General features: G+C 74.0%; 95 protein-coding genes and 1 pseudogene (1 of these 96 only partly in view). 44 read left to right on the forward strand and 52 right to left on the reverse strand.

The genetic code is table 11. From position 1 onward, the window contains the following. Positions 1–451, forward strand: the 3' end of a protein-coding gene (locus ACQPXD_RS23350; protein WP_432841885.1) for an ABC transporter ATP-binding protein. 554 nt of this gene lie to the left of the window's left edge; 451 of the gene's 1,005 nt are visible here — the last part of the coding sequence; its start codon lies beyond the left edge, outside the window; it ends in the stop codon at positions 449–451. Next, positions 435–1,448: an ABC transporter ATP-binding protein gene (locus tag ACQPXD_RS23355; protein ID WP_432841887.1), complete on the forward strand. Its 1,014-nt coding sequence runs from the start codon at positions 435–437 to the stop codon at positions 1,446–1,448. The genes ACQPXD_RS23350 and ACQPXD_RS23355 overlap by 17 nt, the downstream gene beginning before the upstream one ends. A 7-nt stretch (positions 1,449–1,455) precedes the next feature. Here ACQPXD_RS23355 and ACQPXD_RS23360 read toward each other — a convergent pair whose 3' ends face one another. The 10 genes from ACQPXD_RS23360 to ACQPXD_RS23405 form a co-directional block, all read right to left on the reverse strand. Then, positions 1,456–2,466 carry an acyl-CoA dehydrogenase family protein gene (locus tag ACQPXD_RS23360; RefSeq protein ID WP_432841889.1) on the reverse strand — a complete coding sequence of 337 codons (1,011 nt, stop codon included), beginning with the start codon at positions 2,464–2,466 and terminating at the stop codon, positions 1,456–1,458. After that, complete coding sequence (locus ACQPXD_RS23365) at positions 2,463–3,629, reverse strand: acyl-CoA dehydrogenase family protein (RefSeq protein ID WP_432841891.1); 1,167 nt, start codon at positions 3,627–3,629, stop codon at positions 2,463–2,465. The genes ACQPXD_RS23360 and ACQPXD_RS23365 overlap by 4 nt, the downstream gene beginning before the upstream one ends. Then, complete coding sequence (locus tag ACQPXD_RS23370) at positions 3,629–6,946, reverse strand: non-ribosomal peptide synthetase (RefSeq protein WP_432841893.1); 3,318 nt, start codon at positions 6,944–6,946, stop codon at positions 3,629–3,631. The genes ACQPXD_RS23365 and ACQPXD_RS23370 overlap by 1 nt, the downstream gene beginning before the upstream one ends. A gap of 100 nt (positions 6,947–7,046) precedes the next feature. Beyond that, positions 7,047–8,453, reverse strand: a complete 1,407-nt coding sequence (locus tag ACQPXD_RS23375; RefSeq protein WP_432841895.1) for an NtaA/DmoA family FMN-dependent monooxygenase — start codon at positions 8,451–8,453, stop codon at positions 7,047–7,049. Then, a complete protein-coding gene (locus ACQPXD_RS23380) occupies positions 8,450–9,523 on the reverse strand; it encodes an LLM class flavin-dependent oxidoreductase (RefSeq protein WP_432841897.1) in 1,074 nt (357 codons plus the stop codon). The genes ACQPXD_RS23375 and ACQPXD_RS23380 overlap by 4 nt, the downstream gene beginning before the upstream one ends. Positions 9,524–9,586: 63 nt before the next feature. After that, positions 9,587–10,795 carry a dipeptidase gene (locus ACQPXD_RS23385; RefSeq protein WP_432841899.1) on the reverse strand — a complete coding sequence of 403 codons (1,209 nt, stop codon included), beginning with the start codon at positions 10,793–10,795 and terminating at the stop codon, positions 9,587–9,589. Further along, complete coding sequence (locus tag ACQPXD_RS23390) at positions 10,792–12,429, reverse strand: dipeptide ABC transporter ATP-binding protein (protein ID WP_432841901.1); 1,638 nt, start codon at positions 12,427–12,429, stop codon at positions 10,792–10,794. Before ACQPXD_RS23390 ends, ACQPXD_RS23385 begins: the two co-directional genes overlap by 4 nt. Continuing rightward, positions 12,426–13,292 (reverse strand): ABC transporter permease, encoded by an 867-nt coding sequence (locus ACQPXD_RS23395; protein WP_432841903.1) that lies wholly within the window; start codon positions 13,290–13,292, stop codon positions 12,426–12,428. Before ACQPXD_RS23395 ends, ACQPXD_RS23390 begins: the two co-directional genes overlap by 4 nt. Further along, positions 13,292–14,314: an ABC transporter permease gene (locus tag ACQPXD_RS23400; protein ID WP_432841905.1), complete on the reverse strand. Its 1,023-nt coding sequence runs from the start codon at positions 14,312–14,314 to the stop codon at positions 13,292–13,294. Before ACQPXD_RS23400 ends, ACQPXD_RS23395 begins: the two co-directional genes overlap by 1 nt. Before the next feature lie 14 nt (positions 14,315–14,328). Continuing rightward, entirely contained in the window at positions 14,329–15,954 is a 1,626-nt protein-coding gene (locus ACQPXD_RS23405) for an ABC transporter substrate-binding protein (protein ID WP_432841907.1), read from the reverse strand. A 222-nt stretch (positions 15,955–16,176) separates the two neighbouring features. Here ACQPXD_RS23405 and ACQPXD_RS23410 point away from each other — a divergent pair, with 222 nt between their 5' ends. Beyond that, a complete protein-coding gene (locus ACQPXD_RS23410; RefSeq protein ID WP_432841909.1) occupies positions 16,177–18,441 on the forward strand; it encodes an Hsp70 family protein in 2,265 nt (754 codons plus the stop codon). Positions 18,442–18,463: 22 nt separating this feature from the next. Here ACQPXD_RS23410 and ACQPXD_RS23415 read toward each other — a convergent pair whose 3' ends face one another. Further along, on the reverse strand, positions 18,464–19,075 hold the full coding sequence (locus ACQPXD_RS23415) for a TetR/AcrR family transcriptional regulator (protein WP_432841911.1): 612 nt from the start codon (positions 19,073–19,075) through the stop codon (positions 18,464–18,466). 107 nt (positions 19,076–19,182) lie between these two features. Here ACQPXD_RS23415 and ACQPXD_RS23420 point away from each other — a divergent pair, with 107 nt between their 5' ends. From ACQPXD_RS23420 to ACQPXD_RS23435, 4 genes are all read left to right on the forward strand, one after another. Continuing rightward, complete coding sequence (locus ACQPXD_RS23420; protein WP_432841913.1) at positions 19,183–19,932, forward strand: SDR family oxidoreductase; 750 nt, start codon at positions 19,183–19,185, stop codon at positions 19,930–19,932. A gap of 484 nt (positions 19,933–20,416) precedes the next feature. After that, entirely contained in the window at positions 20,417–21,541 is a 1,125-nt protein-coding gene (locus tag ACQPXD_RS23425; RefSeq protein ID WP_432843938.1) for an FAD-dependent oxidoreductase, read from the forward strand. Between the two features lie 14 nt (positions 21,542–21,555). Further along, positions 21,556–22,734 carry an LLM class flavin-dependent oxidoreductase gene (locus ACQPXD_RS23430; RefSeq protein ID WP_432841915.1) on the forward strand — a complete coding sequence of 393 codons (1,179 nt, stop codon included), beginning with the start codon at positions 21,556–21,558 and terminating at the stop codon, positions 22,732–22,734. Beyond that, the gene (locus ACQPXD_RS23435; protein WP_432841917.1) at positions 22,731–23,072 is read left to right on the forward strand and encodes a carboxymuconolactone decarboxylase family protein; all 342 of its coding nucleotides are present in this window, start codon (positions 22,731–22,733) and stop codon (positions 23,070–23,072) included. Before ACQPXD_RS23430 ends, ACQPXD_RS23435 begins: the two co-directional genes overlap by 4 nt. A 55-nt stretch (positions 23,073–23,127) precedes the next feature. Here ACQPXD_RS23435 and ACQPXD_RS23440 read toward each other — a convergent pair whose 3' ends face one another. The 6 genes from ACQPXD_RS23440 to ACQPXD_RS23465 form a co-directional block, all read right to left on the reverse strand. After that, the gene (locus ACQPXD_RS23440; RefSeq protein ID WP_432841919.1) at positions 23,128–23,787 is read right to left on the reverse strand and encodes a methionine ABC transporter permease; all 660 of its coding nucleotides are present in this window, start codon (positions 23,785–23,787) and stop codon (positions 23,128–23,130) included. Further along, entirely contained in the window at positions 23,788–24,756 is a 969-nt protein-coding gene (locus tag ACQPXD_RS23445) for a methionine ABC transporter ATP-binding protein (protein ID WP_432841921.1), read from the reverse strand. Next, positions 24,657–25,337 (reverse strand): MetQ/NlpA family ABC transporter substrate-binding protein, encoded by a 681-nt coding sequence (locus tag ACQPXD_RS23450; RefSeq protein ID WP_432841923.1) that lies wholly within the window; start codon positions 25,335–25,337, stop codon positions 24,657–24,659. Before ACQPXD_RS23450 ends, ACQPXD_RS23445 begins: the two co-directional genes overlap by 100 nt. A 291-nt stretch (positions 25,338–25,628) precedes the next feature. Then, positions 25,629–26,582 (reverse strand): intradiol ring-cleavage dioxygenase, encoded by a 954-nt coding sequence (locus tag ACQPXD_RS23455; RefSeq protein WP_432841925.1) that lies wholly within the window; start codon positions 26,580–26,582, stop codon positions 25,629–25,631. 102 nt (positions 26,583–26,684) lie between these two features. Next, positions 26,685–27,596: a metallophosphoesterase family protein gene (locus ACQPXD_RS23460; protein WP_432841927.1), complete on the reverse strand. Its 912-nt coding sequence runs from the start codon at positions 27,594–27,596 to the stop codon at positions 26,685–26,687. Positions 27,597–27,642: 46 nt separating this feature from the next. After that, positions 27,643–28,062, reverse strand: a complete 420-nt coding sequence (locus ACQPXD_RS23465; protein WP_432841929.1) for a cupin domain-containing protein — start codon at positions 28,060–28,062, stop codon at positions 27,643–27,645. Between the two features lie 68 nt (positions 28,063–28,130). Here ACQPXD_RS23465 and ACQPXD_RS23470 point away from each other — a divergent pair, with 68 nt between their 5' ends. Next, positions 28,131–29,288, forward strand: coding sequence for a winged helix DNA-binding domain-containing protein (locus ACQPXD_RS23470; RefSeq protein ID WP_432841931.1), 1,158 nt, complete (start codon positions 28,131–28,133; stop codon positions 29,286–29,288). Here the strand turns inward: ACQPXD_RS23470 and ACQPXD_RS23475 are convergent. Continuing rightward, positions 29,285–30,769, reverse strand: a complete 1,485-nt coding sequence (locus ACQPXD_RS23475) for an MFS transporter (protein ID WP_432841933.1) — start codon at positions 30,767–30,769, stop codon at positions 29,285–29,287. The two genes, ACQPXD_RS23470 and ACQPXD_RS23475, sit on opposite strands and share 4 nt — an antisense overlap. 116 nt (positions 30,770–30,885) lie before the next feature. Here ACQPXD_RS23475 and ACQPXD_RS23480 point away from each other — a divergent pair, with 116 nt between their 5' ends. From ACQPXD_RS23480 to ACQPXD_RS23505, 6 genes are all read left to right on the forward strand, one after another. Next, positions 30,886–31,620 carry a TetR/AcrR family transcriptional regulator gene (locus ACQPXD_RS23480; RefSeq protein ID WP_432841935.1) on the forward strand — a complete coding sequence of 245 codons (735 nt, stop codon included), beginning with the start codon at positions 30,886–30,888 and terminating at the stop codon, positions 31,618–31,620. A 125-nt stretch (positions 31,621–31,745) separates the two neighbouring features. After that, positions 31,746–33,101 (forward strand): aromatic ring-hydroxylating oxygenase subunit alpha, encoded by a 1,356-nt coding sequence (locus ACQPXD_RS23485; RefSeq protein ID WP_432841937.1) that lies wholly within the window; start codon positions 31,746–31,748, stop codon positions 33,099–33,101. After that, the gene (locus ACQPXD_RS23490) at positions 33,098–33,625 is read left to right on the forward strand and encodes an aromatic-ring-hydroxylating dioxygenase subunit beta (RefSeq protein ID WP_432841939.1); all 528 of its coding nucleotides are present in this window, start codon (positions 33,098–33,100) and stop codon (positions 33,623–33,625) included. The genes ACQPXD_RS23485 and ACQPXD_RS23490 overlap by 4 nt, the downstream gene beginning before the upstream one ends. Further along, positions 33,622–33,840, forward strand: coding sequence for a ferredoxin (locus ACQPXD_RS23495; RefSeq protein WP_432841941.1), 219 nt, complete (start codon positions 33,622–33,624; stop codon positions 33,838–33,840). The genes ACQPXD_RS23490 and ACQPXD_RS23495 overlap by 4 nt, the downstream gene beginning before the upstream one ends. Continuing rightward, positions 33,837–35,027, forward strand: coding sequence for an NAD(P)/FAD-dependent oxidoreductase (locus ACQPXD_RS23500; protein WP_432841943.1), 1,191 nt, complete (start codon positions 33,837–33,839; stop codon positions 35,025–35,027). The genes ACQPXD_RS23495 and ACQPXD_RS23500 overlap by 4 nt, the downstream gene beginning before the upstream one ends. A gap of 42 nt (positions 35,028–35,069) precedes the next feature. Then, the gene (locus ACQPXD_RS23505; protein WP_432841945.1) at positions 35,070–35,918 is read left to right on the forward strand and encodes an SDR family oxidoreductase; all 849 of its coding nucleotides are present in this window, start codon (positions 35,070–35,072) and stop codon (positions 35,916–35,918) included. Here the strand turns inward: ACQPXD_RS23505 and ACQPXD_RS23510 are convergent. Then, on the reverse strand, positions 35,902–36,837 hold the full coding sequence (locus ACQPXD_RS23510; protein ID WP_432841947.1) for a LysR family transcriptional regulator: 936 nt from the start codon (positions 36,835–36,837) through the stop codon (positions 35,902–35,904). The genes ACQPXD_RS23505 and ACQPXD_RS23510 overlap by 17 nt on opposite strands. Positions 36,838–36,906: 69 nt before the next feature. Between ACQPXD_RS23510 and ACQPXD_RS23515 the strand changes: the two genes are divergently transcribed. The 14 genes from ACQPXD_RS23515 to ACQPXD_RS23580 all read left to right on the forward strand — a co-directional run bounded on the left by ACQPXD_RS23515 (position 36,907) and on the right by ACQPXD_RS23580 (position 60,641). Beyond that, positions 36,907–38,070, forward strand: a complete 1,164-nt coding sequence (locus tag ACQPXD_RS23515) for an alpha/beta hydrolase family protein (protein ID WP_432841949.1) — start codon at positions 36,907–36,909, stop codon at positions 38,068–38,070. Continuing rightward, positions 38,067–39,005, forward strand: a complete 939-nt coding sequence (locus tag ACQPXD_RS23520; protein ID WP_432841951.1) for a VOC family protein — start codon at positions 38,067–38,069, stop codon at positions 39,003–39,005. Before ACQPXD_RS23515 ends, ACQPXD_RS23520 begins: the two co-directional genes overlap by 4 nt. 549 nt (positions 39,006–39,554) lie before the next feature. Beyond that, the gene (locus ACQPXD_RS23525) at positions 39,555–46,388 is read left to right on the forward strand and encodes an SDR family oxidoreductase (RefSeq protein ID WP_432841953.1); all 6,834 of its coding nucleotides are present in this window, start codon (positions 39,555–39,557) and stop codon (positions 46,386–46,388) included. A gap of 5 nt (positions 46,389–46,393) precedes the next feature. Beyond that, positions 46,394–50,809: a beta-ketoacyl synthase N-terminal-like domain-containing protein gene (locus tag ACQPXD_RS23530; protein WP_432841955.1), complete on the forward strand. Its 4,416-nt coding sequence runs from the start codon at positions 46,394–46,396 to the stop codon at positions 50,807–50,809. After that, positions 50,806–51,120: an acyl carrier protein gene (locus tag ACQPXD_RS23535; RefSeq protein WP_432841957.1), complete on the forward strand. Its 315-nt coding sequence runs from the start codon at positions 50,806–50,808 to the stop codon at positions 51,118–51,120. The genes ACQPXD_RS23530 and ACQPXD_RS23535 overlap by 4 nt, the downstream gene beginning before the upstream one ends. Beyond that, complete coding sequence (locus ACQPXD_RS23540) at positions 51,117–51,878, forward strand: alpha/beta fold hydrolase (RefSeq protein WP_432841959.1); 762 nt, start codon at positions 51,117–51,119, stop codon at positions 51,876–51,878. Before ACQPXD_RS23535 ends, ACQPXD_RS23540 begins: the two co-directional genes overlap by 4 nt. Before the next feature lie 17 nt (positions 51,879–51,895). Beyond that, positions 51,896–52,858, forward strand: coding sequence for a hypothetical protein (locus ACQPXD_RS23545; protein WP_432841961.1), 963 nt, complete (start codon positions 51,896–51,898; stop codon positions 52,856–52,858). 32 nt (positions 52,859–52,890) lie between these two features. Next, positions 52,891–54,558, forward strand: a complete 1,668-nt coding sequence (locus tag ACQPXD_RS23550) for a hypothetical protein (RefSeq protein WP_432841963.1) — start codon at positions 52,891–52,893, stop codon at positions 54,556–54,558. A gap of 2 nt (positions 54,559–54,560) precedes the next feature. Beyond that, the gene (locus ACQPXD_RS23555; RefSeq protein WP_432843940.1) at positions 54,561–55,508 is read left to right on the forward strand and encodes an extracellular catalytic domain type 1 short-chain-length polyhydroxyalkanoate depolymerase; all 948 of its coding nucleotides are present in this window, start codon (positions 54,561–54,563) and stop codon (positions 55,506–55,508) included. A gap of 38 nt (positions 55,509–55,546) precedes the next feature. Next, positions 55,547–56,284 (forward strand): response regulator transcription factor, encoded by a 738-nt coding sequence (locus ACQPXD_RS23560; RefSeq protein ID WP_432841965.1) that lies wholly within the window; start codon positions 55,547–55,549, stop codon positions 56,282–56,284. Next, positions 56,281–57,747 (forward strand): sensor histidine kinase, encoded by a 1,467-nt coding sequence (locus ACQPXD_RS23565; protein ID WP_432841967.1) that lies wholly within the window; start codon positions 56,281–56,283, stop codon positions 57,745–57,747. Before ACQPXD_RS23560 ends, ACQPXD_RS23565 begins: the two co-directional genes overlap by 4 nt. Beyond that, a complete protein-coding gene (locus ACQPXD_RS23570; RefSeq protein ID WP_432841969.1) occupies positions 57,737–58,501 on the forward strand; it encodes an inositol monophosphatase family protein in 765 nt (254 codons plus the stop codon). The genes ACQPXD_RS23565 and ACQPXD_RS23570 overlap by 11 nt, the downstream gene beginning before the upstream one ends. Then, on the forward strand, positions 58,498–59,403 hold the full coding sequence (gene cysD / locus ACQPXD_RS23575; RefSeq protein ID WP_432841971.1) for a sulfate adenylyltransferase subunit CysD: 906 nt from the start codon (positions 58,498–58,500) through the stop codon (positions 59,401–59,403). Before ACQPXD_RS23570 ends, cysD begins: the two co-directional genes overlap by 4 nt. A 2-nt stretch (positions 59,404–59,405) precedes the next feature. Beyond that, positions 59,406–60,641: a sulfate adenylyltransferase subunit 1 gene (locus ACQPXD_RS23580; RefSeq protein WP_432843942.1), complete on the forward strand. Its 1,236-nt coding sequence runs from the start codon at positions 59,406–59,408 to the stop codon at positions 60,639–60,641. On the opposite strand, the gene ACQPXD_RS23585 is transcribed toward ACQPXD_RS23580, so the two are convergent. From ACQPXD_RS23585 to ACQPXD_RS23605, 5 genes are all read right to left on the reverse strand, one after another. After that, a complete protein-coding gene (locus ACQPXD_RS23585) occupies positions 60,619–61,197 on the reverse strand; it encodes a TetR/AcrR family transcriptional regulator (protein ID WP_432841973.1) in 579 nt (192 codons plus the stop codon). The two genes, ACQPXD_RS23580 and ACQPXD_RS23585, sit on opposite strands and share 23 nt — an antisense overlap. A gap of 45 nt (positions 61,198–61,242) precedes the next feature. Beyond that, the gene (locus ACQPXD_RS23590; RefSeq protein ID WP_432841975.1) at positions 61,243–62,430 is read right to left on the reverse strand and encodes an MFS transporter; all 1,188 of its coding nucleotides are present in this window, start codon (positions 62,428–62,430) and stop codon (positions 61,243–61,245) included. Between the two features lie 108 nt (positions 62,431–62,538). Then, positions 62,539–63,687, reverse strand: a complete 1,149-nt coding sequence (locus ACQPXD_RS23595; RefSeq protein WP_432841977.1) for a sensor histidine kinase — start codon at positions 63,685–63,687, stop codon at positions 62,539–62,541. Then, positions 63,684–64,373, reverse strand: coding sequence for a winged helix-turn-helix domain-containing protein (locus ACQPXD_RS23600; RefSeq protein ID WP_432841979.1), 690 nt, complete (start codon positions 64,371–64,373; stop codon positions 63,684–63,686). The genes ACQPXD_RS23595 and ACQPXD_RS23600 overlap by 4 nt, the downstream gene beginning before the upstream one ends. 88 nt (positions 64,374–64,461) lie before the next feature. Continuing rightward, complete coding sequence (locus ACQPXD_RS23605) at positions 64,462–65,526, reverse strand: NAD-dependent epimerase/dehydratase family protein (protein WP_432841981.1); 1,065 nt, start codon at positions 65,524–65,526, stop codon at positions 64,462–64,464. A gap of 123 nt (positions 65,527–65,649) precedes the next feature. Here ACQPXD_RS23605 and ACQPXD_RS23610 point away from each other — a divergent pair, with 123 nt between their 5' ends. Continuing rightward, positions 65,650–66,630: a hypothetical protein gene (locus ACQPXD_RS23610; protein ID WP_432841983.1), complete on the forward strand. Its 981-nt coding sequence runs from the start codon at positions 65,650–65,652 to the stop codon at positions 66,628–66,630. 104 nt (positions 66,631–66,734) lie between these two features. Here ACQPXD_RS23610 and ACQPXD_RS23615 read toward each other — a convergent pair whose 3' ends face one another. From ACQPXD_RS23615 to ACQPXD_RS23635, 5 genes are read right to left on the reverse strand one after another with little or no spacing between them, the layout of a single operon-like run. After that, positions 66,735–67,211, reverse strand: a complete 477-nt coding sequence (locus ACQPXD_RS23615; RefSeq protein WP_432841985.1) for an SRPBCC domain-containing protein — start codon at positions 67,209–67,211, stop codon at positions 66,735–66,737. Next, positions 67,208–67,558 (reverse strand): ArsR/SmtB family transcription factor, encoded by a 351-nt coding sequence (locus ACQPXD_RS23620; RefSeq protein WP_432841987.1) that lies wholly within the window; start codon positions 67,556–67,558, stop codon positions 67,208–67,210. Before ACQPXD_RS23620 ends, ACQPXD_RS23615 begins: the two co-directional genes overlap by 4 nt. 42 nt (positions 67,559–67,600) lie before the next feature. Further along, on the reverse strand, positions 67,601–68,590 hold the full coding sequence (locus ACQPXD_RS23625; RefSeq protein WP_432841989.1) for an ABC transporter substrate-binding protein: 990 nt from the start codon (positions 68,588–68,590) through the stop codon (positions 67,601–67,603). Then, positions 68,587–69,372 carry an ABC transporter ATP-binding protein gene (locus ACQPXD_RS23630; RefSeq protein WP_432841991.1) on the reverse strand — a complete coding sequence of 262 codons (786 nt, stop codon included), beginning with the start codon at positions 69,370–69,372 and terminating at the stop codon, positions 68,587–68,589. Before ACQPXD_RS23630 ends, ACQPXD_RS23625 begins: the two co-directional genes overlap by 4 nt. Continuing rightward, entirely contained in the window at positions 69,372–70,394 is a 1,023-nt protein-coding gene (locus ACQPXD_RS23635; protein WP_432841993.1) for a FecCD family ABC transporter permease, read from the reverse strand. The genes ACQPXD_RS23630 and ACQPXD_RS23635 overlap by 1 nt, the downstream gene beginning before the upstream one ends. 77 nt (positions 70,395–70,471) lie before the next feature. Between ACQPXD_RS23635 and ACQPXD_RS23640 the strand changes: the two genes are divergently transcribed. The 6 genes from ACQPXD_RS23640 to ACQPXD_RS23665 all read left to right on the forward strand — a co-directional run bounded on the left by ACQPXD_RS23640 (position 70,472) and on the right by ACQPXD_RS23665 (position 77,023). Further along, positions 70,472–71,707, forward strand: a complete 1,236-nt coding sequence (locus tag ACQPXD_RS23640) for an MFS transporter (protein ID WP_432841995.1) — start codon at positions 70,472–70,474, stop codon at positions 71,705–71,707. 93 nt (positions 71,708–71,800) lie between these two features. Then, complete coding sequence (locus tag ACQPXD_RS23645; RefSeq protein ID WP_432841997.1) at positions 71,801–71,986, forward strand: streptamidine-related RiPP repeat protein; 186 nt, start codon at positions 71,801–71,803, stop codon at positions 71,984–71,986. Between the two features lie 37 nt (positions 71,987–72,023). Continuing rightward, entirely contained in the window at positions 72,024–72,830 is an 807-nt protein-coding gene (locus ACQPXD_RS23650; RefSeq protein WP_432841999.1) for a hypothetical protein, read from the forward strand. Then, complete coding sequence (locus ACQPXD_RS23655; protein WP_432842001.1) at positions 72,827–74,380, forward strand: CocE/NonD family hydrolase; 1,554 nt, start codon at positions 72,827–72,829, stop codon at positions 74,378–74,380. The genes ACQPXD_RS23650 and ACQPXD_RS23655 overlap by 4 nt, the downstream gene beginning before the upstream one ends. After that, positions 74,365–75,726: a YcaO-like family protein gene (locus ACQPXD_RS23660; RefSeq protein ID WP_432842003.1), complete on the forward strand. Its 1,362-nt coding sequence runs from the start codon at positions 74,365–74,367 to the stop codon at positions 75,724–75,726. Before ACQPXD_RS23655 ends, ACQPXD_RS23660 begins: the two co-directional genes overlap by 16 nt. A 7-nt stretch (positions 75,727–75,733) precedes the next feature. Continuing rightward, positions 75,734–77,023, forward strand: a complete 1,290-nt coding sequence (locus ACQPXD_RS23665; protein ID WP_432842005.1) for a YcaO-like family protein — start codon at positions 75,734–75,736, stop codon at positions 77,021–77,023. A 41-nt stretch (positions 77,024–77,064) separates the two neighbouring features. Here ACQPXD_RS23665 and ACQPXD_RS23670 read toward each other — a convergent pair whose 3' ends face one another. The 10 genes from ACQPXD_RS23670 to ACQPXD_RS23715 all read right to left on the reverse strand — a co-directional run bounded on the left by ACQPXD_RS23670 (position 77,065) and on the right by ACQPXD_RS23715 (position 90,206). Continuing rightward, positions 77,065–80,544, reverse strand: coding sequence for a hypothetical protein (locus tag ACQPXD_RS23670; RefSeq protein ID WP_432842007.1), 3,480 nt, complete (start codon positions 80,542–80,544; stop codon positions 77,065–77,067). Further along, entirely contained in the window at positions 80,541–80,840 is a 300-nt protein-coding gene (locus ACQPXD_RS23675) for an ArsR/SmtB family transcription factor (RefSeq protein ID WP_432842009.1), read from the reverse strand. The genes ACQPXD_RS23670 and ACQPXD_RS23675 overlap by 4 nt, the downstream gene beginning before the upstream one ends. Positions 80,841–80,905: 65 nt before the next feature. Continuing rightward, the gene (locus ACQPXD_RS23680) at positions 80,906–81,778 is read right to left on the reverse strand and encodes a metal ABC transporter permease (protein WP_432842011.1); all 873 of its coding nucleotides are present in this window, start codon (positions 81,776–81,778) and stop codon (positions 80,906–80,908) included. Continuing rightward, on the reverse strand, positions 81,765–82,592 hold the full coding sequence (locus ACQPXD_RS23685) for a metal ABC transporter permease (protein ID WP_432842013.1): 828 nt from the start codon (positions 82,590–82,592) through the stop codon (positions 81,765–81,767). The genes ACQPXD_RS23680 and ACQPXD_RS23685 overlap by 14 nt, the downstream gene beginning before the upstream one ends. 45 nt (positions 82,593–82,637) lie before the next feature. Then, complete coding sequence (locus tag ACQPXD_RS23690; RefSeq protein ID WP_432842015.1) at positions 82,638–83,408, reverse strand: metal ABC transporter ATP-binding protein; 771 nt, start codon at positions 83,406–83,408, stop codon at positions 82,638–82,640. Then, positions 83,401–84,345, reverse strand: a complete 945-nt coding sequence (locus tag ACQPXD_RS23695; protein ID WP_432842017.1) for a metal ABC transporter substrate-binding protein — start codon at positions 84,343–84,345, stop codon at positions 83,401–83,403. The genes ACQPXD_RS23690 and ACQPXD_RS23695 overlap by 8 nt, the downstream gene beginning before the upstream one ends. Before the next feature lie 367 nt (positions 84,346–84,712). Continuing rightward, positions 84,713–84,976 (reverse strand): hypothetical protein, encoded by a 264-nt coding sequence (locus tag ACQPXD_RS23700; protein WP_432842019.1) that lies wholly within the window; start codon positions 84,974–84,976, stop codon positions 84,713–84,715. Between the two features lie 107 nt (positions 84,977–85,083). After that, a complete protein-coding gene (locus ACQPXD_RS23705) occupies positions 85,084–88,323 on the reverse strand; it encodes a BTAD domain-containing putative transcriptional regulator (RefSeq protein WP_432842021.1) in 3,240 nt (1,079 codons plus the stop codon). Positions 88,324–88,464: 141 nt separating this feature from the next. Continuing rightward, positions 88,465–89,772, reverse strand: coding sequence for an esterase/lipase family protein (locus ACQPXD_RS23710; protein WP_432842023.1), 1,308 nt, complete (start codon positions 89,770–89,772; stop codon positions 88,465–88,467). Next, a complete protein-coding gene (locus ACQPXD_RS23715; RefSeq protein WP_432842025.1) occupies positions 89,769–90,206 on the reverse strand; it encodes a hypothetical protein in 438 nt (145 codons plus the stop codon). Before ACQPXD_RS23715 ends, ACQPXD_RS23710 begins: the two co-directional genes overlap by 4 nt. 195 nt (positions 90,207–90,401) lie before the next feature. Between ACQPXD_RS23715 and ACQPXD_RS23720 the strand changes: the two genes are divergently transcribed. Next, positions 90,402–90,902: an RICIN domain-containing protein gene (locus ACQPXD_RS23720; RefSeq protein WP_432842027.1), complete on the forward strand. Its 501-nt coding sequence runs from the start codon at positions 90,402–90,404 to the stop codon at positions 90,900–90,902. Positions 90,903–91,148: 246 nt separating this feature from the next. Then, positions 91,149–92,897 (forward strand): DUF1906 domain-containing protein, encoded by a 1,749-nt coding sequence (locus ACQPXD_RS23725; protein ID WP_432842029.1) that lies wholly within the window; start codon positions 91,149–91,151, stop codon positions 92,895–92,897. Between the two features lie 144 nt (positions 92,898–93,041). Here ACQPXD_RS23725 and ACQPXD_RS23730 read toward each other — a convergent pair. After that, a pseudogene (locus ACQPXD_RS23730) lies at positions 93,042–93,443 on the reverse strand (transposase family protein); the annotation flags it as partial. A 149-nt stretch (positions 93,444–93,592) separates the two neighbouring features. On the opposite strand from ACQPXD_RS23730, the gene ACQPXD_RS23735 reads away from it, so the two are divergent. From ACQPXD_RS23735 to ACQPXD_RS23745, 3 genes are all read left to right on the forward strand, one after another. Beyond that, positions 93,593–94,147 (forward strand): hypothetical protein, encoded by a 555-nt coding sequence (locus ACQPXD_RS23735; RefSeq protein ID WP_432842031.1) that lies wholly within the window; start codon positions 93,593–93,595, stop codon positions 94,145–94,147. 1,009 nt (positions 94,148–95,156) lie between these two features. Continuing rightward, a complete protein-coding gene (locus ACQPXD_RS23740; protein WP_432842033.1) occupies positions 95,157–95,900 on the forward strand; it encodes a hypothetical protein in 744 nt (247 codons plus the stop codon). Between the two features lie 291 nt (positions 95,901–96,191). Beyond that, on the forward strand, positions 96,192–97,205 hold the full coding sequence (locus ACQPXD_RS23745) for an LLM class flavin-dependent oxidoreductase (protein ID WP_432842035.1): 1,014 nt from the start codon (positions 96,192–96,194) through the stop codon (positions 97,203–97,205). Between the two features lie 10 nt (positions 97,206–97,215). Here the strand turns inward: ACQPXD_RS23745 and ACQPXD_RS23750 are convergent, their stop codons facing one another. The 3 genes from ACQPXD_RS23750 to ACQPXD_RS23760 all read right to left on the reverse strand — a co-directional run bounded on the left by ACQPXD_RS23750 (position 97,216) and on the right by ACQPXD_RS23760 (position 99,523). Continuing rightward, positions 97,216–97,776 (reverse strand): hypothetical protein, encoded by a 561-nt coding sequence (locus tag ACQPXD_RS23750; RefSeq protein WP_432842037.1) that lies wholly within the window; start codon positions 97,774–97,776, stop codon positions 97,216–97,218. Positions 97,777–97,849: 73 nt separating this feature from the next. Then, entirely contained in the window at positions 97,850–98,752 is a 903-nt protein-coding gene (locus ACQPXD_RS23755; RefSeq protein WP_432842039.1) for a DMT family transporter, read from the reverse strand. 21 nt (positions 98,753–98,773) lie between these two features. Further along, on the reverse strand, positions 98,774–99,523 hold the full coding sequence (locus tag ACQPXD_RS23760; protein ID WP_432842041.1) for a squalene/phytoene synthase family protein: 750 nt from the start codon (positions 99,521–99,523) through the stop codon (positions 98,774–98,776). A gap of 99 nt (positions 99,524–99,622) precedes the next feature. Between ACQPXD_RS23760 and ACQPXD_RS23765 the strand changes: the two genes are divergently transcribed. After that, complete coding sequence (locus ACQPXD_RS23765) at positions 99,623–100,834, forward strand: MGDG synthase family glycosyltransferase (protein WP_432842043.1); 1,212 nt, start codon at positions 99,623–99,625, stop codon at positions 100,832–100,834. Positions 100,835–101,019: 185 nt separating this feature from the next. Here ACQPXD_RS23765 and ACQPXD_RS23770 read toward each other — a convergent pair whose 3' ends face one another. Then, positions 101,020–101,892, reverse strand: a complete 873-nt coding sequence (locus tag ACQPXD_RS23770; RefSeq protein WP_432842045.1) for a hypothetical protein — start codon at positions 101,890–101,892, stop codon at positions 101,020–101,022. A 46-nt stretch (positions 101,893–101,938) separates the two neighbouring features. Next, positions 101,939–103,012, reverse strand: a complete 1,074-nt coding sequence (locus tag ACQPXD_RS23775; RefSeq protein WP_432842047.1) for an alkene reductase — start codon at positions 103,010–103,012, stop codon at positions 101,939–101,941. Between the two features lie 59 nt (positions 103,013–103,071). Here ACQPXD_RS23775 and ACQPXD_RS23780 point away from each other — a divergent pair, with 59 nt between their 5' ends. Next, on the forward strand, positions 103,072–103,461 hold the full coding sequence (locus tag ACQPXD_RS23780; RefSeq protein ID WP_432842049.1) for a MerR family transcriptional regulator: 390 nt from the start codon (positions 103,072–103,074) through the stop codon (positions 103,459–103,461). A gap of 87 nt (positions 103,462–103,548) precedes the next feature. On the opposite strand, the gene helR is transcribed toward ACQPXD_RS23780, so the two are convergent. Both helR and ACQPXD_RS23790 read right to left on the reverse strand, forming a co-directional pair. Beyond that, positions 103,549–105,702, reverse strand: a complete 2,154-nt coding sequence (gene helR / locus ACQPXD_RS23785; protein WP_432842051.1) for an RNA polymerase recycling motor ATPase HelR — start codon at positions 105,700–105,702, stop codon at positions 103,549–103,551. A 118-nt stretch (positions 105,703–105,820) separates the two neighbouring features. After that, positions 105,821–106,075, reverse strand: a complete 255-nt coding sequence (locus ACQPXD_RS23790) for a winged helix-turn-helix transcriptional regulator (RefSeq protein WP_432842053.1) — start codon at positions 106,073–106,075, stop codon at positions 105,821–105,823. A gap of 513 nt (positions 106,076–106,588) precedes the next feature. Here ACQPXD_RS23790 and ACQPXD_RS23795 point away from each other — a divergent pair. Then, on the forward strand, positions 106,589–107,524 hold the full coding sequence (locus tag ACQPXD_RS23795) for a DMT family transporter (protein WP_432842055.1): 936 nt from the start codon (positions 106,589–106,591) through the stop codon (positions 107,522–107,524). Here the strand turns inward: ACQPXD_RS23795 and ACQPXD_RS23800 are convergent. Genes ACQPXD_RS23800 through ACQPXD_RS23810 form a run of 3 tightly spaced genes read right to left on the reverse strand, consistent with a single transcriptional unit; the run spans position 107,478 to position 109,866 of the window. Continuing rightward, positions 107,478–108,494 carry an LLM class flavin-dependent oxidoreductase gene (locus ACQPXD_RS23800; protein WP_432842057.1) on the reverse strand — a complete coding sequence of 339 codons (1,017 nt, stop codon included), beginning with the start codon at positions 108,492–108,494 and terminating at the stop codon, positions 107,478–107,480. The genes ACQPXD_RS23795 and ACQPXD_RS23800 overlap by 47 nt on opposite strands. Continuing rightward, on the reverse strand, positions 108,484–108,876 hold the full coding sequence (locus ACQPXD_RS23805) for an SCO5389 family protein (RefSeq protein WP_432842059.1): 393 nt from the start codon (positions 108,874–108,876) through the stop codon (positions 108,484–108,486). Before ACQPXD_RS23805 ends, ACQPXD_RS23800 begins: the two co-directional genes overlap by 11 nt. 24 nt (positions 108,877–108,900) lie before the next feature. Further along, complete coding sequence (locus ACQPXD_RS23810; RefSeq protein ID WP_432842061.1) at positions 108,901–109,866, reverse strand: ATP-binding protein; 966 nt, start codon at positions 109,864–109,866, stop codon at positions 108,901–108,903. Positions 109,867–109,960: 94 nt separating this feature from the next. Here ACQPXD_RS23810 and ACQPXD_RS23815 point away from each other — a divergent pair, with 94 nt between their 5' ends. Continuing rightward, positions 109,961–111,058, forward strand: coding sequence for a hypothetical protein (locus ACQPXD_RS23815; protein ID WP_432842063.1), 1,098 nt, complete (start codon positions 109,961–109,963; stop codon positions 111,056–111,058). A gap of 39 nt (positions 111,059–111,097) precedes the next feature. On the opposite strand, the gene ACQPXD_RS23820 is transcribed toward ACQPXD_RS23815, so the two are convergent. After that, positions 111,098–113,110, reverse strand: coding sequence for a S8 family serine peptidase (locus ACQPXD_RS23820; protein WP_432842065.1), 2,013 nt, complete (start codon positions 113,108–113,110; stop codon positions 111,098–111,100). Positions 113,111–113,621: 511 nt separating this feature from the next. Then, positions 113,622–114,146 (reverse strand): hemerythrin domain-containing protein, encoded by a 525-nt coding sequence (locus ACQPXD_RS23825; RefSeq protein ID WP_432842067.1) that lies wholly within the window; start codon positions 114,144–114,146, stop codon positions 113,622–113,624. Positions 114,147–114,334: the final 188 nt, after the last annotated feature.

Here is a 114,334-nt window from a genome sequence, read left to right on the forward strand (position 1 = left end):
CGAGCCCACGACCGCGCTCGACGTGACCGTGCAGGCGCAGATCCTCGAACTGCTCGACGGCCTGCGCCGCGAGCTGCACATGGCGGTGCTGCTGATCACCCACGACCTCGGGGTGGTCTCCGAGGTCGCCGACCGGGTCGCCGTCATGTACGCCGGGCGGATCGTCGAGTCCGGCGACGCCGACGCCGTCCTCGGCCGGCCGGCGCACCCCTACACGCAGGCGCTGCTGCGCTCGGTACCGCGGGCGGACCTGAACGGCCAGGACCTGTATGCGATCCCCGGCAGCCCACCGGTCCCGACCCGGCTCCCCGCGGGCTGCCCGTTCCACCCGCGCTGCGCCTGGGCCGTGGACGCGTGCCGATCCACGCGGCCGGAGCCGCGCCCGGTCGCCGACGGCCGGGCCACGGCCTGTCACCGCTCCTCGGAGGTGCTCGATGCCGTCGCCGGCTGAGCCCGTGCTCGAAGCGACCGACCTGCGCAAGACGTTCGTCACCGGCCGGGCGGGGATGGGCCGGCACCGGGTGAGCGCGGTCGACGGCGTGAGCCTGCGGCTGCGGGCCGGCGAGTCCCTCGGCATCGTCGGCGAGTCCGGCTGTGGCAAGTCCACGCTCGCCCGGATGCTCGTCGGGCTCGAGCGCCCGGACGCCGGCACGATCCGGGTACGCGGCCGTGACATCGCCGGTGCCCGCGGCCGCGGCCGCAAGCTGCTGCGCCGCCAGGTCCAGATGGTGTTCCAGGACCCGTACACCTCGCTGGACCCGCGGATGACCGTCGGCGAGCTGGTCGGCGAGCCGCTCGCCGTGCACCGGCTGGCCGGCGGCCCCGCCGGCCGCCGCGACCGGGTCGCCGAGCTGCTCGCGCTCGTGGGGCTCGCGCCGGAGCTGATGAGCCGGTATCCGCACCAGTTCTCCGGCGGCCAGCGGCAGCGGATCGGCATCGCCCGCGCCCTCGCGCTGGAGCCCGAGGTCCTCGTCTGCGACGAGCCGGTGTCGGCGCTGGACGTCTCCGTGCAGGCGCAGGTCGTGAACCTGCTGCGCGACCTGCAGCGCCGGACGGGCATCGCGCTGCTGTTCATCGCCCACGACCTGGCCGTGGTCCGGCACGTCGCCGACCGCACCGCCGTCATGTACCTGGGCCGGCTCGCCGAGGTCGGCGACACGCCGACCGTCTACGACGCGCCGGCCCATCCGTACACGCAGGCGCTGCTGTCCGCCTCACCCGTGCTCGACCGGGCCCGCCGGGGCCGGCTGGCCGCCCGCATCGTGCTCGCCGGCGACCCGCCCAGCCCCACCGACCCGCCCACCGGCTGCCGTTTCCACACCCGCTGCCGCGCCGCCCGCGAGCGCTGCGCGCACGAGGAGCCGCGGCTGCGGGCCTTCCCGGCGCCGGCGGACCCGCGGCTCGTCGCCTGCCACTTCGCCGAGAGCCTCGATCAGGCGCGCCCGTAGGCGCCGGTCAGGCGGAGATCCGCTCGGCGAGCAGGGGAGTGGCTTCGGCGCGCAGCTGGGTCGGCGAGCCCAGCCACAGCGCCTCGATCGCGGCGCGGCGGTAGTACAGCTGGGCGTCGCTGTCGGAGGTCATGCCGGCCGCGCCGTTGATCTGCATGGCGGCCGTCGTGACGGCGCGGGCCAGCTCGGCGGCGGTCGCGAGGGACTGGGCGGCGGCCAGGCGCACATCGCCGCCGCCGTCGGCGGCCCGGGCCGCGGCCCGGGTCAGCAGCCGGGCCGCGTCGATGCGGATGTGCAGCTCGCTGAGCCGGAACGCGAGGGCCTGGAAGCGGCCGATCGGCTGGCCGAACTGGCGGCGGCGCTTCGCGTAGCCGACGGCGCCGTCCAGCGCGCCCTGCGCGAGGCCGACCAGGTAGGCGGCCTGCCGGATCCGGGCGTTGGCCAGCACCGGCGGCCAGTGCCCGGCGTCGCCGATCCACGCGGTGACCGGGGTCCCGGCGAACCGGACGTCGTAGAGCTCGCCCCGGCCGGTCTCCTCGTACCGGCGCAGCGTCACCGTCGGGTGGTCGCGGGGCACGAGGGCGGTCCGGTCGCCGACCACGACGAGATGGTCGGCCTCGGCGGCGAAGCCCACGAACGAGCGCCGGGCGGTGATCGTGCCGGGGCCGGCGAGCACGTGGGCCGGCGCGGCCGGGTCGGCGCTGCCGTGCGCGCGGATCGCCAGCGCGACGCTCTCCCCGGCCCCGATCAGCCCGACCTGGCCGGCGCGCGACAGCAGCTCCGTGGCGGCGACCGTGTCCAGCAGCGGGCCCTGGTACAGCACCGAGCCGAGCAGCTCGGCGAGCCCGGCCAGCTCCGCCTGGCCGGTGGGCAGGCCGATCCCTGCGAGCCCCTGCCACACCATGGCCCGGACCGCCCGGTCGTCGTCCTCGTGCGGGCCGGCGGGCCGGGGCCGGTCCGCCATCCGCCGCACGAGCGGGGCCAGCTCGGCGTCGAGAAACTCCGCGAACGCGCTCACGAGGGCAGCCCCAATCCCGACGTACCGACGAAGTAGAGCATGATCTCCGAGGTGCCCGCGGCCAGCGTCAGCCCGGGCGCCTCGCGGTAGGCCGCGTCGAAGACGCCGCCGGCGACCGCCGCCTCGTCCCGCGCGTCGAGCGCGCCGTCCAGCCCGGCCACCTCCAGGGCCAGGCCGGACAGCTCCTTGGCGACCTCGGTGGTGTACCACTTGGCGGACGCGGAATGGACCTCGTCGGGCTTGCCGTCGCGCAGGTTCAGCACGCAGCGCCAGGCCAGCAGGCGGGCCGCCCGCACCCGGGCGTCCAGGTCGAGCAGCCGGTGCGCGTAGGCCGGATCGGACAGCCGCCCGGTCTCGCGCGCGTGCCGCAGCAGCGCGTCGAGCAGCCGGGCCGCCTTCGCGGCCGAGTCGATGCCGGTGCGCTCCAGCGGCAGCACCTGGTTGACCACCTGCCAGCCGTCGTCGACCTCGCCCAGCACGTCGGCCCGGGTCACCCGGATGCCGCCCAGCGTCACGTCGTCGAACCGCTCCTCGGTGAGGTTCCACAGCGGCTCGATGCCGACGCCGACGCTGCGCAGCGGCACGACGAAGAGCGTGATGCCGTGGTACGACACGGGCCCGCTCGACGTGCGGGCGGCGCACAGCGCGAAGTCGGACAGGTGCGTCTTCATGCTGTAGACCTTGCGGCCGTAGAGCCGCCAGCCGTCGCCGTCCGGCTCGGCCCGGGTGGTCAGCGAGGCCAGGTCCGAGCCGATCTCCGGCTCGCTGAACAGCACGCTCGCCGTCGTCTCGCCCCGGGCGAGGCCGGGCAGCAGGCGGGCCTTCTGCTCGCCGGTGCCGAACAGGTGCAGCGCCAGCCCGACGATGTCGATGCCGAGGGTGTGCACGTTGTCCGGGACCCAGTGCCGGATCAGCTCCTCGGAGAGGATCGCCTGCTCCACGATGGTGGCGCCGAGCCCGCCGTACTCGGGCGGCCAGTTCGGCGCGAGCCAGCCGCGCTCGCCGAGGCGCCGGTGGAGGTCGAGCAGGCCGGGCTCCTGTTCCAGCGGCACCCGCCGCGCCCGGGCCACCTCGGCCCGGACCGGCGCTTCGCACAGCAGGTCGCAGACCTGGGCGCGGAACTTCTCCTGCTCGTCGGTGAGCAGGCCGAGGGGCTCGCTCATCAGTTCGTCCCCTCCAGCAGCCGGTCCAGCTCCGCCTCGCTCAGCCCGGCGATCTCCGCCTCCAGTTCGGCGATGTCGCCGTCGTCGCCGCCGAGCGGCCGGACCCGCGCCTGCTCGATCTGCCCGGCGAGCTGGCCGAGCAGTGGGTGCGTGAACAGCTGCCGCGGCTCGAGGGTCACCGCGAACGCGTCGCGGATCCGGGAGATGAGCTGCGTGACCTGCAGCGAGTTGCCGCCCAGGGCGAAGAAGCTGTCCTGCGCGCCCACCTGCCCGGGCGCCAGGTTGAGCAGCGCCTGCCAGGTGTCGGCGAGGCGGCGCTGCGTATCGGTGGTGAGCGCGACCGGCTCGGCCCCCCGCCGCGGCTCCGGGTCGGGCAGCCGGGCCTGGTCGAGCTTGCCGGTCGGGGTCAGCGGGAGCGCGTCGAGCACCACCAGCGCGGCCGGGACCATGTGCAGCGGCAGCCGGTCGGTGGCGTAGTCGCGCACGCCGTCGGGGTCGACGTCCCGGCCCGCCTCCGCGACCAGGTAGCCGATCAGCCGCGCCTGCGCCGTGCCGGGCTCCTTGACCACCACGGCGGTCTGGCGCACGTGCGGGTGCGTGGCGAGCACGTGCTCGATCTCGCCCAGCTCGACCCGCAGCCCGCGCAGCTTGACCTGCCGGTCGGCGCGGCCGAGGAACTCGAGCTGGCCGTCGGCGCGCCAGCGGGCGAGGTCGCCGGTCGCGTACATCCGCGCGCCGGGGTCGGGGGAGTACGGGTCGGGCAGGAACTTGTCGGCGGTCAGGTCGGGCCGGCCGAGGTAGCCGTGCGCCAGCCCGGCGCCGGCCATGTGCAGCTCGCCGGCCACCCCGACCGGCGCCGGGCGCAGCCGCCGGTCCAGCACGTAGGCGCGCTGGTTGGCCATCGCCCGGCCGATCGGCGGCGGGCCGTCCAGCGGCTCGGGCGGGCACAGGTAGTCGACGCAGGTCACCGTGACCTCGGTCGGGCCGTAGCCGTTGTGGAACTCCCGTCCCGGCCGGGACCAGCGGTTGACCAGCTCGGCGCCGAACGGCTCCATGCCGATGAACAGGATGCGCAGCGCGGTCAGCGGCCGCGGGTCGAGCATGCCAAGCACCGGCGGCGGAATGTCCACGATGCTCACCCGCTCGGCGGCGAGTAGGCGCTGCAACGCCTCGGGGTCGAGCAGCTCGGCGCGGGGCGCACCGACGATGGTCGCGCCGGCGGTCAGCGTCGAGAAGACGTCGGACACGCTCACGTCGAAGGCCGGGTTGGAGAACTGCAGGATCCGGTCGGCCGGCGTGACCCGGAACATCTCGGCGAAGCTGGTGACGAAGTTGACGATGGCGCGGTGCGGCACCAGCACGCCCTTGGGCCGGCCGGTGGAGCCGGACGTGTAGATGACGTAGGCGGCGTCCTCGGGCTCCACGGCGATCGCGGGCGGGGTGTCCGGGCGGCCGTCCAGGGCGTCGGCGTCCAGCAGCACCCGGGGCGTGCCGGCGGGCAGCCGGTCGGCCAGGTCGGCGGTGGTCACCACGGCGGCGACGTCGGCGTCGGCGAGCTGGAAGGCCAGCCGCTCGGCCGGATACTGCGGGTCCAGCGCCAGCCAGGCCCCGCCCGCCTTGAGCACGCCCAGCTCGGCGACCGGCAGCCCGAATCCGCGCTCCAGCAGCACGGCCACGACCCGGCCGCGGACCTTGAAGTCGTCGGTGAGCAGGTGGGCCAGCCGGTTGGACCGCTGGTCCAGCTCGCCGTAGCGCAGGTCGGCGCCGGCGAAGCGCATCGCGACCCGGTCCGGCGCCTCGGCGACCCGCGCGGCGACGAGGTCGTGCAGCCGGCGGCGGTCGGGCGCGCCGGGCGGCGGGTTCCACTCGGTCAGCACCCGGCGGAACTCCGCGCCGGGCAGCAGCTCCAGCTCGTCCACGGGCGCGCCGGGGGTCGCCCGCGCGGCGGTGAGCAGGGTGGTGAAGTGCTCCACCAGCCGCTCGATCCGGCCGGGGGTGAACACCTCGGTCGAGTACTCGATCCAGATGCCCACCTCGCCCTCGGGCGCGTCGGTGATCTGGAACGTCAGCTCGAACCGGCTCGTGCCCGGCCAGCGGGTCAGCGGCTCGGCGCGCAGCCCGGAGAACTGGAACCGCGACACCATCGGCGCCGGCATGAGCGTGAACACGTGCTGGAACAGCGGGTTGCGGCCGGGCAGCCGCTCGGGCTTGAGCCGGTCGACCAGCGTGCCGAAGGGGATCTCCTGGTTGGCGATGGCGTCGAGGAGGGTGTCGCCGCACCGGTGGGCGAGCTCGCGGAACGAGGGATTGCCGGCGAGGTCGCCGCGCACCACCACCGCGTTGGCGAACATGCCGATCATCGGCTCGAGCTCGGGCCGGGTCCGCCCCGACAGCACCGAGCCCAGGACGATCTCCCGCTGGCCGGTGTAGCGGCCGAGCACCGCCTGGTAGCCGGCCATGAGCACGGCCAGCAGCGAGACGCCCTCGGCCCGGGCCAGGTCGCGCAGGCCCCGGCCGAGCTCGCGGGGCAGCTCGGCCTGGAAGACGCCGCCCGCGGCGGTGGGCCGCACCGGGCGGGGCCGGTCGGTGGGCAGCTCCAGCGGCTCGAGGCCGGCGAGCGCGCCGCGCCAGAACTCGGTCTGACCGGCCGCCTCGTCGCCGGTCAGCCAGCGGCGCTGCCAGGCCGCGTGGTCGGCGGGCTGGACGGCCGGCTCCGGCAGCGCCGGGCCGGCGCCGGACCGGGCGGCGCTGTAGCGCGCGGTGAGCTCGTCGGCGAACAGCTTCACCGACCAGCCGTCGGTGATGATGTGGTGCCACACCAGCAGCAGCACATGGTCGTCGGGGGCGATGCGCAGCAGCGAGGAGCGCAGCAGCGGCCCGTTCGCGAGGTCGAACGGGGCGTTCACGCCGGCGTCGATCCACTCCCGGATCGCGTCCTCGGTGCCCTCGTCCACGGGCAGCGGCCACGTCGCCGGGGGCGGGTCGATGATCTGGTACGGCACGCCGTGCTCGTCGCCGAACCGGGTGCGCTGGCTCTCGTGGCGGGCCACGGTGGCGTGCAGCGCGGCCCGCAGCGCGGCGACGTCGAGCTCGCCCCGCAGCCGCCAGGCGGACGGGACGTTGTACATCGGCGTGCCGGGCGAAAGCTGGTGCAGAAACCACAGTGAGCGCTGTTGTTCGGACACGGCCAGCCGATTGTTCCGGGGCACCGCGACAATTCGGTCGCGCTCGGCCTTCTCGGCCAGGCTGCGCCGCGTTTTCATGTCGAGTAATGCACGCCGGATGTCGGCGAGATCACCGGTACCTGCGCCGGTCATCGCACATCTCCTCTGCTTGTCGTGCCGCCGGGCGGGCGGGGCACTCGCGGAGAAGAATAGCCGGTACCATAGATCTATCTCTATGCGATTATCGGATTGTTTATTGTTGCTTAACGGGATGGCGGGTCGATTTATCCGATGATTCGCGGTGGCGCAGGCCGAGGTGCTCGCGCAGTGTCGTGCCGGTGTAGGCGGTGCGGTAGACGCCGCGCTCCTGCAGCGCCGGCACGAGCAGGTCGACGATGTCGTCGAGGCCGTCCGGCACCAGGTAGGGCGAGACGTTGAAGCCGTCGATCGCGCCGTGCCGCACGAAGCGGGCGAACTTGTCGGCCAGCGACTGCGGGGTGCCGACGTGCCCACGGGCCCGCTGGCCCAGCTCGATGACCGTCTCGCGCAGCGACCAGCCGTTGGCGTCGGCGGCCTCGCGCCACCGCCGGACGATGTTCACCGCGTCCGGGATGCGGGCGGCGCCGAAGGCCCCGGTGTTGTCCTGCGGGCGCGGGTCCTCCTTGGGCAGCGGGCCGTCCGGGTCGTGGTCGCTGAGGTCGAGGTTCCACAGCAGCCCGGCCTGGGCGAGGGCGGTGGCCGGCGTGATCTGCTCGCGGCGTACCCAGGCCGCCTTCTCCTCGGCCTCGGCCGGGGTCGCGCCGATGACGATCGAGGTGCCGGGCAGGATGCGCAGGTCGTCCTCGGCCCGGCCGGCGGCGTGCAGGCGGGCGCGGATGTCGTCGGCGAACGCGAGCGCGTCGTCGAAGTCGGTGCCGTGCGCGGAGAAGATGACGTCGGCGTTACGGGCGGCGAAGTCGCGGCCGTCGCCGGAGTCGCCGGCCTGGAAAATGACCGGGTGGCCCTGGCGGCTGCGCGGCAGCGACGGCGTCACGTCGGCGGTGAACTGCTCGCCGCGCAGGCGCACCGGCGAGATCGCGCCGGGCCGGGCCCACGACGGGGCGTCGGCGGAGGTGGCCACGGCGTCATCGGCCCAGCCGTCCCAGATGGCCCGGGCGGCGTTCACGAACTCCTCCGCGCGCCGGTACCGGTCGGCGTGGTCGAGGAAGCCGCCGCGGCGGAAGTTCTCGCCGGTCCACGCGTTGTCGGTGGTGACCACGTTCCAGCCGGCCCGGCCGCCGGAGAGCAGGTCGAGGCCGGCGAGGCGGCGGGCCAGGTCGGCCGGCTCGTTGAACGTCGTGTTGGTGGTCGACACCAGCCCGATCCGGCCGGTGACCGCGGCGAGCGCCGCCAGCTGCGTGATCGCGTCGGGCCGGCCCGCCACGTCGAGGTCGTGGATGCGGCCGCCGACCTCCCGCAGCCGCAGCCCCTCGCCGAGGAAGAAGGCGTCGAACAGGCCGCGCTCGGCGGTCTGGGCGACCCGGCGGTAGGACTCCGGGGAGATCTGCGATCCGCTCGCCGGGTCGGACCAGATCGTCCAGTGGTTCACGCCCTGGAAGAACACGCCGAAGTGCAGCTGGGCGTGCGGGCGGGGAACGTCGGTGGGGTCGGTGCCGGTCATGCGGGTCCTCCCGGGAGCGCGAACCGGTTCTGCGGGCGGGGCAGGCCGAGGGCCTGCCGCAGCGACGTGCCGGGAACGGGCCGGGCGGCGGCGCCGGCGCGGATCAGGGCCGGGACGACGAACTGCGACAGCACGGCGAGGTCCTCGCCGAGCACGAGCGGGTGCAGCCGGACGCCGTCGACGCCGGCCCGCGTGCCGAGGTCGCGCAGCAGCCCCACCAGGCCGCCCGGGCTTCCGGTGTACCGCAGCCGCCCGGACGCCGGCCACGGGGCGTGCCGGTCGAGGTCCGCCACCCGGTCGGCGCCGTCGGCCGCGGCCGTGTCGAGGGCGACCTCGACCTCGGCGAAGGTCCGCGGGGTCGCGGTCGCGACGACGGCCCGGCGCACGGCGTCGACGTCGGCGCCGCCCACCAGCGCGACGTCGACCTCGTCGTCGGGCACGAGCCCGCGCGGGGCGAGCACCACGAGCTGGCCCTGGGGCGGCCGGGGGACGATCGCGGGGCCCTTCACCGTGTAGCCGGCGCCGGCGAAGTCGACGTAGTGCAGCCGGTCGCGGTCGAGGTAGCGGCCGGTGGCGACGTCGCGGACGACGGCGTCGTCCTCCCACGAGTCCCACAAGGCGCGCACCACACGTACCGCATCCTGGGCCTCCCGCGCGGGATCGGCGACGGGCCGTCCCCACGCCGCGGCCGCCGCGGGCCCGGGGCTGACCGCGACCACCCAGCCGGACCGGCCCGCGGCGATGTGGTCGACCGAGGCGAGCTGCGAGGCGACGTGGAAGGGCTCGGCGTAGGTCGTGGACACCACCGGCGCCACGGACAGGACGCTGGTCGAGGCGGCGATGAAGGCGGCCCGCTCCACCGCGCCGATCCGCCCGGCGATGCCCCCGCCGCGCGGCGGCAGCAGGTCGTCGTCGAGCGTGACCAGGGTGAAGCCGGCCCGTTCGGCGATCTCGGCGACGTGCCGGACCCGGCGCGGGCCGAGCAGCTCGGCCGGTGGATGCCCGGCGCGCCGCCAGGCGGCGGGGTGCGCACCCTCTCCGTCGATCTCAACGGCCAGCGCGAGGGACATCGTCGGGGCCTTCCTGCCGCACCACCAACTTCCTGGCTTATCCTATCTGCAAAGTAGAAATTGTCACGCCGCTCCGGCGACGGCTTCGGCGTCGCGCAGCACCCGCAGGATGTTGCGGCCGGTGAGCGCCTCCAGGTCGGCCGCGCTCCAGCCGCGCCCGGCCAGCTCGCCCAGCAGCCGCGGATAGCCGGAGACGTCGGCGAGCTCGGCCGGCTGCCAGTCGACGCCGTCGTAGTCGCCGCCGATGCCGACGTGCTCCACCCCGGCCACCTCGCGGGCGTGCTCGACGTGGTCGGCCACCAGCGCGAGCGGCACCTCGGGCCGCGGATGCGCCGCCAGCCACCGGGCGAAGCGGTCGTCGACCGGCGCCGCGCGCCCGGTAGTGGCCTGCTCCTCGGCGAGGGCCTCGGCGGACTCGCCGGGGCGCGGCGCGCGGGGCCAGGCCCACGGGATCTCCGGCAGCCCGAGCCGCCGGCGCTCCGCGGCCGCCTCCGCGCCCCAGGCGACGACCTCGGGGGAGATGAACGGCGGCACGAAGGTGAGCTGGATGACGCCGCCGTTGGTGCGCAGCCGCCGCAGCTCCTCGTCGGCGACGTTGCGCGGGTGGTCGTTCAGCGCCCGGGCGGAGGAGTGGCTGAAGATCACCGGCGCGGTGGACGCGGCCAGGGCGTCGCGCTGGGTCGTCGCGGCCACGTGCGAGAGGTCGACCAGGATGCCGAGGCGGTTGAGCTCCGCCACGATCGCGCGGCCGGCGTCGTTGAGCCCGCCGACCGCCGGCTCGTCGGTCGCCGAGTCGGCCCACGCGGTGTTGTCGTTGTGGGTCAGCGTCACATAGCGCACCCCGAGCCGGGCGTACGTCCGCAGGACCCCGAGCGACCCGGCCAGGCTGTGCCCGCCCTCGACGCCGATCAGCGACGCGATCCGCCCGGCGCCGATCGCCCGCTCGACGTCCGCCGCCGTGCGGGCCAGGGCGAACGTGTCCGGGTAGGCCGCCACCAGCCGGTACACCGCGTCGATCTGCTCCAGCGTGGCGACCACCGCCTCCGGCTCGGGCAGGTGCGAGGGCACGAACACCGACCAGAACTGCCCGCCGACGCCGCCCGCGCGCAGCCGCGGGATGTCGGTGTCCAGCTCCGGCCGGTGCCGGTCCAGGCCCTCGACGCGGTAGCCGGCCCCGCCCCGCAGTTTGGTCGGCAGGTCGTTGTGCCCGTCGATGACCGGCATCGCCGCGAGCACCCGCGCCACCAGGGCGGCGGCGTCCCCGGCGCTCATCGCGCGAGCCCCGGCTCGCCGGCCCGGGCCGCCTCGGCCCGGCGGGCGGCCTGCCGGACCGGATCGGGCACCGGCGCGGCGGCGACCAGCCGGCGGGTGTAGGGATGCCGGGGCTCGTGCAGCACCTGCCGGGTGTCGCCGAGCTCGACGGCGGCTCCTTCCCGCAGGACCAGGACCCGGTCGGCGACGGCCTCGACCACGGCCAGGTCGTGGCTGATAAACAGGGCGGCGAACCCGAGTTCGCGATGCAGGCGCACGAGCAGCTCCAGGATGCGGGCCTGGACGGAGACGTCCAGGGCGGAGGTCGGTTCGTCGGCGATGAGCAGCCGCGGCCCCAGCGCGAGGGCCCGGGCCAGGCCGGCCCGCTGCCGCTGCCCGCCGCTGAGCTCGTGCGGATACCGCCCGGCGTGCGCGGCCGGCAGCTCGACCAGCTCCAGCAGCTCGCCCACCCGGGCCCGCACCGCGGCCCGGCCGAGCTGCCGGCGGTGCACCAGCAGCGGCTCGGCGACGCTGTCGCCGACGGTGAGCAGCGGGTTGAAGCTGGTCGCCGGGTCCTGGAAGACGTAGCCGAGGCGCCCCGCCGGCTCGCGCACGTCCAGGGTGCCGCCGCTGATCGGGACCAGCCCGGCGATCGCCCGGCCGATGGTGGTCTTGCCGGATCCGCTCTCGCCGACCAGGCCGAGCACCTCACCCGCGGCGATGCGGAAGCTCACCCCGTCGACGGCGCGGGCGCCGCCGCGACCCAGCCGGCGCGGGTACCGCACGACCAGCCGGTCGGCCACCACGATGGGCTCGGCATCCTCCGCCGGGGCCACCCGGACCGCGGACCGGCCGGGCACCGGGATCGCCGCGAGCAGCTCGCGGGTGTAGTCGTGCGCGGGCGCGGCGAACAGCGCGGTGGCGGGGGCCTGCTCGACGACCCGCCCGCGGTGCATCACCGCCACCCGGTCGGCGACGTCGGCCACGACCCCCATGTTATGCGTGATCAGCAGGATGCCGGTGCCGAAGTCGTCCCGGCAGCGCCGCAGCAGCTCGAGAATCTCCGCCTGCACCGTCACGTCGAGGGCGCTGGTCGGCTCGTCGGCGACGATCAGCCGGGCGTCCAGCGCCAGGGCCGCCGCGATCACCACCCGCTGCTGCTGGCCGCCGGAGAACTGGTGCGGGTAGTGCTCGACGCGCAGGTGCGGCTCCGGGATGCCGACGGCGTCCAGCAGCTGCACCGCCCGGGCCCGCCGGGCCTTGCGGCCGGCGACACCGTGGGCGCGCAGCCCCTCGGCGATCTGCCAGCCGACCGGGTACACCGGGTTCAGCGCCGTCGCCGGCTCCTGGAACACCATGGCGGCCGCGGTGCCGCGCAGCCGGCGCAGCGCCCGGGCGTCGGCACGCAGCACGTCCAGCGGCGCCGAGCCGTCCGCCGGGCGCAGCAGCACCCGGCCGGTGGCGGTGGCGGTGCGGGGGAGCAGGCCGAGCACGGCCTTGGCGGTGGCGGTCTTGCCGCTGCCGCTCTCCCCGACGAGGGCGACGATCTCGCCGGCGCCGACGGTCAGGTCGAGGCCAAGCACCGCGTCCACCCGGCCGCCGCCGACCGCGAAGCGCACCCGCAGGTCCTCGATGCGCAGCAGCTCGGCCGTCATGTCGCGCGCCGCCGCAGCCGCGGGTCGGTGAGGTCGTTGAGGCTCTCGCCGATCAGCGTGATGCCCAGCACGGTCAGCACGATGGCCACGCCCGGCGGCACCGCCGTCCACCAGAGCCCGGCGGTCACGTCGGGCATCGCCTTGTTGAGGTCGTAGCCCCACTCCGCGGCCGAGTTGGGCTCGATGCCGAAGCCCAGGAAGCCCAGGCCGGCCAGGGTGAGGATGGCCTCCGAGGCGTTGAGGGTGACCACCACGGGCAGGCTGCGCACCGAGTTGCGCAGCACGTGCCGGAACATGATCCGGCCGTGCCCGGCGCCGATGACCCGGGCCGCGTCGACGAACCCCTCGCCCTTGACCCGCACCACCTCGGAACGCACGACGCGCAGGTACTGCGGGATGAACACGGCGGTGACCGAGAACCCGGCCGCGCTGACGCCGCCGGCGAGGCTGGAGCGGCCGTGGCTGACCACGATCGCGACCAGGATGGCCAGCAGCAGGGACGGGAACGCGTACATGGCGTCGGCCACCCCGACCAGCACCCGGTCGAGGCGGCCGCCGACGTAGCCCGACACCAGGCCGAGCAGCGTGCCGGCGAGCAGCGACAGGGTCACCGCCGGCAGGATGACCAGCAGCGCCGTCCGGGCGCCCCACAGGGTGCGGGAGAGCACGTCGTAGCCGGTGACCGTGGTACCGAGCGGATACCCGCCGCCGGGCCGGCGCAGCGAGCCGAACAGCGCCCCGCCGTCCTGCAGCTGGGCGAAGCCGTGCGGGGCCAGCACCGGCGCCAGCAGCGCGGTCAGCACGAACCCGCCGGTGAGCACCGCCCCCGCGACCACCATCGCCCGCTGCGTGCCGATCGCCATCAGTACCGCACTCTGGGATCGACGAGCGCGGCGACGGCGTCGACCAGGAAGTTTGCCACCGCGACGACCACGGCGAAGACGGCGACCAGCGCCTGCACCGCGACGAAGTCCCGCGCGGTCAGGTAGTGGGCGAGCTCGAAGCCCAGGCCCTTCCACTCGAACGTCGTCTCGGTCAGCACCGCCCCGCCCAGCAGCCCGGCGACCTGCAGCCCGAACACGGTGATGACGGGCACCAGCGCCGGGCGGGTCGCGTGCCGGTCGCGCAGCCGGGACTCGGTGACGCCCCGGGAACGGGCGGCCGTGACGTAGTCGGCGCCCAGCGTGCCGATGAGGTTGGTACGCACGATCCGCAGGAAGATGCCGGCGGTCAGCAGCCCCAGCGCCAGGCTGGGCAGCACCGCGTGATGCAGCACGTCGAGCACCGCGCCGCCGTCGCCGCTGCGCAGCGCGTCGATCAGGTAGACGCCGGTGACGCTGGAGCGGTTCGCCAGCTCCAGCTGCACGCCGGTGCTGGCCCGGCCGGCCACCGGGAACCAGCCGAGCCACACGGAGAAGACCAGCTTCAGCAGCAGGCCGACGAAGAACACCGGGGTGGCGTAGCCCAGGATGGCGAACAGCCGCAGCGCCACGTCCGGCGCGCGGTCGCGGTGGTAGGCCGCCAGCCGGCCCAGCGGCAGCCCGACCAGCACCGCGATCACCAGCGCGTAGACGGCCAGCTCCAGCGTCGCGGTGCCGTAGGTGCCCAGCAGGTCGCCGATCGAGCGGTTGTCCGTCGCCGTGCGGCCCAGGTCGCCGGTCGCCACGCCCTTGAGGAAGTCGGCGTACTGCACCAGCAGCGGCCGGTCGTAGCCGGCCTGGTGCAGCCGCTCCTGCAGCTGCGCCGGAGTCAGCCGGTCCCCGAAGGCGTTGCTGACCGGGTCCCCGGTGAGCCGCATGAGGAAGAACACCGCGGTCACCAGGGCGAAGACGGCCGGGAAGATGAGCAGGAAGCGCACCAGCAGGTAGCGGGCCAGTCCGGGCACCGGGCGCCGCCGCTTCAGCGTTTCGACAGCTCGGCCCAGCGGAACTGGTACGCGCTGTCGAGCTGCTTCGGCACGCCGTCGATCCCGGCGCGGGTCACGATCGCGGTGGAGCCCTGCAGCAGCGGCACGATCGGCAGGGCGGCCGCGACGGTGTCCTGGATCTGCCGCAGCGCGGCGGTGCGCTTAGCCGGGTCGACCTCGGTCTGCTCCTGCTTGATCAGCGCCAGGACGGCCGGGTCCGTGTAGCCGTTGTTGACCCAGTTGCCGGGGCCGAAGAAGGAGCCCACGTAGTTGTCGGCGTCGAGGTAGTCGGCGTACCAGCCCAGCTGGTAGGCCGGGTACTGGTCGGCGACGCGCTGCTTGGTGTACTGCGCCCACTCCGTCGACTGCAGGGTCACCTTGAACAGCCCGTCCGCCTCGAGCTGCGTCTTGATCAGGGCGTATTCGTCCTCCGAGGAGGAGCCGTAGTGGTCGGTGTTGTACTGCAGGTTGAGCGCCACCGGCGGGCTCACCCCGGCCGCGCTGAGCAGTTGCGCGGCGGCGGCCTTGTCCGGCCCGCCGCGCTTGTCGCCGTAGAGGGGCTTGAGTGACTCGGTGGCGGCGGTGATGCCCTGCGGCACGTAGGAGTACAACGGCTGGAACGTGCCCTTGTAGACCTGGTCCGCCAGTTGCGCCCGATCGATGAGGGAGGCCGCCGCCTTGCGCACGGCGAGGGCCTTCGCCGGGTCGGCCTGCGGCGTCGCCGACCCGAAGGGCTGCGTCTTGAGGTTGAACACGATGAACCGGATGCCGTTGCCGGAGCCGGTGTGCAGCACGATCTCCGGCTTGGTGCCGAGGTCCTGCAGGTCGCGGATGGTCAGCGTGCGGTAGACCACGTCGATGTTGCCCTGCTGGATGTCCAGCTTGAGGTTGCCGGCGGTGGTGTAGTACTTCAGCAGCACGCCGGTGTTCTTCGGGGTACCGAGCGAGCCCTGGTACGCCGGGTTGGGGCTGAACGAGACGAGGGAGTTCTTAGCGTAGCTGTCGATGACGTACGGCCCCGACCACGGCTTGCCGGCGACCACGGCGTCGTCGTCGAGGATCTTGTCGGCCGGGAAGACCTCCTCGTCCACGATCAGCCCGGCGGCGGTCGTGAGCACCTGCGGGAACAGCGTGTCGTTGGCCGACTTGAGCGTGAAGTCGACCGTGTCCGGCGCCGGCGCGGCCACCGAGTCGAGGTTGTACAGCAGCGACGACGGCCCGTTCTTGTCGGCGATCTTCAGCTGCCGCTCGAAGCTGAACTTGACGTCGGAGGAGCTCAGCTCGTGGCCGTTGGTGAACTTCAGCCCCGGCTTGAGCCGCACGGTGTACTTCGTGGGCGCGGCGAGCGAGATCGACGCGGCCAGGTCGGGCTTGACGTCGGTCGACCCGTTGGGCGCGCTGAGCAGCGTGGCGTAGACCTCGGTCTCGACCGTGCCGGACCCGGCGTCCCACGATCCGGCCGGGTCGATGCTGCTGACCTGGTCGGTCGTGCCGATCGTGACGGTCTGCCGGCCGCCCTGCGGCCCGGTGCCCGAGGAGGTGGCGGTGGTGCAGGCGGCCGTGCCGAGCAGCGCGACGAGCGCGACGGCGGCCAGTCGGGGCGGTGCGGTGCTGCGCATGGACATGTACCCCCGGGCAACGGCGATCGGACGTCGTGGACCGCCCTGACGCTAGGCGCGGCCGATGAAGCTATCTTTCCGATCAGAATAATGGGAAATTACATCCACGGCCATCCCTTGCCGCCAGGCCGTGGCGGTCGACGCCGGGTGCCCGCGCGGTGATCCGGATCGGTCCGATCGGCTGCTGATGACGCTGGGTGCCGCGCCGTAACGTCGCGTGTCATGAGGCTCGGGGTCGACTTCGGCACGTCGCACACGGTCGCGGTGGTGTCCCGCCCCGACGGGCGCACCGAGGCCCTGCTGTTCGACTCGTCCCCGCTGCTGCCGTCCGCGGTGTTCGCCGATCCCGGCGGCGCCCTGCTCACCGGGCGTGACGCCGAGCGCAGCGCGCGGCTCGACCCGGCCGCCTTCGAGCCGCACCCGAAGCGCCGCGTGGACGATGCCGAGCTCTTCCTCGGCGGCCGCGACCTGCCGGTCGCCGCGCTCGTCGAGGCCGTGCTGCGCCGCGTCGCCGAGGAGGCCGGCCGCACCCTCGGCCGTGCGCCCGAGGCCACGGTGCTCACCCACCCGGCCGGCTGGGGTCCGCAACGGCGCCGGCTGCTCGTCGGTGCGGCCGAGCGGGCCGGGCTCCCCGGCGCCGGCCTGATGCCCGAGCCGGTCGCCGCGGCCATGTACTTCACCGGCGTCCTCGGCCACCACGTCGCCGACGGCCACGCGGTCGTGGTGTACGACTTCGGCGGCGGCACCTTCGACATCAGCGTGGTCCGCCGGGCCGGCGAGCGCTGGGAGGTCGTCGCCGCCGAGGGCCTCGACGACGTCGGCGGCATCGACCTCGACGCGGCGATCGTGGACTGGGTCGGCCGGCAGGTCGGGTCGGCCCAGGGCGATCCCGCGCTGTGGGCGCGCCTGGACCGGCCGGAGACCACCCCGGACCGCCGGCACCGCCGGGCGCTCTGGGACGACGCCCGCTCGGTCAAGGAGTCGCTCAGCCGGGCCACGACGGCGGGGATCGCGGTGCCGCTCTTCGACGTCGACCTGCACCTGAGCCGGGCCGAGTTCGAGAACCTGGCCCGCCCGTGGCTCGAGCGCACGGTGGCGTTGACCACCGCGACGCTGTTCACCAGCGGGGTGACCGCCGACCGGCTGGCCGGCCTGTTCCTGGTCGGCGGGGCGAGCCGGGTGCCGCTGGTCGCGACGCTGCTGCACCGTGCGCTCGGGCTGGCGCCGGTGATCCTGGAGCAGCCCGAGCTGGTGGTGGCGCACGGCAGTCTGCTGGCTCCCGTGGTGCACGATCCGGCGGCGGTACCGTCGCCGGCCCCGGCACCGCCGATCGTGCTCAGCCCGGCTCCCGTCCCCGCGGCTCCCGTTCCCGTGACCCCGGTGCCCCCGATGCCGGGGCCCGTTGTCCACCCGGTGCCCCTTCCGCCGCCGTTCCCGGAGCCGCCGGAGCCGGCGCCGGCGCCGCCGCCGATACCGTTCGCGGAGATGCCGGCGCGGCATCGGCGCTTCCCGCCGTGGCTGTTCGTCCCCCTCGGCGCGGTGCTGGTGCTCGGGCTGCTCGGCATCGCGGCCGGCGACAGCCCCGCCGCCCCGCCGCTGCAGGAGGGCCTGTTCAGCCCGCTCACGCCCAAGCCGGTGCTCGTGATGATCATCCTGCTGCTCGTGGTCGCCTCGACCGGCCCGCGGCCCATGCCGGCCACACCCTTCGTGCCCGACGCGGCCTCCTACAAGGCGCTGGCCCCGGCGCTGGTCGCGACCGCCGGCGCGGTTGTGGCCGTGTTCCTGCTCGGGTTACTCCACGCGCCGTCCGCCGTGTTCCGGCTGGCCGACGCCCCCGCGTACCGGCTGGTCGGCTACACCTACTACAGCGCCGGGGCGCAGTGGATCTTCACGGGGCTCGCGTTCCTGGCCGTCCCGGGCCTGATCTACCTGCTGGCCCGGCCACCGCAGACCGGCGCCATCGAGATACCCGCCTCGGAAGGCCGCCGGCGAGCATGGCTCGGCCTGTGGGCGCTGGCCGGAGCGGTGCTGGCCCTCGGTACCGTCAGCCCGATCGCCTATCCGCAGTTCACCTTCGCCGCCGACCGGGCTTTCGACGTCGCGCCGCTGCGCGGAGTCCTCTCCACCCGCGGTGCGCTGACCTGGTGGATGGCTCTCCCACTGGGCCTGACCCTGATGATCGGCGCATGGCTGCTCGTCGGCGCCGCGTTGCGCCGGTGGGTCGCCGGCCACGCCGGGCGCCGCGTCGCCGCCCTGTCACTGGCGCTGGCCACCGCGGCCTTCCTGCTGCTCAACACCGTGTGGGAACGCGCCTACACCAACGGCGACGGCTCGCCGATCACCGGGGTGCGTCGCTGGTACTGGTACGAAATCGTCGCCCACCGCACCATCGACACCATGCCGTGGTGGTACCTGATCGCCGCGCTCGCCGTCATCGTCGGCGTCGGCGTGCCGTCAATCGTCCGCAGCTGCCGGTCGACCTACTGAGCCTGTTCAGCGGGTGGCGGCGTCAGGGGTAGAGCGCCGTGACGGCGCGCAGGGCGATGTCCACGGAGGCCTGGAGGTCTTCGCGGCTGGCGCCGGCCGCGGCGTGGACGGCGTAGCCCTCGCTGAGCGCCATCACGAATCGTGCCAGCGCCTTGGTGTCCACGCTGTCCGGGAGATCGCCTTCCTTCGCCGCCCGGGCCAGCCGTTCTTCGAGGGCGTCTTCGCTGGCGGCCCGGCCCTCGGCCAGGATTTCGGAGATGCCGGCGTTCGCCGGTGAGCAGGCCAGGCCACCCTGGATGGAAAGGCAGCCAGGGGGGTGGTCGCCGGTGGTGAGGGCGTCGACGCTGCAGCGCAGGTAGCTTTCGATGACGGTGTACGCGGTGGGCTGCTCAAGCGTGTCGCGGGCGTAAGCCACCGTGGTCTCGCGGTAGCGGGCGAAGGCGCGCCGGAACAGCTGCTCCTTGCTGCCGAACGTGGCATACAGGCTCGGCCGGTTGATGCCCATCGCGTCGGTGAGGTCGCTCAGCGACGCGCCCTCGTAGCCGTACCGCCAGAAAACCTCGGCGGCCCGGTCGAGGACCGTCTCCTCATCGAAGGCCCTCGGTCGTCCGTTGCCGGGCCGTTCAGCGCTCATCGGCCCACTCTACCGCTCGGTACAAAAAGTGAACCAGCTCACCAACCGATCAGTACAAAAGGTGTTACGGTGGCACCGCAACCGATCGGTACAAAAGGAGGAGCACGGTGGGACAGCTCGACGGCAAGACCGCACTCGTGACCGGCGCGACGTCCGGGATCGGCCTCGCCAGCGCCCGGGCGCTGGCGGCCGAAGGGGCGTCCGTCTTTCTGACCGGGCGCCGGGAGCAGGCGCTGGAGGAGGCCGTCGCCGGCATCGGCGCCGCTGCCACCGGCATCCGCGCCGACGTCAGCGACCTCGCGGACCTCGACCGGGTCATGGCCACGATCAGCGACAGCGGCCGGGACCTCGACATCCTCTTCGCCAACGCGGGCATCGCCGAGTTCGCGCCCCTGGGTGACATTTCCTGGCAGCATTACGCCGACACGTTCAACACCAATGTCGGCGGCATCCTGTTCACCGTTCAGAAGGCGCTGCCGCTGTTGTCCGCCGGGGCGTCGGTCATCCTGTGCGGCTCCAACATCGCCGTCAAGGCCAGCCCCTCGATGAGCGTGTACGCCGCCACCAAGGCCGCCGTGCGCTCCTTCGCCCGCAGCTGGGCCGCCGAACTCGTGGGAAGCAACGTCCGGGTGAACGTGGTCGCCCCCGGACCGACCGACACTCCGGGACTCAGCGGACTCGCGCCCGACCCCGAGGCCGCCGGGCAGCTGCTCAAGAGCCTGGCGGCCGGCGTGCCCATGAACCGCCTCGGCCGCCCCGAAGAGCTCGCCGACGCCGTGGTCTTCCTCGCCTCCGACCGCAGCAGCTTCATGACCGGCGCGGAGATCTCCGTCGACGGCGGCGCCAGCCAGGTCTGATGAACGACCACCCGAGGGGAACCATCGATGACGACAATCGGGCAGGCGTGATCCCAGGGGCGGACGTATGTCTCCGTGATCATGCTGCTCGTCGTGGCCGCACCACGGGTTTGCCATGATCCCGGAGCCTTTTGGTATACGGGGGTACATCACCACTCCACGATCATGAAAAACCGTTGGTGTCGATGCCGGTTGCGCATGATCCCGGAGACTTCCGGCCGCTGCGCCGATCCCGCGCGGCGCGGGCGGTGCCGGGGGCGGGGGCGGGCGGAGCGCGGCGGCTGCGGGCCGGACGCCTCCGGACCGCACGCGGCGCATCGCGGCCGTGTCGGTGCCGGTCCGTGGCGGACATGTCAAGCTCGCGCACCACCCCGGCGGACGTGCGGCCCGTGCTGGCCGTGATCGAATATCCTATGGGTTAGATAGACAATTGGGCCGCGAAGCTCTATGGTTGCGCTAGCGATCTTGGGTTGAGGCGGTGACGATGCCGGCAGGCGCGGCGGACGCGGTCGATGTGGTGGTCGTGGGTGGCGGGGTGACGGGCTCCGCGGCGGCCTGGCAGCTGGCCCGCCGGGGGCTCGCGGTGGTGCTGCTCGAGCGGTTCCCGGCCGGCCACACCAACGGCGCCTCGCACGGCGCGTCGCGGATCTTCCGGCTGAGCTACCCCGATCCGGTGCACATCGAGCTGGCGCGGGAGGCGGGGCGGCTCTGGCGGGAGCTGGAGGAGCTGACCGGCACCCGGCTGCTGACCGTCACCGGCGGCGTCGACCACGGCGGCCATCCCGACCTGAGCGAGCTGGCCGACGGGCTTGCCGCCGCGGGGGTACCGCACCGCTGGCTCACGCCCGCCGAGGCGGCCGAGCGCTGGCCCGGCATCCGGTTCGACACCCGGGCCCTGTTCCACCCGGACAGCGGCCGCCTCCACGCCGACCGGTCGGTCGACGCGCTGCAGGCCGCCGCCGGGAAGTCCGGTGCGCTCGTGCGGCACTCGACGCCGGCGACGGCGATCGAGGTGCTCGGCGAGGACGCGGTGCTCGTGCACACCGACGGCGGCGCCTACCGCGCCCGCCGGGTCGTGGCGGCGGTCAACGGCTGGGCCGGCAAGCTGGTCGGCGGGCTCGCGCCGCTCCCGCCGCTGCGGGTCACCCAGGAGCAGCCCGCCCACTTCGCCGCCCGCGAGCCCGAGGACGGCTGGCCCAGCTTCGGCCACCGCTTCGCCGAGGGCTCGGCGGCGGCCGGCGCGTTCTACGGCGGGATCTACGGGCTGGCCACGCCCGGCGAGGGCATCAAGGTCGGCTTCCACGGCGTGGGCCCCGAGGTCGATCCCGACCGGCGCGACTTCGCCCCCGAGCCGGGCCAGCTGGCCGCGCTGCGCGAGTACGCCCGCCGATGGCTGCCCGGCGTCGACCCCGACGCGTTCGCGCCCATCAGCTGCACCTACACCACCACACCCGACGCCACCTTCGTCCTGGACCGCCGCGGCCCCGTCGTCGTGGCCACGGGCTTCTCGGGCCACGGATTCAAGTTCGCGCCCGCGATCGGACGCGTGCTCGCCGATCTCGCCGTCGACGGCACCCGCCCGGACCGGCGCTTCGCCTTCACCCGATGAGCGAGAGGACTCGTATGAGTACCACACCCCTGGCCGTCCTGGATCTGATACCGCGCAGCAGCGGCGACAGTACCGCCGCCGCGGTGGCCAACGCCGTCGACCTCGCCCGGCAGGCCGAGCGGTTCGGCTACCTGCGGTACTGGTTCGCCGAGCACCACCTCAACCCCGGCGTGCTCGGCGCGTCCCCGGCCCTGTCCATCGCGCTCGTCGCCGGCGCCACCAGTAGCATCCGGCTCGGCTCCGCCGGTGTCCAGCTCGGCCACCGCCAGCCGCTGGCCACCGTCGAGGAGTTCGGGCTGCTCGACGCGCTGTACCCGGGCCGGCTCGACCTGGGGCTGGGCCGCTCGATCGGCCGGCCGAAGCCCGCCGCCGACGGTCCCGGCCGGCCTGACGCCGCCGCGGCGGCCTCGGCCTACACCGCCAACCGCGGCGGCGGGGCGCACACCGAGGACCAGCGCACGGACAACGGCCTGCTGCTGCCCAAGCAGTTCGACTTCCGCCGGCTGCTCTCGGGCTCGGCTGCCAAGCTGGCCGCCCAGCTCGACCTGCTGCAGCAGCCCGGCGCGTACACCCCCGACTACGACGCCCAGATCGGCGACATCCTCGCCTTCCTGGCCGGCACCTACGTGTCGCCGGACGGCGCGGCGGTGCACGCCTACCCCGGCGAGGGCGCCGCGGTGCAGGTGTGGATCCTCGGCGCGTCGGGCGGCTCCAGCGCGACCGTGGCCGGCGAGCAGGGGCTGCGCTTCGCCGCCAGCTACCACCACAGCCCCAGCACCGTCCTCGACGCGGTGGATGCCTACCGGGCCGCCTTCAAGCCCTCCGCGGACCTCGACCGGCCCTACATCTCGGTGTCCGCGGACGTCGTCGTGGGCGAGACCGACGAGCAGGCGGCCGAGCTCGCGTCCGGATACGGGCTGTGGGTGCGCAGCATCCGCCGGGGCGAGGGCGCGATCGCGTTCCCGACGCCCGAGGAGGCCGCGGAACACGAGTGGAGCGAGGACGACCGCGACCTCGTCCGCGACCGTACCGACACCCAGCTGGTCGGCTCGCCCGGGACCGTCGCGGACAAGCTCGAGCAGCTGCGCGACGCGACCGGCGCCGACGAGCTGGCGATCACCACCATCACCCACGACCACACCGACCGCGTGCGCTCCTACCGGCTGCTGGCAGAAGAATGGGCCCGACGATGACCGAGTACCTCAGCCCCGACGACCGGGCCTACACCAAGGTCTACAAGCAGCAGACCCCCGACATCCTCAAGGCGTTCGGCCAGTTCGAGGAGGCCGTCTTCGCCGCCGAGGGCCGCGCGATCCCGCTGAAGTACCGGGAGCTCATCGCGCTCGCCGTGGCGCTGACGACCCAGTGCGCCTACTGCATCGACGGCCACGGCAACCTCGCCGTGAAGGCCGGCGCCACCGAGGCGGAGCTGGCCGAGGCCGCGTGGGTGGCGGCCGCGCTGCGGGCCGGGGGCGCGTTCGCCCACGGCCGGCTCGCGTTCAAGCTCACCGACGAGGAGCACCGCCACTGAGGAGGGATCCGCGCGGCGGACGCCCGGCCCGGCCCGGATGTCCGCCGGACGGGGGTCATCGGCGCAGCGCCCGGCGGGCCAGGGCGTTGCCGGCGAACTGGCCGGCCTGGACGATGACGATGATGGTCGCCACGGTGAGGTAGACGACCGGCCAGTTGTAGCGCTGGGAGCCGTAGGTGACCGCGAAGTCGCCGAGGCCGCCGCCGCCGAACAGGCCCGCCTGGGCCGACATGTCCACCACGCCGACGAAGATGAAGGTGTACCCGAGGATGACCGGGCCCAGCGCCTCGGGGACGACCACGGTGAGCAGGATGCTCAGCGGCCGGGCGCCGGCGGCCCGGGCGGCCTCGATGACGCCCGGCTCGACCGCGAGCAGGTTCTGCTCGATGATCCGGCTGACCGCGAAGGCGGCCGCGAGCGACAGCGCGAAGGTGACCGCGTTGGTGCCGATGGTCGTGCCGATCGTCACCAGCATCAGTGGCTGGATGGCGGTGAGGAAGATGACGAACGGGATCGGCCGCACCACGTTGACGAGGATGTTGACCGCGACGAAGACGAGCCGGTTGGACAGCAGGCTGCCGGGGCGGGTCGCGTAGAGCACCAGGCCGAGCCCGAGGCCCAGCAGCCCGCCGGCCACGACCGAGATGGCGACGATGTAGAGGGTCTGCCAGATCGCCTCGCGGAACACCGGCAGGTTGGTCACGAACTCGTTCACTCAGCCGTCCTCCTCGGTCAGGTCGACGCCGTCGGCCCGCAGCGCGGCCACGGCCGCGTCGACCGCGCCGGTGGGGCCGGTCAGCTCGAAGGTCAGGCTGCCGACCGGGCGCTGCTGCAGTTCGCTGATGCCGCCGAAGACGATGTCCGCGGCCACGCCGTGGGCCAGGAACGTCTTGGCCAGCGCGGTCTGGAAGCCGGTGCGGTCGCGGATCGCGACGGTGACGAGCCGCCCGCTGTGGGTGCGGCGCAGCCGGGCGAGGGTCTCCGCCGACGGGCGGTCGCGCAGGGCGCCGCGCACGAAGTCGGCGGCCGCGGCGCTGCCCGGGCGGGCGAACACGTCGTAGACCGTGCCGGTCTCCGCGATCCGCCCGCCGTCCATGACCGCGACCCGGTCGGCCACCGCCCGGATCACGTCGAGCTCGTGGGTGATGAGCACGATGGTGACCCCCAGCTCCCGGTTGACCCGGCCCAGCAGGGCCAGCACCTCGGCCGTGGTCCGCGGGTCCAGCGCGCTGGTGGCCTCGTCCGCGAGCAGCAGCGACGGCTCGGTGGCCAGCGCCCGGGCGATGCCCACCCGCTGCTTCTGGCCGCCGGAGAGCTGCTCGGTGTGGTCGTGCGCGCGGTCGAGCAGGCCGACGAAGTCCAGCAGCCGGGCCACCCGCCGGTCCCGCTCGGCCCGCCCGACGCCGGCCACCTTGAGCGGGTAGGCGACGTTGCCGGCCACGGTGCGGGACCGGAACAGGTTGAACTGCTGGAAGATCATGCCGATGTCGCGCCGGACGCCGCGTCTGTCCCCTTCGGACAGTGCGGCGACGTCGCGGTCGCCGACGAACACCCGGCCGCCGGTCGGCGTCTCCAGCCCGTTGATCATCCGGAGCAGCGTGCTCTTGCCGGCGCCGGAGTGGCCGATGACGCCGAACACCTCGCCCCGGGCGACGTCAAGGCTGACGTCGTCGAGGGCGACCACCCGGGCGCCGTTGCGGCCCCGGGTGAACGCCTTCGTGACTTCAGCGTCAGCAGCCCCGCCGCCTGCAGCACGAGCAGGCCGCGGGCTTCGTTGATGGCGTCGTTGGGGATGGCGACCTTGGCGCCGTCCGGGAGCGCGCCGACCGACGTGTAGTTCAGCGAGTACAACGGCAGCGGGTAGACGGCGGTCGCGCCGATCGGCTGCAGGTCGTCGTGGGCGGTGGCGTTGTAGTTGGCGAGGTACTGGATGTGCTGGAACTCGTTGAGCTCGAGCTGCTGTTCCTTCAGCGCCGGGTTGGGCTGGCTGTAGTCGTTGAAGTTGACGAACGTCACGGTCACGTCGAGCCGTTGTCTGGCGAGGTCCGCGTAGGTCTTCCAGTAGGGCTGCGCCGCGTCGGTGACGCCGATGCGCACGGTCTTGGCGTCGGTGGATCCGCCGCCGGTGACGACGGCCACCACGATCGCGGCGGCGGCAACGACCACGACGGCGCCCGCGGCGATCCAGGGCCAGCGCCGTCGGGGGCGGGCGGGCAGTTGCGGTTGGTCGGACTGGTTCGGTTCGGCCGGTGTCGGCTGGGACATTTCACGTCTCCGGGAGCAGGGCGCACGGGAACGAGGGCACGCGGCAGAGCGCGCCCTCGGCGCAGGACAGGAAGGTGGTCGCGTCGCGTTACGGCGTCAACGACACAGGCAGCTGGCGACCTGTGCGTGATCGACGACGCGCCGGCTGGTCAGCAGGAGGACGCGAACGGGCGACGTCAGCATCGAAACTCCTGCCTCCTTTCCGGCATCGAAATCCGTGACCATCCTAACCTACCGGTCCGATAGACAACATGTGGTCTACGTCCCGTGCGTGCGTCATGCCCCGGCCGCTCACCGTCCCGGCGGTGCGCCGCCGGGGCCGCCGAGGCCGCCGGTCGGGGCGGTCCGGGTGTCGACCCGCGCGGTGAGGGAAACGGTGTAGCCGCGGTCCGCGTCGCCGGTCACGGTGCCCAGCTGCAGCGCGCCACCGTCGTCGCCGAAGACGTTGTCGCTCTGCAGCGTCACCCCGGCCAGGTTGCGCACCGAGGCCGAGTAGCCGGACCGGGCGTACACCGCGTCGCAGGCGTCCTTGGGCAGCGCGACCTGGGAGGTGGCGATGGCCTTGGTCGCGTCGGTGAGGCCGGCCCGGTCCGGGTACACCTCGAAGTGGACGTGCGGCCAGCGGCCCGCGTAGCAGCCGGGGAAGACGCTGGTGAACTTCACGGTGCCCGTCCCGTCGGCGAGCTGGACGCCGCGCAGGTAGTTCTGGTCGGTGACGCCCGGGGAGTACAGCGAATACCGGCCCTCCCGGTCGCAGTGCCACACGTAGACCGCCACCCCCGCGAAGGGGGCGCCGCCCGCGGCGAGGTCGACGATGCGCAGCTCCAGCGTCATCGGCACGCCCTCCGCGGCCCCGGCGGCGGTGCCGAAGCTCGAGCGGATGTCGGCGCGCACGATGCCGCTGTCGGTGAGCACGTCGGGGCCGTTGGAGCCGTCGCCCGGATACGGCCCGGCGGTCTCGTCCGGGATCTCACCGGCCGCGGCGCCGCCGGCCGACGCCGGGGCCGACGCGGCGCCGTCGCCCGCGGCCGGGGCCGACGCGGCGCCGGACGGGCCGGCGCCGGACCCGTCGTCGCAGGCGGCGGCCAGCCCGAGGGCCGTCGCGCCGAGCCCGAACGCGCGCAGCAGCCGGCGCCGGTCGAGCATCGTGCCGAGGTCGAACCCGAGGCCCTGGTCGACGATCTCCGCGCCGGGCCGGGCCAGCGGCCGCCCCTCGTAGGTGGGCCGCCGGTTGCTGTCCGCCATGACCGAACCTCCCCTGAGTCGCTTCCGTCAGAGGCTGGCCGCGGCGGCTGGCCGCTGCCTGCGCGCCGGCTGGGAATCGGCTGTGCGTCGGTGCCGCAGCGCCTATGCCGCGCCGTCGAGGACCGGCGCCAGGATGTGCCGGGGCACCCTGGGGGGTGTGGGGCGGCGCTGCCACTCGCGCGGATAGCCCAGCGAGACCTCCTCGAAGCGGACGTCGTCCTGGCGCGTGGAGCGCGGGATGTGCAGGTGGCCGTAGACGGCGGCGACGGCCCGGTAGCGCCGGTGCCAGTCGGCGGTGCGTTCCGTACCACACCATTGCGCGAACTCCGGATAGCGCAGCACGTCGGTGGGGTGCCGCACCAGCGGCCAGTGGCTGACCAGCACGGTGGGCAGCGCGGGATCGATCGCGTCGAGGCGCCGCTCGGTCTCTTCCACCCGGGCCCAGCACCACGACTCGCGATCCGGATAGGGGTCGGGGTGCAACATCATCTCGTCGGTGCAGACGATGCCGGTGCGGTAGGCGTAGGCGAGCGACTCCTCCTTGGTGTGCGTCCCCGGGGCGCGGAACGAGTAGTCGTACAGCTGGAACAGCGGCGCCACCACGACGGGCCCGCCGGGGCCGGTCCAGACCGGGAACGGGTCCTCGGGGGTGAGCACGTCGATCGAGCGGCACATCTCGACGAGCTGCTCGTAGCGCTCGACGCCCCGGGAGCGCACCGGGTCGTCGCGGTGCGTCCACAGCTCGTGGTTGCCGGGCGCCCAGATCACCGCCGCGAACCGCTCGCGCAGCTGCGCCAGCGTGCGCCGGATGTCGGCGAACAGCTCGCCCACGTCGCCGGCCACGATCAGCCAGTCGCCCGGGGAGCCGGGCCGGATGCCGTCGACGACATCGCGGTTGTCCGCGTAGGAGACGTGCAGGTCACTGACGGCGAGCAGCGAGGCCGGAGAGGACACGTGGGCTCCTGGTCCGATCGAGAACGATGATCGTGACAGTACCCCGGGTCGGCAGCACATGGATCCCGCGTCCGCGTTGGCTCTCGGTCCTCGGCGGCCGGCCGGACTACGCGGGTGCCTGAGCCGGGTGCCGCCGGCCGGCGCGCCGGGCCAGCTCGTCCTCGTCGACCAGGGTGAGCATCGGCGTGTCCGGCGCGCAGAACATCGTCACGGTGAAGCGCACCGGCACGTCGTCGCGGTGGTTGCCGTCCTGGTAGTGGATGACGTCGCCGCCCGGCTCCCAGAACACCTCGCCGGCGCGGACCACCCGGGGCGGCTCGCCCTCCAGTTCGAAGACCATCTCGCCGGCCAGCACGTAGCCGAACGCCGGCCCCGAGTGCCGGTGCGGCGGCGCGCCGGGGTCGCCCGGCGGATACTCGATCACGATGGTCATCGCGTGCGCGTCCTGCGGCACGAAGGGCGGCCGCGCCTCCTGCAGCACGGTGACCGCCGTCTGCCACGCCTGGGATCTCGCGTTGTTCGACATGGCGCCGCCGCTACCCCGTTCCCGGCCCGGCTAACCGGACCCCCGGCGCGCCGTGCCACCATGGCGCGATGCGCCATGTGTCCGACGCGGAACGCCGGGCCCGCCTCGCCGTCCGGCACGCGCTGGTCCCGGCGTTCCGCGCCGGCTCGGCGCAGGCGGTCACCCGGGCGATGACCGCGCTGCACGCCACCGAGCCGGCCACCGTCTACCTGTCCTGCTGGGCACGGACCGGATCGCTCGCCGCCGCCGACGTCGACCGGGCGCTCTACGAGGGCCGCGACCTGGTCAAGCAGCTGGCCATGCGGCGCACGCTGTTCGTGTTCCCGCGCGAGCTGCTGCCCGCGGTGTGGCCGAGCGCGTCGGCCCGGGTGGCCGCGAACGAGCGGGCCCGGATGGCGGCGGAGGTGGTCAAGGCCGGGCTCGCCGCCGACGGCCACGCCTGGCTCGACCGGGCCCGCGCCGAGGTCCTCGCGGTGCTCGCCGGGGCGCCCGGAGGCCGCACGGCCACCGAGATCCGCCTGGCGGTACCGATGATCGACGTGAAGGTGACGGTCACGCCGACCGACCCGTGGTCGGCCTCCCGGGTCCTCACCCAGCTCGGCGCCACGGCCGACATCGTGCGCGGCGCCAACACCGGCGGCTGGCACACCTCCCGCCCGCGCTGGACCCTGATGCGGCACTGGCTCGGCACGGTCCCCGCGCCGCTGGGCGCGGCCGAGGGCTACCGCGAGATCGTGCGCCGCTGGCTGTACTCGTTCGGCCCCGGCACCGAGGACGACCTGGTGTGGTGGCTGGGCGCCACGAAGACCGCGGTGCGCACGGCGCTGGCCGAGCTCGGCGCGGTCGCCGTCGCCCTCGAGCCGGGCGCGACCGGCTGGCTGCTGCCCGACGACCTCGGCGAGGTGAGCGATCCGGGCCCGTGGGCGGCGCTGCTGCCGGTGCTCGACCCGGCCGTCATGGGCTGGCAGGGCCGCGACTTCTACCTCGGCCCGCACCGCGACCGGCTCTTCGACCGCCGCGGCAACGCCGGCACGACCGCCTGGGCCGGCGGGCGGGTGGTCGGCTGCTGGGTGCAGGACGCCGCCGGCGCCGTCGAGGTGCGGCTGCTGGAGCCCGTGACGCCGGCCGAGCGGCGGCTCCTCGACGCCGAGGCGGCCCGGCTCACCGAGTGGCTCGCCGGCTTTCGCGTGCCGATGGCCTACCTGTCGCCGGCCATGAAGTCCTAGCCGGTGGGGCGTCCCGCGCCCGCCTCGCCGTCCGCGGCGCGGCGGGCGCGGAGGATCCCCCAGCCGACGAGGGCTGCGGCCACGGCGGTGAGGGTGAGGCCCGCGGTCGTGATCGCCGCCCGGAACTGCGCGGTCTGCGGCGCGCTCCAGCTCGAGGTGGCGATGTCGCCGGCGAACAGCGCCGCGAGGATCGTGCCGGCGGCGGCGATGCCGGTGCCGGAGGCGACCTCGGTGACGGTGTCGGTGAGCGCCGCGCCGATCGTGGTCCGATTCTTCGGCAGGCCACGCAGCACGTTGACCGCGGCGACGACGCCGACCACGCGCATCCCGGCCGCCACGAGCACGAGGGCGATCGCGACCCACACGTATCCGAACCGGCTCAGCAGGCCGTAGACGGCGAGCCCGAGCACGACCGCCGCGGCACTGAGCCATGCGGCCCGGCCGAAACCGGCCCGCCGCACGAACGGATTGACGAACGCGCCGCCCGCGACGAGGACGACGACCTGCGGCAGCATGCCGACGGCGGCGAGTGCGGGCGTCCATCCCCAGTCGAGCTGCAGCTGCAGCGTCACCATGTAGCCGAGCCCGGCGATCGCCAGCCCGGCGGCGGCCTTGTAGGCCAGGCCGCTGGCGACGAGCGGGCGGGCGACGAGCCTCAGGTCGAGCAGCGGATAGCGGGCCGAGCGCTCGCGGAGGACGAAGAGCGTCGCCCCCGCGACGGCGGCGGCGGTGACCGTCCACGGCGCCCATGAGCCGATGCCCTCGTTCACGAACAGCGTCGGTGCGACGAGCGCGAGCACGATCGTCGCCGTGCCCAGCACCGCGCCGGGGACGTCCGCCGGGTCGCGGTGGAGGTCGGCCGCTTCGTCCGCGGCGATGCCGGCCCGCACGCCGATGATCGCGAGCACGGCGATCGGCACGTTCACCAGCAGTAGGACCTGCCAGGGCGCGACCGCGAGCACGAAGCCGCCCACCGTCGGGCCGATCGCGAGCCCGACCAGGCCGACCGTGGAGATGAGCGTCGTCGCCCGCACGCGCAGGCCGTCGTCCTCGAACAGCCGGAAGGCCAGCGCCGCCGACCCCGGCGTCGTCATCGCCGCCGCGACGCCCATCGCCGCCCGGACGGCGATGAGCTGCTCCGCGGTGGTGACGAAAGCGGTCGCCAGGCTCGCGATGCCCAGCAGCACCAGCCCGATGAGCATGATCCGCCGCCGGCCGAACCGGTCGGCGATCGCGCCGAACACCAGCATCAGGCCGCCGAACACCACCGCGTACGCGCCCGTCACCCATTGCAGCGCGACGGTCGAAGCGTGCAGGTCGCGCCCGATCGTGGGCAGCGCGACGTTCAGGATCGAGTTGTCCAGCATCTCGAAGAGGAACACCGCCGACAGCCCGGCCAGGGCCACCCAGGCCGCCCGCAGCGACCGGGGCGCGCCGGAAGACCGGATCGCCGGTTCGTTCTGGTGAGTCTGGGCGCTCATGCGGGCTCCTTCCACGGGATACGAACACTGTTCTACGTCCGATCGCTGTTCCGCACAATACGAACGATGTTCCGAGTGGCGTAGAACACTGTTCGCCGGTTCGCTAGAATGCCCGCATGTCGACTCCGCAGCAACGGCGCGCAGCGCGGCACCAGCTCGGCGCCGGCCCGGGCACACCCGCGGCCCGGCGCGGACCGTCCGGCGGGCGCAAGCAGCCGATCACGGTCGACGCCATCATCAGCACCGCGTTCGGCATCGTGGAGCGGGAGGGATACGAAGCCCTGACGATGCGGCGCCTCGCCACCGCGCTGGAGACCGGGCCGTCGTCGCTCTACGCCCACGTGGTCAACAAGGAGGACCTGGACGAGCTGCTCATCGGCCGGCTGTGCGCCGAGATCGACCTGCCCGAGCCGGACCCCGCGCTCTGGCGGCGCCAGATCGCCGGCGTCTGCGCCCAGCTGCGCGACCAGTACCTGCGCTATCCGGGTATCTCCCAGGCCACCTTCGCCGCCGCTCCGTCCAATTTGGACACCCTGCGGGTCGGCGAGGGCATGCTCGCCATCCTGCTCGCCGGCGGCGTCGAGCCGCAGGCCGCCGCCTGGGCGATCGACGCACTGATGCTCTACGTCAACGCCTACAGCCTCGAGGTCTCCCTGGCCAACACCCGGCGCGGCCGCGGCGACGGCACCTGGGTCGTCGGCCGCGACGAGCTGCTGCGCCGGTACGCCGCGCTGCCCGACACCTTCCCGCAGACCAAGCGCTACGCCGCGGAGCTCACCGCCGGGACCGTCCACGACCGCTTCGACTTCACCATCGGCCTGATGATCGGCGGACTCGCCGGTTCCCGGTAGATCGACGCATTGCTCGCATCAATAGGTGCCATCAAAAATTACCGTTTTTCTTGATGTCGCGGGCTTCCTAGCCTGGTCGACGCGGATGTTGCCGACGTCACATTCGCGTCACAGAGGAGGCGGCATTGAGCGAAACGATGCTTGACGACATCCTGGCCCGGACGGCGGCCGGGCTGGCCGACGACCTGGTTCCGGTCGAGATCTTCAACGATGAGGCGGTCTTCCGGGCCGAGGTCGAGCGCATCTTCGGCCGCGGCTGGGTCTTCGTGGCCCACGAGAGCGAGATCCCCGAGCCGGGCGACTTCGTGCAGCGGCGGATCGGCCCGGATCCGGTCATCGTCACCCGGGACGGCGAGGGCGGCATCAACGTGCTGTCGAACTACTGCCGGCACCGCGGCACCCAGGTGTGCCAGACCGACCGGGGCAACTCGCGGTTCTTCAAGTGCAACTACCACGGCTGGACCTACGCCAACACCGGCGAGCTGGTCGGCACCCCGTTCCTGCGCCGGGCCTACGGCGAGCCGGTCGACGGCACGGCCTGGGGCCTGCTGCGCGCGCCGCGGGTCGAGTCGTGGCACGGGTTCGTCTTCGCGTCGCTGTCGGCGGGCGTCGAGCCGCTGGCCGACTACCTCGGCGGCGCGGGCTGGATGCTCAGCGCCCTGGTCGGCCTGCACCCGGACGGGATGCGGGTGGCCGGGCCGCCCGACCGCTACCACGTCAAGGCGAACTGGAAGACCGGCGCCGAGAACTTCGCCGGCGACATCTACCACGTGCCGAACCTGCACGGCAGCATGCAGGAGGTCGGCATCGCCGGCGGCCTCGACGCGGGCGGCGAGTTCGGCCGGCCCTACGAGTTCGGCGGCGGGCACGCGTTCATGGGCATCGCGTGGACGACGGCCGTGCACCCCGGGTTCGAGTTCTGGGGGTACCCCCCGGAGATCAAGGACCGCTTCGACCTCTCCGGGCTGGACGAGACGCAGGTCCACGTCGTCACCCACGACGGGCCGATCGTGGGCACGATTTTCCCGAACCTGAGCTTCTACCGGGGCATCGCCATGGACGGTGCCGGGCTGTCGTCGGTCATCACGTCGTTCCGGCAGTGGCAGCCGGTCGGCCCCGGCGAGCTCGAGGTGTGGAGCTGGCAGTTCGTGTGGGCCTTCCAGGACGAGCGGTCGGCGCTGCAGGACGCCGTCATCGGCCAGATGCAGTTCGGCTCGGCCGGCGTGGCCGAGCAGGACGACACCGTCGCCTGGGAGGGCGCCCCGCGCGCCGCGGCCAGCCCGTGGGCCCGGCGCGAGCGGATGGCGTTCCACTTCCAGCAGGGCAACCGCTCCGAGGTCGACCAGTCGCCCGATCCGGCCTGGAAGGGGCCGGGCATCCGGCGGCTGACCGGCTTCGGCGAGCACAACCAGCTGCACTTCTACCGGCACTGGCTGCGGGTCATGCAGGCCGGCGCGCCCGCCGCCGGGGGCGAGCGGTGAGCGCCCCGGCCCCCGCCGGCCTCGCCGTCGACGCCGAGGTCCACACCGCCGTCGTGACCTTCCTGGCCCGCGAGGCGCGGCTGCTCGACGAGGGTCGCGAGGAGGAGTGGTACGAGCTGCTGGCCGACGACCTGCTCTACACGATCCCGATCCGGCAGGCCGCCGAGCCGCGCTCGGCCGAGGTGGACCGCTCCGCCTACCGCCTGCGCGACAACAAGCGCAACATCCGGGCGCGCCTGGACCGCCTCGCGACCGGGCACGCCTACTGCGAGGTCCCACCCTCGCGCACGATGCGGCTGGTGGGCAGCGTCGAGGTCGCCCCGGGCCCCGCCCCGGACCTGCTCGACGTGTGGAGCGCGCTGCTGGTGTACCGCCAGCGCGGCATCGACCCGCACTTCGACCTCATCCCGTGCCGGCGCGCCGACCGCCTGCGGCGCACCGCCGACGGGCTGCGGCTGGTGTCCCGCGAGGTGATCCTGACCGAGACCAGCCTGGCGACGCCCAACCTCGGGGTGGTGCTGTGAACGGCCCGGTCCGGGTCGCCGTCGACGCGTCCCGGTGCCAGGCCTACGGGCTGTGCGTCGCCGTGCACCCCGACGTCTTCGACGTGCCGGCGGGCAGCCCGACGGCGGTCGTGCTGCGCGACGTCGTCGGCGCCGGGGACCTCGACGACGTCGAGCAGGCGGTCCGGGCCTGCCCCGCCCAGGCCCTCTCCCTGCACCCGGCGGGCGAGCGGTGACCACCGCGCCCGCCGCGGTGATCGCCGGCGCTTCCGCGGCCGGCCTGGCCGCCGCCGACGGCCTGCGCGACGGCGGCTGGACCGGGCCGATCGTCGTGCTCGGCGAGGAGCGGCGGCCGCCCTACGACCGCACGATGCTGTCCAAGGGCCTGCTCGCCGGGCCCGCCGCCGAGCCGCTGCCGCTGCGCACCCCCGAGCAGCTGGCCGGGCGCGGCATCGACCTGCGGACCGGCCACGCCGCCCGCGGCCTGGACATCGACCGCCGCTTGGTGGTCACCAGCGACGGCGCCGCCCTGCCCTACGCCGCGCTGATCCTCGCCACCGGCGGCCGCCCGCGGGCGATGGCCACCGCCGCCGGCCACCCCCTGCCGGGGCTGCGCACCGCCGAGGACCTCGAGCGGCTGCGCGACCTCACCGGCGCCGCGCGCGCCGTGACGCTGATCGGCGCGGGCTTCATCGGCCTCGAGATCGCCGCCGCGCTGCGCGGGCGGGGCGTGCCGGTCGCGGTGCTGGGCGAGGAGCCCCTGCCGCTGGCCGGGCCGCTCGGCGACGGCGTGGCGCGGTGGCTCTGGGAGCGGCACCTGGCCCATGGGGTCGGCGGCCGCCTCGGCACGAAGGTGATCGCGGTCGGCGGCGGTCCGGGCGACTACCGGGTGCGCCTGGCGGACGGCACCGCGCACCACGCCGACGTCGTCCTGGCCGGCGTCGGCGTCGTCCCCCGCGACGAGTGGCTGAGGGGCTCCGGGGTCGCCCGGCGCGGCGGCGTGCTCTGTGACGCCGCCGGGCGCACGGGCGTGCCGGACGTGTGGGCGGCCGGCGACGTCGCGCGCACCGGGGGAGCGGCCCCGTTCGGCCACTGGACCAACGCCGTCGAGCAGGGCCGCAACGTCGGGCTCAACATCGCCCGCGGCGAGGCCACCGCCTACCACGGGCTGCGCAGCTTCTGGACCGAGCACTACGGCCACACGATCCGCTCGCTCGGCACCCGCGCGCCCGGCGACCTGGACGAGACCGTCGAGGGCGAGGTGGCCGGCGGCGAGTTCGTCGTGCTGCACCGCGCCCGGGACGGCGCCTGGCACGGCGTCACCGCCTGCGGCCGGGACCGCTCGCTGCGCGGCTACCGCCGGCTGCTGCTCGCCGGTGCACCGCTCGCCGACGCGCACGCGCTCGCGCGGCACCAGCGCTGACGGGCTCATCCCCGATTTCCGACGAACGAAAGGTACACCCGAATGAACATGCTCGAAGGGGACGTCGTCCTCGTCCTCGGCGGCGGCTCGGGCCTGGGGCTCGGCATCGCCCGCCACTGCATCGCGGAGGGCGCCCGGGTGGCGATCATGGAGATCGCCGAGGAGAAGCTCGCCGCGCTCAAGCCCGAGCTCGGCGCGGAGGTCCTGCTCTTCCACGGCGACGTCACCAGCGTCGAGGACCTGACGGCGTGCCGCCGCGCGGTCGTCGAGCGGTGGGGCCGGCTCAACGCCCTGATCGGCTCGCAGGGCATCTTCGACGGCAACGTGCCGCTGCGGGAGGTGCCGGTCGAGCGGGTCGCGCCGCTGTTCGACGAGCTCTTCCACGTCAACGTGCTCGGCTACTTCCTGGCCGCCCGGGTCTTCGGCGACCTGCTGGAGGACAGCGCCGGCGCCATCGTGCTGACCTCGTCGGTGGCCGCCTACGCCGCCGACGGCGGCGGGCTCATGTACACCGCCACGAAGGGCGCGGTGGTGAGCGCGGTGCGCCAGCTCGCCCTCGAGTTCGCGCCGCGCGTGCGGGTCAACGGGGTGGCGCCGGGCGCGATCGCCGACAGCCAGCTGCGCGGCCCGCGGGCGCTGGGGCTGGATCACTTCAAGCAGTCCGACGTGCCCAAGGACGCGATGCTCGCGACCTACCGGACGCTGTCGCTCATGCGGGAGCTGCCGACCCCGCTGGAGTACGCCCCGATCTACGCGTTCCTCGCCTCGCGCCACAACACCGTCGTGACCGGCCAGACGGTGCTGCTGGAGCAGGGCGCGCTGAACCGGGCGATGCTCAGCGCGCCGGGGATGACCGGCGGCGTCGGGGCCGGCCTCACGCCTCGACCGTGACCTGCGCGGCCAGCTCCAGCAGGCACTCGCGCAGCCACCGGTGGCCGGCGTCGCGGTCGGTGCGGTTGGTCCAGACCATGATCTCGGTCATCGGGTGCAGGTGCTCGATCGGCGGGCGGAGCAGCTTCAGGTTGTTCTGCTCGGCCACCTGCCTGGCCAGCCGCTCGTGGATCACGGTGATCAGCCGGGTGCCGTGCAGCAGGAACGGGGCGATGCCGAACTCCGTGGTGATCTCCACGTTGCGCGGCACCCCGATGAGGTCGAGCTGGATCTCGGCCGGCGAGCGGTGCCGGCCCGAGAAGGTCGCCAGATACGGCAGGCTGGTGAACTGCTCGTAGGTGATCTCGTCGCCGATGTCGGGGTGGTCCCGGTCGACGGCGACGACATACCGGTCGCTGAACAGCTCCCGGTGCGGGAAGAGGTGGTGCTCCGGGTACGCCTCCCGGGGAATGATCAGCAGATCCACCTCGTGGCGCTGCAGGCGGCTGGCGAAGTCGTCGCCCGGGGGCTCGATGTGCAGCCGGACCCGCGGCGCCTCCACGGCCAGCCGGGCCAGCAGCGGCTGCAGGAAGGTCGAGGTCAGGTGGTAGTTGGTGAGCAGGATCAGGAAGGTGCGCGCGTCGGTCGCCGGGTCGAACTGCCCGCGGTGGGTCAGCACCTGCTCGATGTCGATCAGGATGCCCCGGACGGGCTCCAGCAGCGACTCCGCCAGCGGCGTGGGCACCAGCCCGCGCCCCTCCCGGACCAGCACCGGATCGCCGAGCAGCCGGCGTAATCGGCCGAGGGTGGAGCTCATCGCCGACTGACCGACGCCGAGCCGCCCGGCCGCCCGCGTGACGCTGCGCTCGGCCACCAGCGCCTCGAAGGCGACCAGCAGGTTGAGGTCGACCCGCCTGAGGTCGACGCGATTGGCGCTCACGTCCCCAGATTAAACGATCAGATCGATGCAACAGGCCGAAATCATCACTCGAAACGGAAGCAGGTGGGCATGATCGCCACCGAACCATCGACGGGCCCGGAGGGGCAGACGCTGGAGGGGGCCAAGGCCTGGCTCCGCCGGCACCTGGAGGCCCGCCGGCACCCGATGAACACCATCGACGAGCCGGCCGCCGCGCGGGCCATCGACGAGCTGACCGGACTCGACCCGCGGTCGTGGGCGCGCACCTGGCTCGCGGGTGCCTCGGCGTTCGCGGCCGCCGCGGAGCCGGCCGAGGCCGCCGGCGACCGCCGGGCGGCCCGCGAGGCGTGGTGGCAGGCGTACCAGTTCGCCTTCCTCGGCCGCTATCCGGTGCCCAGCCACCCGGCCAAGGCGGACGCGTACGACCGCGCGCGGGAGTACTTCCTGCGCGCCACCGCCCTGGACGACCCGCCGGTGCGGCGGATCGAGGTGCCCTTCGCCGGGCGCGCCGGGGAGGGCGACACCGTCGCGTTCTACGTCGCCCGGCCCGCGGGCGTCGAGCGCCCGCCCGTGCTCATCTACTGGGCGGGCATCGACTCGTGGAAGGAGGAGTCGATCGTCGGCAGCGAGCGGTACTGGCGGCGCGGCATCGCCACCGTGCACGTCGACATGCCCGGCGTCGGCGAGTCGCCGGTGCTGGCCGGCGCCGACGCCGAGCGGGCCTGGGATCCGGTCTTCGACTGGATCGCCGGCAGCGACCTCGACGACCGCCGGGTCGCGGTGCTGGGCGGCTCGTTCGGCGGCTACTGGGCCACCAAGCTCGCGCACACGCGTCGGGACCGGCTGGTCGCCGCGGTGAACTGGGGCGGCGGCATCCACCTGACGTTCCAGCCGTCGTGGCAGGGGCGCTCGCGCAACGCGTCGTCGTACCTCATGGACCTGATGGCGGCCCGGGCCCGCATCTTCGGCGGCGCGACGTTCGCCGACTACGTCGCCCGCTGCCCGGAGCTCTCCCTGCTCGACCAGGGCGTGCTCGACGGGCCGTCCTGCCCGCTGCTGCTGGTGAACGGCAAGGACGACCTGCAGAACGCCTCGGCGGACATCGCCCTGGCGCTGGAGCACGGCGACCCGAAGACCGCCCGGCTCTACCCGGGCGGCCACATGGGCGCCGACATGAAAGCCATCCAAGACGTCATCGCCGACTGGCTGAGCGGCTACCTGCTCGGCCCGGCCGGGGAGAGGACCGAGCCGTGACCGAACACCTGATCACCCACCTGCGGCACGTCGACTTCGCGATGCCCGACCTGGACCGGCAGCTGACCTTCTACCGGGACCTGTGGGGCCTGACCGAGGTGGCGAACGACGCCGGCGTGCACTTCCTCGCGGCGGAGGGATCGCCCGAGCAGTACATCGTGCGGCTGCGCCGCGATGACCTCAAGCGGCTGGACCTGCTGGCCTTCGGCGCGGCGAGCGCGGCCGACGTCGACGAGCTGACCGAGCGGCTGGTGCGGGCCGGGGTGCGGCTCGTGCACGAGCCGCGGGCGCTGGACACCCCGGGCGCCGGGTACGGTGTGCGCTTCTTCGACGGCGACGGCCGCGTGGTGGAGGTGTCCGCGGACGTGGCGGTGCGGGTCCACCGCCGGATCGAGGAGCGCGAGTCGATCCCGGTCCGGCTGTCGCACTTCGTGGTGAACTCGCCGAACCCGGAGGCCACCGTCGCCTGGTACGAGCGGCACCTCGGCTTCCGGCTCTCCGACGCCATGCGCCTGCCCGGCCTCGGCGAGTTCATGTGGTTCCTGCGGTGCAACCGCTGGCACCACAGCTTCGCCGTGTCGCGCGGCCCGCACGTGGCCATGCACCACCTGTCGTTCGAGATGCGCGGGCTGGACGAGTACATGCGGGGGACGGGCCGGATGCTGCGCGCCGGGGTCGAGAAGGTCTGGGGCCCCGGCCGGCACAAGGCCGGGGACAACACCTTCAGCTACTTCCTCGACCCGGTGGGCAACACGGTGGAGTACACCACCGAGCTCGAGCTCGTCGACGAGGACACCTGGCACCCGACCGTGTTCGACGCGCAGGACCCGGACGTCGCGGACCAGTGGGGCACGGCGAACCCGATGAGCGAGATCGTCGCCGCGAAGCAGTTCAATGACCCGGACAAGGGCGTCTTCGTCGCGCCCCCGATGTGACCCGCCCGCGGGCCCGGCCGGCGCTCGTCCGGCCGGGCCCGCCGCGTGATATTTACTCGCGCGTAACGAGCCGTCGCTACGATGCGCTCAGTAAACCGGGCTTCAGGGAGGTCGGCCGGTTACTCGACGGCGGTATCGCGCATACTCTCGACATCATTCTTCGATGATATGCCCCGGCGCGTCAGCGTAAGCTGGACGCGCCGTTTGTGCTGCCTGCCTCCAAATTTTAGGTAAAACGAACGTTAATGGCGTTCCGCGATATCGTCTGCGCCTTACCTTTTGCTGAAGGTGCCCTGAGGGTTGCCTGATCCGGTACGCTATAGACGCTTTCGCAGATATGATTTAACGACTTTTGGTGATCGACGTATTCGCTGCTCAAATGCGATATTCGAGATCGATCCGGTCAACCGTTCAGGTGCATTTTGAGGCGCGTCAGGCGCGGTAATTTTCATCACTGACAGTGAATGCGTTGTGCGCTTTACGACATGGCCACCCGTCTATATCGTGGTGATCGTCCCGCCATTACTGCTGGCGAAGAACGGGAGCCCGATGAGCACCATACGAGCCGAAGCCGGCCCGGTAATCGCCGTGAGCCCGGCCGCCGCCGTCGAGTTCAGCCCGCGCATCGTCGCGGCCGCGGCGACCGGCGGCGGATTGGGAATACTCGACCTCGCCGCCGGCGATCGCCGGGCCCTCGACGCACTGCGGCAGGCGGCGGCGTGGTCGCCCGCGCCGATCGGGGTGCGGGTGCCGGCCGGCTGCGCCGCGACCCCCGCCGACGTGGAGCGTGCCGGCGGCGGGCGGGTCGCCACCGTGGTGCTCGAGCCGGGCTCGCCCTGGGATCAGGCCGCGACCGCCGCGCAGTACCGCACCCTCGTGGAGGTCACCGACCTCGAAGCGGCCTTCCGCGCGGCCGGGGCCGGCGCGCACGGGCTGATCGCGCGCGGCATGGAGGCGGGCGGCCGGGTGAGCGAGCTGAGCTCGTTCGTGCTCCTGCAGCGGCTGCTCGGCCCCGGCGGGCCCGGCCTGCCGGTGTGGGTCTGCGGCGGCATCGGCCCGCGCAGCGCGGCCGCCTGCGTGGTCGGCGGCGCCAGCGGCGTCGTCATCGACACCCAGCTGGCCCTGATGCCCGAGTCCGAGCTGCCCGACGACGTGCTGGCCGCGATCCGCCGGATGGACGGCTCGGAGACGGTGCTGGTCGACGGCTACCGCGGCATCCGGCCCGCCGGGCACCGCACCGGCGACGGCGCGGATCCGCGCGAGGGCCTGCTGCCGGTCGGCCAGGACGGCTGGCTGGCCGGCGTGTTCGCGCAGGCCTGGAGCGGCACCGCCGCCGCCGTGCGCGGCCTCACCGCGGCGATCGAGGCGGCCGCGGCCGACGACGGCGCCGCCGGGCTGCTGCGCCCGGGCGCGCCGATGGCCGAGGCGCACGGGCTGCGGGTCCCGGTGGCCCAGGGGCCGATGACCCGGGTCAGCGACGAGGCGGCCTTCGCCGCCGCGGTGGCCGCCGACGGGGCCCTGCCGTTCATCGCGCTGGCGCTCGCCGACGCTGGCCAGTGCCGGCGGATGCTGAGCGAGACCGCCGCCGCCCTCGGCGACCGGCCGTGGGGCGTGGGCATCCTGGGGTTCGTCCCGGACGAGCTGCGCGCCGCCCAGATCGAGGTCATCCGCGAGATCCGCCCCGCCTGCGCCATCATCGCCGGCGGCCGGCCCGCCCAGGCCAAGGCCCTGGAGGCCGAGGGCATCACCACCTACCTGCACGTGCCCTCGCCCGGCCTGCTGCGGCAGTTCCTGCGCGCCGGCGCGCGCCGGTTCGTCTTCGAGGGCGCCGAGTGCGGCGGCCACGTCGGCCCGCGGGCCAGCTTCCCGCTGTGGGAGGCGCAGCTGGCCGTCCTCGAGGAGTTCCTCGCCGACGCGCCCGCCGGCGCCGCGGCGCAGCTGCACGTGTTCCTCGCCGGCGGCATCCACGACGAGCGGTCGGCCGCGATGGCGGCCACCATGGCCGCGCCGCTGGCCGCCCGGGGCATGCGGTTCGGCGTGCTCATGGGCACCGCCTACCTGTTCACCCGGGAGGCGGTCGACTGCGGCGCGATCCAGCCGCGCTTCCACCGCGAGGTGCTCGAGGCGACCCGCGTGTCGCTGCTGGAGACCGCGCCCGGCCACGCGACCCGGTGCCTGCACAGCCCGTTCGTCGACGACTTCCACCAGCTGCAGGCGGAGCTGGCCCGGGCCGGCACGGACAGCCGCGACGTGTGGAGCCAGCTGGAGATGCTCAACGTGGGCCGGCTGCGCATCGCCAGCAAGGGGCTGCGCCGCGAGGGCGAGCGGATCGTCGGCGTCGACGAGGCGACGCAGGCCGCCGAGGGGCTGTTCATGGCCGGTCAGGTCGCGGTGCTGCGCAACCGCCCGACCACCGTCGCCGACCTGCACGCCGCGGTGACCGAGCACGCGGCGCGGTACCACGCCGAACGGCTGCGCCGGCTCCGTGCCGAGCCGGCGCCCGCCCGCGACGACGCCGGTCCGCTGGACATCGCCATCGTCGGCATGGCCTGCATCCTGCCCGACTCGCCCAACCTGGCGGCCTTCTGGCACACCGTCCTGTCCGGCCACGACGCCGTGCGCGAGGTGCCCGCCGAGCGGTGGGACGTCGACACGTACTACGCGCCCGAGGTCGGCCCCGGCCAGACCGGCCGGATCAGCGTCTCCAAGTGGGGCGGCTTCCTCGAAGACGTGCCCTTCGACGCCATCCGCTACGGCATCCCGCCGGCCGCGCTGGGCAGCATCGACCCGACCCAGCTGCTCGCCCTCGAGGTCTCCGGCCGGGCGCTGGCCGACGCCGGCTACGCCTACGACGCACCGGGCGCCGACCACTCCCGCACCGGCGTGGTCTTCGGCGCGGAGGCGGGCAGCGACATGGGCCACGCCCAGACGCTGCGCACCATGCTGCCCGCCTACCTCGGCGACGTCCCGGCGGAGCTCGAGTCCCTGCTGCCCACCGTCACCGAGGACACCTTCCCCGGCGTGCTGGCCAACGTCATCGCCGGGCGGGTGGCCAACCGGCTCGACCTCGGCGGGCCGAACTACACCATCGACGCGGCCTGCGCCTCCTCGCTCGCCGCCCTCGACGCCGCCTGCAAGGAGCTCGCCGCCGGCGGCAGCGACCTCATGCTCTGCGGCGGCGCCGACCTGCACAATGGCATCAACGACTTCCTCATGTTCACCTCCGCGCACGCCCTGTCGCCGACCGGGCGGTGCCGCACCTTCGACAGCACCGGCGACGGCATCGCGCTCGGCGAGGGCGTGGCCTGCGTGGCGCTCAAGCGCCTGGCCGACGCGCAGCGCGACGGCGACCGCATCTACGCCGTCGTCAAGGGCGTCGGCGCCGCCAGCGACGGGCGCGCCCTCGGGCTGACCGCGCCCCGCCCGGAGGGGCAGCGGCGGGCGCTGGACCGCGCGTACGACCAGGCCGGCATCTCCCCCCGGGACGTCGGCCTCGTCGAGGCGCACGGCACCGGCACGGTCGTCGGGGACCGCACCGAGCTGGAGACGCTGACCCGGCTGTTCACCGAGTCCGGCGCCGAGCCGGGTGCGTGCGCGCTGGGATCGGTCAAGTCGCAGATCGGGCACACCAAGTGCACCGCCGGGCTGGCCGGGCTGATCAAGGTGGCGCTGTCGCTCTACACCGGCGTCCGGCCGCCCACCATCAACCTCAGCCGGCCAAACCCGGCCTGGCACCCGCGGCAGAGCCCGTTCGGGTTCAACACCCAGGCCCGGCCCTGGCCCGGCCCGGCCGCCGAGCGGGTCGCCGGGGTCAGCGCCTTCGGCTTCGGCGGCACCAACTACCACGCCGTGCTCACCGCGTATGCCTCCGCGCCCGAGCCGCGCCACAGCCGGCAGGCCTGGCCGGCCGAGCTGTTCTGCTTCCGCGGCCCCGACCGGGCCGCCGCCCACGCCGTGCTGCGCACCCTCGCCGGCACGCTGGGCGAAGGCGGGACGTGGCGGTTGCGCGACCTCGCGGCCACGGCGGCGCGGGAGGCCGAGCAGCGCCCCGGACCGGTGCAGGTGGCGATCGTCGCCCGGGACACCGCCGAGCTGGCCGCCCTGGTCGACCGGGCGCTCGCCGGCGAACACGACCCGAAGCGGGGGCTGGTCCAGCCCGAGCACCCCGGCGCGTACACCGCGGCCGAGGTCGCCTTCCTCTTCCCCGGCCAGGGCAGCCAGCGCCCGGGCGCGCTCGCCGAGCTCTTCGTCGCCTTCCCCGAGCTGCGGGAGTACCTCGACCTCGGCCGCGAATGGGCCGACCGGCTCTTCCCGCCGGCCGCCTTCGACCCGCAGGCCGAGCAGGAGCAGGCGGACCGGCTGCGCGACACCAGAGTGGCCCAGCCCGTGCTGGGCATCGGCGGGCTCGCCGCCGCCCACCTGCTCGGCCGGCTCGGCGTGCGGCCCGCGATGGCCGGCGGCCACAGCTACGGCGAGCTGGTCGCCCTGAGCGTCGCCGGGGCCCTCGACCCGCAGACCCTGCTGGGCCTGAGCCGGGAGCGGGCCGCGGCGATCCTCGCGGCGGCCGGCGACGACCCGGGCGCGATGGCCGCGGTCGGCGCGAGCGCCGCCCGCTGCGCCGAGGTGCTCGCCACCGCCGGCCTCACCGGCGAGGTCGTGCTCGCCAACCACAACGCGCCCGACCAGGTGGTGATCTCGGGGACCACGCCCGCCGTGCGGGCGGCCGTCGCCGCGCTCAAGGACGCCGGCGCGACGGTCCGGCCGCTGAACGTGGCCTGCGCCTTCCACAGCCCGGTCGTGGCCGGCGCGGTGGACCGCTTCGCCGAGGTCCTCGGCGGCGTGCCGGTCGCGCCGGCCGCCATCCCGGTCTGGTCCAACCGGACCGCTGCGGCGTACCCGGACGGCCCGGACGCCATCCGGCAGGAGCTCGCCGCGCAGATCGGCGCGCCGGTGCGGTTCGTCGAGCAGATCGAGTCCATGTACGCGCACGGCGCCCGCGTCTTCGTGGAGGCCGGCCCCGGCACCGTGCTCACCCGGCTGGTCGGCGCCGCGCTCGGCGACCGGCCGCACCTGGCGGTGGCCTGCGACGCCCAGCCCGGCGAGGGCCTGCGCGCGTTCCTGCTCGCGCTGGCCGAGCTCGCCTGCGCCGGCGTGCCGGTGCGCACCGGCTGGCTCTACCGCGGCCGGGATGCCGGACCGCCCGCGCCGCCGCCCAACCGTCCCATGTGGACGGTGAACGGACAGCTCGTCCGCGACCGCGATGGAAACCCCCTCCCCGGCGGAATGACGCCACCTCGACGCATCAAGGAGTTGTCGATGACCGTAGTGAGCGGTACCACCACGGGTGGCCGGGACAGCCGGGACGAGCTGATCAGCGAGTTCCTCCGCACGAGCCGGGACCTGATCGCCACCCAGCGCGACGTGATGCTCGCCTACTTCGGCGGCGGCGGGCGCATGGTCTGGCAGCCCGCCGAGCCCATCGAGCCGGCCCCCATGCAGATGGCGATCGCGCCGGTGCCCGTGTCGCCGGCACCGGCACCGCCACTACCGGTCCTGATGCCGGTGGCGCCTGCGGTCCCGGCGCCGGTGGCGGCCCCCGCGCCGGTGGCCGTCGCGGCCACGATCGACTTTCAGGGCGCGGTACTGGTCGTGATCAGCGAGCGCACCGGCTACCCGGTGGACCTCATCGATCTCGACCTCGACCTCGAGGCCGACCTGAGCATCGACTCCATCAAGCGGGCCGAGGTGGCCGGCGAGGTGGCCAACCGCCTCGGCCTGTCCACCGAGGGCGACGAGGCGGAGCTGGAGGACCTGGTCAAGGCCCGCACAGTGCGCACGATGGTCGACTGGCTCAACCAGAAGGCCGGAGGGCAGCCGGACCCTTTCGCTGAGGCGGCGCTCCCGCCGCTCGCGCCGGCCCGTCCGGCGCACGGGGGCGTCGCACCGAAGCGAATGGTCATGCAGCCGGTGGCCCTGCCCGAGGCCGGCGCGGAGGCGGGCACCCTCGTCGGCGCACGGTTCCTGGTCACCGGCGACTCCCCGGTCGCCGCGGCGCTGGCGGCGCTGCTCGGCGAATACGGCGCGGCGGTGCGCACGGCGCCGTCGGCCGCCGACGAAGCGACCGGCGGGCTGGACGGGCTGGTGCTGCTCGACGGGCTCGCCGGGGCGCCGCTGCTGCCGGACGCCTTCGCGCTCGTCAAGCGCACGCTGGGCGGCGGGCCACGCTGGCTCGTGGCCGCCGCCGACCTCGCCGGCGGGGCCGGCACCGACGGCCTCAGCGGCCTGTTCCGCACGATCGCCCGGGAGTACCCGCAGGTCGACGCCCGTGTGGTCGGGCTCGACGGCGCGCTGCCGGCCGAGCGGCTGGCCCGCGACCTGCTGGAGGAGATCCTCGCCGCCGACCGGGTGCCGGTGGTGCGGCGGGGCCCCGGCGGGCGCTCCACCGAGGACCTGGTGCCGCAGAGCCTGGGCATGCTCGCCATCGCGGGCGCCGGGCCGGCCGGCGACGGCGCCGCCGAGACACAGGCGCTCGGCCTGGACCGGGACTCGGTGGTGGTGCTCTTCGGCGGGGCCCGCGGCATCACGCCGTGGTTCGCCCGCACCCTCGCCGGGGCCGGCCACTGCCGCATCGAGCTCGTCGGGCGCACCCCGCTCGCGTCCGGGGCCCAGGACCCGGCGCTGGCCGGCATCGCCGACGCCGCCGGGCTGCGCGCCGCCCTGGCCCGCCAGGGGATGCGCGCACCCGCCGAGATCGAGCGGACCGTGCAGGCCACCCTGGCCGCCCGGGAGGTCGAGGCCACCCTGGCGGAGCTGCGCGAGCTGGGCGCCACGGTGCGCTACCACCGCGTCGACGTGCGCGACGACGAGGCGGTCCGCGGGCTGCTCAAGGAGATCCACGGCGAGTACCGCCGCATCGACGGCGTCGTCTATGCCGCCGGTGTCATCGAGGACAAGCTGCTGGCCGACAAGCAGCCCGAGTCGTTCGCCCGGGTGTACTCCACCAAGACCGACGGCGCCCGGGCCGTGCTCGACGCGATCGAGGGCCTCGGCGCGGCCCCGCGGTTCGTGGTGCTGTTCGGCAGCATCGCCGCCGCCTACGGCAACCGCGGCCAGGGCGACTACGCGGCCGCCAACGACGCGCTGGAGGCGATCGGGGCCCGCTGGGCGCAGCGCACCGGGCACCGGTGCCTGACCGTCCACTGGGGACCGTGGGCGCCGTCCGGCGGGCACCACGGCATGGTCAGCCCGGAGCTGGGCAAGGAGTACGCCCGCCGCGGCATCGAGCTGATCGACCCCGAGGAGGGCGCGCTCAGCCTGCTGCGCGAGCTCGCCTGGGGCGACCCCGCCGTCCGGTCCGTCGTCTACACGGCCTCGGGGTGGTGAGCGGCATGTCCGAGGGGACGGCAATCGCGATCGTCGGCATGGCGGCGGTCATGCCCGGCGCCGGGTCGGTCGAGGCCTACTGGCGCAACCTGGTCGACGGCGTCGACGCCATCACCGACCTGCCGGCCAACCGGTGGGACGACGAGTTCTACGACCCGCAGCACGCCGACCGGCCCGACCGGGTCTACTGCCGGCGCGGCGGCTTCATCGACGAGTACGCCACCTTCGACCCGCTGCGGTTCGGCATCATGCCGGCGTCGGTCGGCGACATCGAGCCCGACCAGCTCATCGCGCTGGAGGTGGCGGCCGCCGCGGTCGAGGACGCCGGCGGGACCGACCGGCTGCCCGAGGGCGACCGGGTCGGGGTGATCCTCGGCCGGGGCGGCATCCTCAGCCCGGCCCAGGCCCGCTACGCGCAGCGGGTGCGCATGTCCAGCCAGGTCGTGCTGGTCCTGCGCGAGCTGCTGCCCGAGCTGGACCCGGCCCGGCTGGAGCTGGTCCGGCAGAAGTTCGACGAGCGGCTCGGGCCGCAGCAGCCCGAGGGCACGATCGGGCTGGTGCCCAACCTCACCGCGTCCCGGGTCGCCAACCGGCTCAACCTGCGCGGGCCGGCGTACACCCTCGACGCGGCCTGCGCCTCCTCGCTCATCGCGGTCGACCAGGGCATCACCGAGCTGGTCAACGGCCGGCTCGACGCGGTGCTGGCCGGCGGCGTGCACCACGTGCACGACATCAGCTTCTGGTCGGTCTTCAGCCAGCTGCGCGCGCTGTCGCGCAAGGGCGAGATCCGGCCGTTCGACGCCTCCGCCGACGGGCTGCTCATCGGCGAGGGCACCGGCATCGTCGTGCTCAAGCGGCTCGACGACGCGGTCCGCGACGGCGACCGCATCCACGCGGTCATCCGCGGCAGCGGCACGTCCAGCGACGGCCGCTCGGCGAGCATGTTCAACCCGGCCTCCTCCGGCCAGGCGCTCGCCATGCGCCGGGCCTGGCAGGCCGCCGGGCTGGACCCGGCGGCGCCCGATGCCCTGGGCCTGCTGGAGGCGCACGGTACCGCCACGCCCACCGGCGACGCGGCCGAGCTCACCAGCGTCGCCGAGGTCTTCGGGCCCGACCGGGGCGGCGAGCGACCGGTGATCGGCTCGGTGAAGTCGATGATCGGCCACACCATGCCGGCCGCCGGGATCGCCGGGCTGATCAAGGCCGTGCTCGCGGTCTCCCGCGGCGTGCTGCTGCCCACCCTGCACTGCGACGCGCCCCGCGCCGAGCTGGCCGGCACCCGCTTCCAGCCGGTCGCCACCGCCCGGCCGTGGGACGGCACCGGCCCGCGCCGGGCCGGCGTCAACGCCTTCGGCTTCGGCGGCATCAACGCCCACGTCATCGTCGAGGAGCCGCCGGCCCGCCGGGGCACCCGTTCCGCCCGCCCCGCGGTGGAGGAGCCGGACCGGGTGCTGTGGCTGGCCGCGGCCGACCCGGCCGGGCTGGCCCGGCAGCTGGAAGCGGACGGGCCCCGCCTGCGGGAGCGCGCCGACCTGGTCCCCGCCGCCCAGCCCTGCCGGCTGGGCCTGGTGAACCCGTCCGACGAACGGCTCGCGCTGGCCCGCAAGGCGGTCGAGCGGGGCCGCGCCTGGCGCGGCGGCCGGGACGTCTGGTACAGCCCTCAGCCGCTGCTGGCCGGCGCCACCCCGGGCCGGCTCGCGTTCGTCTTCCCCGGCATCGAGGCCGAGTTCACGCCGCGGGTCGACGACGTCGCCGCGCACTTCGGGCTGCGCAACCGCGACTGGTCCGACGACGACCTCGGCCGGCACGGCGCCGGCGTCATCGAGGTCGGCAAGCTGCTGCACGAGGCGCTGGTGCGCATCGGCGTCACGCCCGACGTGGTGGCCGGGCACAGCCTCGGCGAGTGGGCCGCGGCCTCGGTGACCGGGCTGATGAGCACCGCCTCGATGGAGGAGTTCCTCGACCTGTTCCACGCCGAGACCGTCGAGGTGGAAGACCACGCGTTCGCCGTGATCGGGGCCGGCGTCCAGCGGGTCGAGGGCGTCCTGGGCGAGCACCCCGGCGTGGTGCTGTCCCACGACAACGCGCCCGGGCAGTGCATCGTCAACGGCCCGGTACCCCGGGTCGAGGCGCTCATCGCGTCGCTGCGCCGGGACAACGTGCTGTGCCAGGTGCTGCCGTTCCGCTCGTCGTTCCACACCCCGGCCTTCGGCGGCGGCCTCGCCGCGATCGGGGAGGCGCTGCGCCACTGGCAGGTCGGCACGCCGGACCGCCCGGTCTGGTCGGCCACCGCCGTCGCGCCGTTCCCGGCGGACCCGCGGCAGGTGAGCGACCTGTTCGTGCGGCACATGATCGAGCCGGTGCGGTTCCGGCCGATGATCGCCGCGATGCACGACGCCGGGGTGCGGGTGTTCCTGCAGGTCGGGCCCGGGCAGCTGGCCTCGGTCGTGGACGACAACCTGCGCGGCCAGGACCACCTGGCGATGCCGGTCAACGTGGCCCACCGCAGCGGGCTCAACCAGCTGCGCCGGGTGGCCACCGCGCTGTGGGTGGAGGGCGCCGAGCCGAACCTGGCCGCGCTGGGCGCCCCCGCGGCCGCCCGGCCCGCGCGGCGCGGCCCGCGGGTGAAGCTGGACCTGGGTGGCCCGCTGGTCCGCCTGGGCGAGGGCGCGAGCGGCCTGCTCGGCATCACCGGCGGCGCCCACACGCCTCCTGCGGTGCTGGACACGCTCGACCGGTTGTCCGGAGCGTCCAGCGCGGCGGCCGAGCTCTCCGCGCTGCTGCGGGAGACCGCCAGCAGCGCCGCGCGGGTCATGACCGTCACCACGCCCCCGGCACCGGCCGTCAAGCCGGCGCCGCCGGCCGTGCAGCCGGCCCCGCAGGTGCATCGCAGCACCCTGCGGGTCGGTCTCGACACCATGCCGTACCTGCGGGATCACTGCTTCTTCGTGCAGCCCGACGACTGGGACCGGCCCGAGGACCGGTGGCCCGTGGTCCCGGCGACGGCCGTCGTGCAGCACATGATGGACGCGGTCGAGCGGATTGCGCCCGGCGGCCGGGTCGTCGCGGTGCACGGCGCCAAGTTCAACCGCTGGGTCATCGCCGCGCCGGCGCAGGACATCGAGCTCACCGTGCAGCCCGCCGGGCCCGGCCGGTGGTCGGTCTCCTTCGGCGGCTACGCGCGGGCCACCATCGAGGTCGCCGACGGCTATCCGCAGCCGCCGGCGCCGTTCACGACCGACCCGGCCGGCGAGCGGCCGCCGACGATCAGCGCCGAGGAGATGTACGCCGAGCGGCTCATGTTCCACGGCCCGCTGTTCCGCGGCGTCACCGCCGTGCACGCGCTCGGCGACCGGCACGTCCGCGGCGTGGTCACCGCCCCGCAGCCCCCCGGCGCCCTGCTGGACAACGCGCTGCAGCTGCTGGGCAACTGGCTCATCTCGACCCAGCCGTCCCGCACGGTGGCGCTGCCGGTCGGCCTGGAGCACGTGCGGTTCTTCGGGCCGCCGCCCGCGCCGGGCACCGCCTTCGACTGCGTCGCCCGGGTCACCGCCGTCGACGACGGCAAGCTGGTCGCGGACACCCAGCTCATCGTCGGCGGCCGGGTCTGGGCGGTCATCGAGGGCGCGACCGACCGGCGCTTCGACAGCCACCCGTCGGCCCGCCCGGCGGAGCGGTTCCCCGAGCGCAACCCGATGTCGCGGCCCCAGCCGGAGGGCTGGACGGTGGTCTTCGACGCCTGGACGGACCTGGTCACCCGGGGCATGGCCGCGCGCGGCATCCTCGGCGGCGACGCGTACGCCTCCTACGAGGCCCAGCCGCCCACCGGCCGCAAGCAGTGGCTGCTCGGCCGGATCGCGGCCAAGGACGCGGTGCGGTTCCGGCAGTGGGACGCCGGGCACACCGACGTCTTCCCGATCGAGCTGACCATCGTCAACGACCCGAACGGGCGGCCGCGGGCGCGGCTGCGCGAGGGCCGCGGGTACGTCGGCTGCGACCTGTCGCTGGCGCACTGCGCGGAGGTCGCGGTGGCCATCGCCAAGCCGGGGGACCCCGGCGACGGCCCCGGCGTGGGCATCGACGTCGCCGAGGTCGCCCAGCGCCCGCCGAGCACCGTGACGTTCTTCTTCTCCGCCGAGGAGGCCGACCTGCTCGACGCCCGGTCGGCCGGCGGCGGGGGCGACCGGGACCTGTGGTTCACCCGGTTCTGGGTGGCCAAGGAGGCGGTCGCCAAGGCCGAGGGCACCGGGCTGGGCGGCAACCCGCGCCGGTTCACGGTCACGGCCGCCACGCCGGACGAGCTGACCGTCGCCGTCGCCGGCCGGACCTACCGGGTCCGCTGCCGGGAGATCGCCAACCCCGAGGACCTGACGCCGCGGCGGTACGTCGTCGGCTGGACCTGGGGACCGGAGGAGTCATGACTGAGGGGACCGAGCACATGCCAGCAGGCCAGAGCGACATCCTCGCCGATATCGCGGAGATGCTGCACGCCATCCGGGACGACCTGGAGGCCGAGGACGTCACCATGGACGCCACGTTCCGCACCGACCTGGGCGTCGAGAGCATCGACGTCGTCGCGCTCGCCGGCCGGCTGCAGTCCCGCTACGGCGACGGGGTGAACTTCGCCGAGTTCGTCGCCGGTCTCGGCCTGGACTCGGTGCGCGACCTGCGGGTGCGCGAGCTCGTCGAGTTCATCGAGACGTCGCTTTCCGGCAAGGCGGTCGCGGCGTGAGCACGCTCACCGTCAACGGCATCGACGTCCACGTCGAGGTCTTCGAGCCCGCCGGCCCGGCGGCAGCCACCATCGTGCTGCTGCACGGCATGGGCTCGGACAGCCTGGCCAGCTGGTACCTCACCCTGGCCAAGCCGCTGTCCGACGCCGGCCTGCGGGTGGTGATGTACGACCTGCGCGGCCACGGCCACACCGGCCGCCCGCCGACCGGCTACCGTCTCGACGACTTCGTCGACGACCTGACCGCGCTGCTGGCCGCGGTCGGCGCGCACGCGCCGATCTACCTGCTGGGCAACTCGTTCGGCGGCACCATCGCCTTCGGCTACGCGGCCCGGCACCCGGAGCGGATCGCCGGGCTCGCCACCGTCGAGTCCGCCCCGCCGACCCCGGACTGGATGCAGCGGGTCTCGATGCGCCTGGCCGCCGCCGGGACCGCGGCCGGCCCGGGCCCGCGGGCCCGGGCCGCCAAGGAGCTGATCTCGGCCACCACGCTGCTGAAGGACCTCGCCGGCAGCGAGCTGCCGGCCCAGGAGCGCATCGCCCGGATCGACTGCCCGGTGCTGTGCGTCTACGGCGGGGACTCCGGCATGGTCAAGCTCGCCCCGGTGGTGCACCGGCTCCTCCCGCACGCCCGCACGGTGGTGGTGCCCGGGCGGCGGCACTCGCTCCTCGTCGACGCGCCGGAGCAGATCCGCGACCTGGTGCTCGGCTGGCTCGACCGCGACTGCCGCGCCGCGCTGACCCGCCCCGCCGCCTGAGAACTGGAGGTTTTCCCATGCCGACCCCGACCCCGGGCCGCGCCATCGTCATCAGCAACGGCCGGTGCGGCTCGACCCTGCTGTCCGACCTCATCCACTCCGAGCCCGAGACCCTGTCGGTGCAGGAGTTCTTCATGTCGGTCGCGCCGTGGTCCGCCAGCGGCGACGTGGTGGACGGCGCGGCCTACTGGCGCGTGCTGAGCAGCCCGAAGCCCGAGGTGGCCACGCTGTTCCGGATCGGGCTGCCGCCCAAGGAGCTGCACTACCCGGCCGGCGGGCGGTGGGCCGGCGACATGGTGGAGCTGCCCCGGATCCTCGCCATCACGCTGTCGAAGATCTCCGACGACCCGGACGCCCTGTTCGACGTCCTCGCCGAGCGGGTGCCGGCCTTCCCGGTCCAGTCGATCGCCGCGCACCACCGGATGTTCCTGGACCTGCTCACCGAGCTCACCGGCAAGCGCCGCTGGGTGGAGCGCTCCGGCGGCTCCAGCAACGTGACGCCGTACCTGCTGCGCGGCTTCCCGGAGGCCCGGATCGTCTACCTGACCCGCGACCGCGAGGCGATCGCGAAGTCGATGAGCCGGCACCCGTCGTTCCAGCTGATCCAGCTGCGGGTCGAGTTCATCGGGCGGTGCGGCGTCGACCCGTTCCGGATGGAGCCGGGCGCCACGGTCCCCGACGACCTCGCGCCCTACCTGCCCGACCGGCTCACCGCCGCGCGGCTGCGCGAGCGCGGCAACGACGTGCGCCGCTACCTCGGGCTGTGCGCGTTCCTTACCAGCCAGGCCGAGCAGGCGCTGGAAGACTCCCCGCCCGAGCACCTGCTGCGCATGCGCTACGAGGAGCTGGTCGCCGACCCGGTCGGGGAGCTCGAGCGGCTCGGCGCGTTCCTGCAGTTCGACGACCCGCGCTCCTGGGCGCGGCAGGTGGCCGGGCGCGTGGTCGCCCCGGCACCCAAGACCGTCCCGGTAGCGGCCTGAGCACCCCAACCTCATCGCAGGAGAGACCACCGATGTCCGCACACCGCAAGCTGCGCCGGCGGGCGCTGCCCGTCGTGGCGTCCGCCCTCGTCGCGGTCCTCGTCCCCGCGGCGCCGGCCTTCGCCCGCCCGCCCGGACCGCACTACGACTTCCGGCTGCTGGCCAAGGCCAAACCCGACGAGTGCTTCGCCGGGGTCGGCGAGCCCTACCCGGCCGGGCCGCCCTGCGCCACCGGCCAGCCGAAGGTCAACCAGGCCTACGTCTGGGGCCTGGCCCAGGTCGGCAAGAAGATCTGGTTCGGCACCGGCGCCAACGTCAACTGCATCGTCAGCGGCGCCACGCTCAACCTGATCAAGCCCAGCATCAACGACGACTGGGTGTGCGAGTACGGCCAGAGCCAGCTGGCCAAGCAGAACCCGACCCTGCCGCCGTCGATCGGCGACCAGCGCGCGCCCCAGGTCTTCTACTACGACACCAAGGCCGGCAAGCTGGTGGACAAGACCGCCGACATCGACAGCAAGTCCAGCGACGACGCCTACCGCCGCAAGACCACCCTCGGCCTGCGTGCCGGCGGCGCGTTCCAGGGCGTGGTCCTGCTCGCCGGCCCGGGCCTCGGCACCGTCATCAACCTCTTCGCGTTCGACGGCGAGACGGGCGAGTACCTCGGCTCCAGCAGCCTCACCACGGCCGGCAACATCCGGCACTTCTTCGTCGCCGCGGGCGCGCTCTACGCGGGCGTCGGCGTCGGGCGCAACGGCGACAGCGGCGGGCACGTGCTGCGCTGGACCGGCAGCCGCAGCAACCCGTTCAGCTTCGTCAACGTCGCCGACCTGCCCGCACAGGCGGCCGACCTGACCTACTTCAACGACCGCCTCTACGTGAGCACCTGGCCGCGCACCTCGCCGACCGGCACCGACCAGCTGGCCGGGCTGTGGATGAGCCCGCCGCTGCACGGCGGCCACCCCGGCCTGCGCGACACCGACGCGGGCGGCTGGCAGCAGGTGTGGAACGCCTCCCAGTACGAGCCGGACCCGGTCATCGCGGCCACCTACGGCCTCGGCGGGCTGGCCGCCTACAACGGGCAGCTGTACTGGGGCACCATGCACGTGCCGATGAAGGCCACCACCGTGTTCGAGACGGTCTATCCGCAGCCGCAGGGCGACGCGACCAAGGCCGCGATCAAGAACACGCAGCGGGCACTGAGCGTCTTCCGCGGCCGCGACTTCGGCACCGGCCACCAGCGGGTCGAGCTGCTCTACGGCGAGTCGGCGCTGCCCGCCTACGACCCGGCGACGGCGACGTGGAGCGCCAAGCCGACCGGCTACACCCCGAAGTACGGCGCCTCGGGCTTCGGCAACCCGTTCAACAACTACGAATGGATCATGACGGTGACCGCCGGGAAGCTCTTCGTCGGCACCATGGACTGGAGCTACATCGCCCACTACCTGCTCCCGCCCGGGCAGGGCAACATCGACCCGAGCATCTACGGCGGCGACCTGTGGGCGTTCGACTGCGACGGCCCGGCCGAGGCGGTCAGCACCACCGGCGTCGGCAACTACCTCAACTACGGCGTGCGCAACATGATCCCGGACGGCTCGACCGTCTACCTCGGCATGGCGAACCCGATGAACCTGCGGACCGACCCCAACGACGCCGTGCCCGACGGCGGCTGGGAGCTCATCAAGATGAACGTCAAGTGATCATGCGAAGCCTGGCCGGCCCGGCGAAGTGTGCCGGGCTCGCCCTCGCCGCCCTGCTCGCCGGGTGCCACGCGGCCCCGGCGAGCCGGGCGGGGCTTGCCGTCGGGTCGAGCTCGCACACCCTGAACTTCGGGGGCATGGAGCGCACCTTCCGGGTGTACCGCCCGGCCGGGCTGCCGGACGGCCCGGTGCCGCTGGTCGTCATGCTGCACGGCGCGCTGGGCACCGGCAGCCAGGCCGAGTCCTCCTACGGCTGGGACGCCGAGGCCGACCGCGGGCACTTCGTCGTGGCCTACCCGGACGGCTACAAGCGCTCCTGGGCGGTCAGCGACGACTGCTGCGGCCCGCCCGCGGCGTCCCATGTGGACGATCCCGGCTTCGTCCGCGAGATGATCGCCCGTATCGCCGGCCTGATCCCGATCGACCCCGCGCGGCGCTACGCCACGGGGATCTCCAACGGCGGCATGCTCGCCTACCGCCTGGCTTGCGGCACCGACTCGTTCGCCGCGATCGGCCCCGACTCGGCCACCATGCTCGGCGCCTGCCCGTCGCCCGCGCCGACCTCGGTCATCCACATCCACGGCGCCGCCGACCAGACGGTGCCCTACAACGGCGGCCCGGGCAAGCGGGACAACGGCGGGCAGGGCACCAGCCCGGCCAACGTCGACGGCCCGGCCATCCCGGCGCTCGCCGCCACCTGGCGGGCCACCGACCGCTGCGGCGAGCCGGCGACCAGCACGGCCGGCGACGTCACCCGGGCGACCGCCACCTGCCCGGGCGGCCGCGCGGTCGAGCTGATCACCATTGCCGGGGCGGGCCACCAGTGGCCCGGCCAGCCGGGCCCGCGCGGCGCCGCGGCCCGCGCCCTCGGCCTCGACCCGCCCTCCGACGCGCTCGACGCCACGCACACCATCTGGACGTTCTTCGCCGCACACCCCCGCGGCGGCTGAGCGACCCGCCCTTCCACGCACCCACCGGAGGAAGCCTCATGACCGCCGTCCCGCTGTCCGCACCCGGGCTGGCCCGACCGCTCGACGGGAAGGCGGTCCGGGTGCTGGTCGTCGACGACGACGACCACATCAGCGAGCTGCTGCTGACCACGCTGCGTTTCGCCCGGTTCCTGGCCGCGAGCGCGGCCAGCGGCGCGGACGCGCTGCGCCGGCTCGAGGACTTCCAGCCGGAGCTGGCGATCCTCGACGTCATGCTGCCCGACATCGACGGCTTCGAGGTCGCCCGGCGGCTGCGCCGGGGCGGCCACCGCTTCCCGGTGCTGTTCCTCACTGCCCGCGACGCCACCGCCGACATCGTCACCGGGCTGATGCTCGGCGGCGACGACTACGTCACCAAACCGTTCAGCGTCGCCGAGGTGATCGCGCGGGTCCACACGTTGCTGCGCCGCACCCGTGGCGAGCCGGCCGACGACGGCGTGCTGGCCTGCGCCGATCTGCTCATCGACGAGCAGGCCCACCAGGTGCGGCGGGCCGGGCAGCTGATCGAGCTCTCGCCGACCGAGTTCCGGTTATTGCGGTACCTCATGATCAACGCCGGTCGGGTCGTGTCCAAGGCGCAGATCCTCGACCGGGTCTGGCAGTACGACTTCGGCGGCGACGCCTCGGTGGTGGAGAAGTTCATGTCCACCCTGCGCCGAAAGATCGACTTCACCGGCCCGCCGCTGCTGCACACCGTGCGCGGCTTCGGCTACGTGCTGCGCGCACCCGTGTCATGAAGCCCCGTGTCGTGCGGCGCCTGCGGATCGTGCCGGGCAGCATCCGGGGCCGGCTGCTGTCCGGGATCCTGGTGCTGGTCGCGATGGCGCTGGTCGGCACCGACGTGGCCGCCTACGTCATGGTGCGGGCCAAGCTCGACCAGCGCATCGACGACCAGCTGATCCGTACCGTCCTGGTCATCGACCGGGTGGTGGAGCGCTCGGCGCCCGTGCAGACGCCGGTGGAGCTGAGCCCGACCACGCTGGAGTCCTACGGCTCCGGCGAGCTCAATGTGCTCTTCCTCGACCGCGGCCAGCGGGTCCTCACCGCGCTGCCGCTGCGCGACGACGTGCCGGGCCAGGCGGCGCTCATCGCGGCGTCCGCCGACAGCCGGCTGGACCGGCTGCGCTCCCGCCCCGACCGCCCGATCCAGCTGGAGCTCGACGGGGCGCCCTACCGCGTGGTGTACCACCCGCTCGACGGCCATCCCCGGCTCACCGCCACCGTGATCGCGCTGTCGTTCCTGACCGACCAGCAGACGCTGAACCGCCTCGCGGTCAGCGAGGCGCTGGTCAGCGCCGGGCTGCTGCTCGTGCTCGCCCTGCTCGCGCTCGGCGTGCTGCGGGTCGGCCTGCGCCCGCTCGGCACGATGGCCGCCACGGCCACCGCGATCGCGGACGGCGACACCGCGCGGCGGGTCCCGGTCGACCGCCCCGGCACCGAGGTCGGCCAGCTGGCGATCGCGCTCAACCACGCGTTCGACGAGCGCCGCCGCGCCGAGGAACGGCTGCGCCGGTTCGTCGCGGACGCCTCGCATGAGCTGCGCACGCCGCTGACCACCATCCGCGGCTGGGCCGACCTCTACTTCCAGGAGGGGCTGCCCCGGCCGTCGGACGTGGAGACCGGGATGAGCCGCATCGCCGAGGCGGCCGCCCAGATGGGCCGGCTCGTCGAGGAGCTGCTGCTGCTCGCCCGGCTGGACGAGCAGCGGCCGCTGGACATCGCCGAGGTCGAGCTGGCCGGGCTGGTCGGCGACGTCATCGCCGACGCCCGGGTGGTCGACCCGGGCCGCCCGATCGCCTTCACGACGACGGGGTGCGGCGGCACTGCCGTGGTCGTCGGCGACGCCGACCGGCTCGGCCAGGTGGTGCGCAATCTCGTCGGCAACGCCCTGCAGCACACGTCGGCCGGCACGCCGGTCGAGGTGTCGCTGGCCGCCGCCGGGCCGGTCGTGCGGCTGTCGGTCGCCGACGCCGGGCCGGGCATCCCCGACGCGGACCAGCGCCACCTGTTCGACCGCTTCTACCGGGCCGGCCCGGGCCGGGGATCCGGCCCCGGCAGCGGGCTCGGCCTGGCCATCGTCCGCGCCGTCGTCGAGGCGCACGGCGGCACGGTGGCGGTGGCCAGCCGCCCCGGCGAAGGCACCCGTTTCGACGTCAATTTGCCGACTGGTACCGCGAAGGAGCCGCCCGATGCAACCTGAGTCAGATGCGTCCCTCGCCGGCCGGCTGGCGGGCGAGGCCGGGGCCTTGCTGATGGGGCTGCGTGGCACCCTCGGCACCGACCCCGAGGCCTTGCGCGCCGCCGGCGACAAGGGCTCGCACGATCTCATCACGACCGCGCTGGCCCGCCGCCGCCCGGGCGACGCCGTGCTCTCCGAGGAGGGCGCGCGCGACGACCCGGCCCGCCTCGCCGCGGACCGGGTGTGGATCGTCGACCCGCTGGACGGCACCCGCGAGTTCGGCGAGCCGGGCCGCACCGACTGGGCGGTGCACATCGCGCTGTGGGAGCGCACCGCCGCGGCGCCGTCCCGGCTGGCCGCCGCCGCGGTGGCGCTGCCGGCCCGGCGGCGGGTGTGGACCACGGACGACCCGCCGGTCCCGGCCGGCGACGCGGGCCGCCCGCTGCTGCTGGCGGTGAGCCGTAGCCGCGCCCCCGAGTTCCTGACCGGGGTCGCCATGCGCCTCGGCGCGGAGCTGGTGCCGATGGGCTCGGCCGGCGCGAAGATCTGCGCGGTGGCGACCGGCGACGTCGACGCCTATGTGCACGCCGGCGGGCAGTACGAGTGGGACTCGGCGGCGCCGGTGGCGCTGGCCCGGGCGGCGGGCCTGTACGCCGCCCGGCTCGACGGCTCGCCGCTGGAATACAACCGGCCCGATCCGTGGCTGCCGGACCTCGTCGTGTGCCGTCCGGAGCTGGTGGATCCGCTGCTGAGCGCGTTGGGAGAGGTGCAATGACACCACGGTCGCACGCCGGGCACCTGGGGGTGCTGGAGGCGGAGAGCATCTTCGTGATCCGGGAGGTGATGGCCGAGTTCGAGCGGCCGGTGCTGCTGTTCTCCGGCGGCAAGGACTCGATCGTGATGCTGCGGCTGGCGCAGAAGGCCTTCCATCCGGCCCGGATCCCGTTTCCCTTGCTGCACGTGGACACCGGGCACAACTTCCCCGAGGTCCTGGCCTACCGGGACCGGCGGGTGGACGAGCTCAACGTGCAGCTGATCGTGGCCAGCGTCCCGGAGGCGATCAACGCCGGGCTGGTGCGCGAGTCGCCGGACGGCACCCGCAACCGGATCCAGACACCCGTGCTGCTGGGTGCGGTGGAGAAGTACCGGTTCGACGCGTTGTTCGGTGGTGCACGGCGGGATGAGGAGAAGGCGCGGGCGAAGGAACGGGTGTTCTCGTTCCGGGACGACTTCGGGCAGTGGGATCCGCGCAACCAGCGGCCGGAACTGTGGGCGCTGTACAACGCCCGGATCGCGCCGGGCGAGTCGATCCGGGTGTTCCCGCTGTCCAACTGGACCGAGCTGGACGTGTGGCACTACATCGCCCGCGAAGGCATCGACCTGCCCGGCATCTACTACGCCCACGACCGCGAGGTCGTCGACCGCGGCGGGATGCTCTACGCGGTCAACGAGTTCCTGCCGCTGCGGGCCGGTGAGTCCCCGTTCGTGGAGCGGGTGCGCTACCGGACGGTGGGTGACGCGTCGTGCACCGCCGCGGTGCGCAGCGACGCGGACACGATCGACAAGGTGATCGACGAGGTCGCGGCGACCCGGGTCACCGAGCGCGGCGCGACCCGCGGGGACGACAAGGTCAGCGAGGCGGCCATGGAGGATCGCAAGCGGGAGGGGTACTTCTGATGATGGACCTGCTGCGGTTCGCCACCGCGGGCTCGGTGGACGACGGGAAGTCGACGCTGATCGGCCGGCTGCTCTACGACTCGAAGGCGATCTTCACCGACCAACTGGAGGCGGTCGAGGCCACCTCCCGCTCCCGCGGCGACGAATACACCAACCTCGCCCTGCTCACCGACGGCCTCCGCGCCGAACGGGAGCAGGGCATCACCATCGACGTGGCCTACCGCTACTTCGCCACCCCACGCCGCAAGTTCATCATCGCCGACACCCCCGGACACATCCAGTACACCCGCAACATGGTCACCGGCGCCTCCACGGCCGACCTGGCGCTGATCCTCGTCGACGCCCGCAAGGGCCTGGTCGAGCAGTCCCGCCGCCACGCCTTCCTCTGCTCGCTGCTGCGGGTGCCGCACCTGGTGCTGTGCGTCAACAAGATGGACCTGGTCGACCACAACCAGGCCGTCTTCGAGCGGATCGCCGACGAGTTCACCTCGTTCGCCGCCAAACTCGACGCCCCGGACCTGACCGTGATCCCGATCTCGGCGCTGCACGGCGACAACCTGGTCACCCGCAGCGAGCGCATGCCCTGGTACGACGGCCCGTCCCTGCTGCACCACCTCGAACACGTGCACATCGCCGCCGACCGCAACCTCGTCGACGTCCGCTTCCCCGTCCAATACGTCATCGAAGGCCGCCGCTACGCCGGACAGGTCGCCGGCGGCGTACTCAAGGCCGGCGACGACATCCTCGTCCTCCCGTCGGGGCTGACCACCCGGATCACCCACATCGACACCGCCGACGGACCCGTCACCGAGGCCTACCCACCCATGTCCATCACCATCCGCACCGCCGACAACCTCGACATCACCCGCGGCGACCTCATCTGCCGACCCCACAACACCCCAGCAGTCGCCCAGGACATCGAAGCCATGATCTGCTGGATGGACGAAACCCGCCCCCTCACCACCGGCGGCCACTACGCCATCAAGCACACCACCCGCACCGCCCACACCGTGATCCGCGGCCTGCACTACCGCCTCGACATCAACACCCTGCACCGCGAAGAATCCGCCACCCAGCTCGGGCTCAACGAGATCGGCCGGGTCACGCTGCACACCACCGTGCCGCTGCTCACCGACGAGTACCGCCGCAACCGCACCACCGGCGGGTTCATCATCATCGACGAGACCACCAACCGCACGGTCGGGGCGGGCATGGTCAGCGATCGGCCACGCGGTTGAGATACCGCTGGACGTAGCGGCGCGACCGGGCGGGCGACCGGTCGCCGTCGCCGGTCAGCACCCGGTAGAGGATCGGGCCGATGAGCTCGGCGACGGCGTCGGCCGGGTCGAGCCGCGCGGGCAGGTCGCCGCGGCCGGTCGCGCGGTCGATGACGGCGCGGGCGCTCGGGCCGAGCACGTCGGCCCGCCGGACCAGCTCGGCGACGGCGGGGTCGTGCTGGGCCTCGCCGAGCAGGGCGCGGTAGGCCAGGCCGGCGTGCGAGTCGGTCAGGAAGCGCACGACGGCCTCGACGTAGGCGGTGAGGTCGGCGACGGCGTCGGCGCCGGGCCGGGTGGCCAGCTCCGCGGCGGCGTCCTCGGCGCTCGCCTCCAGCAGGATCTCGGCCTTCGACGACCACCACCGGTAGACGGTCTGCTTGCCGACGCCGGCCCGGGCCGCGATGCCCTTCATCGTCATGGCCGCGTAGCCCTCCTCGACGAGCATGTCGTCGACCGCATTGAGGATGGCGCGGCGCGCGGTCTCGCTGCGCGGGCGGCCCAGCGCGGGCGTGGTCATGGTGTTCATGGTACTTCCCTATCGAGACACGGCGTCTTGTAACGTTCATCCATCCGCGGGGCGGCCCCGCTCCAGCAGCCAGATCGCGGCGGCGAGGACCGCGACGACCGCGGTGAAGACCAGCCCCGCGGTGCGCAGCCCGGTGTGCTCGGCGAGCACGCCGACGCCGACCGCCGGGACGGCGAGCATGCCGTACAGCCCGGCGAAGAACGACGAGGAGACCTCACCCCGGTGCGCGGGCGGCACCCGCTCGACGGTCGTGGCGATGCCGGCGTTGAGGCACAGTCCGCCGGACACCCCGAGCACGGCGGCGGCGAGCAGCAGCGGCGTGAGCCGGGTCGCGGCCAGCGCGAGCGCGAGGCACCCGGCGGCGAGCACCAGGCCGGCGCAGCCCGCCAGGAGGGCGGCCCGCGGGCGCATCCGGCGGGCCAGCAGCTGGCCCGCGGCCATGCCGGCGAACGCGAGGGCCACCACCCCGCCGGCCAGGCTGTGCGCCCGCAGCCGCAGCGACTCGGCCAGGAACAGCGCACTGACCGCGGTGAGCACGCCGGTCACCGCGAACCCGGTGCCGGCGGCGAGCACCGCCCGGACAAACGCGGCGCGCACCCCGGCCGGCACGCGCAGCCGGTGCGCCCGGACGCTTCGGGTCGCGGCACCGCTCGCCGGTGCGGCCGGGGCGAAGGCCCAGAGCCCGGCGAAGGCGGCCAGGGTCAGCCCGGCGTACACCGCGTACGGCACGAACAGCGGGGCGGCGACGAGGTCGGCGACGACCCCGGAGAACAGCGTGCCCAGCCCCAGGCCGCCGGTGTTGGCGGCGACCGCGAGCCGCCCGGCGACGGCCCGCCGCTCGGGCGCGAACAGGTCGATCACGGCGGCGGTGCCGGCCCCGCTCATCAGCCCGGCGCTCAGGCCCGAGATCACCCGCGCGACGATCAGCAGCGGCAGCGACGGCGGGAGCAGGAACAGCACCGCGCTCAGCAGCGCCAGTCCGAGGGCGATCATCAGCACCGGCCGCCGGCCCAGGTCGTCGGAGAGCCGGCCGAACAGCGTCAGGGTCGCGACCACGCCGAGCGCGTAGACGGCGAAGAGCACGGTGACGGTCAGGTCGGTGAAGTCCAGCCGGCCGGCGTAGATGGCGTAGAGCGGGGTAGGCAGCGTTGTGCCCATCATCGTGACCAGGAACGCGGCGGCGGTCGCGGCGACCGCCGCCGGGCCCGCGGGCCGGGCAGTCATGATCGGGTCCTTCCTTGGCGTAATTACGAGCCCACGTGTCTCGTAAGAGACGGTAGCAGTGCGGTGCCGCTCGCCGCCGCCGGTGGGCGCCGCAGCGACGACGTCCGCTCAGGGATCGTGTGGAGCGTCACCCGGCCGTTCCCGGGCCGGGCCGCCGGCCGCCGGCAGGGTGACGGTGAAGGTGGCGCCGCGGCCGGGGCCGTCGCTGTGCGCGGTGATCCGGCCGCCGTGTGCGGTCACGATGGCGCGGGCGATGGCCAGGCCGATGCCGGAGCCGCCGTGGTCGCGGTCGCGGGCGGTGTCGGCGCGGTAGAAGCGCTCGAACAGGTGCGGCAGGTGCTCGGCGGCGATGCCGTCGCCGGTGTCGGACACCTCGATGCGGATGTCCCGGTCGTGGCGGTCGGCGGTGACCGTGACGGTGCCGCCGGGCGGGGTGTGGCGCAGCGCGTTGTCGAGCAGGTTGCCCAGCACCTGGCCGAGCCGCTGCGGGTCCGCGTCGAGCGCGGGCAGCCCGGCGGCGGCCCGGGCGGTCAGGGCGACGCCGCGGGCCGTGTAGCCGGGCTGGGCGGCGGCGCCCGCGGCGGCGAGCAGGTCGGCGGGGGAGACGGGCCGGCGGCGCAGGGTGAGGCGGTCTTCCTCGGCGCGGGCGACGGCGGTGAGGTCCTCGGCGAGGCGGCGCAGCCGGGTGGTCTGGGTGCGCAGCACGGCGAGGGTGTCCTCGTCGTCGACGCCGACGCCGTCCTCGGCGGCGTCGAGGTAGGCCTCGATGGTGGCCAGGGGCGTGCGCATCTCGTGGCCGAGGTCGCCGAGCAGCCGGCGGCGGGTGTCCTCGACGTCGCGGAGCCGGCCCGCCATGGCGTTGAACGCCTGCGCCACGGTGTCGAACTCGGTGCCGATGCCGGGGGCCGGGGCGCGGACCTCGTAGCGGCCGACGGTGACGTCGGCGGCGACCCGGGCGAGCTGGCCGATCGGGTGGGCGACCCGCCGGGCCACGTAGGCGCTCACGGCGAGGGCGGTGGCGAGCGCGCACAGCATGGCCACCCCGAGCGCGACCGCGCTGGCGGAGGCGTAGGCCTCCTCGACGTGCCGGCTGGTCTCGGCGCCGATGGCGCCGGCGTGGCGCAGGTGGTCGCGGAAGATCGCCGGGCCGACGGCGGCCGCGACGAGCCCGGCGGTGGCCGCGCCGACGAGGACGACGAGGGTCTGCGCGGCGAAGAGCCGGCCGCCGAGGCCGATGCGCCGCCGGGGGCGGTTCATCCCTCGCCCATCCGGTAGCCGATGCCGCGCACGGTGCGGATGTAGCGGGGCGCGGCGGGGTCGTCGCCGAGCTTGCGCCGCAGGTGTCCGATGTGGACGTCGACGAGGTGCTCGTCGCCGACCCAGTCCGCGCCCCAGACGGCGTCGATGAGCTGCCGCCGGGTGAACGCCATCCGGGGCCGGGCGGTCAGGGCGGCGAGGAGGTCGAACTCGGTGCGGGTCAGCTCGACCGTCGCGCCGGCGACCCGCACCTCCCGGCCCTGCGGGTCGACCCGCAGGTCGCCGAAGACGCGCGGTGGCTCCGGCTCGGCGGCGCCGGGGCCGCGGGGGCGGCGCAGCATGGCCCGGACCCGGGCCACGAGCTCGCGGGGGCTGAACGGCTTGGTGAGATAGTCGTCGGCGCCCACGCCGAGGCCGACGAGCTTGTCGACCTCGTCGGCGCGGGCGGTGAGCATGATGACGTAGCAGTCGCTGAACGTGCGCACCTGCCGGCAGACCTCGATCCCGTCGAGGCCGGGCAGGCCCAGGTCGAGCACGATCACGTCCGGCGGCCGCCGGCGGGCCGAGGCGACGGCGGCGAGGCCGTCGAAGACGCAGTCCGCCTCGTGCCCGTCGCGTTGCAGGTAGCTGGCCACCACCTTGGCCAGGCTCCGCTCGTCCTCGACGACCAGGACCCGTGTGCTCATGCCCCCATCTTGCCCGGGCGCGGGCGCGGCGCGCGGCGGCGCGGCCCGGCTTCATCGAACCTTCAGGGAAGCCGCCGGGGATCGCCGATCAGTAGGGGTTGCCGGTGCCGGGCAGCCGCCCGCGCAGCAGCGCGCCGAGGCGGCCCGGGCTGCGCGGGTTGTCCGACAGGGGCGGGCTGCCGGTGTGGGCCCGGGCGGCCATCCCGCCGGCCAGCTCGCGCAGCGCCTCGGTCGCGTCGACGGCGGGCCGCCAGCCCAGCTCCATGGTGGCGCGGGTGGTGGCCATCAGCGGGGCGGCGAGGGCGAGCCGGACCCAGCCCGGGTCGACCGGCTGCAGCCGCAGCCGCCAGGTCGCGCGCGCCCCGGCGCGCAGCACGCCCGGCGGGACCGACACGGTCCGGCCGTGGAAGAGCTCGGCGGCGAGCTTCGGGGTGAGGATCGGCTCGGCGGCGATGTTGAACGGCCCGCGCACCTCCGACGTGATGGCCCGCGCGTAGGCGTCGGCGACGTCGTCGGCGTGCACCGCCTGCAGGCGCAGCCGCGGGTTGTCCGGGATCAGCGGTAGTCGGCCGAAGCGCAGCAGCCCGACCGGGGCGAGCGGGCCGAGGAAGTACCGGGCGATCTCGGTGCCGGCGTCGCGCTGGAAGGTCAGCCCGGGCCGCAGCCGCACCACCCGCAGCCGGCCCTCGACGGCGTCGAGCATCCCCTCGAGGGCGACCTTGTCCCGGCTGTACGTCGAGCCGGAGACGCCGGTCGCGGGCCAGTCCTCGCCGGCCAGCCGGTCCTTCGGGCCGCGGGCGTACACGCCAACCGAGGAGGCCGCGACCAGCGCGCCGACGCCGGCCGCCACCGCGGCGTCGATGACCGCCCGGCTGCCGTTGACGTTGGTCCGCCGCAGCGCCGCCCGGTCGTGGCTGGGCTGGATCTGCCAGGCGAGGTGCACCACCGCGTCCGCGCCGCGGAAGACGCCGGTCAGCGTCTCGGGCGCGTCGGCGGCGCCGATGTCGCACGAGTGCCACTGCACGCCGGAGTACTCCGGCCCCTCCGGCAGCCGGCGGGCCACCCCGGCGATGTGGTGGTCGCCGCCGGCGCGCAGCCGGCGCAGCAGGGCGGTGCCGACGTTGCCGGTAGCGCCCACCACGACGATTCGCATCGCAGTCACCACTCCTTCTCGCGGCCGGTCCCGCCGGTCGGTTGCCCGCCGATCCGGCGTCGAAACCCGATCACCGTGTCAACTCAGGTTGACGCCAAGAGGCCTGTCAACTACGGTTGACACGTGTCCATGAGAGGGATCAACTACGACGTCGGCACCCGGACGGGGCCGTTCCTGTCGCGGCCGGTCTTCGACGCCGCGCAGACCCGCGACGACCTGACCGTCATCCGGGACCGGCTGCACTGCGACGCGGTCCGGGTCTCCGGCACCGGCCTGGAGCGGCTGCTGACCGCCACCGAGATCGCCCTGGACCTCGGCCTCGACGTGTGGCTGTCCCCGCACCTGCACGACGCCGGCCCGGCCGAGACGCTGGCCAACACCCGGCGGTGCGCCGCGGCCGCACAGTCCCTCGGCAGCCCGAAGGTGACGTACCTGCTGGGCGGTGAACTGACGCTGTTCATGCGCGGCATCATGCCGGGCGACACCCTGTTCGAGCGGCTGCGCCCGCACCGCATGCTGCGGCTGCGGTACCTCGGCCGGCACAACCGCCCCCTGAACGCCTTCCTGGCCGAGGCCGCCCGCGCGGTCCGGCAGGTGTTCACCGGCCCGGTGAGCTACGCGTCCGCGCCGATCGAGCGGGTCGACTGGAGCCCGTTCGACGTCGTCTGCGTCGACTACTACCGGGGCAAGCGCAACCGGGACGACTACGGCGAGCGGCTGCGGCGGCACTTCGCGCCCGGCAAACCGGTCGTCGTCACCGAGGTCGGCTGCTGCACCTACCGCGGCGCGCAGGACAAGGGCGGCATCGCCTGGGCGGTCGTCGACCCGCGCGATCCCGACCGGCTGGCCCGCCCGCTCGTGCGCGACGAGGAGCTGCAGGCGGCGGAGGTGCTCGACATGCTCGGCATCCTGGAGCGCCGCGGCGTCGCCGGCGCCTTCGTCTTCACCTTCGCCGCCCCGGCGCTGCCCCACCGCCCGGACCCGGCCCGCGACCTCGACCTGGCCTCCTACGGCGTGGTCCGGTGCTACGACGACGGCCACTGGGAGCCGAAGCGGCTGTTCGACGCCCTGGCGGAGCGCAACGCCCGCCAGGGCGGTTCCTGAGTACCGCCGCTCAGCCACACCTGGCGTTGAGCACGGCGCCGCGGGCGGCGGCCCCGACGGTCAGCAGGGTGTAGAGCAGCCCGCCGCTCCCCACCCCGCTAGCTTCACATGGATTCGGCCAGCCGGGCGAGCTGGCCGGTGACGCTGCCCCAGCCGTCGGCGAAGCCGAGCCGCTCGTGGGTGGCGCGGGCGGCCGCCTCACCGTGGCGGACGACGACGTGGTACTCCGTGCCGTCGGCGTGGTCGGCGAAGGTGATCTCGGCGGTCATGGCGACCGGGGCGGGGACGGCGGGCCGCCAGGTGCTGTCGACGGCGTTGGTGAACACGATGCGCTCGTACTCCTCGACGGCCAGGAAGCACGCGTCGAGGTGGGGCACGAAGCCGGCGCCGTCCTCGCTCATGCGGGTGACGAACGCGCCGCCGGGCCGGGCCTCGAGCCGGTCCACGCGGGCCACCGCGGGCGCCGGCAGCCACCACCGCTCCAGCAGCGACGGCTGGACCCAGGCGCTCCACACCGTCTTGCGGGGCGCCCGGATCAGGCGGGTGAGCGTGAGGTCGAGGGCGGGGTCGAAGCCGGTCATCGCGGTTCCTCCCGTGGTTGATGGTCGCCGCCGGTGACGAAGCGCTCGAGGCGGTCGGTGCGCTCCTCCCACAGGCGCCGCTGCTCGGCGAGCCAGCCGTCGATGAGGGCGAGCCGGTCGCGGTTGAGCGCGCAGGTGCGCACCCGGCCGGACTTCGTGGTCGTGATGAGCCCGCGCGACTCCAGCACGTGGACGTGCTTCATGAACGTGGGCAGCGTCAGCGGCAGGCCCGCGGCGAGGTCACCGACGCTGGCCGGCCCGCGCCCGAGCCGCCGGACCACCTCCCGGCGGGTCGGGTCGGCGAGCGCCCCGAACACGCCGTCGAGCTGGCTCGAATACTGTGCCATATGGCTAAGTATTGCCGAACCGGTGGCGTCGCCGCAAGCGCTTCAGAAGGCATCCGGATGCAGCTGGCGGGCCAGGGCGGGCACGCCGTCGACGGAGCGCAGGGCGCCCCCGAAGGTCGCCTCCGGCGTGGCCAGGACGCGGCCGGTGCGCACCGCGGTGGTGTCGGCGAAGGTCCGGCGCAGGTAGTCGAGGGTGGTGGCGCGGCCCTCGTCGTCGAGGTAGGTGGCGACGATGACGTCGGGGTTCTTGCGGGCGATGGTCTCGGGGGAGACCTGGGCGTAGTACTCCCCGGCCGGCAGCTCCGACTGCGCGGTGAGGTTCTCGCCGCCGGCCAGGGTGAGCACGTCGGTGTAGAGGCCGCCGGCGTCGGCGTACAGCGCCTTGTCGTAGACGGTGACCAGCGCGCAGCGGGCCGGGGTCCGGCCGGAGAGGCGGGTCGCGGTGCCGGCGAGGGTGGCCCGGGCCTGCTCGGCGAGGCCCGCCGCCGCCTCGGCCGCGCCGAAGACCCGGCCGAGGCCGGTGAGGTCGGTGGTGACGTCGGTGACCTTGGCGAGGACCTTGCGCCCGTCGCAGAACGAGGCGTCGAGGTACACCGGGATGCCCTTGGCGGCCAGGTCGTCCATGGTCGGCAGTTGCTTGCCGTCGAAGTGGTAGGCGGCGTCGGCGACGATGAGGTCGGGGCGGGCGGCGAGGAGGACCTCGATCGACGGCTCCTGCTCGGCGAGGACCTTCACCCGGGCGTACCGCTGCGCGTAGGCGGGGCTGGGCGGCGACTGGTCGGTGTTGACCTGGCCGGCGATGCGGTCGTCGAGGCCGAGCGCCAGCAGCAGTTCGGTCATGGCCGGGTAGAACGACACGACCCGTCGCGGCGGGGCGGCGAAGGTCAGGTCGCGGCCGCACGCGGTGACCGTCGCCGGGCCAAGGCTCGCGGCCGGGGCGCCGCCGGCCTTCGTGCCGCAGCCGGCCAGTAGGAACGCGCCGGCTCCGGCGGCGCCGCGCAGCAGCCCGCGGCGGGTGAGTGCAGTAGTCATCGATCTTCCTCGGTTTCCAGTGGGGCCAGATACAGGTGCGGCGCGCCGGTGAGGGGGTTGGTGCCGCGGTGCGCGCGGACCGCGAAGACTCGGGCGAGCAGGTCCGGGGTGAGCACGTCGCCGGGCGGCCCGGCGGCGGCGATGCGGCCGGCGTGCAGGACGTAGACCCGGTCGCAGTAGGCCGTGGCGTGGTTGAGGTCGTGCAGCGCGGCGAGCGTGGTCAGCCGCAGCCGGCGGATGAGCCGCAGCTGGCCGAGCTGGGCGGTGACGTCGAGGTGGTTGGTCGGCTCATCGAGCACGAGCAGGTCGGGCCGCTGGGCGAGGGCCCGGGCGAGCAGGGCGCGCTGCTTCTCGCCGCCGGACAGGGTGTGCATCGGCCGGTGGGCGCGCCCGGCCAGCCCGACCCGCTCGAGCGCGGCGCGGACCAGGTCGGCGTCCTCGGCGGTGTCGCGGCCGAGCAGTCCCTTGTGCGGGGTGCGCCCGGCGAGCACGGTCTCGGCGACGGTGAACGCGAAGTCGCCGGCGGGCTCCTGCACGACCGCGGCGGTGCGCCGGGCGGCCGCGCGGACCCCGAGGTCGCGCCACAGGTCGCGCCCGTCCAGCCAGACCGCGCCGGCGGCCGGGCGCAGGGCCCGGTAGACGGTGCGCAGCAGGGTCGACTTGCCGCTGCCGTTCGGTCCGAGCAGCCCGACGAACTCGCCGGGGTGGATCTCGAGCTCGATTGTTTCGATGATGGGGGTACCGCCGATGCGCACGCTGACCCCGTCGAGCCGGACGCGCATCAGCGCACCGCCGGGTCGGTGTCGCCGCGGCGCAGCAGCCACAGCAGCACGGGCGTGCCGAGCACGGCGGTGAGGATGCCGACGGGCAGCTCGACCGGCCGGGCGACGGTCCGCGCGACGGTGTCGACGAGCACCAGGTACGCGCCGCCGGACAGCGCGGCCAGGGGCAGCACCCGGCGGTGGTCGGCGCCGACGAGCAGCCGCACCAGATGCGGCACGAGCAGGCCCACGAACCCGACCGCGCCGACCTCGGCGATGACCGTGCCGGTCACCAGCGCCGTGACGAGTAGCAGCCACAGCCGCAGCCGGGCCACGTCGACGCCGAGCGCGACGGCGGTCTCGTCGCCCAGCACCAGGGCGTTGAGCCGGCGACCCTGGGTGAGCAGCCACAGCGTGCCGAGCACGACGCCGGCGGCCGGGACGCCCAGCTGCGACCAGTGCGCCCCGGACAGCGAGCCCAGCAGCCAGAACAGCACGCCGGCGAGCTGGTCGGGGTGGGCGCGCAGCTGCAGGTAGCTGGTGACGGCCGAGCACAGGTAGCCGATCGACACCCCGGCCAGCAGCAGCCGGCCCGGCAGCAGTTGCCCGGCCCGCCGGCCCAGGGCCAGCACCAGGGCGAGCGCGGCGGCGGCGCCGGCGAACGCGGCGGCCGGCAGGCTCAGCCCGGCCACCGCCGCGCTGCCGAGGGTGAGCACGGCGACCGCGCCGAGCGAGGCGCCCGAGGCCAGGCCGAGCACGTACGGGTCGGCGAGTGGGTTGCGGACCACCGCCTGCAGCACCACCCCGGCCACCGACAGCCCGGCGCCGGCCACCGCGGCGAGCAGCGCCCGCGGCGCCCGGTACTGCCACACGATGTCGTCGCCGATCGGGTCGGCCCCGTAGCGGCCGCCGGTGAGGTGTGCCGCGATGATGCGGACGACCTCCTCGACGGGCACGTCGACGGCGCCGACGCCCAGCGCCAGCACCGTCCCGCCGAGGCCCGCCCCGGCCGCGGCCAGCAACCATCCCCGGCTCTCGCTCATCGCCACCCCTTTCACCGTCGGCGCGGCGCGAACGTATCACTGTTGAATATGGTTTTCAATTGCGATAGGGATTGGGGGTGGATGCGGACATCGACGACCGGCTGTGGCGGCGCTACCTGCTCGCCCGCGCGGTCTCCTGGGCGGGCTCGACGCTGACCCTGGTGGCGCTGCCGATGCTGGTGTTCCAGCGCACCGGCAGCCCCGCGCTCACCGCCGCGCTGACCGCCGTCGAGGCCGTGCCGTACCTGCTGTTCGGCCTGCTCGCCGGGGTACTCGCGGACCGCTGGGACCGCCGCCGGCTCATGGTCGCGACCAGCCTCGCCGAGGCCGCCGTGCTCGGCGGCATCCCGGTCGCCGCGGCGCTGGGCCTGCTGACGCCGGCGCACGTGCTCGCGGCCGCCGCCGTCAGCGCCACCGCCGCGGTGTTCTTCGACGCGGCGAGCTTCGCCGCGCTGCCCGCCCTGGCCGGCCGGCGGGGCATCGCCCGGGCCACGGCGAGCAGCGTGAGCGCCTACACCGTCATCGGTCTGGCCGGCCCCGCCGCCGGCGGCGTCATCGCCTCCGTTGCCGGCCCGCCGGCCGCGATCGGCCTCGACGCGCTCACCTTCGCCGTCGCCGCGGCCCTGCTGGCCCGGCTCCCCGCCGCCCGGCTGACCCCCGCCCGCCCGGAGTCCGGCGTGGAGCCGTCCGGGCCGTACCGCCGAATCGGCATCGACATCCGCGACGGCCTCGCCTTCATCTGGCACCACCCCGCGGTCCGCTCCTACACGCTGCTCGGCATCGGCAACAGCCTCACCGGCGGCGCCGTGCTGGGCCTGGTCCTCGTCGTCGCCGTGGACCGGCTCGGGCTCCCGGCCCGCGACTGGCGGGTCGGCCTGTGCTTCGTCGCCGCCTGCGCCGGCACGCTGCTCGCCAACGCGGCGCTGCCCCGGCTGCGGGCGCGCGTGCCGGCCGGCCGGATCACCCTCGCCGGCCTCGCCGCGAACTGGCTGGCCCTGCTCGCCTGGGCGAGCGTGACCCGCTTCGGGCCGGCGCTGGCCGCGCTGCTGGCCTGGCAGGCGACCAACAGCCTGGTCAGCGTCAACGGCATCGTGGCCCGGCAGGAGGCCGCCCCCGACCACCTGCAGGGCCGGGTCAACACCACGGCCCGCATGATCGCCTGGGGCGGCCAGCCGGTCGGCGCCGCCCTCGGCGGCGTCATCGCCGACGCCGCCGGTGTCCGCGTGGCGCTGCTGGTGACCGGTGGCGCCGTGCTCGCCGCCGCGCTCGCCGGCTGGTTCACGCCGCTGCGCGATCGCGTGACCGTGCCGTAGGCCCCGGGGACCCTTGCGCGGGTTGGCGGTGGGCCGCTATGGTCGGGCTTATTGAAAACGAAATCCGTTTTCATTAACGATCGAGGAGGTTCCGTGAAGGTCACGTTCGAGCCGGTGCGGGAGCCCGCGCCGCTGCGCGCGCTGCAGGGGCCGGGCACCAACGCCCTGGTCCACACGCCGTTCACGTTCGAGACGGTCAAGGAGCAGGCGCCGCTGCGCGCGCTGCAGGGCCCGGGGACCAACGCCCTGGTCCACAGCCCGTTCACCTACTCCGGCTGACCGGCTGAACGGCCGCGCCTTCATCGAGGAGCCCGACGTGACCCGCACCGCCCCGCGCATCGCCGCCGGCGCCCACCTGTACCCGGGCCCGGACGGCGCCTGGCGCTACCACCGCCCCGGCGACGAGTTCGTGCGCATCACCGCCCCGGAGGACCTCCTGGTGGCCGCCCAGCGGCTGCTGCACGGGTCCGCGGCGGGCGACCGCCCGGAGGGCCTGGACCAGCTGCTGGCCGCGTTCGGCGAGCGCGGCCTGCTGGCCGGGACCGAGGCGGGCGAGCCAACCGCCCTGGCGACGGTGTGGGTCGAGGGTGACAATCCGATCGCCGACCAGGTGAGCCGCCTGCTGCACGACGAGGTGCGGGTGCTCACCGGTCCGGCCGATGAGGGCGCGGCCCGCGCCGACCTGGTCATCTCGTGCGCCGGCTGGCTGCCCGACGCGCGCTGGCGGCGGCTGGATCGGCTGTGCCGGGAGCGCGGCATCGCGTGGCACATGAGCTATGCCGAGGGCCGCCGGTGGTACGTCGGGCCGCTCGCCGTGCCCGGCGTCACCGCCGGCTACACCGACGTTCGCGGCCGGCGCCTCGCCGCCGGCGGGGTGCCCGGCGAGCTGCTCGCCCACTGGGCGTACCTCGACTCGGCCGCGGCCGCGCCGCCCGTGCCGTGGCCGAACGCCGGCGCCGCCGCGATCGTCGCCGGGCTGATCGTCAACGACGTCCTCGCCTGGCGGGACACCGGCACCGCCGCCGCACACGGCTGCCAGATCGGCGTGGACCCGGGCACCGGCGAGCTGACCCGCCACCCGGTGCTCCCGCTGCCCGCCATGGCCGGCTCGGAGGAGCCGTGACCGCCGTCCGCGCGAACCTGCGCGTCGCCGCGCCGGACGGCGCCGGCCTCGCCACCGACGTGTACCTGCCCGGGGACGGGTCCACGGCCGCGCCGGTGGTGGTGACCCGCACGGCGTACGACCGCAGCGCGCACCTGCACGAGGGCCTGGGCTGGGCCGGGCACGGCTACGCGTTCGTGGTGCAGGACGTGCGCGGCCGCTACGACTCCGACGGGGCCTGGCGGCCGTACCGTGCCGAACGCGCCGACGGCGCCGCCCTGGCCGACTGGATCGCCGCCCAGCCGTGGTGCGACGGCCGCCTCGTCGCGCTCGGCGGCTCCTACAGCGCCTACACCGCCTGGACGATGGCGGTCGAGCGCCCCGCCCTCGTCGCCGGCCTGGTCAGCCTCGGCCCGGCGATGGGCCTGGCCCGGGTCAAGTTCGACCGGTCCGGCATCCTGCGCCTGGCCGAGCACGCCGCGTGGTGGCTGGAGCGGGCCGAGGCGCGCACCAGCCGCACCGGCATCGCCGCGGCCATGTTCGCCGCCGAGCCGGACCTGCTGCGGCACCTGCCGGTCGCCGGACTGCCGGAGCGGATGTGGGCCCGCCTCGAGCGCTGGGGCGACGCCCTGGACGACGGCGCGCCCGAGGCGGTCACCGACGCGGAGATCGCCCGCGTCGCCGCCGCCACGCTGCACGTCGGCGGCTGGTACGACCTGCTCGTGGACGAGACCCTGCACCAGTGGCGGCAGACCGGCGCCGCGCACGCGCCCCGCCCGCCCCGCTCGCTGCTGATCGGCCCGTGGGAGCACGACCTGTGCTGGTCACCGTCCACAGTGGTCGGTGACCGCGACCACGGCCCCGAGTCACGCGTCCCGCCCGGCCCGCTGCTGCTCGACTGGCTGGAGCGCGCGCTCGGCGACCGGCCGGGCGACACGAGCGCGCGGGTCTTCGTCGCCGGCGCCGGGCGCTGGTGGACCGGCGAGCAGTGGCCGCCCGAGACCGTCCCCAGCACCTGGTACACCGGCGCCGGCGGGACGCTGGCGCGCGAGGCGGCCGGCGACGCGGCGGACGGCTACCGCTACGACCCGGCCGATCCCTACCCGTCCGCGGACCCCGGCGCGGACCGCTCGGCGCTGCAGGACCGCGCCGACGCCCTGCGTTACACCGCCGAGCCGCTCACCGAGCCGGTCACCATCGCCGGCGCGCCCACGGTGACGCTGCACGCGACCACCACGGCGCCCGGGACCGACTTCGTGGCGCGGCTGCTGGAGTGCCGGCCCGGCGGCGCCGTCCTGGCCATCGCGCAGGGCGCCGTGGACACCGGTCGCGGGCACCCGCCGTACCACATCGAACTCGACCACGTCGCGGTCACCGTCCCCGCCGGGGCCCGGCTCCGGCTGGAGCTCACCAGCAGCGACTTCCCGCAGCTGGCGCGCAACCTCAACACCGGCGCCGACCGCTACCGCACCGCCGCCCTCGCCGCCGCCGTCCAGACCGTCCACAGTGGCCGAAGCGCGCCCACCGCGGTCACCCTGCCCGTATTGGAGACACCGTGGACGCCGGCCTGACCCGCCTCGCCGAGGAGCTGTTCGACGACCCCGCGCCCGCGGAACGCCGGCTGGTCGATCCGCGGCTGGGGCTGCTCACCGCGGTCACCCGCCAGCCGCCGCAACCGGGCGCGCCGCCGGGCTGGGTCGGCTACGGCGCGCACGTCGCCGACACCACCGCCTACGCCCCGTGGACGGTCGACCGTTACGGCTTCGGCGCGGCGCTGGGTGACCCGGGCCGGGCCCGCCGGGCCGCGGTCGGGGAGGCGGTGGAGCGCTACTGCGGCAACATCGTCCCGGCCGGCCTGCCGGTCGCGAGCCACGCCGAGCTCGTCGCCGCCGGGCACCGCGCGGTCGACCCGGGCGACCTCGCGCTGTACTCGGCCGAGCAGTACGCCACGCCCGGGTTCCCGTTCGTGCCGTTCACCCGCGACCTGCGGGTGCCCTGGGCGCGCGGCACCTGCCTGCACACCGGCGCCGACACGTTCGTCCCGGCGTCGCTGGCCTACCTCAACGGCGGCGGCGGGACCGGCCCGGCCACCAACGCGCTGTCCTACGCCGGGATCGCCACCGGCGCCGACCGTGCCCACGCCGAACGGTTCGCGCTCGAGGAACTGCTCGAACGCGACGCGACCGCCCTGTGGTGGGACGCCGGCACGCCCGCACCGCTCATCCACGACGCGGGCCCGATCGTCGACCGGGCCGGAGCGGCCGGGCCGGCCACGACCGTCCGGCTGCGGCAGGTGCCGTCCGGCTTCGACGTGCCGGTCGTGGCCGCGTTCATCGAGAACCACCACGACGGTGTGATCGCCTTCGGCAGCGCCTGCCGGGCCGACCCGGCTGAGGCGGCCACGAAGGCGCTCGTCGAGGCGATCGGCATGCACGCGCTGACCCTGAAGCTCACCGATCCCGCCTCCGACGTCTGGGCCGCCGTCGCCGACGACACGATTCCCGGCCACGTCTTCCGCCCGTACCGGGCCGACCGCCGCTACCACGACGCGTTCCGTCCCGACCTGCGCGACCTCGTCGACCTGCCCGCCGTGGCCCAGCTCTACCTCGACCCCCGGATGCAGGGCGGGCCGCTGGACCGGCTGCGCGCCCCCGCGCCCGTCACGAGCCTCGGCGAGCTGCCCGCCGTGACCGAGGCGGTCGCCCGGGAGGTGTACCTCGCCAAGCTCGCCTGCGCCGGGCTGTCCGCGATCTCCGTCGACCTCACCACCCCCGACGTCGCCGCCGCCGGCCTGTGCGTCATCCGCGTCGTCGTCCCCGGCCTGTACGGCAACGCGCCGCCCGCCTTCCCGCTGCACGGCGGGCGCCGCCGGCCCGCCGGAGCCGGCCCCGACCGGCCGCCGATCCCGCTCGCCTGAGGAAACCATGCGCACCGACCTCCTGCTCGACGCCCGCACCGGCATCGTGCGCCGCCTGGCCGCCCAGCCGATCCCCGGCCGATTCCCCCGCTCGTACCGGCTGGTCGACGCCTACCTGGCCGACGCCCGCGCGTTCGGCCCGTGGCCGATGGAGACGGCCGGCGCCGGCTACGCCTTCGGCGACCCCCGGCCCGCCGTCGCGGCCGCCCTCGGCGAGGCCGCCGAGCGCTACTGCGGCAACCTCGTCCCGCCCGGCCTGCGCACCGCCGCCTACGCCGAGCTCGCGGCCGAGGGCACGCCCGCGGTCGACCCGGAGACCCTCGCGCTGTTCGCGCCGCACCAGTACGCCGCGCCGGGGTTCCCGTTCGTGCCGCTGACCCGGGACCTGCCGGTGCCCTGGACCACCGGCACCGACCTGGCCACCGGCCGGCCGGTCGCGGTGCCCGCCGCGCTGGTCTGGGTCAACCATCCCGGCGGCCCGCGCACCAACCCGATCGTCCAGGCCGGCCTCGCCGCCGGCCCCACCCGCACCGCCGCCGACTGGAGCGCCCTGCGCGAGGTCGTCGAGCGCGACGCCATGACCGTCACCTGGACCGGGGGCCGCCCGGTGTACCGCATCCGCCCCACCGACGCCCTGCGGCGCCTGGGCCGCGGCGCGGCCGGCGAGCTGCGGACCCGCTGGTACGCCTTCGGCGCCGGGATCGGCCTGCCGGTGGTGGGCGCGCTGGTGCGGGATCCGGCCACCCGGTACCTCTCGATGGGCATGGGCTGCGACCCCGATCCCGTCGCCGCCATGACCAAGGCGCTCGGCGAGTCGCTGCAGTTGCAAGTGCTGCTCGCCGACTACGACGACCCGATCGGCCCGTTCGCCCGGGCCGCGGCCGCGCCGGGCAGCCCGCTCAAGCCCTGGCGGGCCGGCCGCGACTACGCCAACGCCTACCGGCCCGACCTGGCCGACGCCGTCGACTATGGCTGCCATCTGCAGCTGTACCTCGACCCGGCCGTCCAGGAGCGGTTCCTGTCCCAGCTCGACGCGCGCACCGACGGCGAGGCCGACCCGGCGGACCTGGCCACGGACGCGCCGGCCGACCTCGCGGCCGCGGTGCGCCGCCTGGCCGCGCTGGGCCGCCCGGCGATCAGCGTGGACGTGACCACCTCCGACGTGCGGGCGGCCGGGCTGCACGTGACCCGGGTCGTCGTGCCGGGCTACTACACCAACGCCGCGGCCGGCCTGCCGCTGCTCGGCGGCACCCGCCTCGGCCGGTCACTCGCGCCCGGCCTGCCGTTGCCGCATTGAGCGGCTCTCGTCTTCTGGAGTCCGACCTGCCGTCTTGAGCGCTACCAGGCTCCTGCGGGCGTGCCGTCGTCGGCCAGGCCGTAGCGCTCGATCATGTCGGCGCTGACCCGGTCGCCGAGGCGGCGGTGCAGCCGGACCAGCTCCGGCACGGCGGCCGGGTCGCCGCGGTTGGCCGCGAGCACGCACTGCGCGGCCGCGGCCTTCGGGTTGCCCTGGTCGAGGTGGCGGCGGGCGAGGACGAGGTGCGCGCCCGCCCGCTCGTAGACCGCGGCGACGGCGGCCGGCACCGGCGCGTCCGTGGCCAGCCGCAGCCGGATCAGCGGCCGCAGGTCGACCTCCCGGCCGGCGGCCGTGGCCCGCCGGGCGAGTCGCTCCGCCCCGGCCAGGTCGCCGGTCAGCGCGCGGACCGCGATCAGGTCGGCGACGGCCCGCTCGTGCCCGCGCCGGGCCGCCCGCAGCGCCAGCCGGTCGGCGCGGGCCCGGTCACCGTCGTCCTCGGCGCGCAGGTGCGGCAGCCGCAGCAGCGCCCCGGGGTCCGCGGCCTCGTACGCCGACCAGTACAGCTCGCCGGCCTCCTCGGCCCTCCCGGCCTGCTCCCGCAGACCGCCGAGGTGGCGCAGGACGGCCGGGTGGCCGCGCTCGGCGGCCTCGGCGGCCAGCCGGGCGGCATCGGCCCGTTGGTGCTCGTCCCACAGCCGGGCGAGCTGTTGCGCGGCGGCGTCGTCACCAAGCTCGGCGGCCCGGAGGTAGAGCGCGGCGGCGGCCGGCCGGTCGCCGGCCCGCTCCCGGGCCTGCCCCAGGTCGCGCAGGGCGGTGGGGTGGCCGAGCTCGGCGGCCCGCCGGGCGAACGCGGCCGCCGCCGTCGGGTCCGTGTCCCGCAGCAGCCGGGCCAGGGCCTCGGCGGCGTCGGCCACGCCGCCGCGGGCCGCCTCCCGGTAGCGCGCCTCGGCGCCGTCGTCGCCCGCCCGGTGCAGCGCGCGGGCCAGGTCGAACAGCGCGTCCGGGTCGCCGCCGGCCGCGGCCCGCTCCAGCAGCCGCACCGCCTCCTTGCGGTCCCCGTCCCGGCCGCGGGCCCGGGCCAGCCGGCGCAGCCCGGAGCCGTCGCCGAGCAGCGCGGCCCGCTCGGCCAGCCGCACCGCGTCGTCGTCGTGGTGCTCGCCTTGGGGCCGCCGGGTGTGGGCCGTTCGATGCGGTGGGGTGCGTTCGCCGAGGGGTGCGGCCCGGTCGCCCGGCCGTATTGCGTCGTCGGACCGCGTCGGGCCGGCATGGGCCGGGCCGGTGGTCGGCCGCGTTGCGTCGGCGTGGGCCGGGCCGGTGGTTCGCCGCGTTGGGTCGGTGTGGGCCGGGCCTGTGGTCGGCGGCGTTGGGTTGGCGTGGGCTGGGGCGGTGGTCGGCCCTATTGGGTCGGCGTTGGCCGGGGCGGCGGTCAGCACGGCGATGTCGGCCAGCACCGACGGGTCGCCGCAGCGGCCGGCGATCACCGCCAGCCGCAGTGCGCCCGCGCGGTCGCCGCGGCGGTGGCGCTCGGTGGCCAGGGCGCGCAGCGGGCCGGTGTGGCGGCGGCAGGCGAGCCGGGCCGCGAGCGCGGTGGCCCGGGTGACGCTGGCCGCGAGACAGGCGTCGAGGCGGTGCAGTTCGCCCGGGTCGGCGTCCGCCGCCAGCCGGCGCCGCAGTGCCGCCACGGCGCCGGGCTTGCCGAGCCGGCGCTGTTCGTCGCGCAGCAGGCGGTGCTCGAAGGCGTGGCCGTAGAACGCCGCCGCGATCGCGAACCGCTCGGCCGCCTCCGCCGGCCCGCCGCGGCGGTGCCGCTCGGCCAGGCGCCGCAGCCCGCTCGTGTCGCCGCCCGCCGCGGCCTGCCGCGCATACCGCTCGGCCTCGGCGTGGTCGCCCCGATCGTGGACGATGACGGCGAGCTCCGCGGCGGCGCCGGGCGAGCGCTCGGCGGCGGTCCGGTACAGCGCCTCGGCGCGGGCCGTCCCGGGGTGCCGGCGGGCGAGCGCGCACAGCAGCCCGGCATCGCCGGCCGTGGCCCGCGCGAGGGCGTCGGCCCGGCCCGGGTCGCCGTCCTCATCGGCCCGTAGGGCGAGTGCCTCCACGGCCGCGGGGTCGCCCAGTTCGGCCGCCGCGATCGCGAGCCGGTCGGCGCCGCGCCGGTCGCCGGTCCGCTCGCGCAGCATCGCCAGGCGCGCCATGGCGACGGTGTCGCCGTCGTCGATCGCCAGCGCGAGCCGATACGCCTGTCCCGCGCGGCGGAGCCGTCCGCGCCGTTCGGCGTGTGCCCCGGCGGCGCGCAGCACGCCGGGGTCGGTGACGGCGGAGAGCGCATCCCAGAACCGTTCCGCCGGAAACACCGCCGCCCGTTCCGCCGCACCCGCGCGGTGCACCGCCTCGGCCAGCCGGTAGCGCCGCTCGCCGTCCGCGACGAGCGGGGCCGGCCCATCCGACGCGTCGGTCGCATATCGCAGTGCCGTGTCCGGGTCGTTCGTGGTGGCTTCCAGGAACGCGACCGGGATCCACGGCGGGAAGCCGAAGCGCCGAGCGTCGACCGCGGCGTCGAGGAGGTCCCGCGCGACGGGCGGCGCCTGTTCGTAGCGGCGGAGCGGACCCGACCGGCCGGCGCTCGTGGGCGCGACGGTGACGCCGCTGCCCCGCGGCAGCGAGCGCGCCGTGGCGTGCGGGTCGGGCTCGCCCGGCAGCGGTGGGGCGGTGAGCCGGCTCCAGGGGCCGGCGCTCGTGGGCGCGACGGTGACGCCGCTGCCCCGCAGCAGCGTGCGGGCCGTGGCGTGCGGGTCGGGCTCGCCGGGCAGCGGTGGGGCGGTGAGCCGGCTCCAGTGTTCCGGCCAGAGCGTCAGCACCACCAGGACCGGCGCGCGGTGCGGGTCGTCGACCAGCGTGCGGAGCCGCGCCGCGAGCGCCGCCGCGTCCGTGGCGTCCGGGTCGAGCGGCGGGCCGGCGTCGGCGAACCACACCACCGTGTAGGGACCGGCCGCGGCCAGGTCGCCGTCCGGCCGCCAGAGCCGCCACAGGCCGGGCAGGGTGCGCACGGCCGCCCACGCGGTCCGGGTCCGGCCGGAGCCCGGCGGGCCGACGAGCGCCAGGACCCGGCTCGCCCCGGCCCGGGCCGCGTCGACGATCCGCGCCGCCGTGTTGTCGTGCGGGTGGGGCTCGGAGGGCGGGGTGACGCCGAAGGCCGAGGGGTCGGCCTCGGGGATCGGCACGCCGGGCCGGCGGCCGCGTAAGGTGCGGGCGGCGGCGTGTGCGGTGTGCCAGGCCGATCGGACCCGCTCGGCGGTCGCGGCCGGGTCGTGGCCGGCCGCGTGGGCCAGGGCGGCGCCGACGAGCACGGCGTAGTCCTCGCTCGGCAGGCCCGTGTCGCCGCGCAGCATGGCGGCGATGGCGTGGCGGGTCGGGGCCTGGCCGGCGATCTCGCGGGCGTGCTCGGCGACGGCGGCGAACGTGGGGCGGCCGGCCTCGGTGTAGAGGGCCTGCAGGAGGTCCTTGAAGGCGCGGACCGCCGTCATGCCGGCGCGCCGAGGTACCGCACCGCGATGGCGAGCAGCGAGCTGACCTCCGGGTCGCGCAGGCGGTACACCACCTGCCGGCCGTCCTGGGCCCGCTCCACCAGCCGGGCGTCGCGCAGCACCCGCAGGTGTTGCGAGGTGAGCGTCTGCGGTGCGCCGATCGCGTCGACGATCTCGTGCACGTGCAGTTGGTGGTGGGCGATGAGCAGCTCGACGATCGCCAGCCGCAGCGGCGCTCCCAGCGCGCGGAACAGCGCACTGACCCGCTCATGGCGCTCGGCGGCCGGCGTCGGCATCGGTGCTCCTCGGCGGATCGACGGATGCGCAGACGATACTTGTTTTCATTTCGGATAACGAGACATCATATGGCGATGTACGCATGCTCGGCGGCCTCGCCGTCGGCAAGCCGCGCCGGGCGGCGCCGCCTGCGGGCGAGCAGGCCCTGCCGGGGTGCGGCGAGCGTGGACAGCACGAAGCAGGCCGCGGCCAGGAGGCTGATCGCGCCGCCCGCGGCGACGTCGAACGCGCGGGACAGGTAGAGGCCGCCGACCGCGCTGCCCACGGCGACGGTGACGGCGAAGACGGTCATGGTGGCGATGCGGTCGGTCCACAGCCGGGCCGCGCCCGCGGGGGCGACGACGAGGGCGAGGGTGAGGATGGTGCCGACCGCCGGTACCGACGTCGCGACCACCGCCTCGATGAGCACCAGGACGAGCAGGTCGAGGGCGCCGGTGCGGTAGCCCGCGGCCCGGGCCCCGTCGCGGTCGAACGCCGTGAACAGCAGCTCCTTCTGGACCGCGGTCAGCACGACGGCGACGAGCACGGTGACCGCCGCCGCGACGGCCAGGTCCCGGTCGCCGACGGTCAGGATCGAGCCGGTGAGGTAGGCCGTGAGGTCCTTGGTGAAGCCGTTCTGCGCGGACAGCAGCGCGACGCCGAGGGAGAACCCGGCGGCCAGCGCCACCGCGGTCGCCGTGCTCGAGTCGTGGCCGCGGCGGCGCGACAGCGCGGTGACGGCGAGCGCGGCCAGCACGCCCACGGCGAACCCGCCGAGGTAGATGTCGAAGCCGACGACCGCGGCGACCACGACGCCGGGGAACGTGGCGTGGGTCATGGCCATGGTGAAGAACGCCTGCCGGCGCAGGACGACGTGCACGCCGATCAGGCCGCACACGGTACCGACGAGCAGAGCCTCGATCAGGGCCCGGTTGAAGGCGACGTCAAACCACCGCATCGGTACTCCTCCGCCGGGGGAGCAGCGCCCGGACGAGCAGCGTGAGCAGGTACAGGGCGACGAGGGTGAGTACGACGGTGGCCCCGCCGGCCAGGCGCAGCCCGTAGCCGACGGAGGCGCGGTAGCTGACGGCCAGGCCGAGGTAGCCCGCCAGCGCGGCCACCGCCACGCCGGTGAGGGTGATCGCGGGGATCCGGTCGGCGACCAGCCGCCCGGTCGCGGCGGGCACCACGAGCAGGGCGATGACCAGCAAGGTACCCACCGACTGGGCGGCGGCCACGACGACGAGGGCGACCGCGAGGTTCAGCACCAGGTCGAGCAGCCAGATCGGGTACCCCATGGCCGCGGCGGCCGCCGGGTCGAAGGCGCGCAGCAGCAGTTCCTTGTGCAGCAGGGCGAGCGCGACGAGCACGACGCCGGCCACGATCGCGGTCCGGGTGATCTGGCCGGCGGTGACGGTGAGCAGCCGGCCGAACAGGAACGAGGTCAGGTCGGCGGTGTACGAGGCACGCCGGGAGACCAGCACGACCCCGGCCGCGAACATCGCGGCCAGCAGCACCGCGAGGGCGGTGTCGTCGGTGACCCGCCGGGCCCGGGTGAGCAGGGTGAGCAGGACGGCGGTGACCGCGGCGGCCAGCAGCGCGCCGGCGAAGACGCCGTTCACGCCGCCGACGAGGAAGCCCAGCACGACGCCGGGGAAGACGGTGTGCGTCATGGTGTCGGCGACGAAGCCCAGCCGCCGGGTGAGCACGTGCGTGCTGACCACGCCGGCGAGGACCGCCAGCAGCAGCAGTTCGGTCAGGGCGCGGGCCATGAACGGTACCGTGAAAGGCTCGACAAATGTGGCGTGCATGGCGCCTCAGTGGTGGGCGACGACGATCTGGTCGCCGTGCAGTTCGAGGGCCTGGCTGCCGTAGGTGGCGCGCAGCAGGCCGGGAGTGAGGGTGGCGCCGGTCGGGCCGAAGCCGAACATGCGCCGGTTGAGCAGGCAGGCGTGGTCGCTGACGTGCTGGGCCAGGGCGAGGTCGTGGGTGGAGATGAGCACGGCGGTACCCTGCCGCTTGAGCTCCGCCAGCGCGCCCAGCAGGGCGTCCTGGCTCACCAGGTCGACGCCGTTGAACGGCTCGTCGAGCAGCAGCAGCCGCGGCCGCGCGGCGATCGCCCGGGCGAGCAGCACGCGCTGGCGCTGCCCGCCCGAGAGGGTGCCGAAGGTGGCGCCTGCCCGGTCGGCGAGGCCGACCCGCTCCAGGGCCTCGGCGGCGATGCGCCGGTCCGCCCGGCCGGGGCGGCGCAGCCAGCCGACCTGCCGGTAGCGGCCCATGAGCACGACCTGCGCGACCGAGACCGGGAACTGCGGGTCGAGGGCGTCGGCCTGCGGCACGTATCCGACATCGCGCCGGGCCACCGCGGGCGTGCGGCCCAGCACGGTGATCGCGCCGGACACCACCGGTACCAGACCGAGAATGGCTTTGATCAGCGTCGACTTGCCGGCCCCGTTGGGCCCGATGAGCGCGACGACGTCGCCGGCGTGCACGCTGCCGTTGATGTCGGTGAGCACCGGCTCGGCGTCGTAGGCGACGCTGGCGTGCTCGATGCGCAGCGCCGGGCCCGGTTCGGCAACGTCAGGCACCGAGCGCCTGCACGATGACGTCGGTGTTGTGCTCCTCCATCTTGAGGTACGTGTCGCCGGCCGAGCCCTCGGGGCCGAGCGTGTCGCCGTAGAGGGCGTCCTCGCCGGCCACGACCTTCACCCCGGCCTGCTTGCCGATGGCCTCGGCGGTCTTCGGCGGCAGCGAGCTCTCGGAGAACACCGCCTTGGTGCCGGTCTGCTTGATCTTCGCGACGATGTCGTCGATGTCCTGCGCGGACAGCTCGGCGGAGGTGTCGAAGCTCGGGATGATCGAGCCGACGAACTCGAGCTTGTACCGGTCGATGTAGTAGCCGAACGCGTCGTGGTTGGTGACCAGCTTGCGCCCGTCCGGCGGCAGCTTGTCGATCTTGCTCTGGATGTCGGCGTCGAGCGCGTCCAGCTTCGCGGAGTAGTCGGCCAGGTTCTGCTCGTAGACGGCGGCGTCGGCCGGGTCGGCGGCGGCGAACGCCTTCTCGATGTTCTGCGCCATGATCTTGGCGTTGCGCGGGTCGTGCCAGATGTGCGGGTCCCCGTCCTTCTCCTCCTCGTCGCCGTTGCCCTCGCGGATCTTCACCCCGGCGCTGGCATCGGTGGCGCTGCCCTTGAAGCCGGCCGAGCCGATGGTCTCGTCGAGCCACTTCTCCAGGCCCACGCCGTTCTTGATCAGCACTTTGGCGCCGCCGATCGCGGTGATGTCGGCCGGGGTCGGCTCGTAGTCGTGCGGGTCGACGTTGGGCTTGAGGATCTGGGTGACGGCGACCTTGTCGCCGCCGATGTTGCGGGCGAAGTCGGCGATCTGGGTCGTCGTGGCGACCACCGCCAGCTTGCCGCCGTCGGCGGCCGGCGCGGAGCCGGCGTCATCGCCGCAGGCGGCGAGCGGCACCACCAGGGCGACGGCGACGGCGAAGGGGGCTATGGAACGCCGGACAGGGCGCATGGTTGCTGCTCCTCGGGGACACTAGCTGCGTGAACGCGCCAGACGATACTCGTTTTCATTTCCGATAACGAGCCGTCGCATCGCGATGTACGCATACGCCCGCGCCTGATCGTGGTGATTCATGTCGGGCGGCCGCCGCCGTGCCGGCCGGGTGTCGATGGCCGTCGATCAGGGCACGCGCCGCCCCCTGGGCGGCGCGGCCGGGTGATGGTGCGGCTGTCGCACCCGCCGGGCGCACCATCATCCGATCCGCGTGGGCCGGGGCGGACGTATGTCTCCGTGATCATGATGCTCGCGGTGACCGCACACCGGGTTTGCCATGATCCCGGAGCCTTTCGGTACACAGGGGTACATCACCACTCCACGATCATGAAAAACCGTTGGTGTCGGCGGCGGGCACAGCATGATCGCGGAGACTTCCGGTCGCTACCCCGTGCTCCACGGCGACCGGGTGGGACGTGATTGCCGGCCGCCGCCCGGACAGCGCGTTGGGACGCGCGGCGGGCACCACTTGGCCGACGGTTTTCGGCGGCGTTATTACTGGTTGGCGGCGGCGAATGCCCGACGGGTGTTTGTCCGGCATGGCGCAAGACACCGCCTCGACGAACTCCGGCTGATCGGCGTGGACCACGACGCCCAGGGTTACGGCGCGGGCCCGCCGCGACCGTTTGGCGACTGGCTGCTGGCCCACCCGCCGAGTCGGCTCTCGCTGACAGGCCCGTACGTCTGACCGGCCGACTACAACCTTGCGTCCAGTTCGGTCGTCTCGCGGGTCGAGCCCAGGCCGGCGTATAGGTCGCGGGCCTCCGTCCACGAGGCGCGGGCGGCGGTCGGGTCGGTCGCCGACTGCGCGTCACCGAGGGTGCGCAGGGCCGCCGCCAGGAAGGACGGCCAGCCGCGGGTTCGCCACAGCCGCACCGACTCCGTCAGATGGGCGAGCGCGTCGGCCTGGCGGCCGTCGACCAGGTCGAGCTCGCCCAGCACCCCCAGTGCGTCGGCGACGTGGTGGGACATGTTGTACTGGCGGCCCAGGGTCAGGGATGCCTCGGCGGCGGACCGGGCCCGCGGGTCGGCCTGCTTGTAGTACACCCGGGACAAGGCGAGCATCGTGAGCGCCTCCGCGTAGTGGTCGCGGTAGCGCTGGGAGATGGCCCGCGACTCGTCCAGATAGCCGAGCGCCTCGTCGAGGAGGCCCGCCTCGCTGTGGAAGATGCCGAGGAACTGCAGGACCGCGGCCTCGTAGCGCGGGTTGCCCAGGGCGCGGGCGTCGTCGAGGGCAGCGTGCAGGTGGTCCGGGATGCCGTCGAAGCGGCCCTGCTCGCGGTACGCGAGGGCGATGGCCACGTGGGCGCGGGCGCGGCCGCCCAGGTGAACGGCGTCGGTCGCCAGGAGCAGTCCGCGCTCGGCTGCGGCCAGGGCCGCCGGCAGGGCGCCGCGGGCCGAGAGGCCCCACGAGAGCATGACCTCCGCGTCGGCCATGCCGCGGGGCTCGGCCAGGGCGGTGAACATCGCCACCAGCAGCCGGCCGTCCGCCTCGAGGCCCGCCATCGCGTCGGCGTTGGTGCTGTTCCAGGCGCGCACCTCGGCCAGGCCGCGTAGCATCACCGCCTCGCCGAGCGTGTTGCCGGTGCGCTGGCACAGCAGCATGACCCGCTCGTTGGTGGCGCGCCAGGATTCGTACATGCCGCGCAGGTCGAAGTATTTCTCCAGCGAGGCCGCCAGGTCGAACGCCAGGTCGTCGAGGCCGTGGTCGCATGCCTGCCGCACCGCGGCCAGCAGGGCGGAGCGCTCGGCGTCGAACCATTCCAGGGGGTCGAAGCGGGTCAGGTCGGGCACCGGCGGGCGCGCGGCCGGGCCGGACAGCACCGCGAAGCACGGGCCGGGCACCGCGACGGCCATCCGTTCGGCCAGGGCCAGCCACGCGCCCAGGCCGCGGGTCAGCGCGTCCGCGGACTCGGCCGGCTCCGCGAGCGAGCGGGCGTAGAGCCGGACGAGGTCGTGCAGCCGGTAGCGCACCTGCCCGACCCGGTCGGTGCGGGCGAGCATCAGCAACTGTGCGTCGACGAGCGCGTCGAGGTGCTCGATCGCGTCGTCGAGCGGTGCCTCCAGCAGGCAGGCGGCCAGCCAGACCGGCGCGTCGGGCGCGTCGAACAGGCCGAGCATGCGCAGCAGCCGCTTGGCGACGTCGCCCAGCCCGCGGTAGCTCAGCGCCAGCGACGCGCGCACCTCCAGGTCGCCGGCGGCGAGCCGGTCGAGGCGGCGGTGTTCGTCGGCGAGTAGCGCGGTGAGATCGGCGAGCCGCCAGCTGGGCCGCGCCGCGAGCCGCGCGCCGGCGACCCGGACCGCGAGCGGCAGCCGCCCGCACAGGCGCACGAGCTCGGCCGCGGCGGCGGGCTCGGCCGCGACCCGGTCCGCGCCGGCGACCTCGCCCAGCAGGCGCAGCGCGTCGGTGAGCGCGAAGTCGCCGAGGTCGAACCAGCGTGCGCCCTCGACCCCGGCCAGCCGTGCCCGGCCGGTCACGATGACCGCGCAGGTCGCCGAGCCCGGCAGCAGCGGCCGGACCTGGGCCTCCGCGGCGGCATTGTCGAGCACGACGAGGATACGCCGGCCGGCGACCCGGCTGCGGTACAGCGCGGAGGCCTCGACCGGGTCGTCGGGCACCGCGTGACTGTCGACGCCCAGCGCGCGCAGGAACCGGGCGAGCACCTCGATCGGCGTCGCCGGGGACGGGTCGATGCCGCGCAGGTTGACGTACAGCTGGCCGTCCGGATAGTCAGCGGCCACGCTGTGCGCGATGTGTACCGCGAACGCCGTCTTGCCAACCCCGCCCATGCCCGCGACACCGACGACGACCAGCGCGTTCTTGCCCGCCGCGAGCAGTTTCCCGGCGGCGGAGAGCTCGGCCGCCCGGCCGGTGAAGTCCGGAATGTCCGGCGGGAGCAGGGCCGGGACCGGCGCGACTGTCGAGGGCCGGAGCACCTCGACCGTCTCGTGCGCCTGCGGCACCTCGTCGCGTAGCACCCGCACGTGCGCGGCCTGCATCTCCTGCGACGGCTCCACACCAAGTTCGTCGACGAGCCGGGCGCGCACCTCGGCGTACAGCCGCAAAGCGGCGGCCCGCTCGCCATCACCGGCCAGCAGGAGCATCAGCCGGGTGTGCAGCCCCTCGTGGAACGGCTCGGCGCGGGCCAGGCGCGACAGCGGCGTGACTGCCGTTTCGTACAGCCGGAGCTCGATCGCCAGGTCGGCGAGGCGCAGCGCCGCGGCGAGCCGCTGCTGCCCGAGCGCGGCCGCGGCCGGGTGCCCGCGCAACCGAGGGTTGGCGTCGGCAAGCACCGGCCCGCGCCAGCACCGCAGCGCCTCTTCGAGCAGGCCCAGCGCCTCCGCCGGCAATGACGCCTCGACGTTCGCCGCCCGCGTGACCAGGCCCACGAACCGCGTCACGTCTACCGCGTCGCCGTCGATGTGGAGTCGGTACCCACCGTGCGTCAACGGCAGGACGCCGTCCGCCGAACGCTCGCCGCGATCCGGCTCCAGGATCGCGCGGAGCCGCCCGACGGCGGCGTGGACCTGGGTCGCCGCGGTCTTCGGCGGCCTGGCACCCCACAACATCTCGACGATCTCGTCCCGCGACACCGGCTGGTCGACCTGCAGAGCCAGCAGGCCGAGCAGCCCGCGCTGGGCGGACGTGGCGATCCCGATCGGCTGCCCGCCCCGGGACACGGTCAGCGGGCCGAGCACGTCGACCTCGGTCTTCTCACGCCGCGCGCGGCCGCTGCGGTTGAGCACCTCGAACAGTTCGTCGCGCTCCGCCGCGGACAGTCCGAGGGCCGCGGCGAGCCGATGCAGGGATTCGGCGTGGGGATGTCGCACCCGGTTCCGTTCGATGTCGCGCAGCGCTCGGACGCTGATCCCGGTGCGCTCGGCGAGTGATTCCTGAGTGAGTCCGGCCCGCCGCCGGTGCCGTTCTATCAACACGCCGACAAGGGTCGAACTGGCCTCTGCCTGGGCCGATGACTCCATGCGATGCCTCTGGACCGGGTGCCGGAAGGAACGACGTCGGCAGAAATCTGCCGACGTCGATTCTGCCGGTTGATCAGCACCCGGTCCAGTGCCGGGTCAGCGTCCATCGGCGTAATAGTTGCCCCACATCGCGACCTCGACCGGTGCGGTACCGGCGGGATTGGTGTTCCAGCCGCCCATGTCGTATTCCGGGAACGACCAGATCGTCGAGAATGGCGGGGTCATGTTGCAGGGGTTGTACGAGTCGCAGTAGTACATGGCGTACGAGCCGGGGCCGGCGGTGCGCATGCCCGCGTGACTGAGGCCCTGGCCAGGGTTGTAGAGGATCTTATGGCCCATCTTCGCGGTCGCGGCGAAGTCCAGGGCGCTGTCGTAGTGGATCAGCCCATCGTCGGCCGACCCCTCGATCGTCCAGTCGGTACCGCCCCGGCCGCCGCGCACCTGCGCCTGGGGGTTCGCCCGGCCCTGGATCCAATCGCGCATGAACGGGTCGTCCTTGCTCATCTGCCGGCACTGCGTGTTGTGCCAGGCCGCGATGCAGGTGAGCGTCGAGGCCGCCCAGGCGCCTCCGTGTGGGGTACTGAGGGTGCTGACATCTTCGACATAGAGGTATGGCGGCCAGGCCTGGGCGTTGGACGGCGACAGGTCCGGGTGCTCGGTGCCGGTGATGGCGGCGCGGGTGACCAGGCCGCCCATCGAGTGCGCGACGATGTCGATCGACACCCCGAACTTCGACCAGTTATTCCAGATCAGCCAGGCCAGCGAGTTGCCGAGCTCCTCGATGGGGATGTCCCGGGTGCCGTTGCCGTACAGGCGGTAGTCGCACGACGAGTAGTCGCCGTAGTAGGTCACGGTCTTGAGCAGGTCGTCGGTCCAGCCGTGGTTGCGGTACATCTGCTTGGCGTTCGCCCATACCGACGAGCAACTGTCGCCGCCGGTGTCGTAACCGTGCACGAAGAGCACTGTGCGACGACCGTCTGTCCGCGCGGGCGGGGAATACGCCTCCGGGCAGGAGGCCATGCCCGGCCACGGGTCGGTGCTGGTGTAGACGTCGACCGCCGGCATATAGCCCCAATTGCCGCGCGACTCCATGCCGGGGAAGGGGCGGTCGCCGAGCGAGTAGTACCAGACGTCGTTGCCGCCGGAATGCGGCTCGCCGATCCGATAGCACAGGAACCAGCTCGTCGTGCTGTCCATGTACGCGGTCGGCGTGCCGTAGGCAGCGTCGCCGTACATCCTCGCGCCGCCGCGGTTGCCGCAGGTCCAGCGGCTGGTGAACCGCCAGCCGGTGTTCGGGTCAACCGTGGTGGCGCTCGTCTGTCCGCAGGTCCCGGCGCTGGCGGGCAGCGCCGGGAGGACGATGAACGCGGTACAGAGCAGCAGTAACGCCGCGATCCTTTTCACGGCAGGGTGCACCAGTTGCCGGCGGCGGCGCATTGGTAGAGACCACTGTCCGGCTCGTCGTTGCCGCCGCCGCTGAAGTACACCTCCGGCACCCAGCCCCACGCGCCGTTGTCGGCCTGCGTGAACGCCCACCATCTGTTCTGGTAGCCGTTGAGGCCATATTCGCCGAACTCCGCCTGGCCGTTGAACCAGTTGGCCCATCCGCCGTAGGTCAGGTAGCCGACGGGGGCCTGGTTCCCGCCGGTCCAGACGGCGCTGATGTCGTACACCGGCACGTTGCCGGTCCACAGTGGACAATACTGGACCTTGAAGATCGAGTAAACGGTGAACTGTGTGCGGCTGCACGGAGACGCGTCGGAGGCCGACGCGGTGCCCGGGGTGGCGATCAGCGCCGTCGCGAGGACGGCCGGGGCGAGCAGGATTCGGGTTCGCATGGGCCAGACTCTATGCACCACGATTCTACGCGCCGCTCAGTCGCGACTACGCCCTGCGCGCCCCCGGACCTGCGGATGCGGCAGTCGGGCGGCAGATTGCGCACGCCGCGGATCTGACGTGCGGTCCGCGCTTAGTTTTCGTTTCTCATACCGTCCGTACGTTCGGCTCCTGACCCAGAGAGAGGTGAGGGAGCCATGACGGCAACATTGCAACGCTGGCGCCGGCCCACATTGCCCGGGCTGCTGCTCGGGATCTTGACAATGGCGGCGGGGCTGCTGGCCGCACCGTCCGCGGCGCAGGCCGGGGCCGGAGATCCCGTCTACATCTACCAGAACCAGGGCACCAACCGTTGCCTCGAAGACAGCTTCAACAACGGACTCCGGACCTATCCGTGCGATTCCAACAAAGGCAACCCGCAACGCTGGAGAGTTCACTCCTGGGCCGACGGGACAGTCCGGCTGCAAAATGTGTATACCGCCCATTGCCTGGACGACACCTTCGACTTCGGCCTGCGCACCTGGGACTGCAACGACGGCGAGAACCAGAGCTGGTGGGTCGTGTACTGGGGCGACGAGACGCGCAGATTCCAGAACCAGGCCACCGGCCGGTGCATCGAGGACAGCTACGTCAATGGCTTCCGGATGGCCTCGAACTGCGACGACAGCGTGTGGCAAAGCTGGTACAAGTCGGTTTAGCCGCCGGCAGATGAGCGGCGAAGGCCCTAGCGGCTAGGGCCTTCGCCGACAACGGCGCCTCCATCCCGAGCTGCTGGCCGGCATCACGATCGGCCCGGTGGAGATTTCGGCATTCATCTCACCTCCGAACACCGCACCGTCCCAATTGGAGGGTCAACTGTGCCCAACAACTCCAGAACCCGAGCGTCCTGGCCGGCCCTTGGAATAACGGCCGTGATGATCGCGGCGCTGGCTGGCATCGATGCCATGACCGCGTCGGCGGCGGAGGCCGCCCCTGCACAGCCCGGTACCCAGACCATCTCGTACCTGGGTCACCGGTTCACCGTGCCGGACTCATGGCCTGTCGTGGACCTCACGTCCGACCCGAACACCTGCGTACGCTTCGACCGGCACGCCGTCTACCTGGGCCGGCCTGGACTCAACCAGGACTGTCCGGCGCGGTTGATGGGGCGCAGCGAGGCGCTCCTGGTGCAGCCCGACGCCGCTGCCAGCGGCGGGGCCCGGACCGTCGAGAACGCCACGGCTCACGAGTTCACCACGTCGGTCGACGGCCTCACGGTCAGCGTGACCTACGGTCAGGACCGTGCTGCGGCCCAGGCGATCCTGGCCAGTGCGGGCCTGCCCTCCACCGGCCTGGCGGGAGCCGCCTCCGGGGCAACGCCGGCGGGCAAGGCCGCCGCGACGCAAGCCGCAACATCGGCGCTCGTGGGCTCGGATGCCACCAACTACACGGGCTACGGCTTCGATGCATGCGCGGCACCGTCATCGGCGGCCATGAACGCATGGCTAGGCTCACCGTACCGTGCTGTCGGCATCTATTTCGGCGGCGGCAACCGCTCCTGCTCGCAACCCAACCTGACGGCAAGCTGGATCGCCGCACAGGCGAGCGCGGGCTGGCACTTCATCCCGCTCTACCTGGGGCTCCAGGCGTCCACCCAATCCTGCCCGAATTGCACCCTGATCACCTCCCCGGCCAGCCAGGGCAGCAGCGCCGCAATCGATGCGGTCAACCAGGCGCAGGCATTGGGACTGCCGGCGGGTAGCACGCTCTACTACGACATGGAGTTCTACGGCTCGCACAGCAGCATCGCCCTGACCTTCGAGTCCGCCTGGACCCAACAGCTGCATGCGTTGGGGTACAAGTCCGGGATCTACAGCAGCCTCTCGTCCAGCATCACGGATCTGATGAACAACCAGTCCTCGTACACGATGCCCGACGTCATCGACTTCGCATCCTGGCCCGGCAGCGGGGCCACCACGTACGACCCGGCGATCCCGAGCACGCTCTGGGCCAACCACCAGCGGGTCCACCAGTACAGCGGTGGCCACGACGAGACGTACGGCGGGTACTTGATCAACATCGATCAGGACTACCTCGACGTACAGGTGGGTTCGGGTGGAAGTACCCCACCGCCGTCCGGTACCTACACGGTGACCACGTTCGCCAGTGCGCCCGGCTACGCGTCGGCGACCAGCACCAGCCAGACCGGAACCCTCAACGCCGGCAGCAACTACGTCTACTGCAAGTACTGGGGCCGCCAGATCGGCAGCGGCAGCAGCTACAACCACTGGTGGCTCAAAACGGACCTCGACACCGGCTCACCGTGGCAGAACCAGTACATCTCCGCCTACTACCTCAACAACTGGGGCAGCGACGAGGCACTGGCCGACAACGGCGTGACCATCCCGACCTGCTCCGGCGGCGCACAGCCGGTCACGCAGTACACGGTGACCACATTCGCCAACGCACCCGGCTACGCCTCCGAAACCAGCACCGGCCAGACCGGAACCCTCAACGCCGGCAGCAACTACGTCTACTGCAAGTACTGGGGCCGCCAGATCGGCAGCGGCAGCAGCTACAACCACTGGTGGCTCAGAACCGACCTCGACACCGGCTCACCGTGGCAGAACCAGTACGTCTCCGCCTACTACCTGAGCAACTGGGGCAGCGACGAGGCATTTGCCGACAACGGCGTCTCCATCCCGAGCTGCTGACCGGCATCACGATCCGGACTGCCAGCGCGGACCGGCACTGACAGCCTGACATCTGCTTGGGGCAGGCAAGACGAGTTCGGTCCACCGCCGAGGGGCGGAGTCCACGCAAGGGACTCCGCCCCCAGGGCCTATCCGCTGGTGAGCATGCTCACGGCCGGGCCGTACGTCGGAGGTCCAGATCGGCCAGCCGTCCGGCACGGTGATGGCCTGGACGTTGCCGCCGTGATTGGTGTGCTTGCCGGACCACCACAGATCCACATCGGGCGTCGGTCCTGCGGTGCGGCACCGGTCCGTTTCGATCAGCGTGCCGTCGATGGTGACGTGGCTGTAGCCGGCCGTCTTGGCCGCCAGCAGCGCCCCGCGCAGGCTCGGCACGCGGGCGGCGAGGACGTCGATGCCTTCGTGTAGGTAGGCGTAGCCTGTGGACCGGCCGATCGCGTTGTCCCGGGCCAACTGGCTCATCCGGGTGCCGTCCAGGAACCAGCGCAGGATCAGGACCGCCGTCTCGGTGCGTACCGGCAGGACCGAGGTGTATGTGACACTCATCGTCGGCGCGGCGCCCGATGAAGTTGATCTGCGAGAGGACCACCTTCTTACCGGGGTGCTGCGTCTTTTTGTTGCACCGCAACGGATTCGGCGTGTCACCACTGCGGACCACCGGAAAGTAGGGCAGGTCAGCCGCGTATATTACCGACGTGTCGAGCGTCGATTCCATCGCCGCGCCTGCCGGAGACGCAGTGACCTTCCGCAACCGTCGGTGGCGGGTGTTCGGAGCACTGCTGTGGATCTTCGCGTCCGTCTGGCTGCTGCTTCAGGTCGCCCTCATGGTGCTGAGGGTGGCCGTGTCCGGCCACGCGCCGATCATGTTCGACGTGGTCTCGGCCGCAGTGGGTGTCGTGGTTTTTCCGACGGTAGTCGCGGGCGTTGTCCTGCTGATCTGGAGACGGCGCCTGGCCTGGGTACGAGTCTCGGTGGCCGGCTTGGAATTTGCCGCAACCCGTCGGCAGCCGGTGTTCCTGCCATGGCCAGCGGTCCAGACGGTACGGCTGCGCTATCGCGGCCCGTTCACCGAACTGCTCGTCACGCCTACCAGTCTTGACGCCGCTGCCGTGGCACCGATCTGGGCGTGGGCGCCACGGCTGCACCGCCGGTCGGACGCCCCCGCCTTCGTGGTCGACGTCGGCATGATGACGCCCGGGCCATCCGTCTTGCTCGACGAACTCGACCGACGGCTGGCTGCCCGCGGTTGACGCACTCCGCGCACCGAACGGATCATGGCTCGCAGCGGCACCCGGCTCCTTCAACCACGCCTGCATCACCCGACTGTCGGTAGCCGAAGCGTTACTCGGAATAGCTCATTGCTCTTTCGCTCTCAGGGCGCGGCGCCACGTTGCGCTGCCCCGCCCGTGGTTGCAAGTGGTCACGCCAGTCAGGGCAAAACCAAAAAGCAATTTTGAATCCCAAGAGGGAAAGAGCAACAAATTTGAGCTGTACGCGAAGAGTCTACGATCGCGACTCGTTGCCGTGGCTGGCCACCGTCGGTGTTGATCAGATACGCGCTCATGCCTCGGGGGGGATAGACCACGGCCACCGCGGGCGGAACCCGGGGCGAACTGGACGACTCGGCCGTCTGGCATCGGCCGGATCCCAGGGGGCGGAGAAGGTCGTCGCCGCCCGGCAGGCGATCGCGCCGCGGGTGCTCGCCGGACGAGCCGTTCGTGGCGGCGGACCTCGGCGCGTTGCCGACCCGTGTAGCTGATCTTGCTGGTAGTGACCTTGCGGTGTCGGCCGGCCGCCGCCGAGCCGGCGGCGTCTCGCGCCCACGTGTGCTCCGCGGGGCTGTCGTTGTGCGGCGCCGTCTTGTCCTGCCGGCTGCACCCGGCCAAGGCTCGCGACGACATCGGCCAGCCCGGCCGGCTCTGCCACCCGGCCGTCGGCGGACCGGGGCGGTGCGCACACTCGCCACGGATCTGCGATATCGGCCAGCGACTGCGGAACCCATGGCTGCGCGTGGGGCTGGGGTGGTCGTTTCGCTCCGGTTACGCCTCGACGTAGTCCGCGTGTTCCCCGTCACATCAATGACGCAGATCGATCTGCTGGCGATCCGGAACGTGGGATGCATCGTCCGGACCTGAGGGTTACCCAGTAGACGCTCGTCAATTGCTCAATGGACGACCACTTGTCCGAGCACTACCCTGATCCTGCCCGCAAACACTCATATACCTCGATGCATGGTTCTCGAGTGATCAGGAGCAGAGTGTGAAGAAAAGAATGCTCGGCCTGCTCGTCGCCGCCGTCGTGGCCGCGCCGATCGCGTTGGGCGCGAGCCCGGCGCTGGCGGCCGAGCCCCGCAAGACCGCGCAGCCGGCCGGGGCCCAGCCCGCCGACATCGGCACCATCATCACCGTGATCAGCACGGCCATCTCCGCCTACAAGGCGTTCACCTCGAGCACCAGCTCGGGGTCGGTCGCCACGGCACAGATCATCGCCGCGATCAACAGCGCGAAGGCCGAGATCATCAGCCACATCGACGCGGTCGCCACCGCGCAGGCGCGGGCCTGCGCCGAGGAGGCCGTGATCGACTTCGCCGACTTCGAGGCGCTGACCCCGGACAACAAGCAGTCCTTCGCGCTCAACGTGACCAGCTGCGTCACGCTCATCGACAGCCTGCTCACCGTCGTGGTCGACAAGGGCGCGCTGGACCAGCTCGGCTACTCGCAGGACGAGATCGCCCCGGTCGCCCTGATGGCCCGCGCCCGGACCGGCCTCACCAACACCAACCTGGCCGCGGTCCTGGTGCACAGCAACCAGACGATCATCTCGGTCCTGGCCCCGTCCTGCTCGTCGCACGTCATCGAGGGCCGCCCGCAGTACACCTGCATCGCCTACAACGGCACCACCGGCGGCCCCGAGCCCAGCTTGTCGCTGGCCCAGAACGAGGCCGGCGCCAACATCAGCTGGCGCATGGCCAGGAACCTGCTACCGACCTTCCAGACCCTCTGACGCACCACCCCCGTCGAACGGCGCGGCCCCGGCCGCGCCGTTTCATCGGCACCGGGTACAGCCCGGTCAGGTGGTCGAGCCCGCTCCCGGCAGATCCGCCAACGAGCGGTCGCATCGGCACCGTTCGCGGCGATCATCCGCAGCGCCACGCTCGACCCGCTGCCGTCCTTGAGGACGGTCCGTCCGCCACGGACGCCCGGCGCCGGATCGCCGAGTTCTTCGCCGACCGCCGGCGCGACTGGGTCAGCTGCCTACTTGTGCGGCGTGCGGGCGCTCTCGCAGGATGCTGGGGTGCAGAAGAGCATCGGGTTCTTGTCGTTCAACCATTGGCGAGACGTTCCTGGGTCCGTGGTGCGCTCCGCGCGCGACTCGCTGATCCAGTCGATCGAGCTGGCCGTCGCGGCCGAGGAGGTCGGGGTGGCCGGGGCGTTCTTCCGGGTACACCACTTCGCCGAGCAGCAGGCGTCGCCGTTTCCGCTGCTGGCGGCGATCGCGGCCCGCACGTCGCGGCTTGAGATGGGCACGGGGGTGATCGACATGCGCTACGAGAATCCCTTGTACATGGCCGAGGAGGCGGCCCAGACCGACCTGATCTCCGGCGGGCGGCTCCAGCTGGGCATCAGCCGCGGCTCACCCGAGACGGTCGTCGCGGGCTACCGCCACTTCGGATACGTGCCGGCCGAGGGCCAGACCGACGCCGACATGGCCCGCGAGCACACCGACGCGTTTCTCGGCGCGATCGAAGGGCGGCCGGTCGCTCAGGGCGATCCCCGGATGGGCGTTCGCGGCGGCGTGGCGATCCAGCCGCAGTCGGAGACGCTGCGGGAGCGCGTCTGGTGGGGCTCCGGGAACAGCTCCAGCGCCGAGTGGACCGCCCGGCAGGGCATGAACCTCATGTCCTCCACGCTGTTGCTGGAGGAGAAGGGCATTCCGTTCGACGAGTTGCAGGCCGAGCAGATCGGGCTGTTCCGCCGCACCTGGGAACAGTCCGGTTGGCAGCGGACACCGCGGGTGAGCGTGACCCGCAGCGTGCTGCCGATCATCGACGACGAGACCCGGCTGTACTTCGGGGCCCGCTCCCGCCGGGACTCCCAGGACCAGGTCGGCGTGATCGACGGCTTCACGTCGCGGTTCGGGCGCAGCTTCATCGGCGAGCCGGAGCAGATCGTCGCCGAGCTCGGCAAGGACCAGGCGGTGCGCGACGCCGACACGGTCATGATCGCGGTCCCGAACCAGCTCGGCGTCGACTTCAACGCACGGCTGCTGCAAGCCGTTGTCCAGATCGGGGGAGAGCTGGGCTGGTAGCCGCGGCGGCTCAGAGCCCGGTGTGCGCCCGCGCGTCGCGGATGGCAAGGTCCACGTCGGCGTCGGCGAGGGCCACACCGGGCGCCAGGCGCACCACCCAGGTCACCTCGGCGTCGCCCGCGACCGGGCGGCGAGCCGACAGCCAACCGGCGACCCGCCCGGCGTGCCGCAGCGGCACGCGCGCCAGCGTCGTCGCGGTGACCCGCTCCCGCGCCAGATCCGGCAGCCGGCCCGGAGCCGCCAACCGCAGGGTCAGGTCGGGCACGAGCTGCGGCACCAGGCTGACCAGCCGCAACGTGCCGCGCGCGGCATCCCATCGCGCGTGCTCGACCTGCTCCCAGCCCAGCCGGTGCCAGGACCGGAACCCGTGGTCGAGATCCTGGAAGTACACCGCGTGCTGCGTCGCCACGACGCGCCGTCGGGTCGGCCCGTCGCGCTCGGTCGCGAGCACCCGCTCGCCCTGGGCGAGCTCCGGCCGGGTCCAGTCGACGGCTGCGAAGCGATGTGACGCACTGGCCAGGGCCCAGGCGGGCAGCTTCAACAGGTGCGGATACGCGGTCAGCGGTGCCATGACGGCCTCCAAGCGGGTACTTGACGCTTCAACTTACCCGACGCGGCCGGTGAGCGACCAGTGTGGCGGGCGGTCAGTCGGGTGGCCGATCTCGCGGCGGGGCGGCGCGCACGTGCGGGGCGTGGTGGGCCAGTAGCACGATCGCGCCGGTCAGGACGGCGAGCGCGGCGATCTCGCCGGCGATGGCCCACGGGGTGGCCCCGATGCGCTCGTCCAGCCAGACCAGGCCGATGGCGATCGACACCAGCGGGTCCATCGCCGTCATCGTGGCCAGCGCCAGCGCGCCGACCGGGCCGGCCTGGAACGCGTTCTGGCTGAACAGCACGCCGCTGGGGCCGAGCACGGTGATCGCGTACGGCTCCCACCGGCCCATCGTCGCGAGGAACCCCTGGGGAAAGGTGGCCGTGGCGCTGCTGAGCAGCCCGGCGGTGGTGCCGTAGCAGATGCCGGCGGCCAGCGCCGGGGGCAGCGGGCGCCACTGCGGCGAAACGAAGCGGGCGGCGGCGACGCAGGCGCCGACCGCGACCGTGACCGCGGCGAGCAGCGTCACCGCCGATGCCGGCGAGTCCAGGCCCTGGCCGGCCCCGGCGGTCGGCCGGGCCAGCAGCAGGAAGCCGGACAGGCCGGCGATGCACAGGGCCGCGCCCGCCACGACCAGCCGGTCCGGCCGCCGGTGCGCGGCCAGCGCGGCGAGGGCGATGTACCACAGCAGCCCGGTGACGAGCACCGGCTGGACGAAGATCAGCGGCAGCAGCTCGAGGGCGGCGACCTGCAGCCCGAACGCGACCAGCGCGAGCAGCACCGACCAGCGCCAGGCCGGCTCGCGCAGCAGGTGCAGCAGCAGCCGCGGCCGGCCGACCCGCTCCGGCGGTACCTTCCGGCCGGCCCGGTACTGCAGGACCGACGACCCGCCGAACGCGGCCGCCGCGCACACCGCCAGCGCCGTGCCGAGTACCCCGGCCATCGGCTGATCCAACGGCACCCTCCGCGCTCCCGGTCAGCCGGCCGCCGCGACGGTGGCCGTCGCCCAGTGGCGCAGGACCAGGCGGCGCGGCACGGTCACCCGGTTCGCGAGCGGGTCGAACTCGGCCCGGGCCAGGGCGGTGAGCCCGGCCCGGCCGCCGGCGACCTGGCCGCCGACGGTCAGCCGGGCCCGGCCGTCGAGGGTCGACACGAGCGGCGCGCCGGAGTCCAGCCAGGCCTCCGCCCGCTGCGCGGTCAACGCGATCAGGTCGCGCAGGTCGGGCGGCGCGGCCGGGCCGTCCAGGTCGTCCTCGGTGACGCCGAACCGGGCCATGTCCTCACCCGGCAGGTACACCCGGCCGCGGCGCCGGTCCTCCGGCACGTCGCGCAGGTGCTCGATCACCCACAGGGCGGTGCGGATCCGGTTGGACAGGGCGATGCGTTCCGCGGTCGCCCGCCCGAAGACGTGCAGGACCAGTTCGCCGACCGGGTTCGCCGACAGCGTGCAGTATTCGGTCAGCCGGCCGAAGCTGGGGTACCGCCCGGTGGCCCGGTCCGGCCGGCCGGCCTCGATCAGCCGCAGCAGCGGCCCTTGCGGCAGGCAGTGGCCGGTCACCGCCGGTTCGAGGGCGCGCACGACCGGGTCGGCGATCGGGCGGCCCGCGTAGAGGCGGCCGATCTGCCGCGCCACCTCGTCCAGCGCGCCCGGCTCGTCGCCGACGTCGTCCACGTGCCGCGCGTAGGCGTACAACGCCTGCAGGTGCCTGCTGACCGCGCCGTACATGGTGCTCGTGCGTACCCCTGGGCCGGCGCGGCAAACCGCGGTTTGGCGGTGGCGCGCAAGGGGTAGCGTCCGCCGGTTCGCGTCGGGAGGGAGGTGGGGATGGCGGGTCGGCCGGACGGGGCGTCGTCCCCGCGCCGCGTGCTGGTGCTGTCCGCCGACATCGGCGGCGGCCACGACGCCACCGGCCGGGCGCTGGAGGAGCGGGCCCGCCGGCTGTGGCCCGGCAGCGCGATCGAGTGGGCGGACACGCTGGACGTCATGGGCCGCGGCGTCGGCCGCGCGTTCCGGCGGATCTACGTGACCAGCGTGGAGCTGACCCCGTGGCTGTACCAGTGCTTCTACGCCGCGCTGTGGCGCCACCGCTGGTTCACCCGGGCCGTCAAGCGGTTCGTCGGCGCCTGGGCCGGCCGGCGGCTGGCGCCGCTGGTCGAGGACTGCCGCCCGGACGTCATCCTCTCGACCTACCCGCTGGCCAGCGCCGGTCTGGCCTGGCTGCGCGAGCATCGGGGCCTGCGCGTGCCGACCGGCGCCTGGGTCTCCGACTTCGCGCCGCATCCGATGTGGGTGTACCCCCGGCTGGACCTCACCCTCGTGATGCACCCGGCGGCCGTGCCGCTCGCCGCCGCCGTCGCCCCCGGGGCGCGCATCGCCGTGTGCGCCCCGCCGGTCGCGGCCGGCTTCCGTCCCGGTGACCGGGCGGCCGCCCGCCGCCGAGCCGGGCTCGATCCGGCCCGCCCCGCGGTGGTGATCTCCTGCGGCTCGCTGGGCTTCGGCGCCGTCGAGGAGGCGGTACGGGCCCTCGTCGGCGGCGTCCCGGCGGTCACCGTCGTGGTCGTCTGCGGCCGCAACGCGGCGCTGCGCCGGCGCCTGACCCGGCTGCCGGCACCGCCCGGGCGGCTGCGCGTGCTGGGCTGGGTCGACCGCATGCCCGAACTGCTGCGGTCGGCCGACCTGCTGGTCACCAACGGCGGCGGCGTCACGGTGCTGGAGGCCATCGCCGCGGGCGTCGAGATCGCGATGTACCGCCCCATCGCCGCCCACGGCGCGGCCAACGCCGCGCTGCTCACCGCGGCCGGGCTGGCCGAGACCTTCCGCGACCCGGCCCGGTTCGCGGCTTGGGTCCGGGCCCGGTTCGCCGCCGCCCCGCCGGGCGCCACCGCCGGCCCGGCCGCGCCCGGCATCCTGCCCGACCTCGGCCTGCCCACGCTCCTGCGCCACCGTGCCCCCCTGAGCGACCTCATGTCGGGCTGCGCGGACGTATGTCTCCGTGATCATGATGCGCGTCGTGGTCGCACCATCGGTTTGCCATGACCCCGGAGGCTTTCGGTACACGGGGGTACATCAGCGCTCCGTGATCATGAAAAACCGTTGGTGTCGGCGGCGGGTACAGCATGATCGCGGAGAGTTCCGGTCACCACGCCGGCCGCCACGTCGCCAGGGGCCGGCGGTGCCGGTGCCCGGGTGGCGCGCTTACTGTCCGCGCTCTGTCGCGCGCTTCACGGTCGCGGCAACCGGCGCACGCGCGGCGCTACGAACTGCTGGACCTCGGGCAGGCTGGACGACAGTGAGATCCACGTGCCGTCCAGCTTCATCACGCTGGCGAGCCCGCCGCGCCGGTGGTACTGGAAATCCGCGATCTCGTCCCACCGGCACTCCAGCACGGAGCGGCGATGGCGGTACGCGAACCCTTCCTCGTGGATCCGCAGCTCGTCGTCGCGGTCACCCCGGACCACCCACAGCAGCAGCGCGCCGAACGCCAGCGCGGCCGTGACGCACCCGAGCGCGCCCGCGATGTCCCCCGGATCGCGGTCCGGCACGCCGATCGCGGCGTACACCAGGAACACCGCGATCAGCAGCAGAAACCCCGGCAGCAGCAGGACCGTCAGGTCCCAGCGGCTGCGCCGCACGTGATAGGTCGCGACCGGCGCCCCGATCCCGTCGCCGCCCGGCGTGTACTCGACGGGCAGGTCCCGGCCGCCCCTGGTCTGGTACGCCCGGTGCAGCGCGTCGAGACCACCCATGAACCGCCCAAACGCGATCCGCTCGCCGCCGCGCGTCGTCACCGCGTGCACCCGCAGCCGCCGGTCCGTGCCCATCCGCACGTCCGCCGACCGGATCTGACCCCACCGGCACGCACTGACCTTGCCCCGGTGGCGCAGCGTGAACCCGTCGCGGTAGACGACCAGAAGGTCCCGGCCCCGCGTCACGACCAGCCAGCCGACCAGCCCGACCGGCACCAGCGTCACGGCGGCGAGCCAGTTGTGGATCACGGACAGGCACAACGCGCCGACGGCGGTCGCGACGACCAGCAGCGCCAGCAACCCGAAGCGCAGGCGGTGCCGCGACAGCTCGTCCCCCAGCTCACCCATGATGCTCGTGACGATAGGCCCCGCCCGCCACCGGGTCCGCGTTCGTTCAGTACCGGTAGTGGGTGTAGGTCAGGTAGCCGGTGTCGCCGCCGGTGTAGAACGTCGCCTGGTCGGCCTCGTCGAGCGGCAGGTCGCGGCGCAGCCGCTCGACGAGGTCCGGGTTGGCCAGGAACGCCCGGCCGAAGCTGATCAGGTCCGCGCCCAGGTCGAGCCAGTGCTCGGCGCGCTTGCGGTCGGTCGGCGCGGGGCCCATCGGGTTCGACGGGTTGACCAGCAGCGCGCCGGGCCAGGCGCGGCGCAGCCCGACCAGGGTCTCCTCGTCGGTGGTCGCCTCGAGGTGCACGTAGGCCGGCCCGAGCCGGGCGAGCTCGCGCAGCAGGGCGCCGTAGAGCTCGGGAACGTCCTCGTCGATCGCGTCCCAGATGCCCGCACCGGGGCTGAGCCGGATGCCGACCCGGGCGGCGCCGATCGCGTCGACGGTGGCCGCGACCGCCTCGACGGCGAAGCGGATCCGGCCGGCGACCGAGCCGCCGTAGCCGTCGGTGCGCTGGTTGGCGCTGGTGGACAGGAACTGGCCGATGAGGTAGCCGTTCGCGCCGTGCAGCTCGACGCCGTCGAAGCCCGCCTCGACCGCCCGGCGCGCGGCCGCCGCGTAGGACAGCGCCTCCTGGGCGGCCTCGGCGGTGCTCAGTGCGCGGGGGACCGGCGCCGGCTGCGGGCCGGTGGGGGAGAAGACCATCGCGTCGCGGGCCGCGATCGCCGACGGGCCGACCGGCTGCAGGCCGGTGGTGTCCGGGTGGCTGATCCGGCCGCCGTGCATGATCTGGGCGAAGATACGCCCGCCGCTGGCGTGGACCGCGGTGACGACCGGCTTCCAGGACGTCACCTGGGCGTCGGTGTGCAGCCCGGGCGTGAACGGGTTGGACTGGCCGAGCAGGCTGGGCTGGACGCCCTCCGAGACGATCAGGCCGGCGGTGGCGCGCTGGGCGTAGTACGCCGCCATCGACGGGGTCGCCAGGCCCTCGGCGTTGGAGCGGACGCGGGTCATCGGAGCCATCACGATCCGGTTGGGCAGCCGGAGGCCGGCCAGATCGTACGAGTCGAACAACAACGGTGTCATGGCGTCGACGCTAGGACCTACCATTGACGTCAGGGTCAAGAGTTGTCGTGGAGGTCACAATGCGCATCGGTGAGCTGGCGGAGCAGGCCGGGGTGAGCGTCCGCTCGCTGCGGTACTACGAGGAGCAGGGGCTGCTGAGCAGCACCCGCAGCGGCGGCGGCCAGCGGACCTACGTCGAGAGCGACGTGGAGCGGGTTCGCTTCCTGCAGCACCTCTACGCGGCCGGCCTGTCGAGCCGGACCATCGCCGAGCTGCTGCCGTGCGTGGACTCCCCGAGCGCCGAGCGGACCGACGACGCCTGGCTGCGGCTGGTGGAGGAGCGGGAGCGCCTCGACGGGTACATCGGGGAACTGCTCCGCACGCGCGACACGCTCGACAACCTCATCGCCGAGAACCGCCGTCACCAGGGAACCGCCTGCGCGTCAGGCTCGGCGGTGCCGGCCGCGTAGCCCGAACGCGACCACCGCGGCGCCGATGGTTGGCGGCGTGCTCGCCGTCGTCCGGTGGCTGGTCGCGTTGGCCGGCGTCGGGCCGGGTCAGGGGCTCGTGAGCACGACCAGCTGCTGGGTGGCCCGGGTCATCGCGACGTAGCGGTCGACCGCGCCCTCGACGCCGTCGCCGAACGCGTCCGGGTCGATGAGGACGACCAGGTCGAACTCGAGGCCCTTCGACAGCACCGGGGTCAGCGACCGGACGCGGTCCGTCGCCGGGAAGGCGGGGTCGCCGATGACACAGGCGATCCCTTCGGCGTGCGCGGCGAGCCAGGCGTCGAGGATCGCGGGCAGCTCCGACGTCGAGCCGTGCCGCACGGGGACGCCGGTGCCGCGGATGGAGGCCGGCACGTTGGCATCCGGGAGCACCGCCCGGATGACCGGCTCGGCCTCGGCCATGACCTCGGCCGGCGTGCGGTAGTTGATGCCCAGCGAGGCCAGGTCGATCCGGTCGAGCCCGGCCCGCCGGAGCCGGTCCCGCCACGACTCGGCGAAGCCGTGCCGGGCCTGGGCGCGGTCGCCGACGATGGTGAAGCTGCGCGACGGGCAGCGCAGCAGCAGCATCTGCCACTCGGCGTCGGTCAGCTCCTGGGCCTCGTCCACGACGATGTGCGCGAACGGGCCGGCGAGCCGGTCCGGGTCGGCGCCGGGCAGGGCGGCCTCGTCGACCAGGGCGTCGTGGAAGTCCTCGACGCGCAGCATCGTCACCAGGCCCACGCCGTACTCGTCGTCGGCCGCCTCGCTCAGGTCGTCCACGACCCGGTTCATGCGCTCGCGCTCGGTCGCGACGGCGGCCTCGTGCCGGCGCCGGTTCCGCGACGTCTCCGGGTCGCCGAGCCGCTGCCGGGCCGCGTCCAGCAGCGGCAGGTCGGACACCGTCCAGGCCTGGGCGTCGGCGCGCCGCAGGCGGCGTACCTCCTCGGCGCTGAGCCAGGGCGCGCACTTGCGCAGATAGGCGGGCACCGACCACAGGTCCCCGACGACGTCGGCCGCCTCGAGCAGCGGCCACGCCCGGTTGAACGTCGTGACCAGCTCCCGGTTGCGCAGCAGCGACCGGCGCAGCAGCTCCTCCGGTTCGTCGCCGTCGTACTTGTCCAGCAGGATCGTGACCAGCTCCGTCCAGATCTGGTCGCGGGCCTCGTTGTGCGGGGTGCCGGGCCCGGCCGCCTGGAACGCGTCGGCCCAGTCGCCGGCGGTCAGCCGGAGGTCGGACTCCTGCGTCGCGACCGTCATCGCCTTCGCGGGCGGCTCCTCGTAGAACCGCACGGCCGCCTCGATCGCTCGTACCATATCGGCGGACGACTTCAGCCGGGCCACCTCCGGGTCGGCCTCGATGGTCGCCGCCGCGCCCTCGGCGACGAGGTCCCGCAGCGTGCAGGTCTGCACGCCCTCCTCGCCCAGGCTGGGCAGGACGTCGGCGACGTAGGCCAGGTAGGGCTGGTGCGGGCCGACGAACAGCACCCCGCCCCGGCGGTGGTCCAGGCGCGGGTCGGAATAGAGCAGGTAGGCGGTGCGGTGCAGCGCGACGACGGTCTTGCCCGTGCCCGGGCCGCCGTCGACCACGAGCGCGCCCGCGGATCCGGCGCGGATGATGGCGTCCTGGTCGGCCTGGATGGTGGCGAGGACGTCGCGCATCCGGCCCGACCGGCTGCCGCCCAGGCTGGCGATGAACGCGGACTGGTCGTCGAGCGCGGCGCGCCCCTCGAACCCGTCCGCGGTGAACACCTCGTCCCAGTAATCGGTGATCCGGCCGCGGATCCAGCGGTACCGCCGGCGGCTGAGCAAACCCATCGGGTTGGCGTGGGTCGCCCCGAAGAACGGCTCGGCCGCCGGGGAGCGCCAGTCGAGCAGCAGGCGGCGCCCGGCGCTGTCGGTGAGGCCGAGCCGTCCGATGTAGACCGGCTCGGTGTCGTCCGCGGCGACGATGTGGCCCAGGCACAGGTCCAGGCCGAAGCGGCGCAGGGTGCGCAGGCGGGCGCTCAGCCGGTGGATCTCCAGGTCCCGGTCCATCGCCCGCTGGCCCAGGCCGCCGGGCGCCTGACGCTCGGCGTCGAGGCGGCCGGACAGCTCGGCGGTCACCTGAGCGAGGCGCGCGGCGATCGCCGCGAAGTGCCGCTCGTCGCCGGCGATCAGCGCCGGGTCGGCCTTGGCGGACAGGTTCTCGGGCAGGTCGAAGACGCTGATGGTCGGCAGGTTCACGTGACGGTACCCATCTGAGCTGGCTGGTGGTTCTTTCCCCGGCCGGCGATTCTGCGCCACGACCCGGGTCTTGCCGCAAGCCCCGGGGTACGGTATAGCTTGAAAGTGGAGGGGTTCCTCAGCTCAGCGGGCTGACGTTGCGATCGTAGTCCGCGCGAGCCGCCGCAATCTCGGGCACGTGGCCCGCGCTCCAGTCGATGAGCGGGGTGGCCGCCCGTAGCAGGCTGACGCCGAGCGCCGTGAGCTGGTAGCTCACCTGGGGTGGCACGACGTCGTAGCTGGTGCGGGTGAGGATGCCGTCCCGTTCGAGGCCGGCGAACTCGCGCACGAGCGCGCCGCCGACAAACCCGGTTCCGAATACGACGATTTTCACTCGCCCAATCTTCGAAGGGCCCTCCGACCAGGTCAAGAAGGCACATCCAGGTAACCACCCGGGCCTCCTCGCCCCGCCGCTACCGCCCGCCCGGCCGGACCGAACGAATCTCTCCGCGATCGTGCGCCTCCCACCGGCGCGCGCCGGGTTTCCCGTGATCGTGGAGACATATGGTACCTATGGGTACATAGCTCTTCCGCGATCATGGAAAACGTGTGGTGCGGGCGGCGACTACGGCATGATCGCGGAGAGTTCCGGTCGCGATGCCCCCACTGGGGTTGCTCGTAGTCGGCGGCGACGAGCAGTGCGACTCCGCAAGGCCGAGGGCCGGTGCGCGGGGCGAGTTGGGCCGCGGTTGCGCAGAGTAGGCCGGTGATCGGGTTGGCGCCGGGCGGCGGGGTGGCACCGGTGTGCAGCGGATGCCGGCCGACCTCGGCCGCGTCCTGTACCTGGCACGGATAGGGAAGCCCCGCCCCACCGTTTGGCGACGGGCCCGCCGGGTAGCCGAGCGCCGTGATTTACGCCCTGGCCACCGGGGCCGCGGCGCTGACCGGGATCGGCACCGCCATCCAGCAGCGCGTCGCGGCCCGCGCGCCGGCCGGGGCCACGCTGCACTGGCGGCTGCTGGGGTACCTGCTGCGGCAGCGGCTGTGGTTGTGCGGCCTCGCCGTCGCGGTCGTCGGCAACCTGCTCACCGGGGCCGCGCTCGGTCTCGGCAGCGTCGCCCTGGTGGAGCCGCTCACGGTCAGCGGCCTGCTGTTCGCCATGTCGGTCGCGGCGATGTGGAGCCGGTACCGGATCGGGCCGAGAGAATGGCTCGGCGCGCTCGCCGTGGTCGTTGGCTTGGCGGCGTTCCTGGTCGCCGGCCGGCCGCGGACCGGGCCGTTGCCGAACCCGCCGTTATGGCAGTGGGGACTGGCGGCCGGGACCATCGGGCTCATCACCTGGGGGCTGGTCCACGTCGCGCGGACGCTGCGCCGCCAGCAGGAGGCGGCGATGCTCGGGCTCGGCGCCGGCATGCTCTTCGGCCTGCAGGCGGCGCTCACCAGTACCGCGGCGCACCGGCTCTTCGGCGGCGGGCCCCTGGCCGTCTTGCTGTCCTGGACGCCCTACGCGATCGTGGCCGTCGCCGCGGTCGGCATGCTGCTCGCGCAGAGCGCCTACAAGCTGGCGCCGCTGACCGTCTCCTATCCGGCGGCGACGGCGGCCGAGCCGATCGCCGGGGTCGCCATCGGCGTCGGGATCCTCGGCGGCGCGCTGCGGATCGAGCCGCTCGCGGTCGCCGTCGAGATCGTCGCGCTGGCCATGATGACCACCGGCGTGTGGGTCCTGGGCACCTCTCGCCTGGTTGAGGCGCATCACGAGCACCGGATCCACCTGCCGCACCACCACCGGGACGATCCTACGGGGCCCGCAGCGCCGGGAGGACCTCCCGGCCGAGGCGGTTGATGTTCGCCAGGGTACGGCGGGGATCGCCGCCGCCTTCGACCATGAGCAGCAGGCGGCGGACGCCGGTGGCGGCGAGGGTCGCCCGCAGCCGGCGCGCGCACCGCTGCGGGGGACCGACCGGATGAGTGGCGAGCAGGTGGTCGAGGTAGGCGGCGGGGTCGCGGCGCGGCGGCGGTGAGCCGTCGATGCGCACCGTCGCCTGGGCGGCGCGCAGCCAGCCGGGCATGGCGCGGCGCAGCGCCGACTCGGCCTCGGCGACGCTGTCCGCCACGAAGGCCAGGTGCGCCGAGACGTGTCCGGCCGTGGTACCGCCGGAAGCCGCGTGGTGGCGCAGCATCGCGGCCTTGGCGGCGTCGTCGTCGTGCATGCCGAGCAGCAGCGGCAGGTTGCGCGCCGCGGCCAGCTCGACGGTCGGCGTGCCGGTGGCGGCGACCCACACCGGCAGCGGGCGCGCCGGCCGGGGGACCATCGCCACGTCGCGGAACCGGAAGCCGTCGCCGTCGCCGTCGCCGGACAGGACGGCGGCGCCGGAGACGGCGGCGAGCAGGAGGTCGAGGGCGGCGGCGAAGCCGGCGTGGTCGTACCGCCGCGGGCCGGTGCCGAACACCTCGAGGTCGACCCACGGCCCGCCGCGGGCGACGCCGAGGTCGAAGCGGCCGCCGGAGACCGCGTCGAGCAGGGCCGCCTCCTCGGCGAGGGCGACCGGGTGCCGGTTGGGCAGGATGGCCGCGGCGGTGCCGACGCGCAGCCGGGCGGTGCGGCCCAGCAGGTGCGCGGCCAGGGTCACCGCCGAGGGGCAGACGCCGTACTCGCCGAAGTGGTGCTCGGCCAGCCAGACACCGCCGAAGCCGGCCCGCTCGGCGGCCACCGCGTAGTCGGCGGCGGCGCGCAGGGTGCCCGCGTGGCCGGCCCCCGGGAAGAGGCCGGCCAGCAGGAACAGATCGACCTGCGGTGTCGACTCAGCAGTCACGCAGTTCCGGCGTCTGGTTGAGCAGCTGCCCGCGCGGCGAGACGAACGCGCGGTACCGCTCGCCACCGACGGCGTCCCGGGTGAACGCCGCGACCCGGTGGCAGTTCTGGAACGCCAGGGTCACGCCGAAGTGCCGCTCGAGCCCGCCGCGGATGGCGTCGCTGGCCAGGGCGCGCAGCAGCTGGCCGCGCTCCGCCTCGCTGGGCGGCGGGACGCTGTGGTCGGCGAACTCGCCGCCGCCGGTGCGCAGGTCGTCGACGACGCCGCTGATGATCTGCCAGGCGTACGGCAGGGAATCCCGCACGACGGCGACGAACTCGGCGTCGTCGACCGGGCCGGCCTCGGCCCGCTCCAGCAGTGCGGTCGGTACGTCCAGGGACATTCGCTCCTCCTACGGTGCGGATGGTCAGCGCGCGGCGGCGGTCGCCGGCGCCAGGTTGAAGCCGGGTTCGATCTGGGCACTGAGATCGGCGCCGGTGCGGGCATTGCCCCACGCGACCGCGTTGCGGGCGTGGAACTCGGCGGCCTGCGCGGCGTAGCGCGGCCAGTCCTTCTCGCACCGGTCCAGGGCGGCGCGCATGGTGGCCAGGGCGTGGGCGTTGGGCGGCTCCAGATCGGCGATCGGCAGGAACCGGCCCCGCTCGGCGGCCTTGACGAACCCGGAGCGGCCCACCCAGCACAGCAGGTCGTCGCCGACCTCGGCGCGCAGGAACGCCACGTCGTCGGCGTCGTCGACCTTGTTGCCCACGACCGCGATCCGCACGCCGTGGTCGCGCGCGTAGCCGACGTACTGCCGGTACACCCCGACGCTGCGCACCGTCGGCTCGCACACCAGGAAGGTGAGGTCGAAGCGGGTGAACAGGCCCGAGGCGAACGAGTCCGCGCCCGCGGTCATGTCCACCACCGCGTACTCGCCCGGCCCGTCCGCCATGTGGTTGAGCAGCAGTTCGACCGCGCCGACCTTCGAGTGGTAGCAGGCCACCCCGAGGTCGTCGGCGGCGAACGGGCCGGTCACGGCCAGCCGCACCCCGCCGACGGTGCGTACCAGCCGCTCGTACAGCGGGTTCGGCTCGTCCACCCGCACCAGCCGCGACCCGGGCCCGGGCGGCGTGGTCTTCAGCATCGCCGCGGCCGAGGCGATGCGCGGGTTGTCCCCCCGCAGGTACTCCTTGATCTCCTCCAAATGGTCCCCGAGCGCGGGCAGCAGCGCCGCCTCGTCGGGGTCCGCGCCCAGCGCCACGGCGAGGTGCTGGTTGATGTCGGCGTCGAAGGCCAGCACCCGCGGCCCTTCCTGGACCGCGAGAAACCGGCAGAACAATCCGGCCAGAGTGGTCTTTCCGCTCCCACCCTTGCCGACGAAGGCAGCTTTCACCCCTTTTTGGTATCGGTTTTCATTTCCACAGTCAAACCGCTTGCACACATTCGCAATCCCGCATCGGCCCGGCGCGACGTTAGGGTCGTTGCCCGTGACCCGAGGCAACTCCCGCCGGGGCCGGGTCGCCGCGCTGGCGGTGACGCTGCTGGCCGGCGGCTGGCTCGTCGCGGTCGGCGGCGGCCCGGTGCGCACGCCGCCCGGCCCGGCCGGCGCACCGTCCGCCCCGCCGGCCCCGCCGCCGCCGCTGGACGCCCCGGCGTCGGCCGTGCCCGGGCGGCTCGCCGACGGCACGCGGTACAACCCGCTGCTCTATCTCGACCTCGGCGTGTCGTTCGGCTCGGCGCCGACCCCGGACGGCACCGCGGAGCGGCTCCTGCGCAGGGGCGCCGGTGGCGTCGAGGAGCTGCGCCGGCTGCCGGCGAGCGGGCTGCCGCAGTACCTCGGGCTGACCGTCAGCGACGGCATGCTCTACTGGGTCGAGCACGTGCTGGCCCAGGACGGCGGCGGGCTGTCGATCTGGCGCGCGCCCGCCGACGGCGCCGGCCCGGCGGTCCGGGTCACCGGCGACGTGGGCGCCGGGGTGTTCTACGACCGGGAGTACGACCTGGTCGTCGCCGACGGCCGGATTCACTGGATCGCGGTGGGCGCCTCGCCCGAGCCGGTGACCGAGGTCCGGTCCGTCGCGCCGGACGGCGGGCCGGTCGCGGTGGCCACGTTCGAGGGCGGCTACCGCCTGACGGCGTGGCCGTGGCTGGTGACCGACGCCCGCCGCGGCGCGCCGGTGGACCTCGTCGACCTCACGACCGGGCGGCGGGTCGGCGTGCCCAAGTCGGCGGCGGAGACCGCGGCCTGCACCCCGGTGTGGTGCCGGGTGACCGGGCTGCCGGGCAGCGGCGTCACCCGGGTCGACCTGATGCGCCCGGACGGGTCCCAGCGCCGGCGGATCGGGCCCGGGAGCGTGCGGGCGGCCACGGACGAGGTGGCCGTCCTCGACCGGTTCGAGATCGTGTCGGACAGCGACGGGCGGGCCGCGCGGCTGATGGTCTACGACATCGCGGCGGCGCGGCTCTACCGGGTCGCCGACGGCGTGTCCCTGGTGTTCACCCGGGGCGGGTTGCTGTGCTGGTCCACCGGCGAGGAGAGCGCCGCGCAGTGGCACGCTGTGGACCTGCGCGCGGTACCGCGCTGATCCGGCCCCGGACCCGCGGGTCCGGGGCCGGACCGGTGCTCAGGACGCGGTGAGGCTCGTGTCGTCGACCACGAACGAGGTCTGCAGCGAGCTGTCCTCGACGCCGGTGAACTTGAGCGTCACCGTCTGGCCGGCGAACGCGGCCAGGTTGAAGGACTTCTGGCTGTAGCCCGAGGCCTTGTTCAGGTTGCTGTAGGTGGCCAGGGTCGTTGTGGTGGAGCCGGCGACCACCTGCACGGTCAGGTTGTCATAGGCGGTGCCGGTGGTCGTCTCGCTGGAGTCGATGTGCAGCCAGAAACTCAGCGAGTACGACGAGCAGCCCGCCGGCAGCGACACCGGCTGGCTCAGCGTGTCGGTGTGCGAGCCGCCGTAGCCGTCCAGCCACGCGTCCCAGGTGCCCGAGTGCGTCGGCTGGCCGCTGGAGCCGTACTGGCCGATCACCCCGGAGCTGCTGGTCCACGCCGTGTTGCCGGACTCGAAGCCGGGGTTGGCCAGCTTCTGGCCCGGGCTGGAGCAGGTGCCACCGCCCCCGGTCACGGTGAGCGTGAAGCTCGCCGCGTGCGTGGCCGAGGCGCCGGTGCCGGTGACCGTCACCGGGTAGCTGCCCGGCGGGGTCGCGGCCGAGGTGGTGATGGTCAGGGCCGAGGAGCCGCCCGAGGTGACCGACGACGGGCTGAACGACGCGCTCGCGCCGGACGGCAGGCCGCCGGCCGACAGCGCCACCGACTGCGCGCTGCCCGAGGTGGTCGTCGTGCCGACCGTCGCGCTGACCGACCCGCCCGGCGCGGTCGAGCCGGACGCGGGCGAGACCGCGAGCGAGAAGTCTTTGGCCGCGGTGCCGTTGACGACGTACAGCAGCTTGTTCGGCGACCCCGTGCCGGGGTTGGTGACCACGCCGCTGGTGGCGTTGTTCACCAGCGAGTCGCGGACCTGCTGCGGGGTGTACGACGGGTTCTGCGCGAGCACCAGCGCGGCCGCGCCGGTCACGTGCGGCGTGGCCATCGACGTGCCGCTGATCGTGTTCGTCGCGGTGTTGCTGGTGTTCCAGTCCGACGTGATCGACGAGCCCGGGGCGAAGATGTCCAGGCAGGTGCCGATGTTGGAGAACGACGACCGGGCGTCGGCGCTGGTGGTCGAGCCGACGGTGATCGCCGCGCCCACCCGGGCCGGGGACGAGTTGCAGGCGTTGGCGCCGTTGTCGTTGCCGGCGGCCACCGAGTAGGTGACGCCGTCGGCGATGGAGTTGCCGACCGCGGTGTCGATCGAGGAGTCGGCGCCGCCGCCGAGGCTCATGTTGGCCACCGCCGGCTCGCCCGGGTCGTGGTCGCCGGTGACCCAGTCGATGCCCGCCACGACCTGGGCCGTGGTGCCCGAACCCGAGTTGTCGAGCACCCGCACGCCGACCAGCGTCACGCCCTTGGCCACGCCATAGGTGCTGCCGCCGACCGTTCCGGAGACGTGGGTACCGTGGCCGTTGCCGTCATCGGCGCTGCCCCCGTCGATGGCGTCGAAGCCGGAGATCGCCCGGCCGCCGAAGTCGTTGTGGCTGAACCGGATGCCGGTGTCGATGATGTACGCCCGCACGCCGCTGGCCACGGTCGGGTAGGTGTAGCTGTTGTCCAGCGGCAGGTTGCGCTGGTCGATGCGGTCCAGCCCCCAGGACGGCGCCGGGGACTGGGTCGCGCTGATGGTGTAGACGCCGTTGCGCTGGACGTAGTCGACGGCCGGGTTGGCAGCGAGCCGCCGCGCGGCGTCCTCGCTGAGCGAGACCTCGAAGCCGCGCAGCGCGTGGCGGTAGGTGAGCCCGACCGTGCCGCCGTAGGCGCGGCCGAGGTCGCGGGCGGTGGTGTCGACCCCGTCGCGCTGCAGGGTCGCGGTGTTCTTGAGCACCACGACGTAGCTGCCGGGGACGGCGGCGGCGCCGGCCGGGCGGATCTCACCTTGCCGCGGCGCGGCGGTCGCGGTGGTACCGCTGCCGAACACGGCCACCATGACGCCGGCCGCGGCCAGCCCGGCCGCGCCCCACCGGCGGCCGCGTGGAGGGAATGTCATCTCCCTGTCCTCCCTGTGCATCGGGACTGCCCGCCCACGGCGTTGTGGCCGTAGACGGACATCGATTGCTCAGAGGCAGGGTAAGGCCAAGCGGCCGCCGTTAATAGATATTGAAAACCATTACTACTTACTGATATACCTGTCGTCACCGGCCGAGCGCGCCGCTTCCGTCGCCGGATCGAACGAATCTCTCCGCGATCATGCGACTCCCGCCGCCGCACGGCGGGTTTCCCATGATCACGGAGACATATGGTACCTATCGGTACATAGACCTTCCGCGATCATGGAAAACGCGTGGTGCGGTCGGCCACTACGGCATGATCGCGGAGAGTTCCGGCGGTTATCGATAGAGATCGATATGTTCAAGCGCCATCTACGGCAACCCGGGCCAGGCCGACTACGGCGCCGCGAAGGCCGGCGTCGCGGCCCTGACCGTGATCGCCGCCCAGGAACCTGGGCCGCTACGGGGTGACCGTGAACGCGGTGGCGCCGGGCGCGCTGACGGGGACGTTCACGCGGATGTCGTACCCTTCAGCCCGGCCCTCATCCGCCGGCCGACCTCGTCGAACGTCGCGGTCACCGGCTGCCCGGGCGACGGCGGCGGCGCGGCGCGCTCCGCCGCGTCGAGGGCGGCCGCCATCCGGCGCAGCCGTTCGGCGCCGGCGCGCCGGCGCAGCTGCGCGAACTCCTTGTACTCCTCCTGCGCGGCGTGGCCCAGCACCGACTCGCTCAGCCGGCCCAGGCGCCGGTCGAACTCGGCGTGGCCGAGGCCGAGGTCGCAGAGGGCGGCGAGCGCCCGCTCGGCGTCGGCCTCTTCGCGCAGCCGCTCCCCGACGACCGCGTCGCCGTTCGGGATGAGCTCGCGCGCGGCCGGGTGCACGATCAGCGCCTCGGCGTTCTCGTGCACCGCCAGCAGCCGCACCAGCTCGTGGAACAGCCCTTCCTTACGGGTACCGTCCGCGTCCAGGATGTCCGCGAACAGCCGCTTGATCCGGCGGTGCTGGTCCAGCAGGATCGCCACGACGTCGCCGGTCATGTCCTGCCGCTTACCCGCTGCCGCCGCGGCCAAGCCGCCCCGGCGGCGGGAAACTCGGCGCGAGCGGCCACGTCCTTACCGTCACCCGCGGGCCGGTGTGATCGAGGGTCCGGGAAGCGTTGGCCGGGGAACAGACGCATGGCCGGAGCGAGGGTGGGTAGTCCGCGCCCAGCCCGCGACCCGGTTCC

Origin of the sequence: Dactylosporangium sp. CA-092794 (assembly GCF_050948465.1) — a bacterium.
Lineage (GTDB): Bacteria > Actinomycetota > Actinomycetes > Mycobacteriales > Micromonosporaceae > Dactylosporangium.

What these genes read in the sequence shown, in the direction of transcription:
- ACQPXD_RS23720 (WP_432842027.1), top strand. Translation starts at nt 90,402, where the DNA reads ATGACGGCAACATTGCAACGCTGGCGCCGGCCCACATTGCCCGGGCTG.
- ACQPXD_RS23505 (WP_432841945.1), top strand. Translation starts at nt 35,070, where the DNA reads ATGAACATGCTCGAAGGGGACGTCGTCCTCGTCCTCGGCGGCGGCTCG.
- ACQPXD_RS23425 (WP_432843938.1), top strand. Translation starts at nt 20,417, where the DNA reads ATGCCGGCAGGCGCGGCGGACGCGGTCGATGTGGTGGTCGTGGGTGGC.
- ACQPXD_RS23465 (WP_432841929.1), bottom strand. Translation starts at nt 28,062, where the DNA reads ATGTCGAACAACGCGAGATCCCAGGCGTGGCAGACGGCGGTCACCGTG.
- ACQPXD_RS23455 (WP_432841925.1), bottom strand. Translation starts at nt 26,582, where the DNA reads ATGGCGGACAGCAACCGGCGGCCCACCTACGAGGGGCGGCCGCTGGCC.
- ACQPXD_RS23805 (WP_432842059.1), bottom strand. Translation starts at nt 108,876, where the DNA reads ATGTCCCTGGACGTACCGACCGCACTGCTGGAGCGGGCCGAGGCCGGC.
- ACQPXD_RS23620 (WP_432841987.1), bottom strand. Translation starts at nt 67,558, where the DNA reads ATGGCACAGTATTCGAGCCAGCTCGACGGCGTGTTCGGGGCGCTCGCC.
- ACQPXD_RS23670 (WP_432842007.1), bottom strand. Translation starts at nt 80,544, where the DNA reads ATGACGGCGGTCCGCGCCTTCAAGGACCTCCTGCAGGCCCTCTACACC.
- ACQPXD_RS23825 (WP_432842067.1), bottom strand. Translation starts at nt 114,146, where the DNA reads ATGACCGGCGACGTCGTGGCGATCCTGCTGGACCAGCACCGCCGGATC.
- ACQPXD_RS23385 (WP_432841899.1), bottom strand. Translation starts at nt 10,795, where the DNA reads ATGAGCGCCGGGGACGCCGCCGCCCTGGTGGCGCGGGTGCTCGCGGCG.
- ACQPXD_RS23430 (WP_432841915.1), top strand. Translation starts at nt 21,556, where the DNA reads ATGAGTACCACACCCCTGGCCGTCCTGGATCTGATACCGCGCAGCAGC.
- ACQPXD_RS23365 (WP_432841891.1), bottom strand. Translation starts at nt 3,629, where the DNA reads ATGAGCGAGCCCCTCGGCCTGCTCACCGACGAGCAGGAGAAGTTCCGC.
- cysD (WP_432841971.1), top strand. Translation starts at nt 58,498, where the DNA reads ATGACACCACGGTCGCACGCCGGGCACCTGGGGGTGCTGGAGGCGGAG.
- ACQPXD_RS23725 (WP_432842029.1), top strand. Translation starts at nt 91,149, where the DNA reads ATGACCGCGTCGGCGGCGGAGGCCGCCCCTGCACAGCCCGGTACCCAG.
- ACQPXD_RS23585 (WP_432841973.1), bottom strand. Translation starts at nt 61,197, where the DNA reads ATGACCACGCCCGCGCTGGGCCGCCCGCGCAGCGAGACCGCGCGCCGC.
- ACQPXD_RS23545 (WP_432841961.1), top strand. Translation starts at nt 51,896, where the DNA reads ATGCCGACCCCGACCCCGGGCCGCGCCATCGTCATCAGCAACGGCCGG.
- ACQPXD_RS23435 (WP_432841917.1), top strand. Translation starts at nt 22,731, where the DNA reads ATGACCGAGTACCTCAGCCCCGACGACCGGGCCTACACCAAGGTCTAC.
- ACQPXD_RS23625 (WP_432841989.1), bottom strand. Translation starts at nt 68,590, where the DNA reads ATGACTACTGCACTCACCCGCCGCGGGCTGCTGCGCGGCGCCGCCGGA.
- ACQPXD_RS23605 (WP_432841981.1), bottom strand. Translation starts at nt 65,526, where the DNA reads ATGCGAATCGTCGTGGTGGGCGCTACCGGCAACGTCGGCACCGCCCTG.
- ACQPXD_RS23765 (WP_432842043.1), top strand. Translation starts at nt 99,623, where the DNA reads ATGGCGGGTCGGCCGGACGGGGCGTCGTCCCCGCGCCGCGTGCTGGTG.
- ACQPXD_RS23760 (WP_432842041.1), bottom strand. Translation starts at nt 99,523, where the DNA reads ATGTACGGCGCGGTCAGCAGGCACCTGCAGGCGTTGTACGCCTACGCG.
- ACQPXD_RS23470 (WP_432841931.1), top strand. Translation starts at nt 28,131, where the DNA reads ATGCGCCATGTGTCCGACGCGGAACGCCGGGCCCGCCTCGCCGTCCGG.
- ACQPXD_RS23775 (WP_432842047.1), bottom strand. Translation starts at nt 103,012, where the DNA reads ATGACACCGTTGTTGTTCGACTCGTACGATCTGGCCGGCCTCCGGCTG.
- ACQPXD_RS23695 (WP_432842017.1), bottom strand. Translation starts at nt 84,345, where the DNA reads ATGCGCCCTGTCCGGCGTTCCATAGCCCCCTTCGCCGTCGCCGTCGCC.
- ACQPXD_RS23580 (WP_432843942.1), top strand. Translation starts at nt 59,406, where the DNA reads ATGGACCTGCTGCGGTTCGCCACCGCGGGCTCGGTGGACGACGGGAAG.
- ACQPXD_RS23630 (WP_432841991.1), bottom strand. Translation starts at nt 69,372, where the DNA reads ATGCGCGTCCGGCTCGACGGGGTCAGCGTGCGCATCGGCGGTACCCCC.
- ACQPXD_RS23635 (WP_432841993.1), bottom strand. Translation starts at nt 70,394, where the DNA reads ATGAGCGAGAGCCGGGGATGGTTGCTGGCCGCGGCCGGGGCGGGCCTC.
- ACQPXD_RS23525 (WP_432841953.1), top strand. Translation starts at nt 39,555, where the DNA reads ATGAGCACCATACGAGCCGAAGCCGGCCCGGTAATCGCCGTGAGCCCG.
- ACQPXD_RS23515 (WP_432841949.1), top strand. Translation starts at nt 36,907, where the DNA reads ATGATCGCCACCGAACCATCGACGGGCCCGGAGGGGCAGACGCTGGAG.
- ACQPXD_RS23415 (WP_432841911.1), bottom strand. Translation starts at nt 19,075, where the DNA reads ATGAGCGCTGAACGGCCCGGCAACGGACGACCGAGGGCCTTCGATGAG.
- ACQPXD_RS23820 (WP_432842065.1), bottom strand. Translation starts at nt 113,110, where the DNA reads ATGACATTCCCTCCACGCGGCCGCCGGTGGGGCGCGGCCGGGCTGGCC.
- ACQPXD_RS23570 (WP_432841969.1), top strand. Translation starts at nt 57,737, where the DNA reads ATGCAACCTGAGTCAGATGCGTCCCTCGCCGGCCGGCTGGCGGGCGAG.
- ACQPXD_RS23480 (WP_432841935.1), top strand. Translation starts at nt 30,886, where the DNA reads ATGTCGACTCCGCAGCAACGGCGCGCAGCGCGGCACCAGCTCGGCGCC.
- ACQPXD_RS23770 (WP_432842045.1), bottom strand. Translation starts at nt 101,892, where the DNA reads ATGGGTGAGCTGGGGGACGAGCTGTCGCGGCACCGCCTGCGCTTCGGG.
- ACQPXD_RS23600 (WP_432841979.1), bottom strand. Translation starts at nt 64,373, where the DNA reads ATGAGCACACGGGTCCTGGTCGTCGAGGACGAGCGGAGCCTGGCCAAG.
- ACQPXD_RS23530 (WP_432841955.1), top strand. Translation starts at nt 46,394, where the DNA reads ATGTCCGAGGGGACGGCAATCGCGATCGTCGGCATGGCGGCGGTCATG.
- ACQPXD_RS23555 (WP_432843940.1), top strand. Translation starts at nt 54,561, where the DNA reads ATGCGAAGCCTGGCCGGCCCGGCGAAGTGTGCCGGGCTCGCCCTCGCC.
- ACQPXD_RS23615 (WP_432841985.1), bottom strand. Translation starts at nt 67,211, where the DNA reads ATGACCGGCTTCGACCCCGCCCTCGACCTCACGCTCACCCGCCTGATC.
- ACQPXD_RS23560 (WP_432841965.1), top strand. Translation starts at nt 55,547, where the DNA reads ATGACCGCCGTCCCGCTGTCCGCACCCGGGCTGGCCCGACCGCTCGAC.
- ACQPXD_RS23380 (WP_432841897.1), bottom strand. Translation starts at nt 9,523, where the DNA reads ATGTCCCTCGCGCTGGCCGTTGAGATCGACGGAGAGGGTGCGCACCCC.
- ACQPXD_RS23475 (WP_432841933.1), bottom strand. Translation starts at nt 30,769, where the DNA reads ATGAGCGCCCAGACTCACCAGAACGAACCGGCGATCCGGTCTTCCGGC.
- ACQPXD_RS23685 (WP_432842013.1), bottom strand. Translation starts at nt 82,592, where the DNA reads ATGGCCCGCGCCCTGACCGAACTGCTGCTGCTGGCGGTCCTCGCCGGC.
- ACQPXD_RS23460 (WP_432841927.1), bottom strand. Translation starts at nt 27,596, where the DNA reads ATGTGCTGCCGACCCGGGGTACTGTCACGATCATCGTTCTCGATCGGA.
- ACQPXD_RS23370 (WP_432841893.1), bottom strand. Translation starts at nt 6,946, where the DNA reads ATGACCGGCGCAGGTACCGGTGATCTCGCCGACATCCGGCGTGCATTA.
- ACQPXD_RS23665 (WP_432842005.1), top strand. Translation starts at nt 75,734, where the DNA reads ATGCGCACCGACCTCCTGCTCGACGCCCGCACCGGCATCGTGCGCCGC.
- ACQPXD_RS23450 (WP_432841923.1), bottom strand. Translation starts at nt 25,337, where the DNA reads ATGTCCCAGCCGACACCGGCCGAACCGAACCAGTCCGACCAACCGCAA.
- ACQPXD_RS23750 (WP_432842037.1), bottom strand. Translation starts at nt 97,776, where the DNA reads ATGGCACCGCTGACCGCGTATCCGCACCTGTTGAAGCTGCCCGCCTGG.
- ACQPXD_RS23410 (WP_432841909.1), top strand. Translation starts at nt 16,177, where the DNA reads ATGAGGCTCGGGGTCGACTTCGGCACGTCGCACACGGTCGCGGTGGTG.
- ACQPXD_RS23595 (WP_432841977.1), bottom strand. Translation starts at nt 63,687, where the DNA reads ATGAACCGCCCCCGGCGGCGCATCGGCCTCGGCGGCCGGCTCTTCGCC.
- ACQPXD_RS23550 (WP_432841963.1), top strand. Translation starts at nt 52,891, where the DNA reads ATGTCCGCACACCGCAAGCTGCGCCGGCGGGCGCTGCCCGTCGTGGCG.
- ACQPXD_RS23390 (WP_432841901.1), bottom strand. Translation starts at nt 12,429, where the DNA reads ATGACGGCCGAGCTGCTGCGCATCGAGGACCTGCGGGTGCGCTTCGCG.
- ACQPXD_RS23590 (WP_432841975.1), bottom strand. Translation starts at nt 62,430, where the DNA reads ATGACTGCCCGGCCCGCGGGCCCGGCGGCGGTCGCCGCGACCGCCGCC.
- ACQPXD_RS23405 (WP_432841907.1), bottom strand. Translation starts at nt 15,954, where the DNA reads ATGCGCAGCACCGCACCGCCCCGACTGGCCGCCGTCGCGCTCGTCGCG.
- ACQPXD_RS23395 (WP_432841903.1), bottom strand. Translation starts at nt 13,292, where the DNA reads ATGGCGATCGGCACGCAGCGGGCGATGGTGGTCGCGGGGGCGGTGCTC.
- ACQPXD_RS23675 (WP_432842009.1), bottom strand. Translation starts at nt 80,840, where the DNA reads ATGCCGACGCCGGCCGCCGAGCGCCATGAGCGGGTCAGTGCGCTGTTC.
- ACQPXD_RS23535 (WP_432841957.1), top strand. Translation starts at nt 50,806, where the DNA reads ATGACTGAGGGGACCGAGCACATGCCAGCAGGCCAGAGCGACATCCTC.
- ACQPXD_RS23680 (WP_432842011.1), bottom strand. Translation starts at nt 81,778, where the DNA reads ATGCGGTGGTTTGACGTCGCCTTCAACCGGGCCCTGATCGAGGCTCTG.
- ACQPXD_RS23375 (WP_432841895.1), bottom strand. Translation starts at nt 8,453, where the DNA reads ATGACCGGCACCGACCCCACCGACGTTCCCCGCCCGCACGCCCAGCTG.
- ACQPXD_RS23715 (WP_432842025.1), bottom strand. Translation starts at nt 90,206, where the DNA reads ATGCGAACCCGAATCCTGCTCGCCCCGGCCGTCCTCGCGACGGCGCTG.
- ACQPXD_RS23565 (WP_432841967.1), top strand. Translation starts at nt 56,281, where the DNA reads ATGAAGCCCCGTGTCGTGCGGCGCCTGCGGATCGTGCCGGGCAGCATC.
- ACQPXD_RS23780 (WP_432842049.1), top strand. Translation starts at nt 103,072, where the DNA reads ATGCGCATCGGTGAGCTGGCGGAGCAGGCCGGGGTGAGCGTCCGCTCG.
- ACQPXD_RS23355 (WP_432841887.1), top strand. Translation starts at nt 435, where the DNA reads ATGCCGTCGCCGGCTGAGCCCGTGCTCGAAGCGACCGACCTGCGCAAG.